Origin of the sequence: Pseudomonas sp. MD330_10, assembly GCF_042610415.1 — a bacterium.
GTDB lineage: Bacteria > Pseudomonadota > Gammaproteobacteria > Pseudomonadales > Pseudomonadaceae > Aquipseudomonas > Aquipseudomonas rhodesiae.
Map to the genome: position 1 here is coordinate 223,309 of NZ_JBHGZU010000002.1, position 114,308 is coordinate 337,616.

Sequence of the window (114,308 nt, forward strand, 5' to 3'; positions counted from 1 at the left end):
ACGTTGAGCAGCTACGCAATGCCTTGCACAGCGCCGTGCAACGGCAAGGGCCAACGTTGATTGAAATCGGTCAGGGGCTGTGGATGAAGGCGATATGAGCCGAGGGGGCAAGCAAAGGACCACGCCCATTAACCCCAGCGCAATTTTTCAATAGCCTTTGCGACTTTCTCATTTGCTCCGCCGGCATCCGCCATGGCCTGATCTGCGCTTGTTCACTCAAGGCTTGCCCATGGAAAACGTTCACGCAAAACCCACTACCGCCGTCTGGCTGATGCTTAGTGTTGTGCTGGTCGCCCTTAACCTGCGCCCTTCGATGGCGGCGGTCGGGCCGTTGTTGTCGTCGATTCGCGGCGATGTGCCATTGAGTTTCAGCAGCGCGGCGTTGTTGACCATGCTGCCGGTGATGGCCATGGGGCTGGCGATGTTTTTCGGCATGGGCCTGGCCAAGCGGGTGGGTGAGCACCGCAGCATCGTGTTGTCCCTGGGGGTGATCGGCGTAGCGACGTTGTCGCGGTTGTGGCTGGACTCGGCGCTGGAGCTGATCGTCAGCGCCATCGCCGCCGGGGTGGGGATTGCGCTGATCCAGGCGGTGATGCCGGCGCTGATCAAGACCCGCTTCAACCAGAACGTCTCGCTGTTCATGGGGCTGTACGTCACGGCGATCATGGGCGGCGCTGCGCTGGCCGCTTCATTCGCGCCGTTCGTGCAGGTGCAGACCGGCAGTTGGCGCATCGGCCTGGCCATCTGGGCGATGCTTGCCGTGTTGGCGCTGGTGTTCTGGTACGCCCAGCGCTCGACGCTGCCGCCAGTGCCCCAGGCCGGTTCCGACACGCAGGAACGCTTTTTCGGCAACGCACGCGCCTGGTTGCTGGCGATCTTTTTCGGCCTCGGAACCGCGTCCTACACCTGTGTACTCGCCTGGCTGGCGCCGTACTACGTGGAACAAGGCTGGAGCGAACAGAACGCCGGCCTGGTGCTGGGCTTTCTCACGGCAATGGAAGTGGTGTCGGGGCTGATCACGCCGGCCATTGCCAACCGTCGCCAGGATAAACGCAGCGTGGTGGCGACGTTGCTGGTGCTGATCATCCTCGGTTTCTGCGGCCTGATTCTGGCACCGCAACACGTGAGCCTGCTGTGGCCATGCCTGCTCGGCCTGGGCATCGGCGGGTTGTTCCCGATGAGCCTGATCCTGTCCCTCGATCACCTGGACAACCCGCGCCGCGCCGGCGGCCTCACCGCCTTTGTGCAGGGCATCGGCTACCTGATCGCCGGTGTGTCGCCGCTAATCGCCGGGATGATTCGCGACCGATTGGGCAGCTTCGAATGGGCTTGGTGGGCACTGACCGGAGTGATCGTGGTGATGCTGCTGATGGTCACGCGCTTCGACCCGAAGCATTACGCGCGCCATTTCCGCTGAGGTCGTATTGCCAACAGTTTATGTCCCACCACAAACATAGAAACACCCTACAGAGCTTTCTATTGGTACGACCGTTCCGTTAATCTTTTGCGCTGTCTTGTACTGAATTCGGTACATGGGATTTACGGACGAAACCGATGTTAAACAGTAACTTGCTCAGAAAACTCGATATGCAGGACTTGATGGTGTTTATCGCCGTCTATGACCAGAGCAGCGTTACCGAGGTGTCAGAAACGCTGTTTGTCAGCCAGTCCACGGTGAGCTACAGCCTCAAGAAACTGCGCACCAGTTTCGAGGACGAGCTGTTTATCAACACCCGTGCGGGCATGCGGCCGACGTACAAGGCCACCACCATGTACGAGCATGTGCAGAAGATCCTCGAAAGCATCAACCTGTGCCACGCCGGTGGCCAGGCTTTCGACCCCAAGCAGCAGGCGGTGACCTTCAATGTGTGCGCCCCGGAATACTTCGAACAGCTGATCCTGCCGCGCCTGCTCAAGCAATTCGATCGCGCCGACCTGCCGGTGATCGTTAATGTGCGCAAGCTGGAGACCGATATCCCCGCCGACGACCTGCGCGAAGGCCGCTTGGACCTGGTGATCTGTTTCGGCCCGCATTTCCACCGCGCCCATAAAGACTTCAAGACCCAAATGCTGCTGGAGGATGACCTGGTCTGTGTGTTCGACAAACGCGCCGCGCCACGGGAACCGGCGTTCAGCCTGCAATCCTTCGTCGAACGCCGCCATGTTTTTCCGACACCCTGGACATCCGACACCAACATGATCGACGGCTGGCTCGGGCGCCAGGCGCACAAACGCCAGGTGGTGGCGCGGGCCAACAGCTACAGCGCGGCCTTGAAGATGATCAGCGGCACCGACTACGTCGTCACCCTGCCCCGCCGCGTGCAAAAACTGCTGGCACCGGCCACCACCTTCGGCCACTGCGAAGCCCCCAACGGCTTGCCGGGGTTCACTTTGGATATGCAGTGGCATGAAAGCAGCGGGCAAGACCGCGCCAACGCCTGGTTCCGGGAACAACTGGTGAAGGTCTGCGCCGAGCAAGGCTTGCTCTGACGCCCGCGTACCTTAGGGGCAGTGATCAGCCGATGGCGACTTTGCTGTAGGACTCGCGATCCATATCGACCAACTGCACGCTGAGTTGTACCTGCATATCCGCTGGCCACTCGCCCACGTCCTGCAAGGCCGCCAACAGGCTCTCCGACAACTGCTTTTTAACCTGAGGCGAGCGCCCGCTGAGCAAGGACAGTTTCACCGCGATAAAAGCCCGCGGGCTCAGCGAGGTGCCGACCTGGAAACTCTCGACCTTCAACGCACGGCTTTTGATATCGAACTCGGAACCGAACTGCCCGGACGCCATCAGCACGTTATTGAGCCGCAACAGGGTTTTCTCGACGGCCAGGTCGGTGAGGTTCGCGGTGTATTCCAGGTGCAGGTGCGGCATTGATCGCTCCGAGTTATTTGTAGGAAGACGCGTAGATATAACACGGATAAAACCATCAGGCTGGGTTCACCGGCCCGCGATCCCCCATAAACGCTTCCAATCGCGAACGCACCCAACGCTCGGCCGGGTCGGTGTCCACATGGCTGAGCCAGACCATCGACAGATCCAAGGTCGGCGTTTCGAACGGGAATGGCTCGCAGAACAGATTGCCTGATACGGCCATGGCCTCGGCGGCGTAGTCCGGCAGGCTGGCGATCAAGTCAGTGCCGGCCAGCAGCGCTGGCAAGGCGCTGTACTGGGGCACCGACAACACCACCTGTCGCTTGCGGCCGATTTCCGCCAGCCACTCATCGGCGAACCCCGACACGTTGGCGGTGTGGGACACCAGCACATGAGGCCGTGCGCAATATTCATCGAGGGTCAGCGGCGTGTCCGAGGCATCGGCGCGCAACAGGCGCGGACGGATATGACGCAACAATTTGCGCTTGGCATTGGCCGGCAGGCCGCGGGTCTGGGTGATGCCGACGGTAATGTCGCCGGATGCCAACAGATCGGGAATGCGCCAGTAGTCGACATGCTGCACCACAAACACCACCTTCGGCGCTTCCTGGCGCAAGGCGCGCAGCAGCGGCGGCAACAGGCCGAATTCCACATCGTCGGACAGGCCGATGCGAAACGTCATGGTGCTGATGGACGGGTCGAAATCGTGGGTCAGGCTCAAGGCCGACGACAATGAATCCAGGGCCGGTGACAGGTGCTGAATGATTTCCTCGGCCCGCGCAGTTGGCTCCATGCGATGGCCAACGCGAATAAACAACGGGTCGTTAAACAGCGTACGCAAACGGTTGAGCGCCGAACTGATGGTGGGTTGGCCCAGAAACAGCTTCTCCGCCACGCGCGTGACGTTGCGCTCAAGCATCAGTGCTTCGAAAACCACCATCAGATTGATGTCGGCCTTGCGTAATTCATTGCGATTCATCGCGCCTGCCCTTTGCCCTAGACGAGCCGCAGTGTAGAAAGCGCCGCGGCGGGCGTCTATGCGCATTGCCGCCAAACACACCGGCAGGTCGGTACCCGCCGGTGCTGGTCAGGCCGGGTCATCAGGGTTTGAGCGGTATTTCCTGATCTCGCTCGGACAGCTCCGTGCCATCGTCGGGATGTTTCCAGGTCTGCGGTTTTTCCTCCTCGTGGCGCTGCCGGGGCTGCTCCTGCTCCGGTTCATCGTGGTGCTTCGGTTCATTGCCCATTGTCACCTCCCCTCCCAAGAATTGGACACAGCTACAAGCATAGAACAGGACAAAGGGTTTGGCCGCCTTCTTGATTGATAGCTATGACGCATCAATAAATCCAAAATTTTCACTTATCATTTCTAAATGTGTCAGCCACTATCCCAAGTCTTAAGCGAAACAAGCACTTTAAAAAGAACGCTGGAGACACAACACCATGACTAGCTCAACCCGGCCTGACTCTGCCCGCTCCAAAGTGGGCGCGGTATTGCGCGTTACTTCGGGTAACTTCCTCGAACAGTTCGACTTCTTTCTGTTCGGCTTCTATGCCACTTACATTGCCGCCGCGTTCTTCCCCGCCGCTAATGAGTTTGCGTCATTAATGATGACCTTCGCCGTGTTCGGCGCAGGCTTCCTGATGCGGCCTCTGGGTGCAATCGTTTTGGGTGCCTATATCGATGACGTGGGTCGCCGCAAAGGCCTGATCGTGACGCTATCGATCATGGCCAGCGGTACGCTGTTGATCGTGCTGGTGCCGGGCTATCACAGCATTGGCCTGTGGGCGCCGCTGCTGGTGCTGCTCGGTCGCCTGCTGCAAGGCTTCTCGGCCGGCGCGGAACTGGGCGGTGTGTCGGTGTACCTGGCCGAGATGGCCACGCCGGGCCGCAAAGGTTTCTATACCAGCTGGCAATCGGGCAGCCAGCAGATCTCCATCGTGGTCGCCGCCGCGCTGGGTTATGGCTTGAACGTGTGGATGGAACCGTCGGTGGTGGCCGACTGGGGCTGGCGCATTCCGTTTGCGGTGGGTTGCGTCATCATCCCGTTTATCTTTGTACTGCGTCGCAACTTGCAGGAAACCGAAGAATTCGCCAACCGCAAGCATCGACCGACCATGCGCGAAGTGCTGGCAACCCTGGTAAAGAACTGGACCGTAGTCATCGGCGGCATGCTGATGGTGGCCATGACCACCACTGCGTTCTATCTGATCACCGTGTACGCACCGACCTTCGGCAAGACCGTGCTGCAACTGAGCACTTCCGATGCACTGCTGGTGACCTTGCTGGTGGCCATTTCCAACTTCGTCTGGCTGCCCATCGGCGGCACTCTCAGTGACCGTTTCGGTCGTAAACCGGTGCTGATCGCCATGACTGCGCTGACCGTGCTCACGGCCTATCCGGCGTTGTCCTACGTGGTCAACGCGCCGAGCTTTGCGCATATGCTGGAAACCCTGCTGTGGTTCTCCTTCCTGTACGGCATGTACAACGGCGCCATGATCCCGGCGCTGACCGAAATCATGCCGGTGGAAGTGCGCGTGGCGGGTTTCTCTCTGGCCTACAGCCTGGCGACCGCGATCTTCGGCGGCTTCACCCCGGCGATTTCCACCTGGTTTATTCACATCACCGAAGACAAAGCCTCGCCGGCCTATTGGATGATGTTCGCCGCGCTGTGTGCACTGTGCTCGACCCTGGCGCTGTACCGCCGCGCCAACGCCCGTGGTCAAGTGATGCAGGGGGCCGTGTGATGAAATCAATGTTCAAAACCCTGACCGCCCTCGCCCTCGGCGCCCTGGCACTGACGGCCCAGGCCGAACAGCTCAAGGTGATGACGTCCGGCGGCTTCACCGCAGCTTATAAAGTGCTGAGCCCGCAATATGCCCAGCGTAGCGGCGACACCCTCGACACTATTCTCGGCCCATCCATGGGCAAGGCGCCGGAAGCGATTCCCAACCGCCTGGCCCGCGGCGAGCATGCCGACGTGGTGATCATGGTCGGCTATGCCCTGGATGAGTTGATCAAGCAAGGTAAGGTGGACCCCGCCTCACGGGTAGAACTGGCCGACTCGCGCATTGGCCTGGTGGTCAAGCGAGGGCAGCCAAAACCGGCGATCGGCACCGACGCCGAGCTAAAGGCTGTGCTCAGCAACGCCAAGTCCGTGGCGTATTCCGACAGTGCCAGCGGCGTGTATGTGGAAAAAGAGTTGTTCAAGAAACTCGGTATGCCGGCCAAGGGCACCATGATCGAACGCCTGCCGGTGGCCGAGCAGGTAGCCAAGGGTGATTACGCTGTGGGCTTGCAGCAGGTGGCGGAACTGTTGCCGGTACCGGGCGTGACCTTTGTGGGCAAGATCCCTGAAGACGTGCAATCGGTGACGCGCTTCGCCGCGGGCATTCCGGTGAACGCCGAACACCCTAAGCAGGCCAAGGCGCTGCTGCAGTTCCTTGCCTCTCCCGAGGTGCAACCGGCGGTGCGGGCCACCGGCCTGGACTCAGTGTCACACTGACCGAAACGGCATCTCGCGCACCAAGCGCTCCAACTCCAGCGCCGCTGGCGGCAAAGTCCGCCCGCGGCGCTTGATCAAGCCCACATTGCGCATCACCTGCGGCTCCACCAGCGGCACGCTCACCAGAATCGGGTGCTCGCACGCTGGCATCGCAATCGACGGCACCATCGCCACCCCCAGCCCCGCTTCTACCAGCCCGATCATGGTGGTCACGTGGTGGGTCTCGCAAATACTCAGCTTCTTAACGCGCACGCCACGCAAGGCCTGGTCGAGCAGAAAACGATTGCCCGAGGTCTTGTCCACGCTGATGTAGTCGTGCTCATAGGCTTCGGCCCACGTCACGCTGGCGCGTCCGGCCAGCGGATGGTCACGCCGGCACGCCAACACGTAGCGCTCTTGCAACAACAGTTCGAACTCCACCTCATCGGCCAGGCTGCCGCTGAAACTCACGCCGAAATCCGCCTCGCCGCTTTCCACCGCACTGCACACCTCGCCGGCACTGGCGTCGAGTACCCGCAGACGAATCTTCGGGTAGAGCTTGTGGAATTCGGAGATCACATGAGGCATGAAGTAATACGCAGTGGAAGGCACGCAGGCGATGGTGACGTTGCCCATGCGCGTCGATGCCACGTTGCTGATGCCCATCAGGGCGAGGTCCAGGTCGTCGAGCATGCGTTCGACCTGCGGGAGAAAAGCGCGTCCCACCATGGTCAGACTGACGCGCCGGGTAGTGCGCTCGAACAGCTTCACGTCCAGCGCCGATTCGAGCTTTTCGATGCGGCGGCTCAAGGCCGGTTGCGAGATGCGGATCGCCTCGGCAGCGCCGCGGAAACTGCCTTTGTCCACCACGGCACGAAAGGCCTGAAGGTCATTGAGATCGAAATTGATAATCACGGGAAACACTGGCCGACTAGGGGGGGCGATCTATAGTACCCGAGGGCCATGAACGTGGCGCGACGCACTTTGTAGACATCCCCCGGAATAATTAGCGTAAACCGTTTCAAACCACACATTTTGGTATAGATTGCGCGCAGCATATAACAGGCATCCAGGAGCTTTCCCATGGCGACACTTCACGCGACTACCGTTCAGGCGCTGCAAAGCAACAAACTCAGCTTGTTGACCACATGGATCGAAAGCCTCGAAGCTTCGGGTGCCACCCGCAACGTCAAGGAAGCCGACCTGAAACAACAGGCCAACGACTTCCTGAACACACTGATTGCAGCCCTGGAACAAGGCGGTTCGCAGAACGTTAACCAGGAGAACTGGGCCGAAACCCGCGTACTCCTGGAAAAGCTGTCCCACAGCCGCGCACTGGTCGGCCAGGACTCGCAACAAACCGCCAGTTTCATCTTCGCCCTCAAAGGCCCGCTCTTCGCCCTGCTGCAACGCGAATATGCCGAGCAGCCAGCGCAACTGGCCGAACAGCTATGGGAAATCTCCGAGCTGCTGGATGCCTTGGGCATGCACACCATCCGTACCTTCCAGAAGTCCCGCGAGCTGGTGATCAAACGCCAGCAGGAAGAACTGCTGGAACTGTCCACGCCGGTGGTCAAGTTGTGGGACGGCGTGCTGGCCCTGCCGATGATCGGCACCCTGGATTCCCAGCGCACCCAGGTGGTGATGGAATCGCTGCTGCAACGCATCGTCGACACCGGCGCGGAAATTGCGATCATCGACATCACCGGCGTGCCAACCGTCGATACCCTGGTGGCCCAGCACCTGCTCAAGACCGTGACCGCCATTCGCCTGATGGGCGCCGATTGCATCATCAGCGGCGTGCGCCCGCAGATCGCCCAGACCATCGTTCACCTGGGCCTTGACCTGCAAGGCGTAGTCACCAAGGCCAATCTCGCCGACGCCCTGGCCCTGTCCCTCAAGCGTCTGGGCGTGACCGTGACCAAGGCCGTCTGACCATGGAACGCATCCCGATTTTGCAGATGGGCGAGTTTCTGCTCGTGACCATCCAGGTGGATATGCACGACCAGCTCGCGTTGACGCTGCAGGACGACCTGTCCGAACGCATCAACCGCACCTCGGCGCGTGGGGTATTGATCGATATCTCGGCGCTGGACATGGTCGACTCCTTTATCGGCCGCATGATCGGCACCATCTCCGGGCTCTCGCGGATCATGGATGCACAGACCGTGCTGGTGGGTATGCAGCCGGCAGTGGCCATTACCCTGGTGGAGCTGGGCATGACCTTGCCTGGAGTCGCCACCGCACTCAATGTCGAACGCGGCATGAAGCTGTTGCGCGAGCGGGTAGAAAACTCATGACCCTGGCCAGCAATGGCACTCATCCCGTGCTGATCGAACAGGACGTTGTGCTGGCTCGACAACTGGTCCGCAAACTGGCCCAGGATTGCGGCATGCGCCTGATCGACCTGACCAAATTGGTCACGGCCGTCAGTGAGCTGGCGCGTAACACGGTGGTCTACGGCGGCGGCGGGTATATGGATTGGGAAATAGTCGAGAAAGACCTGCGCTCCGGCGTTCGTCTGACGTTTCGCGACGAAGGCCCAGGCATTCCCGATATCAAACTGGCGATGACCGACGGCTGGACCTCCGGCGGCGGGCTCGGCCTGGGGCTGACCGGCGCCAAGCGCCTGGTGGACGAATTCGAACTGGATACCGCACCCGGCCAGGGCACCCGCGTGACGATCACTCGATGGTCCTGAATATTCCCAGCGCCCTCACGCAGGTGTTGTTGATCGAGGATGTGAGCCAGATTGGTCACGCCCGACGTACCGCACAGAAACTCGCCGAACACTTGGGCTTCGACGAAACCGACGCCGGTCGCGTGGCCCTGGTGGCCACCGAACTGAGCAGCAATATCCTCAAGCATGCCGCCCACGGCCAATTGCACCTGCGCGCCACCGGCAACGGCGGTGTGGAGATGATCGCCGTGGATCGCGGCCAGGGCTTTGACCTGGACAGCTGCCTGGTGGACGGGTTTTCCACCGGCGGCACCCAGGGCATCGGCATGGGCGCCATTTCACGGGTGGCCCAAGTGTTCGATGTGTACGCCGACCCACGCGGTACGGCGATGCTCGCGCGCCTGTATCCGAGAGCCTCAACGGCCAAGGACATACGTTACGGGGTCAGCCAACACTCCCTGCATGACGACCCGGCCTGCGGCGATGCCTGGCACCTGGCAATCGAACCCGGCCGCTTCAGTGTGATGGTGGCCGATGGGCTGGGCCATGGCAGCGAAGCCGAACGCGCCGCGCGGGACGGCGAACAGGTGTTCGCACGGGGCGCCTTTGACGAAGCGACGCTGCTGATGGCAGATATGCACGCCGGCATGAGCGGTACCCGTGGCGGTGCCGTGGCCGTGGCGCAATACAACGCGGCGACCGGCAGCCTGCGCTTTACCGGCGTGGGCAATATCGGCGCCAGCCTGATCGGCCCTGGCAAGTCCCGCGGTCTGGCGTCTCATCCAGGCATCGTCGGCGTGCAGTTTCGCAAGGCGCAGCCATTCGACTACGCTGAGGTCAGCGGCCAGCTGCTGATCTTGTTCAGCGACGGCCTGCAGTCACGCTGGAACCTGGCCGACTACCCCGGGCTGACGCACCGCCACCCGGCTTTGATCGCCGCCATCCTGCACCGTGACTTCTGTCGCGGCCGGGATGACGTCACCGTTTTCGTGATTGCCCTGGAGGCCATCGATGGCTGATACCACTGCCTCGCTCGCCGCAGAAGTCCAGCGCTTGCGTCAAGAGGCCGATGCGCTGCGCGCCGAATTGGACGAGACCAACCAAGGCGTGCTGGCGCTGTATGCCGAGCTGGATACCCAAGCCGATCAACTGCGCCAGGCCTCGGACCTCAAGAGCCGCTTCCTGTCGTATATGAGCCACGAGTTCCGTACTCCATTGGGCTCGATCCTGAGTATCACCAGCCTGCTGGACGATGAACTCGACGGCCCACTCAGCCCCGAGCAACACACCCAGGTGGGCTTTATCCGCAGCTCGGCGCGAGAACTGCGCGAGATGGTCGACGATCTGCTGGACCTGGCCAAGATCGAGGCCGGGCGCATCAGCATCTCCCCGGCCTGGTTCGATATGTTCGACCTGTTCTCGGCCCTGCGCGGCATGTTCCGACCGATTGTGGATGCGTCGTCGGTGGACCTGATCTTCGAAGAGCCCGCCGGCCTGCCCAAGCTTTATACCGATGACAAAAAGCTCGCGCAGATCCTGCGCAACTTTATCTCCAACGCGCTGAAGTTCACGCTGCAGGGCGAGGTGCGGGTGTCGGCGCGCATGGAGAACGAGCGGGAGATCCGCTTCGCGGTGCAGGACACCGGCCTTGGCATCCCCATCGAACTGCACAGCAACCTGTTCGAGGATTTCTCGCAGATCGACTCGCCGCTGCAAAAGCGCCTGCGGGGCACCGGGCTGGGGCTGTCGCTGTGCAAGCGCTTCGCCGAGTTGCTGGGCGGCCGGGTTGGGGTAGAAAGCACGCCCGGCGTGGGTTCGTTGTTCTTTGTGGTCATTCCCCTTTCCATCGCCAACGAGACCGTCGATGAAACGTGACATCCAACTGCTGATCGTCGACGACAACGCCGCCACGCGTTACGCCCTGCGCCGGCGCCTGGAGAACCATCACTACCAAGTGCTGGAGGCCGGCACCGGTCAGGACGGCCTGGACCTGATCGCCAGCCGCACCATCGATGCGCTGATCCTGGACGTCAACCTGCCGGACATGAGCGGCTTCGACATCGTGCGCGGCCTGCGCGCTGACCCCGCCACCGCGTTGCTGCCGGTGGTGCATGTGTCGGCGGCTTCGATCGAGACCGGCGATATCATCACCGGCCTGGACGCCGGCGCCGACGCATACCTGATCCACCCGGTGGACCCTGAAGTACTGCTGGCCACCCTGCGCACCTTGTTGCGGGTCCGCGACACCGAGTACGCCTTGCGCGAGAGCGAGGCACGCTTTCGTGAGATTTTCTTCAACATCAGTGCGCCTATCGCAGTGATGGACGCGCAGCTCAAAGTCCACGAGTGCAACCACGCCTTCGCTCAACTGATTCACGACAACCTCAACCCAGACGCTCTGCTGGAATGCTTCGCCGCAGATCAATTGGCCGTGATCCAGGAGCTGTGCCTGCGCCTGGCCGCTGGTGAACGCTGGAAAGGCACCTTGCTGATGAAGGTCGACGACCAGTTGCGCGAGACCGAGTGGCAGATTTCACCCTACCGCCGCGCCGGCCTGAGCCTGGTGTTTGTTGAAGACGTGACCGAGCATCGCCATCGCGAGCGGCATCAACAGGCCGAATTGGCCAACGCTGCGAGCCAACTGGCGCGCACCGAAGCCCAATTGCTGCAGGCGCAGAAGATGGATGCGTTGGGCAAGCTCACTGGCGGTATCGCCCACGACTTCAACAACCTGCTGACCGGCATCATCACCAGCCTGGAACTGATCAAAAAACGCATCCAGAGCCAGCGCACCGAAAAAGTACTGGGCTATGCCGACGCCGCGCTGAACTCCGCCCTGAGCGCCGCCGGCCTGACCAACCGCCTGCTCGCATTCGCGCGCCAGCAGCCTCTGGATACGCGCCCTACCGATATCAACGCGCATATCCGTTCCCTGGAAGAGTTGCTGATGCGCACCATCGGCGAGCACATCGCGCTGAATCTGGAGCTGACCAACAACCCGGCTGTGGCGATGGTGGACCCGATCCAACTGGAAAGCGCTGTGCTCAACCTGGTGATCAACGCCCGGGATGCCCTGCCACAAGGCGGGATCATCTGGGTCACCACCTACCCGGCGTATTCCACCGGTAACCCCAAGCTGGAAAACGGCCCGTACATTGCCCTGTCGGTACGCGACAACGGTGTGGGCATCGAACCCAGCGTCATCGACAAGGTGTTCGACCCGTTCTTCACCACCAAACCGGTGGGCCAAGGCACCGGCCTGGGCCTGTCGACTATCTACGGGTTCGCGCGCCAGTCCGGCGGCGACGCACAGATCCGCAGCGTGACCCGCCAGGGCACCGAAGTGACCATCATGCTGCCCGCTGCCGACGGTCCTGCGGCCCAGGCCATCAAGGTAGAAGCATTGCCAGGCATGGGTCACGGCGAACATATCCTAGTGGTCGAAGACATGCCGTCTGTGCGCGGTTTCGTGGCCGAAGTCCTGATGGATGCGGGCTACCGCTGCAGCCTGGCAGCGGACGGCGACGAGGCCATTGTCATGCTGCGGGCCGATCCAACAATCAACCTGCTGCTTACCGATTTCGGTCTGCCCTACATGACCGGTCGCGAGCTGGCGGACCACGCACGGGGCATGCGCGAGGAGCTACCGATCCTATTTATGACCGGTTACGCCGAAAACGCGGCAAACCGACAGGATTTTCTCGGCGAACGCATGGACCTGATCACCAAGCCATTTCATATCGATCAATTGCTGGAAAAAATCCGCCAGGGGCTAGAACCGTCCAAACCTGGGTCCTCAACCTGATTTTTCAGACAATAACTGCGTAGTCTGGCGTATTTCCAAGGGTGGCGAACCTGTCAAGAATGACAGTACCGCCGGTCTTGTGGCGCGTTGACGCCCAGACTCATCGGAACTTTGATTATGGATACCGTCGTCAGGTCGACTCGACTGACGGTAGACACCAAGGCTTCGAGGATATGAGCAATGAGCGACAGACAACACGGCACTGTGAAGTGGTTCAACGAAACCAAGGGCTTCGGCTTTATTAGCCCCGAGAGTGGGCCTGACCTGTTCGTGCATTTCAGAGCGATTATGGGCACCGGCTTCAAAACGCTGACCGAAGGGCAAAAGGTCACTTTCGAGGCTGTGCAGGGACAGAAAGGCATGCAGGCGGACAAAGTCCAAGTCGAAAAATAACCCCCACACGCTTACCGGCCACAACCGGCCACGTATTGCACTGAAAAAGGAGAACGGCCATGCCCATTGAAACTCCACAGACTGCAATTCCCACCAGCAACGAGACGATACCCTACGGCGAGCAAGAGGTTTTCTTCAGCTATAACGGTGAGCCGGTACTGCGTCCTGGGCAAGTCGTGACCTACGAACGGGTCAGAGGTCCGGGCGGTGAGTGGCAGGCGATCAATATCGAGATCGTGAAGGACGTCACCGTGAACTAGCGCAAAAACGCCCCACGAACCAGCGGGTCACTTCATCGTCGCCACTGACCTGCACGGTCTGGGTCAGATCGCCCCGAGCGACGCTTGCACGGCGCGCATCGACTGGCCCAGCGGACCGAACATACTGCGCGTCAACAACCTGGCCAGCACCACCGTGCTCAAACCGGTCAGAAGCACAACCCCGAACACCCTGTTGCGCGAGCGGCTGTATTGAGCCTCGGCCGCGTGGCCTTGCATTCTTGCTCTATGATGCACAGGTACAAAATTCCAGGGGGAGGCTGATGTGATGACTGCTGGTTTTAACCCGTTAGTGCATATCGATTGGAAAACCCCCGGCGGCGAATGGCTGTCACTGCTGCCACCTGTCTACCCCCACATCAGCGTGTTTTCCGGCGCGGCCTTCGAAACGCTGCTGGATGAACTCTGCAATGAAATGCCCGAGGTGTGCTTCGAAGCGCTGGCCACTGCACTGGCGCGCGAAGGCTTCGACCTGTGGAACCTCGACGCGGGGGGCGACGATTACCGCCCGGTGATTGTCCCCGCCAATCAGCGCGAACGGTTTACCCAACATTGGTGCGGACAGAAGACAGCCCTGCATTTCAAGCCGACACTCATCCAAGCGCAAACACCGCCCGCAGCCAAGCCCAAACGCAGCAAGCTCCAGTGGCTGCAGGACGTACATGAATACCCAGGCCCGACGTATGTGCACGAAGGCAACTATCGCAACGGCTGGGCCGCGATCACTGAGCAGGAGGACGATAGCTGGTTATGCTTCCTGATCGATTACAACGCCTGGCCGCCTACCGAGCAGGACATGCTCGAACTCCGCAAAGACGGCGTGGACGGCGCCGATCTGCAACTGATCGAGGCCAACGTTCAACGCAGCCTGTGGAAACGTCAGGTAACGCGCGGCGCGTACCGTTCGGATGATCGCTATCAGTACGAGATCCGCAAGGGCAACAGCGTTGAGGTTTTCGGCCCCGTCGAGACGCAATGGCCGGCGTTTGAAGATCCCTGCGTGGTGGTCGAGGATCAAGTCTTCGAGCGTCAACGCCTCTACGAACCCGAGGCATTGACGCGGATCTGGCGCATCACCGCGCAGACCAGCGAGATCATTTTCGAACACCCCGATGAACTGACCCTCCTGCCCATCGGCCCCAACCGTTTGCTGTTTATGCAGCACAACGGCCCGTGCTGCTGGATTTGGAGTCAATACCTTGCACAACCGGTCACCATTGCCGCCAAACCGATGCCGGCTGAAGCCTATCAACTGCGCGCAGCCACCGCTTACCTGGGAGGCGATGAGGTGCTGTTATTCAGCGAAGGCGCGCGCCCCAACCCCGAACACCCCGGCTACCAGGAAAGCGTGCTGCTAGCATGGCGCTTTAACTTCGTCACCGGCACCAGCACCCAGGCGGTACTGGACGGCTTCGGCAGCGAAGTGCGCCAGGACACGCGCCTGCTGGTCACTCAGCCCAAGCAAGTCATCACCCTGCGCACCTTTCACGGCCGGTTGGACGTTGCCCGTGGCCACGGTGATTGGTGGGTCTGGAGTTATCACACGCAAACCTTCGGCACCCACACCTTGGCGTGGTTGTGGAACCAGTGCAGCAGCGATGTATTGAAACTGTCCTCCAAGGACATCCCGCGGGTTAAACCGCAGATTCGTTACGTGGCGGCGCAGGATAGGTATTTGGCGTTCGAAACGGAATATGTCGCGCGGCTGCCGCAGTTTGCGCAAATGGCGCAGGCTTTGGGGAGTGAGGGGCTAGTGTTTAAGTGAAGGACGCTGGTGCTCGCACTGGACACGACCCACCTCTAAAATGAAGCCATCGGAAACGCAAAAGCCCCTGAAAGGATCAAACCTTTCAGGGGCTTTTGGTTATTCAATAATGGCGGAGAGATAGGGATTCGAACCCTAGGTACCGGTGAAGGTACAACGGATTTCGAATCCGTCCCATTCGGCCACTCTGGCATCTCTCCAACGGCGCGCATCATAACAGCCTGTTTCATGGAAGCAAAGCTCTTACGAGATTTTTTTCCGTGCTATCAGATGCTTGCGTCGATTACAGCGGTACGCCAAGACGGTTGGCGACTTCTTCGTAGGCTTCGATCACGTCACCGAGGCCCTGGCGGAAGCGGTCTTTGTCCATCTTCTTCTTAGTGGCCTTGTCCCACAGGCGGCAGCCGTCCGGGCTGAATTCGTCGCCCAGGACGATGGAACCGTCGTGGAACACACCGAATTCCAGTTTGAAGTCCACCAGCAGCAGGCCAGCGTCGTCGAACAGCTTGCTCAGCACGTCGTTGACCTTGAGGGACAACTCCTTCATGCGCGCCAGTTGCTCAGCAGTGCCCCAACCGAAGGCCACGACGTGGGATTCGTTGATGAAGGGATCGCCTTTGGCATCGTCCTTCAGGAACAACTCGAAGGTGTACGGATTGAGCTTCATGCCCTCTTCCACACCCAGGCGCTTGACCAGGCTGCCGGCGGCGTAGTTACGCACCACGCACTCGACCGGGATCATGTCCAGTTTCTTGACCAAACACTCGTTATCGCTCAGCAGCTTGTCGAACTGGGTCGGAATACCGGCCGCTTCGAGCTTCTGCATGATGAAGGCGTTGAACTTGTTGTTCACCATGCCCTTGCGATCGAGCTGTTCGATGCGCTTGCCGTCGAACGCCGAGGTGTCGTTGCGAAACAGCAGGATCAGGCGGTTGGCGTCGTCGGTCTTGTACACCGACTTGGCTTTGCCGCGGTAGAGTTCTTCACGTTTTTCCATGATGGGCTCCGCTTTGAGTGAGGTGGGCTAGGCGATATGTCGCCAGTCGAGCCCTGAATCTTGATCGGCCAGTTGCAGCCAGTCCGGGTCGCACCCAAGGGTGTCGACAAAACATTGCCGGGCAAGCATCGGCAGGTTGTTCTTGCTGCTCAAGTGGGCCAGGACCAGGTGTTGCAGGTCTTGCCAGCCCAACTCATACACCAGGTACGCCGCCTGGTGGTTGTTCAAATGCCCCAGTTCGCCGCCCACCCGCTGCTTGAGAAAGTAGGGGTAGTGACCACGAGCCAGCAGGTCACGGCAGTGGTTGGACTCGATCATCAAGGCATCGAGATTACGGTAACCGTCAAGCACCTTGGCGCAGTAAGAACCCAGGTCGGTGAGCACACCGAAACGTCGCTCGCCATCACTGAATACATACTGCGTGGGTTCCTGAGCGTCATGCGCTACGGCGACCACATCAATGCTCAAGGCACCGATCCGAAAGGTCTCGCCACCGGCCAGGAAACCCGCAGGCTCAATGGGTTTGCGCATCCCGCGCAAGGTACCGCGACTCAGATACACCGGAAGATTGTAGCGCCGAGACAGCAAACCCACGCCATGCACATGGTCGGCATGTTCGTGGGTCACCAGAATCGCGCTTAACTGCGCAGGGTGAACCCCCAGGCGCAGCAGGCGGCGCTCGGTTTCTCTTAACGAGAAACCACAATCAACCAGCACATAGGTGTCGTCATGGGCGACGAGCGTGCCGTTCCCTTGGCTACCGCTGCCGAGAACGGCAAAACGCATCGGATCAGCCCAGGTTGTCCTGAATCACACCCAACACTTTGCGCGCTGTTTCAGCCGGCGCTACGGTGTTGATGTTCTTCTCGACCGTGACTTGAACGGCGTCGCCAACCTTGCTCAAACGCACCTGATAACGCTCGGCGCGGGTCTCGACTTCTTCCTTGGTCGGCTTGCTGCCGAACAGTTTGCCGAAGAAACCCGGCTCGTCGTCTTTACGCTCGGCTTTCTCGGCCACGTTGATGTAGTAAAGACCCAGGCTGCGGTTGATGTCTTCCACACGCCATGGACCTTGCTCCAATGCACGACCTACGCTGGCCCAGGCACGATCCAGGTCTTCACCCAGGTTCAGCACCACGTTACCGCTGCCGTCCTCGGTGAGGCTGACACGGCTCGGGGTGTCGTAATCTCGTGCAGCGAGCAGGGAAACCGAACCGCCCTTCTCGGAAATACGGCTCATGCTGGCCAGCATTTCATCGACCAATGCCGAGTCGACGCCGGTGTTGACCGAGCGGTTGGTGAAGTCGACGTTGGCTGTGCTGCCGGCAGGACGCTCGGCGCTCACCACATAGACTTCACTGGTATTGCGCTGCACGCCTGGCTCAATGCGCACACGGACGCGCGTTTCGCTGCCGGAGGCAACACCGCCGGCCTGCAGGCGCTTGGCCATACTGGCGGACAACTCGCTGCCCTGCTGCCAGGCAGTGGTGAATTCACCGGTCTGCGGACGCTGTTCGTCAATGCGGAAACCATTGTCCTGGAAGAACTGCACCGCCACCGGCCAGACTTCGGCAGGTGGGCGCTGCGCCACGATCCAACGCGAGTCGCCGCTTTTTTGCAGGCTGTAGTCGCTGGCATCAGCCACGGCCGCGATCGGCTGTGGACGTGGCACCACGTACTCGCCTTTGGTGGTGTCATCGGCAACGTTGCGTGGAATCGGCAACAACGGGTCAAGGCGCTTAGCGACATTGACGTCCGGCGGCAATTGCATCGGTTTGGTTGCTTGGGCTTCCAGGTAATCGCTGCCGCGGTCACGGAAGTAGCCTTCCGGGCCCCAGATCCAACCGCAGCCACTGGTGCTGGAGATAATCAAGGCAAGTGCGGAAAGTCCGGCCAATCGCTTCATGCGTAGTGCTTCCTCAATTAAACCAGGACGCCGGACTGGCGCAGGGCCTGTCGCAGCGGTTCGTGACAGGCTTCGCTGAGGCGGGTGAGCGGCAGACGGATACCGTCCGGCATCATGCCCATCTCGTACAGAGCCCATTTCACGGGAATAGGGTTGGATTCGATAAACAGTTCTTTGTTGAGCGGCATCAGCTTCTGGTGGATTGCTCGGGCTTTGTCGGCATCGCCGGCGAGTGCGGCGGCGCACATGTCGCTCATGGCGCGAGGGGCCACGTTGGCGGTCACAGAGATATTGCCTTTGCCACCCAGCAGGATCAGCTCGACAGCGGTGGCGTCGTCACCGGAATACAGCAGGAAGTCACTGCTCACGCCGGCCAGGATGTCCTTGGCGCGCTGCAGGTCACCAGTGGCTTCCTTGATGCCGATGATGTTCGGCACGGTGGACAGGCGGATCACGGTCTCGGCCTTCATGTCGCAGGCGGTACGGCCCGGCACGTTATAGAGGATCTGCGGAATGTCGACGGCTTCGGCAATGGTGCGGAAGTGCTGGTAAAGGCCTTCCTGGGTTGGTTTGTTGTAGTACGGGGTCACCAGCAAGCAGGCATCGGCACCGGCTTTCTTGGCGTTTTTGGTCAGTTCGATCGCCTCACGCGTCGAATTCGCACCCGTACCGGCGATGACCGCGATACGACCGGCAACGCGCTTGACCACGAACTCGATGACCTGGATGTGTTCTTCCACATCGAGCGTGGCCGATTCACCCGTGGTGCCGACCGCAACGATCGCGTTGGTGCCTTCTTGCAGGTGGAAGTCCACCAGTTTGCCCAGGCTGTCCCAGTCGAGATGACCTTGTGCATCCATGGGTGTGACCAGTGCCACCATACTGCCCGCAATCATGCAACCGCTCCTGCCGGAAAAAGAGAGCCGTAATGGTACTGGCGCCAAGATGCTTGCACAAGCGAAGTACCGCGTGAGGATGCGTTCTGACGCAACTAAACATCGATCAACGCCATCATCGGGCCAGAGCACGGTTTGACGAGCAGTGAAAACCGCTGAACGACGCAATGAAAACGCCACCTCCTAGCCCTTGGCGACGCTTTTCGCTACCCTTGATCCTTTGATCGATACGGCCATCTCGGTATCGACCGCTCATCGCTTTAGGAAGGCTGCATGTCCACCCCCACAGTTCGCGAACAATTCCTTGTTATCAGTGCCCTCGGCGCCAACCCCATGGAGCTGACCAACGTCCTGTGCCGCGCCAGCCATGAAAACCGCTGCGCCGTCGTAACCTCTCGGCTGACTCGCCATGGCGAGTGCAGCGCCCTGGTGCTGCAGATCTCCGGGAGCTGGGACGCCCTGGCGCGCCTTGAGACCGGTCTGCCGGGCCTGGCCAAGAAGCATGATTTCACCGTTAATGTGGTACGCAGTGCCGCTCTGGAGAATCGCCCACAGGCCCTGCCATACGTTGCCTACGTCAGTTCGGCCTACCGCTCGGACATCGTCAATGAGCTGTGCCAGTTCTTCATCGACCATAACGTCGAGCTGGAAAACCTGACGTGCGACACCTACCAGGCGCCCCAGACCGGCGGCACCATGCTCAATGCCACCTTTACCGTCACTTTGCCGGCCGGAGTGCAGATCAGCTGGCTGCGCGATCAGTTCCTGGATTTCGCCGATGCGTTGAACCTCGACGCCCTGATCGAACCGTGGCGCCCACAGAACCCAATGTAAGGAAGTACCCATGGCGGTAGTCATCGACCAACCCGTAGCCGACTTCGAAGCCCAGGCCACCAGTGGCCAGACCTTCAGCTTGGCCGCCCTCAAGGGCAAGCAAGTGGTGATCTACTTCTATCCGAAGGACAGCACACCAGGCTGCACCACCGAGGGCCAGGGTTTTCGTGACCAGCACGCGGCGTTCCAGGCAGCCAATACGGAAGTATTCGGTGTGTCGCGCGACAGCGTGAAGTCCCACGAGAACTTCAAGGCCAAGCAGCAGTTCCCCTTTGAGCTGATCAGCGACAAAGATGAGGCAGTCTGCCAGCTGTTTGATGTGATCAAGCTGAAAAAGCTGTATGGCAAGGAATACCTGGGTGTGGATCGCAGCACCTTCCTGATCGACAAAGATGGCGTGCTGCGCCAGGAATGGCGGGGCGTCAAAGTGCCAGGCCATGTAGATGCCGTCCTGTCCGCCGCCCAAGCCTTGAACAAGGCCTGAACAAACGCTGCGGGGCGGGCTTGCTCGCCCCTACAACAGCGGCGCCACCACCGGTTCCTGTCGCGGCCAGGCATCCAGCACGGCCTTGAACAGCGTGGCCAGGGGTATCGCAAAGAACACTCCCCAGAACCCCCACAACCCACCAAACAACAGCACCGCGCAGATAATCGCCACCGGGTGAAGGTTGACCGCTTCGGAAAACAGCAGCGGCACCAGTACGTTGCCGTCCAGGGTCTGGATGATCCCGTACACCGCCATCAGGTAGATGAATTGATCACTCCAGCCCCACTGGAACAGTGCGATCAATGTCACCGGCACAGTCACCACCACCGCGCCCACATACGGCACCACCACCGACACGCCGACCAGCAATGCCAGCAACGCGGCATAGTTGAGGTCCAAAGCGATGAAGGCGATATAGGTCACCCCGCCACAAATGAAGATCTCGATCACCTTGCCACGGATGTAATTGGCGATCTGTCGGTTCATTTCCTGCGCCACACGGGTAATCAACGCCCGCTCCCGCGGCAGATAGCCACGCACCCAACGACCGATCATTACGCGATCCTTGAGAAAGAAAAACACCAGGATCGGCACCAGTACCAGGTAGATCATGATGTTGACCAGCAACGGCAGACTGGACAGGGAGAACGTCAACGCCCATTGCCCGAATTTCCCAATTTCACCGCGCGCCACTTCGATGGCTTGCAGCACCTGCTCGTCCGATACCAGATGGGGATAACGCTCCGGCAACAGGAGCAACAGCGATTGCCACTTGGCGAGCATCCCCGGTAATTCGTTGAACAGCGTGATCAGCTGATGCCAGAGCAATGGCAACACCACCACGATAAACACCACCAGCAGGCCCATGAACAACGCGAACACCAACCCAACCGCTACCCCGCCGGGTACGCGCAGGCGCTCCAACGTCGTCACCAATCCCTGCATCAGATACGCCAACACCATGCCCGCTAGCACCGGGGCCAGCATGCCACCCAAGGTCAATACCGCCGTAAAGGCGAGGAACAACAAGACCGCCAGCACCACCGCTTCTTCATCGGAGAAGTAGCGCTGAATCCAGTCACGTAACACTTTGAACATCAATCAACCTCGGGCTGTGGGAACAAACGGTTCAGGCCTTGCGCAACCAGTAACGGTACACACCGGCAGCGTCTTCTTCGTGCAACAGGGTGTGCCCGGCCAGTTTGGCAAATGTGCGGAAATCGCGCTGGGAGCCTGCATCGGTGGCAATCACTTTGAGTACCGCACCGCTAGCTAATCGATTGAGCTCCAACTTGGCCTTGAGCAAGGGCAACGGGCAATTGAGCCCGCTCGCATCGAGTTCAGCATCAAAGGCGACGGTGTCGGTCATGGGTTTACTCCGGGTCAAGCGTTCGGGGTGCTTAGAATATCTGGTCCGAAGCTCAGTGTCCGGCTACAGTAAGCTCTTTGTCGAAAGGCCCTGTGCATGAATTTTTTGCGCCCTACCCTGCTGACGCTGGCTTGCCTGCTGGCCTCCCCAGGCTTCGCCGATGACCTGCCGTCGCTGGGCGACGCCAGTTCTGCCATTGTCTCGCCGCAGCAGGAGTACCAACTGGGCCGCGCTTGGCTGGCGTACTTGCGGGGCCAGGTGTCGCAACTCAACGACCCGCAACTCAAGGATTATGTCGAGACCAGCGTTTACAAACTGGTGGAGACCAGCCAGGTCAACGACCGACGTCTGGAGTTCATCCTGATCAACAGCCCACAACTGAACGCATTTGCCGCACCAGGCGGAATTGTCGGGGTCAACGGTGGACTGTTCCTCAATGCCCAGACCGAAGGGGAATACGCCTCGGTGTTAGCCCACGAATTGGCTCACTTGTCCCAGCGCCACTTCGCACGAGGCGTTGAAGCCCAACAGCGCATGCAAGTGCCGATGATGGCTGCGCTGCTGGGTGGCATCATTGCGGCGGCAGCGGGCGCAGGCGATGCTGGCATTGCCGCGATTGCCGGCACCCAGGCCGCCGCGATCCAGGAGCAGCGCCGTTTCTCCCGGCAAAACGAACAAGAGGCGGACCGCATCGGCATCGTCAACCTCGAAAAAGCTGGTTACGACCCGCGCTCCATGCCGACCATGTTCGAGCGTTTGATGCGCCAGTACCGCTTCGATGCCAAACCGCCGGAATTCCTGCTGACCCACCCTGTGACAGAGTCTCGGATCGCCGACACCCGTAACCGGGCCGAACAGGCTAAGCCAGGCGGCAAGGAAGACAGCCTGCGCTACCAATTGATACGTGCGCGAGTGCAATTGAGATACGAAGACACCCCTGGCCTCGCCGCCAAACGCTTCCAAGCGCAACTCGACGAAAACCCGAAAAACGACGTGGCGCGCTACGGCCTGGCCATCGCCCAGATCAAAGGCACGCAACTCAAGGAAGCCCGGGAGAACCTGGCGCCGCTGCTGGCCAAGGCGCCCAACGACATCACCTACAATCTGGCGCAGATCGAACTGGACATCATCAACAACCGCCTGCCCGACGCCCAGCAACGCACCGACAGGATGTTGACCCAGTACCCCAGCAACTACCCGTTGAATCAGGTTCGGGTTGACCTGCTGCTCAAGCAGAATCGCACCGCCGATGCGGAAAAGGCGCTGGATGGGCTGCTCAAATCGCGCCCGGATGATCCAGATGTGTGGTATCAGGTCGCCGAAACACGTGGCTTGTCCGGCAACATCATCGGCCTGCACCAGGCCCGTGCCGAATACTTTGCGCTGGTGGGCGACTTCCAGCAGGCCATCCAGCAACTGGACTTTGCCAAGCGAAGGGCCGGAAACAACTTTCCACTGTCATCACGTATCGATGCACGCCAGCGTGAGTTGATCGAGCAGGAACGCTTGGTCAAAGGCATGATGAGCTAAACCATCCCCCACAAAAAAGCCCCGCCTTCGTCAAACGAACGCGGGGCTTTTTATTGAGCTGGCAGGTTACTCGGCCAGTTTAAAGGTGATGAAACTGGCGCGGCCCTGGCGCAGTACGCGCATCGACACCGAACGATTCTTCGGCAATGCTTTGGCGATATCAGTGAATTGCTTGGTGCTGTCGATCGCCTGATTGTTCAGGTGAGTGATCACATCGCCCGGCTGCAGGCCGATCAACGCAGCAGGTCCATCCTGCACTTCTTTAATTACTACACCGCTCTTGAGGTCGAAGGCTTTTTTCTGCTCGTCCGTCAGTTCGGCTACGGCAATCCCCAGACGGTTGCTGCTGCGCTCGGCGCCTGGCTTGGTGTTGCCCAGGGCATCGAGGGTGGCGCCTTCTTCAGGAATCGCACCGACAGTTAGCTCAACGTTCTGGCGCTTGCCGCCACGAATCACTTCCAACTTGGCTTTGCTGCCGGCCTTGAGTGCGCCCACCAAATGGGGCAGATCGGCGGACATTACGATTGGCTGGCCATTCATGCTCAGGATCACGTCACCCACTTGCAGGCCACCCTTGGCCGCCGGGCCATCATCCTGAATCTGTGCGACCAGCGCGCCCGCCGGCTTGTCGAGGCCGAAGGATTCAGCCAAATCCTTGTTCACTTCTTGGATAACTACGCCCAACCAACCACGACTGACCTTGCCGCCGCTTTTCAACTGGTTGGAAACGTCCATGGCCACGTCGATCGGGATAGCGAACGATACGCCCATGAATCCACCGGACCGGGTATAGATCTGCGAGTTGATACCCACCACTTCGCCGGCCAGGTTGAACAGCGGACCGCCGGAGTTGCCCGGGTTGATCGGCACGTCGGTTTGGATGAACGGCACGTAGTTTTCATTTGGCAGGCTACGACCGATGGCGCTAACGATGCCTTGGGTGACCGTGTGGTCAAAGCCAAACGGCGAGCCAATGGCGACTACCCACTGACCGGCCTTCAGATCCTGGGATTTGCCCAGCTTCAGCACAGGCAGGTCCTTGCCGTCGATTTTCAGCAATGCCACATCGGAGCGTGGATCGGTGCCAACCAGTTTGGCCTTGAGCTCACTGCGATCAGCCAAGCGTACGAGAATTTCATCTGCATCGGCAATGACATGGTTATTGGTGAGAATGTAGCCATCCGGCGAAATGATGAAGCCCGAACCCAGAGACTGCGCTTCACGCTGACCACCACCGCCCCCCCGGGGGGCGCGCGGTTGTGGCATCCCACGCTCGAAGAACTCGCGCAACATCGGCGGCAGGCCTTCAAGATCCGGCATCTGCTGGTTCGACACTTTGCGATCTGGCAGCTTCTGCGTGGTACTGATGTTCACCACGGCAGGCGAGGCTTGCTCAACCAGTTGGGTGAAGTCAGGCAACTCAGCCGCTTGCGCGGTCACAGCCTGACCCAGCACCAACACCGTGGCGACTATGGATAGGTAGGATTTCAAACGTGGTATCGACATACAGCTCCCGTTACAACGAGCAAGGTTGAGCGATAGGGTTCAAGAAACGCCGGAAACTGCGTCCGCCGTTTTTGTTCCGCGAACAAAACAAGGCCAGAGCCGACAAACTCTGACCTATAAAAAAGATGGAAGATTTTTGCAAGTGAAAATCCTGATCCAGACATTTCATGCTCTCGGCAGCCAAGCGTGCATGGTTGTAAATTGAAAGATCAGGATGAACATAGAATTAACAACTCACGGCAAAGGCTTAGCGGCTGCCTTTTTTTCACCGCGCACCGACAGCGCAATACGCTCGGCGGTACCGATAGGGATTTCTCCAACAACCGTCACCATCATTTCACCGTCAACCGTATTCAAGCGACGGGAAACCGCGACAGTGGGTCCTAGCTGAGTACGGTTTTCCGTGACACCGCCATCACTGATGGGCTCTAGAAACACCGAAAATCTTGCCAGACCATCTTCATACATCAAACTGTCGATGGTGTTTTTGGTGTGGGCATCCTCGCGCGCGCTGGAATTCGTTAACTGAAACCCCGGCGGTAACCATTCCAAGTGCCACGCATCGGTTGGTGCTATCTCTAACTCGTCGCTGTTTACCGCTGCGACCGGCGTGCAATCCTTGCTCGGTTGCAAGTTACGATCTTCAGGCGAAATCGCCGTATTCAAGCGGGTGAACTGAAAGCGCTCCAATAACTGACCTTGGTCGTTGAGCAACAAGGACTTGAGCGGTAGGGCGGTTTCACGATCCAGATGCAGTTCAAATCCATAACGGTATTGGTCACGAGGAGTGATAGACACAATCACAGCATTTCGGCCAGCAACACGGGATTTCCCTATCACCGCCAGATCATAGAATTGATTGAGTTTCTGCGGATCGAGCACACGGGAAGAGGCGTCTCGAGAATTGCCAAGCCCGGCGACTAACGCGCCGCTTACGCATTGTGTGCGGCCGTCCACTCTCACAACTTCCTGAGCAGAGCCATCAAGCTGCAAAAGCCGCTCATGGACTTGCCCATTCTGGACACGGTGCCAGATGTCATGGGTGGAAAAGCTGCCGTTACGTTCGTAGACGAACGTACCTTCGAAACTTTGCTGTTGCTCTGCGCGCCCAAGTCGACTCAGCCAGTCTTGGGCTTCATCGGCATGGGCGGGAAGTACAAACCAACCACTGAGCAAAAGCGTAAGGAGCGGTATGGCACGCATAGAGCTCCTTAGCGGTTCAACGATTTTCCAGACTAGCGGCGCGAGCGTATGGCAGAGCGCTTTCAGTGCCTTTCAGGGCAGATTCCTGTGCATGTTGACGCAGGTATCCTGGGAGACGCTGATCCTGCCAACCGGATTGCCCCTGCAATACACCGTTGGCCATAGGGCCGGTGGCGTCGGAGCTTTCCTTATAGCCTGCGAGCACTGCCGGACCTTTGACTTGCGGGCCAGCCATGACCGGTTGCTGAGTCTGCTGGGCCAATTCGGCACCGGCAATTTCGTCCTGATTGTAAAGACGAACACCCGCCAACACGGCGACAGTCACCGAGGCAGCAACTGCAAGGCGACCCAGGCTACGCCATGGACCACGGGCAGCTTTTGCCGGAACGGCTTCATCAGCCAACGCGGCAGAAACGGCCGCAGCAATATCCAGACGAGGGATTAGAAGATCCTTGTGCATCACCGCCCGAGCGACTTGGTAACGAGACCAGGTATCACGGGTTTCGGCGTCATCGAATGCGTTGAGCACTCGACGAAGTTCCAGTTCATCCGCTTCGTTATCCATCACTGCGGACAGCGATTCCTGCAGGGCATCACGACTCATGGCGGTTCCTCTCTTGGCTGTCGCCGCTGTCTTTAGTTTTCCTGCAACAACGGTTGCAAGGCTTTGTCGATGGCTTCCCGGGCCCGGAAAATCCGTGACCTTACAGTCCCCACCGGACATTGCATGACGCTCGCAATGTCTTCATAACTCAGACCATCGAATTCACGTAAAGTTAACGCCGTACGCAAATCTTCTGGCAATTGCTGAATTGTGCGATGAACGGTTCCTTCGATCTCGTCGCGCAGCAATGCACGCTCCGGCGACTCGAGATCTTTGAGGCCGTGATCACCATCGTAAAATTCTGCATCTTCTGAACTAACATCACTATCTGGTGGGCGGCGTCCGCGAGACACCAGATAGTTCTTCGCCGTGTTGATGGCGATGCGATACAGCCACGTATAAAACGCACTGTCACCGCGAAAATTACCGAGTGCACGGTACGCCTTGATAAAGGCTTCCTGTGCAACGTCCTGCGCTTCGTGGGTGTCGTGCACAAATCGCACGATCAACCCGAGAATTTTGTGCTGGTATTTCAGCACTAGCAGATCAAATGCGCGCTTGTCGCCGCGTTGTACGCGCTCGACCAGCTGCTGATCCTCTTCCTGGGTTAGCATGAACACTCCTCGTTGTACTTGAAGGAGGCTTGCATAACTAAACGATCAGGCTTGCAAACATAGACTCGGACTTTTCGCAAAAGTTCTCCCCCTCCAAGCAAGTTTCCGGCATGCACTGATTTGGCACACACGAAAAACGCAGCGCGGGCAACGCCGGCTGCGCGAATAATCTTGTCGTCGGTTTCCTGACGCGTCCAATGCTCCCGACGGGCCAATAAACTCAACGTTTTCCCAGCTTTCGGGCAACCTGCTATTGAGTCGGGGCTTATGCAAAAAGTTCCCAATTCAATAACCGACGGATTATACCCAAGCCGCGCACCGTAATCTCACATTGCCACGAATGCCTGGCTATTGTGCCGCTCCCCCCCTCTATATACTAGTGGGCCGTGTGACCCTTTGATTCGCCGATCCAGGCGTCCCGTCAGCGCCACTAGCCCTTGGATCGCTTTTTGCGGAATCCTTCAAATGAGCCAACAGTTTCAACACGATGTTCTGGTGATTGGCAGCGGCGCAGCCGGATTAAGTCTTGCCCTGACCCTCCCCAGCCACCTGCGCATCGCCGTACTGAGCAAGGGCGACCTGGCCAATGGCTCGACATTCTGGGCTCAAGGCGGTGTTGCCGCCGTGCTGGATGACACCGATACGGTGCAGTCCCATGTCGAAGACACCCTCAACGCCGGTGGCGGGCTGTGTAATGAAGAAGCGGTGCGTTTCACCGTTGAGCACAGCCGCGAAGCGATCCAATGGCTGATCGATCAAGGCGTACCCTTCACCCGTGACGAACACGCCAGCGCCGACGACGGCGGTTTCGAGTTCCATCTGACCCGTGAAGGCGGCCACAGCCATCGCCGCATCATCCATGCCGCCGATGCCACCGGCGCGGCTATTTTCAGAACATTGCTGGATCAGGCCCGTCAACGCCCCAACATTGAACTGCTGGAGCAACGCGTCGCCGTCGATCTGATCACCGAAAAGCGCCTGGGCCTGGAAGGCGAGCGCTGCCTCGGCGCCTACGTTCTAAACCGCAGCAGCGGCGAGGTCGATACCTACGGCGCGCGCTTCACCATTCTTGCGTCGGGCGGCGCGGCAAAGGTCTATCTCTATACCAGCAATCCTGACGGTGCCTGCGGCGACGGCATCGCCATGGCCTGGCGCTCGGGGTGCCGAGTGGCCAACCTGGAGTTCAATCAGTTCCACCCCACCTGCCTGTATCACCCGCAGGCCAAGAGCTTCCTGATCACCGAAGCGCTGCGCGGCGAAGGCGCGCACTTGAAACTGCCGAACGGCGAACGCTTCATGCAACGCTTCGACCCCCGCGCCGAACTGGCCCCGCGCGATATCGTCGCCCGCGCCATCGACCATGAAATGAAGCGCCTGGGCATCGACTGCGTCTACTTGGACATCAGCCATCAACCCGAGGCATTCATCAAGACGCACTTCCCCACCGTCTACGAGCGCTGCCTAGCCTTCAATATCGATATCACCAAAGGCCCGATCCCCGTCGTACCGGCCGCGCACTACACCTGCGGCGGCGTGATGGTTGACCAGCATGGCCGCACCGATGTGCCCGGCCTTTATGCCATTGGTGAAACCAGCTTCACCGGCCTGCATGGTGCCAATCGCATGGCTAGCAACTCGCTGCTTGAGTGCTTCGTGTATGCCCGCTCAGCGGCGATGGATATCCTTGAGCAACTGCCGCGAATTCCGGTGCCGGCCGCCCTGCCCCGCTGGGACGCCAGCCAAGTCACCGACTCGGACGAGGACGTGATCATCGCCCACAACTGGGATGAGCTGCGGCGCTTCATGTGGGACTACGTGGGCATCGTGCGCACCAACAAGCGCCTGCAACGGGCACAACATCGGGTGCGGTTGCTACTGGATGAAATCGACGAGTTCTACAGCAACTATAAAGTCAGCCGTGACCTGATCGAGCTGCGCAACTTGGCTCAGGTGGCCGAGCTGATGATCCGCTCGGCCATGGAACGCAAGGAAAGCCGAGGCCTGCATTACACCCTCGACTACCCGCAGATGCTCCCCGAAGCCCGCGACACTATCCTGGTGCCAGCCACCTACGCCGGCTGAACTTCAAGCGTACCCGCAGGCGCCGGTGTGTATCCGCCGCCTGCGCGTCCTTGGGCACACAGATCGAACGCGCCCACCACTGCCCCTTGACCCGATATCGCAGCACCACGATCAGGGGCAACGCCAAGCTATCCGGGAGCAACTGCACGGCGTGCCAGCCACGCTGCTCACTGAATAATTGCCAGCCGTCTTCATCGCGTCGCAGGCCTCGAATCGACGAACGGTGTGACAACAGAATGTGTCGCGGCAACACCCAGGCGGCATGCCCCAGACACAGCACTATCGCCAGAGTTGAGAAAGCGAGATCAATCAATGCCAACGCACCCAACGCGAACAGTTGGGCGAAAAGATACGCCACCAGCAGCCGCCGTGACGGCTGCCAACGGCATTCGAAGCGATTACTTAGGCTGGACACGGTCCAGAATCATCCGAACCATACGCTGCAGTTCCGGATCATCCGACTCGGCGCGCTCCATGAACCAGCCGAACATATCCTGGTCTTCGCACTCCAGCAGACGCACATACACCTTGCGGTCCACTTCATTAAGGGTGGAATAAACCTCTTTGACGAAAGGCACCAGCAATACATCCAGCTCAAGCATGCCGCGACGGCTGTGCCAGTAGAGGCGATTGAGTTCTACATCTTCGACCATGGAGCGCTCCTCAAATAGAGCGCAAGTATACAGGCCCGACAGCAGTGGAACAGTCGGCTTTGGTCGCCCCTACGGAAACTATCCATTTGCCGGGCGCCCCTCTATGATGCACCCATGACTTTTTGACCTGCGATGAACCATGGCTGATTCTGCTTTCTTCTGCCCCCTGATCCACGAAGGTGTCCTCGCCGTCCGCGGCGCCGATGCTGCTAAATTCCTGCAAGGCCAATTGACCTGCAACCTCAATTACCTGAGTGATACCCAGGCCAGCCTGGGCGCGCGCTGCACTCAAAAAGGGCGCATGCAGTCGAGCTTTCGCATCTTGTTGCAAGGTGACGGCGTGTTGCTGGCCATGGCCAGCGAGCTACTGGAGCCGCAACTGGCCGACCTGAAAAAATACGCGGTGTTCTCCAAGTCCAAGCTGACCGACGAAAGTGCCGCCTGGTCCCGTTTCGGTCTGGTGAATGCGGATTCGGCCCTGGCCAACCTCGGGCTTGAGCTGCCGGCCGAGACCGATAGCGTAGCCCGCAACGAGCACTTGATCGCGATTCGGGTCTCACCCGACCGCAGCGAACTCTGGGTACCCTCGGATCGAGCCGACGCCGTCAAAGCCCAATTGAGTGAAACCCTTGATCAAGCTGATTTGAATGAATGGCTGCTGGGCCAGATTCGCGCCGGTATCGGCCAAGTCATGCCGCAAACTCGTGAACTGTTCATCCCGCAAATGCTCAACCTGCAAGCCGTGGGCGGTGTGAGTTTCAAAAAAGGCTGCTACACCGGCCAGGAAATCGTCGCGCGTATGCAATACCTGGGCAAACTCAAGCGCCGCTTGTACCGCTTAAGCCTTGATTCGGCGCAAATGCCCGAGCCAGGCACTCCTCTGTTTTCGCCGAGCCACAGCAGCTCGATCGGTGAAGTGGTGATCGCAGCAAAAGCTGACCAGGTCATTGAACTTCTGGCCGTATTGCAAGCCGAAGCTGCCGATAGTGGCGATGTGCATTTAGGCACGCTTGAAGGCCCAGGTCTGCGACTGCTTGACTTGCCTTATACCCTCGACCGTGATCGAGAGATCCAACGCTAGTCGTCATACTTTTTTGCAACACCCTAGAGATCATGAATGAACAAGCTGGCGGAAAAAGTCCAACAGGCTTTGGTCAAGGCTATCGATAACGATGACCTGGTTCTGCCGACATTACCGGAAGTGGCCCTTAAGATTCGTCAGGCTGCCGAAGACCCGGAAATCAGCATCAGCCATTTGAGCAAAGTGATCGGTCGCGATACCGCCCTGTCCGCACGCCTGATCAAAGTGGTGAACAGCCCGCTGCTGCGCGCCACTCAGGAAGTCACCGACCTGCACACCGCCATCACGCGGCTGGGCACCAATTACAGCAGCAACCTGGCGATTGGCCTGGTGATGGAGCAGATCTTTCACGCCCGCTCCGAAGTCGTCGAACAGAAAATGCGCGATGTCTGGCGCCGCAGCCTGGAAGTGGCGGGCGTGAGCTATGCCTTGTGCCGCAGCCACAGCCAACTCAAGCCGGATCAGGCGGCACTCGGTGGCCTGGTGCACCAGATCGGCGTACTGCCGATCCTCACCTACGCCGAAGACCACTACGAGCTGCTGGCAGACCCGGTTAGCCTCAATCATGTGATCGACAGCATCCATCCTAAGCTGGGCGATAAGTTGCTCAGTGGCTGGGACTTTCCCGAAATGCTGGCAAAACTGCCGGGGCAGTACCTGAACTTCGAGCGTGACTCCGACCGCCTCGACTACATTGATCTCGTGCAAGTCGCCGTGTTGTACTGCCACCGCGGCACCAGTCACCCCCTGGCAAACGTGGTGGTTTCCGAGATCCCTGCCATGAAAAAGCTGCGCGTCGACCCCTACAGCGACAGCCTGCGTGCGGAACTGGATGAAGCGCGGTCGATGTTCTACTGATTCACCCGGCGATAAAACTTACCCGCACTTTCAAACCTGCCCGCTTGCCATCATGCAGACTGATCTGCGCCAGATGCGCCCGGCAGATTTCCCCGACAATCGCCAAGCCCAGGCCCGAGCCCATACCCTGCTGGCTACGCCGATAGAACCGTTCGAACACCCGATCCCGTTCATCCAGCGGGATGCCCGGGCCATCGTCTTCCACCTCCAGCACCGCCGGCGCCATCACCCGTAGGATCACGTTGCCACCAGGCGGCGTGTGCGCCAGGGCATTGTCCACCAGGTTACTCAGCAGTTCGTTCAACAGTGTCGGTTCGCCGCGCAGCCACACCGGCTCGTCGGCTTCCAGCGCCAGGGCCACGCCGCGCGCGTGGGCCAGAGGCGCCATAGCCATGCCCAGTTCGCGGGCCAACTGACTCAGATCCAACAACTGCGCGCCGCCTTCGGCAATCGCCCGGGCGCCGTTCTCGATGCGCGCCAGGGACAGCAACTGATTAGCCAGATGGGTCAGGCGATCAGTGCCTTGAGCCGCGGTTTCCAAGGTGCTGCGCCAGGTCGCCGGGTCTTCGGCGCGCAACCCCAACTCCAGGCGGGCCTTGAGTGCGGCCAGCGGAGTGCGCAGTTCGTGGGACGCATCGGCGATAAACTGCGCCTGGCGCTGGAATTGCCCGCGCAGGCGCTCGGTGAAGTGGTTGAGTGAACTGACCAACGGGCCAAACTCATGCTGCACCTCCACCAATGGCAACGGCCGCAGATCGTCGGGCTGACGCTCCTCCACGGCTTTACGCAAACGGTCCAGCGGGCGGAGCGCGGCGCTCACGGCAAACCACACCAGCAGCAACGCACCGACCGCGAGCATGCCCAGGCGCAGCAGGGTATCGGCCATCAGGCTACGGGCCATGCTGACCCTTGCTTCGTCGGTCTCGGCCACGCGGATTTCCGCCATACCGTTCATGTTCGGCTCGGAAACCGCTTTAAGCAGGCTGACTACGCGCACTTCCTGGCCCTGGTACTTGGCGTTGTAGAAACGCGCCAGGGCCGGGTAATCATCGGTACGCGGTGTGCCGGGAGGTGGACCGGGCAGGTTCTCATAGCCGGAGATCAGCTTCTGATCGATGTCGTTGACCTGGTAGTAAATGCGCCCGGCGCTGTCGTAGGCGAAGGTGTCCAGGGCCACATAGGGCACATTGGCGCTGAGAGTGCCGTCCACCTGGGTCAGGCCGGCCGCGATGGTTCGTGCCGACGCCAGCAGCGTACGGTCGTAGGCGGTATCGGCAGCTTCGCGACCGTTCCAGTAGGCACTCATGCCGCTGGCCAACATCAACAGCACCAGCAACAGCGCCAGGTTCCACAGCAGGCGCCAGCGCAGGCTGCTGGGCTTATGCATCGCGGGCTTCCAGCAGGTAGCCAAGGCCGCGGAACGTCACGATGGCGATCGGTTGCCCATCGAGTTTTTTGCGCAGGCGATGCACGTAGATTTCGATCGCATCGGGGCTGGCCTCCTCGTCCAGGCCAAACACATGGGAGGCCAGTTGCTCTTTGCTCATCACCCGGCCCGGACGCGCGATCAGCGCTTCGAGCACCGCCTGTTCACGGGAGGTCAATGTCAGCAGTTCGCCGCCCAACGTGAAGCGCCGGGTGTCCAAGTCGTACACCAGCACGCCGCAGGTTTGCTGGCGCTCGCCGCCCAGCACGCTGCGACGCAACAGGGCCTTGACCCGTGCTTCCAGTTCCGTCAGTTCAAAAGGCTTGGCCAGGTAATCGTCGGCGCCCAGGTTCAGGCCATGCACACGGTCTTTGACGTCACTTCGCGCGGTCAGCATCAGCACCGGCAGATTTTTCCCCCGGGCTCGCAAACGTGCGAGCACCTCGAAACCATCCATGCGCGGCAGCCCCACATCGAGGATGGCCACTGCGTAGTCCTCGCTGCTCAAGGCCAGGTCGGCGGCGACGCCGTCGTGCAGCACGTCGACGGTCAAACCCGTGCTCTTGAGCGCCTGGGCCACACTGTCGGCGAGTTGCAAATGGTCTTCAACCAGAAGGACACGCATGGTTTTCTGCCTCATTCAGGAGTGGTCGATGCCACGCTTTGGCGGGGAGTTTACAGGCGCCCGGTGCCCTGTGAAGCCCGAAAACATTGAAAGGTGGCTGAAAGGTTAGTGAAAGCTTCGCCCTTTAGCATCCAGCTCACGGTGAGTCTTGCCCACCCAGTTGCCTAATCCGCAGCGCCCGAAAAGCGCCTCGATGCGTTTTCGTAAAAATAAGAACAATACCGGAGTGCACCACGATGCTGTCGACACAGCCCCAGACTTGCCCGCCTGTTCGTATTTCCCGCCCGACCCAGACCGCCCTTGCCGGTTTTATTTCGTCGCTCAGCCAAACCGCCCTTTTCGAAGACTGCGGATCGGATGAAACGCGCCTGCTCGTCAGCTACAGCGTCGCGCTCTGGTAAGTAGTGCCTGGCAGTAGAACCTCATAACAAAAACGACGGAGACACCCATGACCCTTTCATTGCGTAAATTGGCCCTCACCGCCGGCTGCATGTTGTTCGCCGGCCAACTGCTGGCCGCTGACGAGCCCAAGCGCCCGGAATGCATCGCCCCGGCCTCCCCCGGCGGCGGTTTCGACCTGACCTGCAAACTGGCGCAAAGCGCACTGGTCAACGAGAAACTGCTGAGCAAACCGATGCGCGTGACCTACATGCCCGGCGGCGTCGGCGCGGTGGCCTACAACGCCGTGGTCGCACAGCGTCCAGCGGATGCCGGTACGCTGGTGGCCTGGTCCAGCGGTTCGCTGCTGAACCTGGCGCAAGGCAAGTTCGGGCGTTTCGATGAAAGCGCCGTACGTTGGCTGGCCGCGGTCGGCACCAGTTACGGCGCCATCGCGGTAAAAAGCGATTCGCCCTACAAGACCCTCGATGATTTGGTCAAAGCCCTGAAGAAAGATCCGGGCAGCGTGGTGATCGGTTCCGGCGGCACCGTCGGTAGCCAGGACTGGATGCAAACCGCCCTGATCGCCAAAGCCGCCGGGATCAACCCGCGCGAGCTGCGCTATGTGGCCCTCGAAGGCGGCGGTGAAATCGCCACGGCCCTGCTTGGTGGTCATATTCAAGTGGGCAGTACCGACATCTCCGACTCCATGCCGCACATCCTCAGCGGCGACATGCGTCTGCTGGCGGTGTTCTCCGAGCAGCGCCTGAACGAGCCGGAAATGAAGGATATCCCGACCGCCAAAGAGCAAGGCTACGACATCGTGTGGCCAGTGGTGCGCGGCTTCTACCTCGGGCCAAAAGTCAGCGATGCCGAGTACGCCTGGTGGAAAGACGCGTTCGACAAACTGCTGGCCTCCGAAGAGTTCGCCAAGCTGCGTGACCAGCGCGAGCTGTTCCCGTTCGCCATGACCGGCCCGGAGCTGGACACCTATGTGAAGAAACAGGTGGCTGACTACAAAGTGCTGGCCAAAGAGTTCGGCCTGATCCAGTAATCGCCCCCTCTGTCGCGCGGCCATGCCTGGTAAACCCCAGGCATGGCCCAGGAGTTCAACATGCTCTTACAACGCATATTCGCGGCCGCGCTGCTGCTGGCCTGTGCCGGTCTGGCGCTGATGGCCTGGCCCTATCAGGCGTCGTTTTCCTACGAGCCGGTAGGGCCCCGCGCCTACCCGCTGCTGATCCTCGGGCTGATGAGCCTGGCGCTGATCTACATGCTGATTCGCCCGCAGGCCACCAAGCACACCGAAGAAGAACCGGCGCTGGATCGCGAAACCCTGATCAAGATCAGCCTCTGCGTGGTGCTGCTGATTGTGTTCGCCGCCACCTTCGAACCGCTGGGCTTCATCCTCAGCAGCATGCTGATCGGCATCCCGATGGCGCGCCTGTACGGCGGCCGCTGGATGCCCAGCGTGGTGATCGTCTCCCTGATGGCCATCGGTTTGTACCTGCTGTTCGATAAGGTCATGGATGTGCCGTTGCCCCTTGGCCTGCTCGACGTTCTGGAGAACTGATATGGATACTTTTGGCTACTTGGGCCAGGGCTTCGGCGTGGCGCTGTCCCCTTACAACCTGGTGACCGCGCTGTGCGGCACGTTGATCGGCACCGTGGTCGGCCTGCTGCCGGGCCTGGGCCCGATCAACGGCGTGGCGCTGTTGATCCCCATCGCGTTCGCCCTGGGCCTGCCGCCGGAATCGGCGCTGATCCTGCTGGCGGCGGTGTACCTGGGCTGCGAATACGGCGGCCGGATCAGTTCGATCCTGCTTAACATCCCGGGCGAAGCTTCCACCGTAATGACCACCCTCGACGGCTACCCGATGGCCCGCAAAGGCCTGGCCGGTGTGGCGCTGTCTTTGTCGGCGTGGAGTTCGTTCATCGGTGCGTTCATCGCCACCTGCGGCATGGTGCTGTTTGCGCCGCTGCTGGCCAAATGGGCGATTGCCTTCGGCCCGGCGGAATATTTCGTACTGATGGTGTTCGCGATTGTCTGCCTGGGCGGCATGGCCGGTGACAAGCCGTTGAAGACCTTCGTCGCGGCGTTGATCGGCCTGTTCCTGTCGGCAGTCGGCATCGATGCCAACAGCGGCGTTTACCGTTTTACCGGCGACAATATCCACCTCACCGACGGCATCCAATTCGTTGTTCTGGTGCTAGGCCTGTTCTCCATCAGCGAGATCCTGTTGCTGCTGGAAAAAACCCACCGTGGCCAGGAAGCGGTCAAGGCCACCGGGCGCATGATGTTCAACGTCAAGGAAGCGGCGTCGGTATTCGTGGTGAATATCCGTTGCGGCCTGCTGGGCTTCATCATGGGTGTGTTGCCGGGCGCCGGTGCAACGCTGGCCTCGGCCGTGGCCTACATGACCGAGAAACGCATGGCTGGTGCCAGCGGCAAGTTCGGCCAGGGCGACATGCGCGGCCTCGCCGCCCCGGAAACCGCGATCGGCGCATCCGCCTGCGGCGCTCTGGTGCCGATGCTGACCCTGGGCGTACCTGGCTCGGGCACCACCGCAGTGATGATCGGCGCCCTGTCGCTGTACAACATCACCCCCGGCCCGCTGCTGTTCCAACAGCAACCGGACATTGTCTGGGGCCTGATCGCTTCGTTGTTTATCGCCAACATCATGCTGGTGATCCTCAACATCCCGATGATCCGGATCTTCACGCGCATCCTCGCGGTGCCGAACTGGGCGCTGGTGCCGGTGATCGCCATCATCACCGCGATCGGTGTGTACGCGGTGCATGCCACCACTTTCGACCTGTTCCTGATGGTCGGGATCGGCATCTTCGGTTACATCCTGCGCAAGCTGGACTTCCCGCTGTCGCCGGTGCTGTTGGGCTTTATCCTCGGCGGCCTGATGGAGCAGAACCTGCGCCGTGCGCTATCGATCTCCAACGGTGCGCTGGAGATTCTGTGGTCGAGCCCGATCACCTTTGGCGTCTGGGTACTGACCGCGATCATGCTGTTCGTGCCGCTGCTGCGGATCTGGCGCAAACGCGCCCAACAGCGCCGCGCTGTGGCCAATGTCTGAGGTCACCCTTAAACATTGGTGGGGAACACCGCTGGTCGGCCTGGCCGGCGGTTACCTGGCCAGCCTGATCGGCTGGCCATTGCCGTACATGGTCGGCTCGTTGCTGGCGATCATTCTGGTGCGTTGCCTCACGCCCTGGCAGTTGGCGGAGATTCCCGGCGGACGTAAATGCGGCCAATGGGTGGTGGGGATCGGCATCGGCCTGCACTTCACCCCAGTGGTGATTGAGCAGGTGATGAGCCACTTCGGCCTGATCTTCTTCGGCGCGCTGGTCACCAGCCTGTCGAGCGTGGTGGGCGTGTGGCTGATGCGCCGTAGCGGTGAAGACCGCGCCACCGCGTTTTTCTCCAGCATGCCGGGCGGGTCCGGTGAGATGGTCAACCTCGGCGCACGCAACGGCGCGGTGCTCAGCCGTGTCGCGGCGGGGCAGAGCCTGCGCGTGCTGGCGGTGGTGCTGTGCGTACCGGCGATCTTCAAGTATGTGCTGGGGGGCGGCGCGCCGCAGTTTCATCCGGCACCGGTGAGTTGGGCGTGGCTGGCGTTGCTGTTTCCGCTGGGGGCTCTGGTGGCCTGGGGTTGGCAGCGCCTGCGTCAGCCAAACCCATGGTTGTTCGGCCCGTTATTGGTCAGTGCGACCGCCAGCGTTGTCTGGGATTTGCATATCGGCCTGCCCGACGGCGGCAGCCAAATCGGCCAATGGCTGATCGGCAGTGGACTGGGTTGCCATTTCAACCGCCAGTTCTTCCGCCGCGCGCCGTCGTTCATGGCTCGTACTTTAGTCGGCACCGCTCTGACCATGGCGCTGGCGACCTTGGCCGCCGTGGGCCTGAGCGCCCTCACCCACTTGGACCTGCGCTCGCTGACCCTGGGCATGATGCCGGGTGGCATTGCCGAGATGAGTCTTACGGCCGAAACCCTGCAACTGTCAGTGCCGCTGGTGACGGCGATGCAGGTGATGCGTTTATTGTTTGTGCTGTTTTTGGCGGAACCCTTGTTCCGACGATGGAATCGCCAGCCGTAGCGGGCTTCCCACGCAGGACCGTACCGTCTGTCGCAACTGTCATTTCTCACAGTTAGCCTAGCTGCCTCGTTCGGCGTTCAATCCGCATGTGATTCGAGCATCCGCACGAGGTGTCAAGCATGACTCCGGTTCCGACCGCGCGCCCTAGCGTTGGGCAACTAGCCCCCAACATTCCTGGCCTGACGACGCCAGTCGCGGGCTTCTCCGGTGGCGTGTACAAACTGTTGCTGGAGAACCATGGCAGCCCCGGCCTGATTTGCATCTTGCGCACCTACGCCGGTCAGGTAGAAGGCGATCTTATCCAACTGTTCTGCGGCGACTTGCTGGTACCGATCGATCACCATAACGTCAGCAAGGAGGAGGCGCGCGATGGGAAGTCGATCAGCCTGCACATATCCATGGCGCGACTGGATGAGGGCGCGGTAGGACCTGTGTTTTTTCGGGTGACGCACCCTGATCAGCGTGCAGAAGAAACCCAGCGCCTGACTCTCAAGATCGACACCGTAGCGCCAACCGGCAACGACCTTATTCAACAGCCGCCGTGGGTAAATGAACAACTGCCACGCCCTCAACCTGCACATTTTTTGATTGATTCAGCCGCAGCCCAACGCGGGGTCGCGGTGAGAATTCCCTTTTATCCCTCCGACCTCACCCGCCTTTCCACTACTCACCGAGCGGTTCGTGATCGCATTCGCCTGATTATCGGTGGGCAAATCATTGAGCATTCCGTGACCGAGAACGAAGCCAGCGGCACACTGCCGATTTCAATCATGGTTTATTACGGCACATGGCTGCAGATCGGCAGCGGCTACCAGACCTGCGCCTACGATGTCATCGATGAAGTAGGCAACCACGCGCCGGGCCGCTCGCCGACGCAACTGATTGAAGTGCGGCTTAATCCCAACGAACGCCTGCTGGACCCTGCCCACGTTGTCGAGGCACCTACAGGAACGCTGGATGCGGACGCCTTGCTAGGCAAAGACGCAACCCTCAGGTTCGCTGTTGCTGGCAAAGGCTGGGCATTGGGCGACGAAGCTCGACTGACCCTTCGAGGGCGCGCGCTGGACGGCGGCGACGTTGATAAAACCTACACCGTCAGTATCACGTCGACGACACCCACCTTCACCGACGTCCCGTGGCCCAATGCCGATGTACGCGCGCTTATCGGCGCCATGATCGAACTCAGTTATGAACGGGTTCGCGCAGGTCAGGCCAACGTGCCCTCTGAAAACGCCTTCGTCCGAGTCACGGGAACCCCCGAGCAAACCGCTCTTGCGGCGCCGCAAGTGCCGGCCGCCAGCGGCGGCGTCCTGCCCCCCTTGACCGACCCGGTAATCGTCACGATCACGAGCTACACAGGGCAAAAGCCGTTTGATTGCGTCACGTTGGTATTAGAGGGCACTAACGTCTACGGCCACCGATTCTATCGGGAGTATGTCGCAGTGGCGGGCGAGGACAGCATCGTATTCGAACTGCCCAACAGCGCTGACGGCGACATCCGCCAACTGGATGGCGGCGAACTGATGCTCTACTACTTCATCAACCATATCGGCCAACGGCCCCCCTCTGACATTTTGTCATTGCGCATTGGCGACCCCTTGGACGCACTGGCCCAGCCTGAAGTACTGCAAGCGCCTGCCCCCGGTTTCACCTTCGACCCCGACGTATCCCTGGGCAATGCCGATGTGAGAGTCCCGGCTAACGCTGCTTTCGTTGTAGACGCCACGGTAACTCTGTATTGCGAAGGCAGTGCAGTCGGCGGCAGCGCCCCACCCGATGCATTTCTCATCACCCCACCATGGGTCGGGCAGGAGTTGGCGTTTGTGATCCAACGACAGTTCATTCTCGCCAACCTCAACGGTTCGGCTCGCATTTATTATCGGGTAGAAAAACCGGGCCAGCGCACCCGCTACTCCAAGGCACTGGTGATCACCGTCGGCAGTCGCCTGCAATTGCCGGTGCCACTGGTGCTGGAGAGCACAGTCACGGGATTGAACAGCGCCAGGCTCAACCCGCAACACGTTCTGAACCCGCCGATATGCACACTGCGAGTAAGCTACACACCGATGCTGGCCAGTGACGATATTCAACCGAGTTTCGTTGGCACTCACGGGCAAGGAACGCCCACCATTGCTGCGCGACCAGGCGACCCCGCGAAGGGCTATGTGGATTTCATCCTGAGCAACAAAGTGATCTCCGCCAATCTGGGCCGAAAAGCTGTGTTGTCCTACATCGTCACCCGCGCCGGTGCCGACACCGCCTCCCAGCTTTTAACCTTGACCATCGACCCTTTCCAGGAGCAGATGCTGGATCTGGTCACCGTGCCTCAGGCATCGAACGGCATAGTAAGAGCCAACATGCTTAATAGCGTGCTGATGCTTGCATGGCCGTTCATAAGCGTCGGGCAGGCGATATGGGTCGATCTCAAGGGCGCAGCCAATCTTGCCCTGCTTGATGGCGTACCACTGACCGCCGCGCAATTCAGCGCCGGGCGCGTGGAGGTCACGATACCCGCCGATTACCTGCGTTCGTTGCCTACTCAAAGCACCTTGACGATTGAAGTACGGGTATCGCTCAACGGCAGTGCCAACAAGACCTCGGCCATCCGCTTGCGTACCGCTCACTACAGGATCACCAATACCGTCGGCGTTTTTGCAACTATTACGGTGGGTCGTGCGCCGAACGCCATGGTGCTGAGCCCGAACGGAGAATTGCTGTATGTCGCCTGCGCGTTTGGCGACACGTCTATCTGGATAATCGACACACTGCGCAACCGTGTCATTCACCACTTCGCAGTGCCAGGGACGCCCTTGCACATCGCGATCAATCCAACCGCTCCAAGATTGTACGTGACGGACAACAGCGTGGCGGTCAACACGCCTATTCGCATTTACAACACACAGGATTACACGCTGATCGATACCATCACCGGGTTTACAACGGTCGCAGGTATCACTCTTAACGCCAACGGTTCCCGCTTGTATGTGGCGGATACAGGCGCATCAGAACTGGTGGTGATCAACACCACCAACCATCAACGCCTGTCCTCGATTCCAGTGCGCGAGCCGATTGACGTGGTCATCAGCCCCGATAACAACCGCGCACATGTGGCAACATTTTTTGACTGGTCGATTCTCAATCTGCACACCAACACCCTGATCGATAGCGTCGACACCCCTTCGGCGCCCAGTGCAATTGCCCACAATCCCAGGGGGGCGGAGGTCTACATCGTCAGCCGGACAGGCGGCAGCGTCACGATCGGCAATACCGTGAATCACGGCATCCCCCAGCGACTGACAGGGTTATCTGGGCCCTTGCATATCGCCTTTGAACGCGGTCGCGACCGTGCCTACGTGTCGCAGACCGACGGCGACCTACTGGGCATTATCGACACGCGCTCGCGGCAGTTGATCGGCACATACGCCGGCTTCAACAAGCCACGCGCAGTGGTGGTGGCTCCAGACGGCTCCCATGGCTATGTGGCAAATATCGGCGGCGATTCTGTGTCCTTGGTGGTGTTATAGCGGACGAATGACCGTTGGTCGTGACTGTCATTTCTCACAGCTAGGCAGCTCGTTGTGCTCGGCGCTCAATGATTCTCGACGCGCCCTGCCTTGAGGGTGGGGTGTCCGCACCGACCAACCCCAAGAGGCTGACGATCATGACCTTGGATCAGAATGCTGAGACCCGCTCAGACGGTACTAACCTACCTGCAATCATCTCCCATTGCGTCCCCAAGCCACCTAGCGGGCTTTTACCCCGTAGATTGTTTCCCGGCGAACTCAAACCGTTCAGCGACTTGGTGATTATCTTTCCCACTGAAACAAAACCCGTTGCCGGTCACGATGCCGCGCTCAACAAAGCGGCGTTGGTGCTCCACACGAAGGGGGTTATCTGTCTGCTTCCGGGGTACCTGGAAAGGGAGGCGGATGACTTTATCTGGCTGGAGATCAATGGCGTACGGGGACCTATTCACACCGTTAGCCAAGAAGAAATAGATAACGACCAGATCACTGTCCTGTTCATGGACAGCGGTCGTTTTATCGACCAAGCGAACAACACCGTGCAAGCCTTTGTTAAGCGCACGGGCGGCGCTGTCGAAAGCAGCAAAGTGTTCAATTTTCTCGCAGACCGTGAGCCCCCTGTGGGCAGGGACCCGATCCCCAGTACGCCTTACAACGACAACATGAGCCCTGTCACGTTTGAGGATCCCCAAATCGAAAACTTTGGGTTCGTTACCGATGAGCAGATAGGCCTCGGCGTGTCGATGCTGATCGCCAATTACCCTTTGAATACCAACGAATCTCCCGTCCATAGCCGTAAAGAGAACGATGTCATTCACGTCAGTATCGGCGGCGTAATTATCAAGCACACCGTCACATCTTTCGAGGCTTCCGGCAATGAGCCAATACGGATCGTGGCTTACCATGGGACCTGGAGCCAACTGCCCAATGGCGTGCATCTGGTCCAGTGGTACGTCGTCGATAAGGCAGGCAATCACTCCCCCGGCTTCTCACCGTCCAGATTGATCGAACTTCGGGCCGGGAACGGTGTGGAACCGCTGCTGCCAATGGTGCATGTCCTTGAATCGCACTACGACCCGGAAATCGATAAGGACGTCATCAATGTGCCGGATCTCATAGGTGACGCGACCATCGAAGTGCCGATACGCTTCAACGGCTACAACATCAACGATGTGGTCGTCCTGACCGTCTATGGGCTTGTTCATGCCATATCCAGCTCAATCGTGCTGCGCTATACGGTAACGAATACCAACCTGATCAGGGCATATATCCCCCTGCCCCTTTCTTTCCTCTTACCCCTGGTCGATGGTCTGATTCTGATCACCTACAAACGGATTCGCCCAGGCACACCCGACCGTAACTCCTCAGCCGCGCTTTACTACATTTTCGGCAACCCCACCGGTACACAGTTGCCGCCTCCAGAGGTGCAGGGTCTGATCAACGGAGTGTTGCCCGAAAATACCGACCCGGTGCATATCGTAGTCCCGCACTACATGGGGCAAAACTCGCAAGATAGGGTTGAGCTGGTGGTGGTGGGGTTTCCAGCCAGTGGTGCCCCTACTTATGCGACCTACACGGACGTCGCCGGCACGGGCGATATTGATTTCATCTTGGATGGCGCGTTCTTCTTCGCCCTCTACGGAGGCTATTTCAAGGCTCATTACATCATTAACGGCGGTATTCCAAGGCCACCGTCAGACGTAGCGATCATCTACGTTGGCAAGACTCAAAATAAACTGCCGGCGCCTACGACACTGCAGGCAGTACCACCCGACTTTAGATTCAACCCTTTGATCCACAAAGGTAATTTGAACGTCAGGGTACAACCGCATCCGTCTATCGTCGCGGGCACGGAGATCAGAGTCATATTCATCGGTTCGAAACCGGGTGGTAGTTACACGAGCCCATGGTTCCGAATAGACGAAAACTGGGAGGATGCCGAAATCCCCTTCACCATTGGTCGCACCGTTGTACTGAACAACGAGGGCGGCACGGCGCATTTGTATTACGAACTCAAACCAGTAATGCCAGGGCCCACTCAGTTTTCCCTGGAACTGATCATTGCGATTGGCGGACCGCGTATCTTACCGTTACCCAGTGTGGTGCAAGCCACGTACATCTCGGAAACCCGGGTTGAACTCAACCCTGTGCATGTGATTGCACCCAACCCACCTTCCTTGGAAGTCCGCGTGACGTCGAACACCTTTCCGAACGACGCAGACATTAAAATCATTATCACCGGTAAACCGGGGGTCGGTACTCCAGACATCCCCGCACGGCCCTCCATACCCGAACCGGGTGAAACCTACACGCGCTTCAACTTATCGAGCGACTTTGTCGCGGCTTACTTGGGTGGTGAGTTCAACGTGTCGTACCAACTGATGGAAGCCTCTGGGACGACTAGTTCGCCGAATCTTACCGTGGAGGTTTTAGCGCTACCGGACTCGTTACTTGATTTGGTCACTATTCCCGAAACAGTAGGCGGGGCAATCAACCCCAGTGTTGCCAACCATGTGCGAATTAACCGGTGGCCGTTTTTCCGGGCCTCGCAATTGCTGTGGATTGATATATTGAGTTCCACCGACCTTGCGCTTCGCGTTTCAATGCCCGTCACATCCGCTGAATTCACGGCCGGACGTACCCTCGATCTGATCCCTGCCAGCTACCTCAGGTCACTGCCCGATAACAGCACAGTGACGATTCAGGCGCGGGTATCGCTCGATGGCAGCGGGAACGAATCGACGGCTCAGCACTTTAGCCGGTCACCGGTGTACAGGATCAAAAAAGCATCGGGGGTCGTGGAAGGCGAGATTCAAGTAGGGCATACCCCTAGTCACCTTGCTCTGTCCAAGGACGACTCGAGACTCTATGTGACCAATGTGGGTGACAGAACGATTTCAGTGATCGACACCGACAAGGGGGAAGTGATTCGTACGCTCCAAGTGACTGGAACGGGGGCGCTTTCGGGTATAGCGGTTAGCCCGAATGGCCGGAATCTGTACGTCAGCTTACTGAGTACCTCGACGCTGGTTATTGAAACCACGCATTTTCAGACAATAGCGACGATCTCGTCTGCTGGTTTCCCATACAACTCAGCTCTACGCTTAAACCCAACAGGATCCCGCCTTTACAGTGGAAACGAATATTATGGAGGTCTCCAAGAAATAGACACTTCGACTAACAAGTATGTGAGATGGCTTAATGGCGGCAGTTACTATACACAAGCAATTGCCTTCAATCATTCAGGCACTCGAATTTATACAAATGGCTATCATATAAGAACATTCGATCAGGCTTCAGGCACCATAATAGGCTCATTTACTGTTCCTCGTGGCTCAGGAAGAAACTTTGGATTAGCCTATAGCCCCACTGCCGACGTTATTTACGCAACCAACGCCGGTTCGTATGCGACGGATGGGTATTTGATGATGTTGTCCGCTGCGACCGTCCCCGTGACACTTATCAAGAGAATTGACAACCTCGGCTATCCTTGGGGCATTGCATTTGCGCCAGACGGCACAAAAGCCTACATGTGTTTACATGGAGAAAACTCGATAAAAATCATCGATACGTCCACCCAATCCATCACTGGAGAAATCAATACCAGTAGCTACCCACTGGACCGACCTAAAGAGATTGTTATTACCTCTGATGGCAGCCGTGCTTATGTGGCCAACTCTGGAAATGCCAATATCATCGTGGTCAGCCTGTAAGTGTTATATCCCACGCTGTTAACTTAATTGTTAAAAAAAACCCGCCTCTTTCGAGGCGGGTTTTTTATTGTGCCGGCAAACTGCATGACATCCGGCGTTGGTTTTACCTGCTCAGAAATCGTAACGCAGGCCCACATTCACACCATAAGGCTGCTTGATGTTCTTGCCGGTGCTGTGCTCCAGATCCGCATGCAACTTCAGGTTCTGCGACACGGACATCGCGACACCCGCACCTACCTTGAAACGCGAACCCGACAGGTCATTGTTGAACGCGTTATTGTTAACGGACACCTGGTTGCTCTGATCGAACTCATGGGCTATCGCCGCCTTCAGGTACGGCTGCAACACGCTGCCGCTTTCCAGTTGGATCGTCCGTCCGACGGTGGTGCCCAGCTCACCGATCACTGTGCTCGACCGGTCACCCTTGGCATCCAGGCCGTTGTCCAGCGTATAACTCTGGGCCTGGGTAATCACCGCATCCAGCTTGCCGTAAGGCTCGACGAAGTAATCGTCAGCCAGCTTGATGTGCCGACCCACTTCCGCCGAAGCGCCCACTGCGTTCTGCGTGTAGTTGCCCTTGGCTTTCTTGCCGTCGCTCATGGCCACGTTCGACTCGTTGTGCAAGCGGTTGAACTTGAGCACACCGTCGAAGTAGAAACCACTTTCGGCATCCAGCCAGGTGGCGTAACCGCCCACGTAGTAGCTGTTAATCGTGGCGCTGCTGCCACGGTTCAGATCCAGGTTCGAGTTACTGTGACCGACCATCCCACCGATAATCCACTGGCCGTCGCCCGCTTCGACAGGCGCGTCTACACCGATGGAGAAACCGCGTTGCGACTGGTTGTACCCCAGGCCAGTCTTGTCGTTGGACACCTCATACCGATTGCCATAAGCGCGCGTCCACAGCCCCGCAGATTGGCCTTGGCTGAAACGCAACTCACCCATACGGGTACGCAGCGTAGTCGTCTCACCCAACAGCACGCTCGGTGCAGCGTTGAACAACGCCAATACGGAGTTGGTGCTTGGGCTGATCACTTTGCTCTCCGGGTCGAGCAGCCAATCCTTGCCTTCGTTTTCGTTGATCAGGCTGTAGGAATAAGTACCGACATCCACACGATCACCGAGCAAACTGAACTGGGCACCGCCGTCCGCCGTGTGAACCACGTGCAGACGATCAGCGCTAAGCGGGTCGGCACCGCTGCTGGCGATCAGCAGTTTGTGCTCACCCGAGGAAGTGCCCGTAACGTTGAGGAAATCGCCAGTCAACGTGGAGAAATCCGCGGTCATATGGAACGTGCCGTTGCCCGACAGGTTAGCGACGTCCAATTGGTAGAACGTGCCGGACTCACCGAACTTGACGTTGCCGCCGCTCATGGAGAGGTCGCCTACCTGCTGGTGATCGACCATCACCCAGGTGGCATCGCTGTTGATTGCCAGCTTATCGACGTTCTCCAGGCGGCCGGTCAGGATCGAGCCGTTGTTGAGACCGACGCTGGCGGTGCCGCCGCTGTTGATCACATCGCCGTGCATGGTGGCGCTGTCCAGGTTCAGGTCCAGTGCGCTGCCGGTGCCGACTTGAACGTTGCCGGCCAGGGCGCTGCTGTTGACGCGCATGTTGGCCGAACCGCCATTCGTCAATTCCAGCATGTTGCCATTCCCACCCTGCAGGGTGGAGCCGTTATTGACATCGATCTCGACCACGCCAGGAGACTTCACCACAATAGCCGCGCCGCTCTCGCCAACCACAGCCGTCTGGTTGAACGTAAAGGACGCCGGGTTCGGTGCAGTCGGGTGCCGATAGACTTCAATACCATTGGTGGCGCCAGTGATGCGGCTCTGATTCGCGTTCAAGTTCCCATCAACGGCCAACAGGCCTTGCTCGCCGCCTATGACCTCACTGTTATTCAAAGTCAGTACGCTGGCGCCATTCAAGATAACGCCTTGGGTGGCGCCCTCGATCAGGGTATTGAAAACATCGGCCGTCGACCCCTGGGCACCTTGGCTCCCCACGATCAATCCGATAGAACGGTCACTGGAAATATGCGCATCACGGATGCTCGCATAACTGTCATAAAGTGAAACGCCCACTTCATTGCCGGCCTGTACCCGACCGCCATTCATTTCGAAGGTCGATTCGTTGGCAAGGACACTGACGATCGTGGCGCCATTGGAAATAAGTTTTGCATCACCGCTCAACTTATAGCGGTCTAACGGAGAACTGGCATCAATGGTCAGTTCATGGCCTGGAAAGACTTCCAGAGCAAGCGCTTTTGTGGCGGCGAGCGACAATGGCATCAATGCCAAAAACTTGATAGCAGTAGCGAGTCGAGTTGGAGTAAAAAATTTAATATGAGTCACGGAGAATTAACCTCTAGTCGGGTGACTGAACAAGCCAAGCGATTAAAGGCTTATCGCCCTGGGCTTTCAGTGGGGGCCTAGAGTACGGAGCCGAAGAGGAACTTCATGTAAGGCAAGTCTAAGGTCGCGTAGGATTATTCTTAATCTCGCTCTAGCTAAGCGCGCGCGATCAATACTTCAATTTCATCTCACGAAACCACGCTATCAGCCGCGTCCACACAAATGGGCAATTTCGTGCGTGGATCACACGCGAAGAACCGCTACCTAAAGGCTTTCGCCGCCAGGTAGCGGACAAGGCTCCTCAACGCGTTACATCAGTTACCACAGATGGTATTACCTGTCTGACGCCGAGTCATCAGCACAAAGGTGACGGGTGAATCGCCTTCAGTTACGCCATCCGCTTTTAGTACGTGATAGTAAGCTTCAATACGCCCGCTCACGACAGGCTGGATATAGACCGGGAACGGTACCGTAAAACGCTCACCAGGATGGCCCGGATCAGTGTGGTCGTGGCTAACCGTCACGGGAGGGAAAGGCAGATCCACCGTTTTTTCGGCGGAGTAGAAATCATCCGGACCATAAACAACCCAATGAAGCGTTATCTGATCGCCCGCCTGCAAGTTCGCAGGGTCTCTGATTACGGTTTTGATCCCACCAACAATGTCCTGGTCGCAGGTAAGCGCAAACAAATCGTCGAAGGCCAGCGCGTCCGGGTACTCGATGCCATTCAGGTTATCTACGGCGAACGCGCGGACATGCACAAGGGTTTCCACTGAATCGACGAAGTTATCGTTCACCCCGTTATTGAGTGTGTACCAAGTGGGAATGTCTCCGTTGCCTGCCTGCTTGATCACCTCCGCAGGCACCGTAAGCATGAACTCGGGATTAGTCTCATCTGCCACAGTGACTAGGTAAGGCGGGTCGAAACAAGGGATGCCTTTCCACCACAGCTGAATAAGGTGCCCCGCCGTAGCCCCTGTATAGCGCGCAAACCGGGCGGTAGCGTCGCCGAAGTCGCCAGGGCCGATTTCATTGGTCAGGCCCCCGGATGAAGTCACTGTCACTGGACCCAGCTCTGGATTAACAGGGCCCGGGTCTTCAGGCCGCCCGCCCGCCGAGGTCAAGTCCACATCCACCGTGATGGTGCCCGAAGGGCCGGCAATTAATTCGCCACTATGAACGTTGTAGAACACGTCTGCCACGTAGGGTGCGGTGAGACCTCCATCCCTAAGGTCCTCCCAAGGAATTTTTACCTTAAGCGGCCAGCTCAGATCTACAGTACCCACGATCAAAAAACTGTTGAATTCGATAAAAACCTGGTCTCCAGCCTGCGCATTGTCGTATTTGCGGATCCAGATCTCAGCACGATTCAATTGAGCGTCGGTCAGGTCGAGCGGTGCTGCAGGGCACTCTGGGTCTCGCAGGTTAGCGGGGAGGGCGCGCGTCACCAATGTGAACTCTCGCATAGCGCTCGGGTAGCTGGTTTGGTTACCGGCACGATCGGTGTAAACAAAGTTGATCTGTTTTAGCCCCCCCCCATCCGCAGCAAGCTGAGCGGTGGTCAGACTGACCTGTATCGGCGCAGTGGTACGCGGTAGATTTTCCAAAGTCAGTATGGGCGTATCACTGGGAAACTTTGTGAAGATCTCCAGTTTGTCGCCAACTTGTGGGTCCAAGCGACGCGGTACCTGGAAAGTCAGGCTACCGCCGTTATCGTCCACATCCTGTAACGTCACATAGTGGCCCACCCAACCCGGTAACGTCACCGCGCCTGGCCTAAGACCGGCATTAGCGTCTCGGCGGTCAATGGTCACTGAGGTAGGAAGAGCAGGGCCATCCGTCGTACCGCTGGAGGTAAATACTTCATAGCGTAGGCTTTTCAGCCCGTGTTCGCCGATCTTGTCTTCCGGTATCGAGAAGCGGTAGGGCCAGGTGTGCGCAGACAACGGCTTACTGAAAGGAATTCGAGAGCCATAAAGGACATTATTAATACGAATTTCCAATTCGTCGTCGCCAACAGGCAGGATTTCGTTCCACCTTGCGATTTCACATATAACGCCTTCAGCGTACAACTCCGCGATGTCCATTAGATTCGTTTGCCCGTCCGCCACGTCGGGCAATGCATTCACCACATGTAGCGCATCCAGCACCCGCGGTCCGCGAGGGGTTCGAGCCCATGGCGGCCGCACCAACAACGGAGAGTTCGGTGCTATCGTCAGTTTTTTTTTGCTCGTGGAGGTTGATCCAAGCGCTCGGGAGTTATTGGGTTTTGTCATGGCTGCTTACTCTCACATGGAATAGAGAATGGCTCGCTTCCAGACATCTAACTGGACCGAGTGACGAGTCTATTTAACCCCCCCTGTGCCAGGCGCGCACCTGTCAACCTTGACAGGTAAAGATGCGGAAACTGGGGGTATTCCTATAGGACTCACACGCTGGAAACGTGGCTTATTAGGCCCATGACAGGCGTTGGGCCGGCAGCACATTGTCAGCGGTAAACGCCGCTTGCGCGGTGCCACCATGCCGGCCAGTTCAAGCTGCTGCTCCCCCGAAGAGTGATCGAGCAAGGTATCCAACGCATAGAGTAAATCGGGTGCAAGCAATGTCGTGGGTCAGTTCCAGTGCTCGCGCAAGACGCAAAAAATCCGATGCCAGTACAGGCATCGGATTTCGATTTCTTGCGCCCAGGGTCAAGCGAGAGGGTTTGATTGATCGGCATCAGGCGTGAGCGCTTTTTTCGGTTTTCACTCACTCTGAGTAGGCCCGAGGCAAGTGCCACCACCTGGCCTTTTCAGATCAATGTAAATGAGCTTCTTGTCCGACAGCCCCGTTGGCCCAGACGCTTTGAATAACCGATATAAGACAACACCCGAACCCCAGCCAGCGACCAGCCCAGGAAGGGTAAACAGCGGATTGAAGGGTTGTATCTGTACCTCAACCTGCTGAAGATCTCTGTGAGCATCAGACAACTCAACATGGAACGTAACACTCGTATATTGGAAAGGATCTCCGCTACCATCTTTTGTGCGGTGGCTACTCCAATACACTTCAAGCCGGTCACCGACCTCAAAGTGGGTAGCATTCCACGGTATACCTATGAACACGCCTGTCCAGGGTTCCGGATGGGTATCACAAGCAACGAAATTGCGGTCGCTGTCATTCAGCAATACAGGCCTCACCAGGCCCTTGAGTGTATCAAGCTCCACTCGCACCAATTTGTCAGGACTGCGCTGGCGATTGACAGCGTTATCCGTCCAGTAATACACCGGTACTTGTCCTGACGCTGCTCGCATGATCAAAAGCCAAGGCACCCAAAAAACCACGGTTTGACCGGGAAGGTCACCGGGCTGAATCTCATATTCGTCCGCCAGCGCAGCCTCTCCGCCCCAGAACAGTTCCAACTTTTGCCCAGGTATTACGTCACCGTTCCATAGTCTCACCTCGACGCGAACAGGACCCGGGGCGTCCGCCTGGGTGACAACATCATCCCCTGTAACTCCCTTTACGACGACCAAAGGCAATTGGGTATTGATCGGATCAGGTCCTTGCGGGTCTGGTCCGGCCACACTGAAGTCCAGAATGTAAAAGCTATCAGGCGATGGCTTCGACGCGCTGCCGCGTTGAAACAGATAACGCACCCGCACGGGAATCGCCTGCTCAAACCCCTCGGCTGAAAGGATCTCCCACTTCACAGGGACACGGATGGGCCACGCGTGGGCCACCCCAATTGTCACGACGGCAAGCGTATGGGTATTCCACCAAATGACGAGTGTGTCGTTCGGCTGCGCCCCGAAAATCTGTTCGATTTCGACAATAACGCCTGTACGAGCATCGTCCAGGTTTATAAGGCCGTCGTCTTCACCCAGGGGCACTTCAGCACGGGGAAGATCCGGCAACATTATGGTGCTGACTTCAATTTCGGTGGGCGCGGAGAACGGGCCGATATTACCTGCACGGTCGATCAGCCGATAAGAGGCGGACCTGAGGCCTGGCCCACTCTTACGAATAAAGTCTTCAGGGAAATGGATCAGAATCGGCGCACCCGCCACATGATTTGGCCCGATGATCAGCTTACCCACAAAATTGACGTTGGCTACCGCTCCCCAAAAGAACTCGACCTCATCTTCAAGGCGAATATCCGTCCAACGCTCGACTTCTGCCCCTATACCGTTGTTTGCCACCAGTTCATCGTCGGTGACAATGCCATCTGCCACTTCAGGGCCAAAAATCAACTCCGGACCTGGATTATTATTATTGGGTTCAGTCTTGTCGACGTTGATCATTGTGATAAACGAGGAAGTCGTCGTTAGCAACGGCGCACTCACCTGATATCTGAGCTGGCGTATACCGCCAGTACTTAACACGCTTGCCGGCAAGTACTCAAGCAAAGGAAACACAGCATTGGGATCGTAAGGCCCCACGATTTCACGGCGATGAACTTCAAGGTTCTGCCAAAAATATACAACCGTTGTAGTCATGGCGACGTGAGAATAGTGGACTGGCCATACGTCTTCGATCGTCACCGCCAACGGTTGATTCTGGAGGTCCGAGTGAATCGTCCAAGCCGCCTCGTCCGGCAGTAATGGCAACGCTTCAGGCACTGTTGGCATCTGGAGGGTCTTGGCGGAACCCGAGCGCTTGCGCCCGGACACGTCGACATTTTTTGAGCCCATCGCCTCCGCATTTGAAGAAACTTTAGAATTAGACATTTCTACTCTCCTCAAGCATTGAACCAATGATTGACCACTGACAAGCGTGCTGGCATGTACCAGACCGACGAGGCCAGGGAGATTATTTAATGCTGATACAAGAAGGTCGGATACTGTCAGGAATAACAGGTACCCCTTGATGCATACACATCAAGAGGCCGCAGGTCATCACGCAAGCATCGAGTTACGTGAGGCGCATGGTTAATGAAATGGCATGCCGGGCGGCGTACTCAGACAGGCGGCAACCGCCACTCAATTGGGGTTTCGCCGTTCTGCTCAAGGAACTTGTTAGCGCGACTGAAATGCCCACAACCGATAAACCCGCGATACGCCGACAGCGGCGACGGATGCACCGATGTCAGCACCAGATGCTTGGTGGCATCGATCAGCTTCTGCTTGCTCTGGGCGTGGGCGCCCCACAGCAGAAACACCAAGTGCGGCTGATGCTCGCTGACCACTTCGATAATCCGGTCGGTAAAGAACTGCCAACCCTTGCCGGCATGGGCGTTGGCGTTGGCGCGCTCCACTGTCATGGTGGTATTGAGCATCAGCACGCCCTGCTCGGCCCAGCTCTGTAGGTAGCCGTGGTTGGGAATGTCGATGTTCAGGTCGCGCTTGAGTTCTTTATAGATATTGACCAGCGACGGCGGCGCCGGCACCCCCGGCTGCACCGAGAAGCACAGACCGTGGGCCTGGCCGGGGCCGTGGTAAGGGTCTTGGCCAAGAATTACCACTTTTACTTTGTCCAGCGGCGTGGAGTTGAGGGCGTTGAAAATCAGCGGGCCAGGCGGGTAGATCTGTTTACCGGCGGCATGCTCCTGGCGCAGGAATTCGCGCAGCTGGGCCATGTAGGGCTTGTCGAACTCATCGCGTAGGGCATGTTTCCAACTGGGTTCGAGTTTGATGCGGTCGCCGTCGGTCATCGTTGAAGTGTCTTGTAAAAAAAGAATGAGGCGAACCCTAGGAAAGCCGCCTCCGCTTGTCAATTGATCTGACACACCACCGGCACTTTCCCACCAAAGGATCATACTGATTTTTCACTTTCTCGATTGAGGTCACGATGAATCTGCACTTCGAAGAACTCACCGGCAGCGGCGGTGCCCGTATCGGCATCGCCAGCCTGGACGCTGAAAAGTCGCTCAACGCCCTCTCCCTGCCGATGATCCTGGCCCTCGGCGACCGCCTGGAGGCCTGGGCCAAAGACCCGCAAATCGTCTGCGTGTTGCTGCGCGGCAATGGCGCCAAGGCGTTCTGTGCCGGTGGCGAGGTACGCAGCCTGGCCCAGGCGTGCCTTGAGCACCCGGGCGAAGTACCCGCCCTGGGCGCGCAGTTTTTTGCCGCCGAATATCGACTCGATTACCGTTTGCACACCTACCCCAAACCGCTGATCTGCTGGGGTCACGGTTATGTGCTGGGCGGCGGCATGGGCCTGCTGCAAAGCGCGGCGGTGCGCATCGTCACGCCCAGCAGCCGGCTGGCCATGCCGGAAATCAGCATCGGCCTGTACCCGGACGTGGGGGCCAGTTGGTTCCTGTCGCGCCTGCCGGGCAAACTCGGTTTGTTTCTGGGCCTGACCGGAGCGCATATCAATGGGCGTGACGCACTGGACCTGGGGCTGGCCGACCGTTTCCTACGGGACGACCAGCAAGACCAGCTGCTCCAGGGCCTATTGCAATTGAATTGGCAGGAACAGACCGCGATGCAGCTCAACAGCCTGCTCAAGGCCCTGGCCCAGGAGGCGCACGACCAGCAACCCGACGCGCAATGGCTGCCGCGGCGCGCGCAGATCGACGCTTGGCTGGACGTGGGCGATGTGCGCTGTGCGTGGCGGGCCTTGAGTGCTTTGCGCGAGCATGCCGACCCGCTGTTCAACCGCGCGGGCAAAACATTGAGTGAAGGTTGCCCGCTGACGGCGCACTTGGTGTGGGAGCAGATCCAGCGCGCGCGGCATTTGTCCCTGGCCCAGGTGTTCCAAATGGAATACACCCTCAGCCTCAATTGCTGCCGTCACCCGGAATTCGCCGAAGGCGTGCGTGCGCGGTTGATCGACAAGGATCAGACGCCTCATTGGCACTGGCCGGACATCAATACGATCCCGGACGCCGTGGTGCAGGCGCACTTCAACAAAGCGTGGGAGGGTAGGCACCCTCTGGCAGACCTTTCCGACTTTTGACAGCTCAGTGCTTGGAGCGGTCAATGGTGAAAGAGCAATTATCGGGCTGGCTGTCATCGCAGATATAGATGTCCTGGCCGAAGGGATCCTTGGCCAGGCGCCAATGCAGGCCGCTGGTCAGCGACACGCTGTCGACCTCCTCCGAGCCGCCATAGCGCAGTGCAATTACTTGATCGCCGTTGGTTCGGTAGATGCACTTCTCAACGTAGCCGTTTTCCCGGGCCTGCCCCTGGGTAGGAATGAACAATGCGCCCACGAACCCGCTGACGAAATCCAGTTGGGTAACCTTAGGCCCCTGCCACAAAAGCTGCCCATCGCGCGCCTGGAAACGCCCCTCTTTTAATTGAACGGAGGACGCGTACGGACACCCCTGCTTCGCGCTGGCGTGCATAACGCCGCAGATCATCACCACAAGCAGGCAGATTGATCGCTTAACCACTGGACGCTCCATGCCTGACCGGCACTCTGATCCCTGTGAGTGAAATACATCTGGAGCGCGAAGGATACCTGTCAAATATGACAGTTCCGACAAACGGCAGACGAAAAAAAGCGGCGCTAGATGCGCCGCTCGATAGTCGGAAACTTACCAATGACCGCCGCGTCCGCCACCACGGTCGCCACGGTCGCCTCGACGGTCATGCCCACCGCGATCCCCCCAGCCCTGATTGGGATAAGGCCGGTAGCCGGCGCGCGGCCCGGACGGGTAGTAACGCGGCGCCGAGTAATAGCGCGGGGCCGGCTGGTAGTAGCGCGGCGCAGAGTAATAACGCGGTGCCGGTGCGTAGTAACGGGGCGCAGGGTAGTAATCACGCCGGTATTGATACACCGAGCCACCCCCGTAGTAGTACGTCGGCGCGGGTGAGGTATAGACCTCGGAACGGTAGTAGCTCTGGCCTCCCTCGTAATAGGGCACGCAAGCGGAAAGGGTCAGACCGAGTAAAGCGCTGAGCAGCATTCGTCGATACATGGCGGCCTCCTGGACCGCGAAAGAGCACCTTCAGCGACGCTGAAGGGCGGCATTCAGCTTTCACTGAATGACGAAATATCTGACATCAAAAACGGAATCTGGTGCGTTCCTGTAACAACTTGATACACCTAGGCCGCCTCTGATAAATGCCTATGGACGCTGCCCTTCCGCAGCTCGAATCCAATCTTGAGCTTTAACGTTTCAGTTAATTTTTGGATGTTGAAACTCTTCGCTTTACCATGATGTCACTATGATGTCGCGTGCAGCCAGGGAGGCTCTAGCGTGCATCCTTCGCTAACGTCCCCGGATTCGAACCATGAAAATTTCAACCAAGCTGCTGCTTTCGTTTTTACTGTGTGCGCTGGTCACCCTCGGGGTTGGCTTGCTGGGTATCAAGGGCGTGGTCAGGCTGTCCACGGCATTGGAACTCACGTTTTCCAACAACCTTGTATCAGTGAGCACCACGGCCGCCACCCTCAATGGGATCGTCGCGCACAATCGAGGCTTGTACCGCCTGATGGACGCCAGCCAAGGCGATGTGTCCCAGCAAGACCGCGACCGCGTACGCCAAGACATCGCCAACGAACTCAAGCGCAGCCAGGATGCCTACGCCACCTACCGCGCAACGCCACTGGCAGATGACGAACGGGCAGCGGGTGACAAACTGGATAACGTGCTACCGAGCTATATCAGCAGTGCCGAACGCATTACAGCGATGCTCGACAGCGGCAAGATCGATCAGGCTCGGGCTGAACTCAACACCACCAACAACGAACTGTTCCGCCAGGCCCGCGAGTTGATCCGCGTGATCATCGAGTCCAACAACCGCCAGATCAAAGAAGGCGCCATCGCCGCCGACGAGCTGCGCAACAGCGCCTTGACGTGGATGATCAGTGGCATCGTACTGGCGTTCATCATCGCCATCACCGTGGGCGTGCTGATCACCCGTCTGATCACCCGCCCCATTGCCCAAGCGGTGCAGAGCGCCCAACGCATTGCCAGCGGTGACCTGACCCACGCCATCCTCACCGAACGTACCGACGAAGCCGGGCAACTGTTGATGGCACTGTCGGACATGCAGGGCGGCCTGAAAAGCACCCTGATGGAAATCGCCAATGCTTCGGATCAACTGGCCTCGGCCGCCGAAGAACTGAGTGCGGTCACCGATGAAAGCACCCGTGGCCTGACCCGTCAGAATGACGAAATCCAACAGGCCGCCACTGCCGTCAACCAGATGACCGCCGCGGTGGACGAAGTGGCCGGCAATGCCGTGTCCACCTCCGAAGCCTCGCGCCAGGCCACCGCCGAAGCCGAAGACGGCCGCCAGCAGGTGGAGCAGGCGGTATCCGGCATGTCGTCGATGGTGGTGGAGATCAACGACTCGACGCAATCGGTCGTCGACCTGGCCAACCAGGTACGCGAGATCGGCAAGGTGATCGACGTGATCCGTAGCATCGCCGACCAGACCAACCTGCTGGCACTCAATGCTGCCATCGAGGCGGCGCGGGCCGGTGAGCAGGGTCGCGGCTTTGCGGTGGTTGCCGATGAGGTGCGGGCATTGGCCCATCGCACCCAGACCTCCACGGTCGACATCGAAAAAATGATCGGCGAAGTGCAGGTGGGCGCCGACGGCGCGGTGGCGGCAATGAACAAGAGCCTGACCTGGGCCAACAATACCCAGACCCTGGCGCAAAGTGCCGGTCAAGCGCTGCAACGCATTACCGCCAGCGTGGCCAAGATCAACGAACGCAACCTGGTCATCGCGTCCGCATCGGAAGAACAGGCCCAGGTGGCCCGTGAAGTGGATCGCAACCTGCTTAACATTCAGGACCTGTCCACTCAGACAGCCGCCGGTGCGCACCAGACCAACGCCTCCAGCCAGGACCTGTCGCGCTTGGCTACCTCGTTCAATGTGCTGGTCAGCAAGTTCCAGCTATGAGTAGCCGAGGCAAGGTCGGCCCTGTATCGTGCAAGGCACGCCGGAATGGACCGGCTCCTTGCCCGATACCGCCCGAACCGACCGATGACCACGCCCACCCTCTGCCCCGCCTGCGGCGCTCGCAACGACTGCGCCCTGGCCGACCCTCGCCGCGTCGACCAAGCCTGCTGGTGCTACAGCGTCACCATCGATCCGGCGGTGCTGCAAGCCCTGCCGGACGCCCTGCGTAACCAAGCCTGCCTGTGCCCGCGCTGTGCCCAGGTCGACCAACAGTTACGCGACGCCGAGCGATCCTGATGCGTGTCGATCGTTTCCTCAGCAACCTGCCGCGCTTCAATCGAAAACAAGTACGCCTGTTATTGGTGGAGCGGCGGATCCGGGTCGATGGCGTTGCCGTCAGCGATCCTCACCATGAAGTGCGCGAATTCAGCCGGGTATGCCTGGACGATGAGGTGCTGCAGGCGGGCAAGCCGGCGCGTTATTTCATGCTCCACAAACCCAGGGGCTGTGTGAGCGCGACGTTGGATCCTGAACACCCGACCGTACTCGATTGGCTCGATGAGCCGGATAAGGGCGAGCTGCATATTGCCGGGCGGCTGGACTTCAACACCACGGGCTTGCTGGTGATCACCAATGACGGCCAATGGTCGCGCCGGCTGACTCAACCGCAGACCAAGTTGCCCAAGGTGTACCGGGTCGAGACGCAACAGGACATCGGCCCCGAGTACGCGCCTACGTTCGCCGCAGGCTTGTACTTTGCCTTCGAAGACCTCACCACCCAACCCGCCGAACTGACGCTGCTGGGGCCGAGGACCGCGCGGTTGAGCATCGTCGAGGGCCGCTACCACCAGGTCAAACGCATGTTCGGACATTTCGACAATAAAGTGATCGACCTGCATCGTGAGCGCATGGGCCCGCTGGTGCTGGACGCGACCCTTGCGCCGGGCGAGTACCGGGCATTGACCGACGCAGAAATCAGACAGGTCTGACGACCATTCAGCCGGCGACTGCAAAAACCTATTTGAGCGCCTTGCGGCATCCCGGGTCTGCTGCTTGAATCAAACCGTCAGCCGCAATATGACTGACGAGTCGCCTATAAACTCCAAGACCCACCTTGCCCTGCCCGCGCTTGATCCACGGGCCCTCCAGGCAAACCGCCCGCCATAACAACACCCGCCGGCCAGCCGTAATCGGACCGACATGGGCCTTCCTTTTCCAGGCGTATGCCTACCTGTCACAAAGCTCGTGCAGAGTGTTCTGCGCGCCCTACCCGCTTGCCAGGAGTCTTACGACATGAGGCCAGAAATCGCTGTGTTGGATATAAAGGGTCAGTATCGGGTTTACACGGAGTTCTATCGCGCGGATGCCGCTGCAAAGACCATCATTCTGGTCAACGGCTCGATGGCCACCACGGCATCCTTCGCCCAAACCGTGAAGAGCCTGCACCCGCAATTCAATGTGGTGTTGTACGACCAGCCCTACGCCGGCCGTTCCAAACTCCATAACCGCCACGAGCATATGCTCACAAAGGACGTCGAAGGCCATATCCTGCTGGAGCTGATCGAGCACTTCGCCGCCGAACATGTGTTGTCGTTTTCCTGGGGCGGCGCCGCCACCCTGGTCGCCCTCTCCCAGCGCCCGCGCCGGGTGGAAAAAGCCGTGATCAGCTCATTCTCACCGGTGATCAATGCGCCCATGCGCGACTACCTGGAACGCGGCGTCGATTACCTGAGCAACCTCGACCGCGACCGTGTCGGCCACTTGGTCAACAGCACCATCGGCAAGCATCTGCCCTCGCTGTTCAAACGGTTCAACCACAAGCATGTTAGCAGCCTGGCCGAGCATGAATACGGGCAGATGCATTTCCACATCAGCCAAGTGCTCGACAGCGACCGGTTGTGCTACCTCAAGGCGGCCAAGCAGATCGACATTCCGGTGCTGTTCGTCAACGGCGAATGGGACGAATACACCAGCGCCGACGATGCCAGGCTATTCGGTCAATATGTGAAGAACAGCAGCTTCAGTAGCATCCAGGCCACCGGTCACTTTCTGGACATGGAACACAAAGCCGCGTGTCGGGACAGCCGTGACGCCGTGGTGGGTTTCTTGAAACCGGAGCAGCGCATCAACCGGCCGCGTTACGACCGCGGCCAAACGCAACATGCGTTCGCACTCTGAACCGCAGAAGCCTTGCCGGCTCACCATGGCGAACACGTGCGGTCGCCATGGTGAGCCGGCAAGAAGCCGTTCGTCACCTCGGCAGATGCACGCAACCTGCACATTTTCCAAAGAAAAACTTCAAATCCCAGCGCGCATCTGGTACAAAGTCAGCCGCTCTGAGCGGGTGTCGTATAATGGCATTACTCCAGCTTCCCAAGCTGATAACGAGGGTTCGATTCCCTTCACCCGCTCCACTCAGATTCGCTCCCCGTCACGCCGTTGCTGACGGGGATGCATAAGAAAACCGGCCCTTGGTGGCCGGTTTTTTTATGGGCGAAATTCAGTGATACCACCCGATCTTGCGACCTTTGCGCATCACGACGCAGCGTAAACCTGTACAAATCAATTATTTTGTACAAGTATCAATGGCGATAGGGGCACTTCGCCTCGCACGATCACGGAGCCCCGCCATGGTGCGTCTACTGGTTTCTCTATTGCTGGTCGCAAGTCTGTGCAGTTGCACGGGCGTGGGGGTGGATCACTATGCCGATCAGCAACCCAAGCTGGATCTGGAGCGTTTTTTCAGCAAGCCGGTCAAGGCCTGGGGCATTTTCGAGAAGCGTTCCGGCGAGGTAGCCAAGCGCTTTGAAGTGCAGATCGAGAGCCGGCGCGAGGGCAACCAGCTGATTCTCGACGAGCGTTTCGTGTACAGCGATGGCACTCGCCAACGTCGCGTATGGACGCTCACCCCGGACGGCCCCGGGCGCTGGCGTGGGCGCGCCGGCGATGTGGTCGGCGAGGCGATCGGTGAGGTGGCGGGCAACGCGTTGCGCTGGCGCTATCGGCTCAACTTGCCGGTGGACGGTTCGGTGTACGAAGTCAGCTTCGACGACTGGATGTATCTGATGGACGAAGACACCCTGATCAACCGCTCCAGCATGTCCAAGTTCGGCGTGGAATGGGGGCAGGTCACGCTGTTTTTCCGTCGCCAATAAACGGGTTTTTCAGCCTGCCTGACAGGCGTGGGGATGAATGATGAATATGCAAATGCTGTCGGATGTGGCTGCAAAAGGCGAAGTCCGCGAACTGGAATTGCTGTCGCTGGAGGGCGGTTTCTATGTGGCACGCATCAGGCTGGTTCACGGCGAGATGACGTTGTTGGGCGAGGACGGCCAGCCTTTGCGTATCCGCTCCACCACACACTTGCGCGACCTGCTGCAAGGCGTGGCACCCTTCCCCTGCGTGCTGGTGCAACAGTGCGCCCATGACGAAATGTGCGGGGTACGCGATGGGCCCATCGAAGCGTTGCGCGTGCCGTTTTCCCTGGAGGCGACCTTTTAGCAGCGGTAAATCACGTTCGGAAAAATCTGGATGCGCTGAAAGATTCCGGTAAGGATGATGCGACCCCTGCCCCCGGAAGCAAGATGACCGCCATGCCTGAATACCCACAAACCACGCCCAAGCCCATCCTGCATCAGGTGGTGGGCTGGGTGGTGGTGCTGCCCCTGCTGGTTTCGTTCCTGAGGTTGCCGGTGCCGTTTGGGTTGCTACTGGTGTTGGCCTCCCTTGCTGGGTCGGTGTACGGCGTACGATTTGCCAAGCGCCACGCCAGCCGGCGCGTCAGCCTGTTTGCGCTGGTCGTCACTGTGCTTAATACCCTCTCACTGTTTGCCGTAGGGCAACCGACGATAGTGAAGGTGCCGTTTCTGATCGCCTGGTGGTACGTAGCCCCCAATTACTCCAGCTGGGTGTATTGGAATTTCTAGAGGGGCGCAAAATTCGAGCGCAAGAAACGTAGTGCCCACTTAGTCTGTTGGCGCTAGTGTTGGGATGCGCCGTTAAACTGTCGCCCTCCCAGGAGTTCGCCTATGTCCTACGACTACATGCTCATGCCCTCCCCCGTCGGCCAGCTCACCCTGGTGGCCCGCCACGACAAGCTCAGTGCCATTTTGTGGGAAACCGAACGCGCCAATCGGGTTCGACTCGGCGAGTTACGCGCTGCTGACGACAACCCGGTGCTGTTGGAAACCGAGCGTCAGTTGATGGAGTACTTCGCGGGCCGGCGCGATAGGTTCGAGCTGGAACTGGAGTTCACCGGCACCGACTTCCAGAAGCAGGTGTGGCGAGCGCTGTTGACCATCCCTTTCGGCGAAACCCGCAGCTACAGCCAGATCGCGCAGCAAATCGGCAACCCAAGCGCGGTACGCGCCGTGGGCGCGGCCAATGGTCGGAACCCCATTTCGATCATCGCCCCCTGCCATCGCGTCATCGGTGCGTCAGGCAGTTTGACCGGGTTTGCCGGTGGGCTGGAGGCCAAGCAGTATCTGTTGGCCCTTGAGGATCGCGGCCAGACAACAATGGGCTTCTGATCAAGCAGGCAAGATGGGCCCGCGGACAAAAGCCTTGCAGTTGTATAACGGTTCGAACCCCAACTTTCGATACACCGAGCTGCCACTCGCTGTAGCCTCCAGAAAGAACGTTAAACGGGCTTGATTTTTGCGCGGTGAAATAGGCGCAGGTATCGGCACTGAAGCGCCGATGCAGCAGGCATAACAGCGCAAAAAAATAATCTTCGGTGCGGCGATAGAGAGTGTGCAGGTCACAAGAGGCATTGAGGCGCATGGGGCATGTCCGGTGGAAAAGCCCAGTCTTGAGTGCCTGGCAGCAGGGGACCGTAGGCCCACTCCGAAAACGTGTCGGACAAGCATTCCGCTGCATTCAATCGCAAAATTGTAAAAATAAATTTTAGAGCGCGGCTGCGGTCAGAATTTCATCACCTGTATTTTTTAAGGAACCCGGTCATGAAATTCTCTGCAGTCTCCCAATCTCTGTCTCGCTGGGCGGGCAGCGCGCGCACGTTCTACGCGGCAGTCGCGTTGATCGGCCTATGGAGCCTGAGCGGGCCGTATTTTCATTACAACGACACCTGGCAACTGATCATCAACACATCGACCACCATCATCACGTTCCTGATGGTGTTCCTGATTCAGAACACGCAAAACCGCGATAACGACATCCTGCATATCAAGATCGACGAACTGCTGCGGGTGACCAAGGACGCGCAGAATGCCGTACTGAGCCTGGATGGCCTTGACCGCAAGGAACTGGAAAGACTGCGCCAGGAATACCGCAGCATCGGCAAAACGGCCTCGATGAATCTCAACAGCAGCTGCGGGCACGCCGCCGACGATGCGGCGCCGAGTAAAACCGATCTGAATCAGGCATAAAAAAACGGCGGCTGGATGTGATCCAGCCGCCGTTTTTTGGTTCAGGCGTAAGGTTCAACCATCGCCTTGATGACCTTTGCCATAGGTCGAGGCCAGCGCGCGGGCCTTTTGCAGACGCTCTTCCAAGCGTGGCAACGTTTCATCCACCAGCGCTTTTATTTCCGGTACATCCGAGGCGGCACCTTCTTGCTTGAACAGCGCGATGGCCTCTTCGTTCTCCTTGACCTGCTGGGCCGTGTAGGCGGCATCGAAAGAGTCGCCGTCCTTGAGTTCGGGCATCAAGGTCTCGGCTTTATCCACGATCTGTTCGCGCGGGGCCACAGGCAGATCGAGCTTCTTGGCAATCGCCGCCAGATGCTGATTGGCCAGGGTGCGCTCGTTGATGACTTCGATGGTGTAGTCCTTGATTTCCTGGGACGAGGTTTTCGCGTGGGCCATGCGACTGGTTTCGATATCGGCCATGCCCTTGGCCGACGCCTTCTCGATGAATTCGGCAGGCGACTGGGCGAAAGCACTGCTGGCGCCGAGGCCCAGCAGCATCGCGAAACTGGCGGTGCGTAACCGGATAGCCATGCGGCTCATGATGGGTTCCTCCAGAGCAAAAATTAGGGCGGGACACAGGCCCTGCCCTGAATTCGAATTTTCACAGGAGTAAAGGTTTAGAAAAAACTTACCAGTGCGACGAACGGTCATCGGCTCGTCAGGCCGCTTTGCTGCCAAACAAGCCGGGCAAAGCATGGGCCAGGGCGTTAATGGCGAAGCCGATAAACATCACGCCACAGAGACGGGTGATAAGGATTTCATGGCGCTGGTACAGGGTGCGCACCCGCTGAGCGCCGACCACGCCGACCAGAATCCCATAAGCCAGCAACCCGCCGATAAAACTCAACACGATCAACCACGGCAGCATCGACCAGGTCAGCAGCTCGGCACGGCTGGACAACAACGCAGTAAAGGTGGCCACCGCCACCGGGTAGGCCTTGGGGTTGGTCAAGCCGAACAGAATGCCGTGCCAGAACGGATGCCGCGCCGCGCCCTCGGGAGCATCGCTGCTGCGACGCTGGGTGCGTATCGCGCGCCAGCCCAGCCAGAACAAATACGCACCGCTGAGCACGCCCAGCACATCGAACGCGCTGCTGCCCACCTCCCGCGCACCGACGATGGCAATCAACGCAGTGCTGCACCACACCACGTCCCCCAGCAAATGCCCGCACAAAAACCCCGCCCCGGCCCGCCGTCCACGGGCGGCACCGATGCCGAACACGGCCAGTACACCGGGGCCAGGGGTAATCCCGTAGATAAAACCCGAAGCAAGCACAGCGAGCAGCAAGGAAGGGGTCATGGCGCGACTCTGATCAGTGAAGGGTGCAAGGATTTTGCACGTTCCGGCCTTACGGGTAAAACGTCATGCCGGTATAAGGCCGCGTGCGACAGGCTCGCAGGCGCGACGCCAGATCGCCGACGTGGACTTCGAGCTTATGGCCGTCCGGGTCGAGAAAAGAACGAGGCGCCCTCGCTGCGGTTATCGCGCCATTCCTGCACACCGGCGGTACGCAGACGCTCGACCAGCGCGGTGAACCCCTGAGGCTCAGCCGAGAACGCGTAATGCGTGTAGTCCGCAGCCGGCTCCGACCCGCATGAGCTGTCGAGGGACAGGCACAACCACAACCCCGGCAATGATAAATACGCGCCATTATCCCACGTGGCGTCAAGCTGAAGCCCCAGCACATCATGGTAGAAATTGACGCTGCGCGGCACGTCGGTGACGGCCAGAGTCAGGTGGTTGAAGCCAGAAAGCATGATATTTCCTCGGCGCAATAGCTTGAGCAAGATCCAACAGTGCGAGCGCAGATTATGAAACGAGCGGATCTCGACCCACCACCGCTTGTATACGCCCAATCAGCCATTGCAGCCCCGTATCCCCACCCCGCCGCGCATGCCAGGCCAGTTCGAAGGCAAACGATGGAATAGCGAACGGCGGTGGCAGAGTGAGCAATTGCCGATGATCAACGTTCTGCACGCCACGGGCGGACACCGTCAGGATCAGGTCCGTGCCCAGGATCAACTGTGGCGCCACGCCCCAGTGCGGCAGGCTGATCGCCACGTGTCGGCGCTGGCGGATCGCCCTCAGCGCCCGCTCGATTTCCGGGGTGCCGCTGCCGCGCATTTCCAGCAGCACGTGGGGGCGTGCCAGGTAAGTGGGCAGGTCGAGCGTGGCGTTGTCCGGTAGGCTGTCGCGATCGATCAGGCAGGTGTAGTGCTCATCGAACAGCGCCGTGGTGCGCAGTTCCCTAGGGATATCGGGGAACACACCGGCGGCCAGGTCGAGGTCGCCGTTGAGTATGCCGTCGACCATGCCTTCGCGGCTGGTTTGCACGATTTGCAGGTCGATACCGGGCGCTTCGCGGCGCAAAGTGCGCACCAGGCTCGGTAGGAAAATCGCCGCGCTGTAGTCCGACATCGCCACACGAAACCGGCGCTTGGCCGATGCCGGGTCAAATTGATTCGGTGCCAGCAGCGCCTGCACCTGTGCCAAGGCTTCGGCCAGCGGCGTAGCCAGCTCAAGGGCCCGGGCCGTGGGCACCAGTGTGCCGCCTTGGCGCACCAGCAACGGGTCATCCAGTACATCGCGCAAACGCGCCAGCGCATGGCTGACCGCCGGCTGGCTCAGGTGCAGGCGCTCGGCGGCGCGGGTGACGTGCTGCTCAGTGAGCAACGCGTCGAGGATCACCAGCAGATTGAGGTCGATGCGACGCAGATCATTCATCAGCTGCATGCTTATCATAAGAACTTGGAATTTAAATTTGCTTGACGAATACCCTAGAGTCCAGCGAAACCATTCAGGAGATTCGAGATGACCCCTTTGCATTGGCTTGGGCTGATAGTGCTGGCCGTGATCGCCGGCGCGGTGGTGCCATTTCAGAGCGCGATCAACGCCAACCTCGGGCGCGGCCTCGGCCACCCGCTGTGGGCCACGCTGGCCTCGCTGCTGGTGAGCATTGTGGTGCTGCTGCCGGTGATGTTGGCGCTGCGCCTGCCGTTGCCGAGCCTGGCCTTTATCACCCAGGCGCCCCTGTGGATGTGGGCCGGTGGTGCCTTTGGTGTGTGTTTTATTTCCCTGGCGCTGATGCTGCTGCCCAAATTGGGCGCGTCGGGGTTTGTCGCGCTGGCGTTGGCCGGGCAGATGCTGGCCTCGCTGATGCTCGACCACTTCGGCCTGTTCGGTCTGGCAGAGCGTCAACTGACAACGCCCCGGGTGGTCGGGGCGTTGTTGCTGATGGGGGGCGTGGCGTTGATTCAGTTCGGCGGCGCGCCAGCCAAAGCGCTGGCATCCGCGTGAACCCGCGTCAGCGCTTGTCGGACGTGCGCATTTTCTGCGGCAGGCCCCACATCAGCAACGCAGCGGCGATCAACGCACACACGCCGATCACATACAGCGCCGGCGTGGTGGTGCCGGTGATGTCCTTGATGCGACCCACCATCACCGGGCTGACGATCCCACCCAGTTGCCCCAGCGTGTTGATCAGCGCAATCCCGCCCGCCGCGCCCGCCCCGGCACCGGCCAGCAGTTTGGGCGGTAAGGTCCAGAACGTCGGGATCGAGGCAATGATGCCGGCGCCCAAAAGGCCCAACGCAATAATTAGAAACACCTGCTGATCATCGAAGATGCCCGCGCAGAAAAACCCGACCGCGCCCATGACCACCAAGCCGCTAACGAACTTGCGCCGCTCGCCGGTGGCATCCGACCAACGCCCCACCACCACCATGGTGATAGCCCCGCAGATATACGGAATGGCGGTCAGCAGACCGATCACCACCGCGCTTTCGATACCCGCGCTGCGGATCAATTGCGGCGCCCAGAAGTTGAGGCCGTAGGACGCCACCTGGATCAGGAAGTAGATCAGTGCCAACATCAGGAATCCGGGAATCCGCAAGGCTTGCAGCAGCGAGCCTTTCTTGTGCACTTCGTGCACCGCGATGCGGCTGGCCAGCAGGGTTTTCTCTTCGGCGCTGAGCCAGGGCGCGTCCTCGATGCGGTCCTTGAATTGGGTGAGTACCATCCAGGCCAGCCCCACGCACGGCAGACCGCCGAGCAGGAACAGCCAGTGCCAGCCGCGCATTTGCAGCACGCCGTCCATATGCTCCAGCACCAGGCCGGAGAACGGCGCGCCTACCAGCCCGGAAAAGGCCGAGGCGAGAAACAGCATCGAGGTGATGCGCCCACGGAAGTCCTGGGGAAACCACAAGGTCAGGTAATACAGCACGCCAGGGGCAAACCCGGCCTCCATGGCCCCGATCAGAAAGCGCAGGGCGTAGAACTGCCACTCGGCCGTGACGAACACCATGGCCGCCGTGGCCAGGCCCCAGGACACCATGATCCGCGCGATCCAGCGGCGCGCGCCGACCCGGTACAGCATCATGTTGCTCGGCACCTCGAAGATCACGTAGCCGATCACGAACAGCCCCGCGCCCAGACCGTAGGCGGTGTTACTCAGGCCCAGGTCGGCCTGCAGCTGGAACTTGGCGAAGCTGATATTGATGCGATCGAAAAAGGCGAACAGATAGCACACCATGATCAGCGGCATCAGGCGCCACGCAACCTTGTGAACCACCGCTTTGACCGGATCGACATCACCGACCGGGCGCGCGCCGGTCTCTACTGTATTGGTGCTCATTGTTTTCTCCCAGCGGATCGCTCTACGGCGTCCGATTGTTTTTGTTGTCTGGTGTAGCGTCACAACGCGGCGGTGTACGCCGGTGGTGGATGCAGGTCGCAATTACGCCCAGCCTTGACCACCTGGCCGGGCAATTCGTGACCCAGCAGCGCCGGCAAGCGCCGGGACAACTGCAACAGGTGCGGCAGGTCGATACCGGTGTGAATGCCCACTTCATCACACAGGTTGACCAAATCTTCAGTGCAGATATTGCCCGACGCCCCCGGCGCAAACGGGCAGCCGCCCAGGCCGCCGAGCGCCGCATCGAAGCGGCGCGCGCCGGCGTCATAAGCCGCCAGCACATTGCACAGGCCCAGGCCGCGGGTGTTATGAAAATGCAGGGTCAGATCCCGCGCAGAAACCCGCTGCAACACGCGTTTGACCAGGCGCGTCACCTGACGCGGGTTGGCCATGCCGGTGGTGTCGGCCAGGCTGATGCCCTGGATACCCAGCGCCTGGTATGCCTCGACAATCTGCAGCACCCGGTCTTCGTCGATCTTGCCTTCGAACGGGCATCCAAAGGTGGTGGCGATGCTGCCGTTGAGACGTACCGGATGCTCGGCGGCGAACCGCGCGACATCGGCGAACGCCGCCAAGGACGCTTCGCAGCGCATGCGCATATTGGCCAGGTTGTGGGTTTGGCTGGCGGACATCACCAGGTTCAATTCGTCGGCGCGGGATTCGATAGCACGCTGAGCCCCCTTGAGGTTGGGGATCAGCGCCACGTAGATCACCCCCGGCCGACGTTCGATGCCCTGGAACACCTGCTCGCCGTCGCGCAGCGCCGGGATGGCCTTGGGCGACACGAACGAGCCGGCTTCGATGCGGGAAAAACCGGCGAGGGACAACTGATCGATCAAGGCAATCTTATCGGCGGTCTTGACCCAGGTCGGCTCGATCTGCAGGCCATCGCGCGGCGACACTTCCTGCACGATCAACGGGTCGTCATAACGCTGGATCATTGCACCACCCCCGAAGCTCTCAAGCGTTGGATATCAGGACCACCCAAGCCCAGGTTGCCGAGGATTTCGTCGGTGTGCTGACCCAGCGCGGGCCCCTGCCAATTCACGCCGCCGGGGGTTTGCGAGAGCTTGGGCACGATGCCTGGCATCTTCACCGACACACCGCCGGGCAACTGGACATCGAGCAGCATGTCGCGGGCCTGGTAGTGCGGATCACTGACGATATCCGCCACTGAATAAATGCGACCGGCCGGCACTTCGGCAGCCTCCAGGGCGCTGAGCACGCGGTCGATGGGCTGGCTGCTGGTCCAGTGGGTGATGGCCGCGTCCAGCACGGCGCTTTGGGCGGCACGGCCGTCGTTGTGGGCAAGTTCGGGCGCGTCGGCCAGGTCGGAGCGGCCGATGGCGTGCATCAGACGCCTGTAGATCGGGTCGCTGTTGCCGGCGATCACCACGTAGGCACCGTCGGCGGTCGGGTAGGTATTGGATGGCGCGATGCCGGGCAACGCACCGCCGCTGCGCTCGCGCACATGGCCGAGCATGTCGTATTCCGGCACCAGGCTTTCCATCACGTTGAACACGCTTTCAGCCAGGGACACATCGACGATCTGCCCCTCGCCCTGGCCGGTCTTGACCCGCAGCAACGACATCAACGCGCCGATCACTCCATGCAACGAGGCCAGGGAGTCGCCGAGGCTTACCCCGACCCGCGCCGGAGGCGATTCCGGGTTGCCGGTGGTGTAGCGAATGCCGCCCATGGCCTCGCCGATGGCACCAAAGCCCGGACGATCACGGTACGGCCCGGTCTGGCCGTAGCCGGAGATGCGCACCAGGGTCAGCTTAGGGTTCAGCGCGTGCAGCACCTCCCAGCCCAGGCCGAGTTTTTCCAGGCCGCCGGGGCGCAGGTTTTCGATCAGGACGTCGGCATCGCCGAGCAGTTGCTTGATCAGGTCCAGGCCTTCACTGGACTTGAGGTCCAGGGCCAGGGATTTCTTGTTGCGCGATTGCAGGTACCACCACAGCGAAGTGCCCTCGTGCAGCTTTCGCCATTTGCGAAGCGGATCGCCCTGCCCCATGGATTCGATCTTGATCACATCGGCGCCAAATTCTGCCATCAGCCGTGCGGCAAACGGCGCTGCGATCAGCGTGCCGATCTCGATCACCTTGATTCCGCTTAGTGGAGCCGTCATCGGGAGTCCCTCTTATTCTTGGAATAGTGACCAAGGCTAGAGGACCGCCGCGGGAGAAATCCAACCGTCAGTTGGCAAGGAGCGTTCGTTAAACGCGAACGCTCAGGGATTTTTCCGTAGGACCAGGCTGTCAGGCCGCTCCAGGGAAGGCACTGAGAGACTCAGGTAGTCGAACAGTAAACGGCTGACGGGCGACAACTGTGTTTCATCACGTACGACCAGGATCAGACTGCGGTCCGACCAGGCGTCTGTCAGCGCCACGGCGTGCAGGCCCAGCGGGCGGCCGAACAGCTCATAGGCTTTGCGCGGCAGGATGCCGATGCCCATCTTGGCCTGGACCATGCGACACATCGCATCGAACCCCGGCACATGAATGCGCAGGCGCAGCATCTGGCCAGCCTCGCGCGCGGCGGCATGGGTGCGCATGTTGATCGAGCTGGCGGCGTGCAGGCCGATGTGATCGCTGCCCAGGGTGTCGGCGAACGCCAGGGCCGGCCGGGCCGCGAGCGGATGATCGGCCGGCATCAGCACCACCAGTTTGTCGTGGCGATAGGTCACGCTGGGCAGGCCCTTGGTGTCGGTGTCGCAGGAGCAGATCCCCAGGTCCGCCACCCCGTCCAGTACACCCTGCACTACGCCGTTGCTGGGGCGCTCTTCCAGATCGGTTTTGACTTCGGGATGCAGCTCGGAAAAATCCCGCAGGTCTTCGGGCAGGAACTGAATGATCGCGGACAGATTGGCCAGCATCCGCACATAACCGCGCACACCATGGCTGTGTTCGCCCAGCTCCAGGCCCATTTTTTCGACGTTGAACAGCATCCTGCGTGCATGGTGTAGCAGGGTCTCGCCGGCTGCCGTCAGCTCCATGCCTTTGGCCCGGCGCACAAACAGACTGACTCCGAGCACCTGCTCCAATTCCATCAAGCGTTTGCTGGCGGCGGACACTGCGATGGCTTCACGGGTGGCGGCACGGGTCAGCGTGCCCTCTTCGAACACCGCGACGAATAGTTGCAGGGTGATCAGGTCCAGGCGCCGCACCAGGCTCTTGTGCAACATCACACACGCTCGCTGGCCAGACGCTGGATCTGGGCCTGTTCCACCACTGCCTGCGGCGCGCCATGGCGTACCGCCGCCAGCATCCCACGCCCCACCGACTCGGTGCTCACTACCCATTCGGGTTTTATCCGACGCACCAGCGAAAGCAACGGCCCGAACAGCCTATAGAACGCCTGATACAGCGGCGTCTTGGAACGCACGCCATGCATCGGCTGAATGACCCCGGGGCGGAACAGGTAGACCGCCTTGAACGGCAAGCGCAGCAAAGCATTCTCGGTCTTGCCCTTGACCCGCGCCCACATCGACTTGCCCTTCTCGGTACTGTCGGTGCCGGCGCCGGACACGTAGATAAACGTCATCTGCGGATTGAGCCGCGCCAGGGTACTGGCGGCGACGAGGGTCAGGTCGTAAGTCAGATGGGTGTAGCGCGCTTCACTCATGCCCGCCGAAGAAACACCCAGGCAGAAGAAACACGCATCGAAGCCCTGCAACAGATTTTCCAACGGCTGGAAATCCAGCATATCGGCGTGCAACACCTGATGCAGCTTGCCATGCACCTGAGGCAGCGGCGTACGGCCAACCGCGACGACCTCCTGCACATCCGCCGCCAGCAGGCACTCGCGCAACACGCCCTGGCCGACCATGCCAGTGGCGCCAAATAACAGAACTCTCATAAGGTTTACCTTCAAAGGCCCGCCATGAACGGCATCCTGAAGACAAATACACTACCAGCTTGTGGCGTCCCCGCTGTAGCTCCACGGCCAAACAACAATAAGGAAGCTTGCCATTGAAAAGCACCACCACCCTTGCGCTCGCCTGCAGTGCCGCTTTCCTCGCCCAAGTTGGCATCAGCAGCTACTTGCCGGCGGTTCCGGCCATCGCCCTTGCTCTGCCCGCCGCCGAGGATCGAGTGGCCCTGGCGCTGGCGGTGTATTTGGTGGGCATGGCACTGCCGATGTTGCTGTGGGGCAGCCTGGGTGAGCGGTTTGGCCGTAAGCCGGTGCTGCTGGCGGCGCTCGCGCTGTATGGGTTGGCCAGCGCGACCATTCCATCAGCGTTCAACGTTGAAGTGTTTTTGACCTTGCGTCTGATTCAGGGCTTTGGCGCGGGCGGTGTATCGGTGATGGCGAGGGTTCTGGTACGGGACAGTTTCAGCGGCGCGCTTCTGGCCAAGGGGTTGTCGTGGCTGGGGATGACGTTTGTCATCGCACTGGGCATCGGCCAGTTTGCGGGATCTAGGGTGCAACTGGCGTTTGGCTGGGAGGCAATTTTCTATGGCCTAGCCATCGGCTCAGCCCTCTTGATGATGGTCTTGCAACGTGTGACGTTTCCTAAATTATTGAAAGCCGATTCCTCGCTCCCCCCATGGCGCATTTACGCCACGATTGCGCGGCACCCACCCTTCTTGCATGCCGCGCTGCTCGGCGGTTTGGGTTACGGGGTGATCATCGCGTTCAATACTTGCGCTCCGCTAATCCTGCAGGGGCATTTTCAGTGGAGCGCGGCGCAATACGGTTGGCTGGGTTGGCCGATCAGCGGGGCGTATCTGGCAGGCGCCTTGATGGTCAATCGCTTCGTGGCACGCACGGGGCGATTGACCATGATGAGTTGGGGGGTTGCGCTGGTGCTATTGGGTAGCGCCGTGATGTTGCTGGGCAGTGTGTTTGCGAGTGGGCTTGCCGTGCTGCTGTGGCTGCCGTATTGCGTGGCCGTTCTGGGCCAGTCAATGAGCTACCCCATCAGCCTGTCACTGGCCAACGATGGGGCGCCCATTAGCGGCTCGTACGCCATGGCCTTGAGTGGTTTTACCCATCAGTTGATGGCGGCCATGATCGGTGGCGTGGCGAGCCTGCTGGTCACTCAGCAGGCATCGCCTCTGGCGCTTCTGTGCGTGGCATTAGCGGGCGGCGCGTGGATCTGCGTCGCCCGTTGCAAGGCAGATCAAAACGCGCTGCGAAAGATCTCCTCAATCTGACGCTGATCGGCCCGGCGTGGGTTGGTCAGCCCGCAGGCGTCCTTAAGTGCGTTGGTGGCCAGCAGGGGAATGTCCTGCAACTTGGCGCCCAGTTCGCGCAGGCCGGCGGGGATTTCCACGTCGTGGGCCAGGCTGCGGATGGCGGCGATGGCGATTTGGGCGCCCTCTTCATCGCTGACGCCTTGGGTATCGGCGCCCAGGGCGCGGCCGACGTCGCTCAGGCGTTTGGCGCTGACGCTGGCGTTGAAGCTTTGTACGTGAGGCAGCAATACCGCGTTGCACACGCCGTGGGGCAGATCGTAGAAACCGCCCAACTGGTGCGCCATGGCGTGCACGAAGCCCAGGGACGCGTTGTTGAAGGCCATGCCGGCGAGGAACTGCGCGTAGGCCATGTTCTCCCGCGCAACTTTGTCGCTGCCGTCACGTACGGCCAGGCGCAGGTTGGCGCTGATCAGTTCAATGGCCTTGATCGCGCAAGCGTCGGTGATCGGCGTGGCGGCGGTGGACACGTAGGCTTCGATGGCGTGGGTCAGGGCGTCCATGCCGGTGGCGGCAGTGAGGCCCTTGGGCATGCCGACCATCAGCGACGGGTCATTGACCGACAGCAGCGGAGTAACGTTACGGTCGACAATGGCCATTTTCACGTGGCGGGTTTCGTCGGTGATGATGCAGAACCGGGTCATTTCGCTGGCGGTGCCGGCGGTGGTGTTGATGGCCACCAGCGGCAGTTGCGGTTTGCTGGATCGGTCGACACCTTCGTAGTCGCCGATATGCCCACCGTTGGTGGCGCACAGTGCAATGCCCTTGGCGCAGTCATGGGGCGAGCCGCCGCCCAGGGACACCACAAAGTCGCAAGCGCTACGCTGCAACAGTGCCAGGCCTTTCTCGACGTTTTCCACATTGGGGTTGGGTTTGGCGCCGTCGTAGATCACCGAGTCGATGTCCTGCATCGCCAGTTTCTCGGCGATCATCGCGGCCACGCCGGCCTTGGCAAGCCCGGCGTCGGTGACGATCAGGGCCTTGCGAAAACCATAGTTGCGAATGGCATTCATGGCTTCGTCGAGGCAATCGGTGCCCATGATGTTGACGGCGGGAATAAAGAAAGTGCTGCTCATGGCGAATCCTCGGATGACGTTATAGGTACAGCATCAACCTCAGCCGCCTGGCGCACCTTGATCAAGATCAACGCCGGCTCGTGATAAAGTCACCGCCCAGCCGATTTCGAGTAGACCCGCCGCAATGAAGGATTTCCAGGATATTGACGCCCACCTTGAAGACTGGAGCGCGCTGCGTAGCACCCACGACTTCAGCGCGATACTGATCGGCAACGGCGCCAGCCGGGCGATCTGGGAAGACTTTGCCTACGACTCACTGTTCGAAAACGCCCGCACCGTCGAAGAAAAACCCTTGAGCGCCTCCGAACTCAGTGTGTTCGATGCGTTACAGACCCGCAGCTTCGAGCAAGCCCTGGGCGCGTTAAAAACCACCAGCCGGGTCAACAAAGCGCTGGCAGTCAGCTCAGCCGCGCCACGCAATCGCTATTACGCGATCAAGGAAGCGCTGATCAATACCATCCACGCCGTGCATATCCCATGGCGCCTGGTGCAGCCCTCGACCCTGGCGGCGATCAATGGCGAGCTGGCCCGCTACACCACGGTGTTCACCAGCAATTACGACTTGCTCAACTATTGGGCCATCCTGCACGCCCCGGGCATCGATGACCTGTTTCGCGGCACCGAAGCTTGCTTCGACCTGGGCAATACCCGCACCGACGCCACGCGTATCCTCTACCTGCACGGCGGTCTGCACCTGGTGCGCAACCTCGACGGCACCGCGCGCAAACTGCCGAGTACCGACAGCACCCTGCTCAGCAGTTTCGCGATCAACAACACCCTCAAGACCCTGGACGATGTGCCGCTGTTCGTCAGCGAAGGCAGCGTTCAGGAGAAGCTCAAGACCATCCGCAGTTCGGATTACCTGTCGTACTGTTACGCGCAACTGCTCAACCATCAGGGTGCGTTGTGCGTCTTCGGCCACGAGCTGGGCACGCAGGACAGCCACCTGGTGGACGCGATTCGCCACGCTCGCCCCAGCACATTGGCGATCTCGGTGTCGGGGCGCAGTGAGGGGTTCATTCGTCAGCAGAAGCGCCGGTATTCGCAGTTGTTCGACGGCACTGGAGTCGCGCTGAAGTTCTTTGCGGCGCGCACCCATGCATTGGGTAACTCGGCGTTGTCGGTCCCCGTGGAGACATAGATATCCTAAAGCGGCTCTATAGCGCTGTGGTGAACGGGCTTGCCTCGCGCAGGGCAAGCCTGCTCACCACTAAAACCGCATTTTTCAGGTGATGTTTTCACCGAAGAGATGTAGATACCCATGCCTCCGATAGCGGCGTATCAGTTACCAATGAGCTGGCTGAAACAGGTCTCTACACTCATCTCAAAGGCTGATGCGTAACGCTGTGGTGAGCAGGCTTGCCCTGCGCTGGGCTGTGGAGCAGCCCCACTCCAGACAACGTGGTTACCTGGCAGGCGCTTGGCTTGGGAGCCATTTCGCGGTCCAGCGCGGGACAAACCTGCTTACTGCAAGAACCTCACTCATCAGTACTGTGAACCACCACCAACAGCTGCGCCTGCACCGGCCCCACCGAGCGGATGCGGTGCGGCTTCTGCGCGTTGAAGTGCAGCGCATCGCCGCGCTCAAGGGTCACGCGTTCGGTCATGAAATCCACTTCCACCTGGCCTTCGTGCACGAACAGAAACTCTTCCCCCACGTGTTCCTTGAAGGTCTTGTCGGAGAACTCCGCGGGCGGGTAGATGATAAAGGGCAACAGGCTGCGTTCGCTGACCTGGTGGGCAAGCACGGCATAGCCCGGTGACGTGTCGGGGCGCTCATGGCTGCGCACCAGGCTGTAGCTGTCGAGACTTGCGCGTTCCTCGCTGAACAACTCCTCGACGTTCACGTTGAGGGCCTTGGCCAATTTCAGCGCGGCGGCGATGGACGGCGTGTTGAGCCCGCGTTCCACCTTGGACAGGTAACTTTTGGTCATCCCGGACTTTTCCGCCAGGGTCTCCAACGTAACGCCAAGTTTTTTTCTCAATAATTTCAAACGGATAGACATGCGCTGCGATTAATCCATGCAGGAAACGATGAGCCGTGCTTGCCAATGACACTTTGTGTCATATAGCATCGTTAGTGTCATTTGCGTTCACCCAACGACCTTGCGAGCAGCGGGAGACCAGCAAATCCGACGTCCATTGCAACCCTCAAAGGACACCGATATGGCCAAGACATTAGCGCTCCCCAAAGACCAACTGGTCAAGCATGCACTGACCCAGATGCAAAACACCCTGGCGGATAATACGTGGACCGACCGGCAAAAGCTGGCGCTCACTTGTCGCATCCTGTTCGACCATGGCCACGACTCCGGCCTGGCCGGGCAGATCACCGCACGCGGGCCAATGCCAGGCACCTATTACACCCAGCCGTTAGGCCTGGGGTTTGACGAAATCACCGCCAGCAACCTACTGCTGGTCAACGAAGACCTGGAAGTACTGGAAGGCCACGGCATTCCCAACCCGGCCAACCGCTTTCACACCTGGGTATACCGTGGCCGCCCGGATGTGAATTGCATCATCCACACCCACCCTACCCATGTCGCCGCGCTGTCGATGCTAGAAGTGCCGTTGCAGGTCTCGCACATGGACCTCTGCCCGCTGTACGACGACTGCGCATTCCTGCAAACCTGGCCGGGTGTGCCGGTGGGCAATGAGGAAGGGGCAATCATCACCACGGCCCTGGGGGACAAACGCGCGATTCTGCTCTCGCACCACGGCCAGTTATCGACCGGGGCAGCCATCGAGGAGGCCTGCGTGATCGCGCAGTTGATCGAACGCGCGGCCAGGTTGCAGTTGCTGGCAATGGCGGCCGGGACGATCCAACCGATCTTGCCGGAACTGGGGCGCGAGGCCCATGACTGGATCTCCAAACCCAAGCGCCACGGCGCCGCGTTCAACTACTACGCACGGCAGACCCTGCGCCAGCACGTCGATTGCCTGAACTGAAGCCCCCCCTTTTTGACCGGAGAATTCCCATGTCCAGCCTCAACATTCACGGCATCATCGGCTACACCATCACCCCGTTCAGTGCCGATGGGCAACGCATCGACTTCGACGCGCTCGGCCGCTCCATCGACCGCTTGATCGCCGGCGGTGTGCATGCCATCGCGCCCTTGGGCAGCACCGGAGAAGGCGCATATCTGAGCGACACCGAGTGGGACGAAGTCAGCGCCTACAGCCTGGAAAAAGTCGGCAAACGCGTGCCGACCATCGTCAGCGTGTCCGACCTGACCACCGCCAAAGCCGTGCGCCGCGCGCGCTACGCCGAAGCTCATGGCGCCGACGTCGTGATGGTGCTGCCTGCCTCCTACTGGAAACTCAGCGAAGCCGAAATCCTCGCCCACTACGCCGCGATCGGCGCCAGCATCGGCGTGCCCATCATGCTCTACAACAACCCGGCCACTAGCGGTACGGACATGTCGGTGGACTTGATCCTGCGTATCGTGGAACAGGTCGACAACGTGACCATGGTCAAGGAGAGCACCGGCGATATCCAGCGCATGCACCAGTTGCGTCGTCGCAGCGATGTGCCGTTCTACAACGGCTGTAACCCACTGGCGCTGGAAGCCTTCGTGGCCGGCGCCAAGGGCTGGTGCACGGCGGCGCCGAACCTGATCCCAGCGCTGAACCTGGCGTTGTATGACGCGGTGCTGGCCAATGACCTGAGCCAGGCGCAGGCCCTGTTCTATCAACAGTTGCCGCTGCTGGACTTCATCCTCAAGGGCGGGCTGCCGGCGACGATCAAGGCGGGCTTGGGCTTGACCGGTTTGGAGGTGGGAGACCCGCGGTTACCGGTGTTCCCGCTGGGCGATACCGCACGCAATCAACTCAAGGGCTTGCTGGAAGCCCTTTGAATGAAAACGCCCCGGTTCCTGCGAGCCGGGGCGTTGGCTTTACCTCTGCAAACGTCAGGTCTTGTCCTTGATCGTGGTGCTTGGGCCATTGCTCTTGACGCTGGCAATACCCTGGTCCCGCGCTGCTTCTGAAGAGTACTGCTCACTGGTGCCAATCACTTGGTGATTGGCCGCCTTAAGGTTGAAGTACGGCTTACCGTTCTGGGCCAGTTTTCGCTCATAGCGCTCGTCATGCGGGCTGTTGGTCTGCACGGAAGCGATGCCGTTTTCTGCAGCGCTGCGGGTGGCGTAAAGCTCGCTGGTCAAAATGGTTTCTGCGTTCGCCGCCTTCAGCACAAAACGAAACTGCCCGTTGCTGCTTTTACTCAACTCATACCATCCAGCCATGATTGTGTTCCTTCGAAGTGGGATTTCGTTTACCAGCTCGTAGGATTAAAGGCTAAGCACCCCGTATTGCCAGCCTGAACAGGCGTCCGGTATTTACCTGGAGACAAATGACAATAGTTCTCGATATCATTCGCGACGTTTTCCACAGCCTACGTCGTCAAGAAGGATATCCATGTCTCGTCCCAAGCCCGACCCGCTGTCGGCCGATGCCTTTCGCGGGTTTTATGCAGACATTCTGCATTTCCTGCGCAAGCGCACCGACAACGTCAGCGACGCGGCGGACATGACTCAGGACGTGTTCACCCAATGGCTGGATTACCGCGACCGAGCCAAGGTCGAGCAGCCTCGGGCGTTTCTGTTCCAGATGGCGCGCAACCTGCTGCGTGACCACTGGCGCAAACAAAAGGTGCGCCAGAGCGTGCATGGCGAACAAGCCGACAAGCCCTGCGAGCCACTCACCGACGAGCAAAACGAACCCATGGCCGCCGCCCTGCGCCTGCAACGCCTGGAACAGTTGAAAGAAGTCCTCGCCGAACTCTCGCCCCGCCGACGAGAAGCCCTTATGCTGCACCGCTTCGAAGGCCTGAGCCAGGCGCAGATCGCTGAGCGCATGGGCATTTCGACCAGCATGGTGGAAAAGCACATTGCCTTTGCCCTGCTGCATTGCAAGCGACGCCTTCAACACGACCCCGGCACGGAGCAGCCAGAATGAACCGCCTGAGCGACACCGACAGCCTGGATATCGAAGCCAGCGATTCCATCGATGCCCAAGCCGCCAGTTGGTTTGCACGCAACCGTGAGGACACCGGCCGTGCCGACCGCAAGGCCTTCGCGGCCTGGTACGCGGTGCCGGCCCACGCCCGTGCTTATGCCGAGTTCGAACAATTGTGGGCCGACCTGGCCCAATTGCAGCAACTGAACAAACCCGTGGCGCTGGCGCCCCGTAAGTCGTCCCCGTGGCGTCCGGCGCTGGCGGTGGCCGCCGCCGTGTTGTGCGCGGTGATGGCGACGCACCTCGGCGCGCCCCGCGAGCTGTATCACACCCAGGTGGCGGCCCAAGCCAAAGGCACGCGCACCCTGAACCTGCCGGATGGCAGCACGCTGTACGTGAACGCTAACACCCGCCTGCGCGTGGACTTCAGCGCCCACCAGCGCATCGTGCACTTGGATCAGGGCCAGCTGTATATCGAAGTGGCCGCCGACAAGGAACGGCCATTGTTCGTGCAGGCGGGGGAAGCCCGCGTGCGGGTGGTCGGCACCGGTTTCGATGTGCGCCGCAGCCCGCAACAACTGGTGGTCAGCGTTGCCCACGGTCAGGTCGCGTTCGAACCCACGGCCAGAAGCCCGGTCGCCATGCTCGGGGCGCAGCAACGCGCCGGTTACAACTACGCCAAAAGCACGCTGGTGCAATCCTCCCTCACCGACGAAACGGTGGCGGATTGGCGCAGCGGGCACCTGGCGTTTCGCAATCGCGAGCTGGCCAGCCTGATCGACGAAGTGAGCCTGTACCGCCCTCAGGCACCGTTGCAGGTCAGTCAGGCTGTGGCGCAGTTGAAGGTATCGGGCAACCTGGATGTGAATGACCCCGATGCGCTGCTCAACGCCCTGCCCGCGCTGCTGCCGGTGAAAACCGTGGTGCTGGCCGACGGCGCGATCAGGATCGAACCGAATCGTTAATCCGCAGAGCGCCACACTTGAGAATATTTTGCATTCGCATGTGTGGATTTTTTCCGCAGCCCCGTCTTCCTCCCGTCTGCGTTTGATACGCACGCCTTTCTGGCCATTTAGCCACCCTGGGGGATTTCATGTTTCGCGCGCCTTGCCTTGCTCTGCCGTTGTTTCGACCGACCCTTGCCGTCACCTGCCTGGCATTCAGCCTCGGCGCCCAGGCCGAATCGTTCACCCTGCATCTGCCCGCCCAGCCATTGGCCGCGTCCCTGAGCCAAGTGGCGCAGCAGACCAAAATCCAGTTGCTGTTCGACGAGACCCAGCTCAAGAACGTACAGGCGCCGGCACTCAACGGTGACTACAGCGCAGAGACGGCAATCCGCAACTTGCTGTCCAATGGCGAGTTCATCCTGATCAAAGTCGGCAGCACTTACGTGGTCAAACCCGAAGAGGCCAGGACCACCACCAGCGGCGCGATCCAGCTGGAAGCCCTGAGCGTGATCGGCACCGGCAATGAAGTCGACTCCAGCACCGTCGGCCGCTCCACCTTGAGCCAGGCCGATATCGAGCGCTACCAAGCCAATAACATTCCCAGCCTGCTGCAGACCCTGCCCGGGGTCAGCCAGGGTGGCTCGCTCAAACCCGGTGGCCAGACCATCAACATTCGCGGTTTCGGCGATGCCGAAGACGTGCCGCTCACCGTCGACGGCGCCACCAAGAGCGGCTTCGAACGCTACCAACAGGGCACGGTGTTTATCGAGCCCGAGCTGATCAAGAGCATCGAAGTAGAGAAAGGCCCCAACTCGCCCTTCACCGGCAACGGCGGCTTTGGCGGCACGGTCAACATGACCACCAAGGACGCCCCGGACTTGCTGCAAGACGGCCGCAACAGCGGCGCGATGCTCAAGTACGGTTACTCCAGTAACGACCACGAGCAGGTCTACAGCAGTGCCGTGTTCGGTCGCACCGACGACGGTCGTTTCGACGCCCTGGCCTACCTGACCAAGCGCGATGGCGACGACATGAAGGTTGCCGGTAAGTTGCCCAACGAAAATAACCAGTACCCGATCAACCCCCAGCGCCTGCCCAACTCTGCCCAGAACGTCGATGGGCAGTTGTTCAAGGTCAATGCGCACTTCACCGATGAACACAGCATGGGCCTGTCCTACTCGCGTTCCCACAGCGATCGCTGGACGCCATTTTCCGCCGCCAGCTACCCCACGCCACCGACGCAGGCCAATATCGACCGCTACGGCTATGAAGGCGCGTTGAAGCGGTTCCTGGCCAACCGCGATACGGTCGACACCACTTGGTCCGGCAAGTACGAATACCAGCCCCTGGATAACCCGCTGGTGGATCTGACCGTTAAATATTCGCAGTCCGACACCGAGCAAACCGACGAGCGCACCGCCACGGCGTTTTTCCAACTGGCCAGCGGCGGGCGCCGGATGGACACCGCCTACACCGACAAAAACCTCGACATCCGCAACGTCAGCCTGTTCGACACCGGGCCGCTGCAGCACGCGGTCACCGTCGGCACGCAGATCCGCAAACACACGCGGGAAACCGAGATGTGGATGCCTGGCACCACCTACAACACGCCGCGCTACAACTACGGGCATTTCCAGCCGGGCTTCATGCCCCACGGCAAGGTCGATACCAACAGTTTCTTCATTCAGGATGCGGTAACCCTTGGCGACGTGACGGTCACTCCGTCCTTGCGCTACGACCATGTGCGCAACCGTGGCGAGGCCAACGATGCGCCGTACTACAGCAACCCCAACCCGGCAGTCGGCCATGACTACAGCGACCGCACCTACACCGGCTGGTCGCCCCGTCTGGCGCTGTTCTGGACCGTCACCCCGCAGGTCGGGCTGTTCGCCAACTGGAGTCAGACCTGGCGCGCCCCGGTGATCGACGAACAATATGAAGTGCAGGGCGTGGGCAGTCGCACCGCCACCAGCGTCGATCTGGACCCGGAACGCATCACGTCGATCACCGTGGGCAACATCACCAGTTTCGATAACCTGATCGCCCAGGACGACAGCCTGCAAGTGCGTACCACGCTGTTCCACAACAAAGTCGAAGACGAAATCTTCAAGGCCACCGGCGTCGGCTGCCAGAACCAGGCAATCAATGGCGGCACGATTTCCACGGCCTGCCCGCCGGGGCCGATGTCCAACTACCGCAATATCGGCGGCGTGACCATCAAGGGTTTCGAGGTGGAATCGTTCTATAACTCCACGTACCTGTTCGGTTCGGTGTCCTACGCCTACACCACCGGCCAGCATGAAGGCGCCTACACCAACCCTTGGGGGCCGAACGTATCGGCGCGGGACATCCCGCCGACCAAATGGGTACTGGTGCTCGGCACCCATATTCCGGCGTGGGATGCCCAAGTGGGATGGATGGGCCAGTTCATCGGCGCCACCGACCGCCTGCCCAGCGACAAATACTCCGGCGGCCCCGGCAGCAGCGTCGGCGATACCTTTTACGACCAATACAACAACAAGCGCTACAACACCCAGGGCCTGTTCGCCAAATGGAAACCGCAGCAGGCTTACCTCAAGGGCACCGAAGTCAACTTCACCCTCGACAATATGTTCAACAATAACTACCGCCCGGCCCTGAGCGGCGATCGGGCCTACACCAAGGGCCGCGATGCGAAGATCAGCGTCACGCGTTTTTTCTGAACAACTGTACGGATAAATCCGCACGCAGCTGTAGGCCCGTGATCGGCGGGGGTTGTGGCTAGATGGGCATTCCATGAAGCCCTCTGAATTCCGGCCCCCCTTATGAGTTCGCGCGAAAACACCGGCATGGCCCTCGGCCTGCTGGGCGTCATCATCTTCAGCCTGACCCTGCCCTTCACCCGCATCGTGGTGCAGGACATCCACCCGTTGCTCAACGGCCTGGGTCGCGCGTTATTCGCTGCGGTGCCGGCGGCAGCGCTGTTGCTGTGGCGCCGCGAGCGTTGGCCCACTTGGCGTCAAGTGCGCGGCCTTTGCCTGGTGATCGCCGGGGTGATCCTGGGTTTTCCGGTGTTGTCGGCCTGGGCCATGCAAACCTTACCGGCGTCCCACGGTGCACTGGTCAACGGTTTGCAACCCTTGTGCGTGGCGCTGTATGCGGCGTGGCTGTCCCATGAACGACCGTCCAAAGCCTTCTGGGCCTGCGCGGCGCTGGGCAGTGGGCTGGTGCTCAGCTATGCGCTGATTACCGGCGCCGGCAGTATTCAAGCCGGCGACCTGCTGATGCTCGGCGCCATTGCCGTGGGCGGCTTGGGATATGCCGAAGGCGGCCGATTGGCCAAGGAGATGGGCGGCTGGCAGGTGATCTGCTGGGCATTGGTGCTGTCGACACCGTTGCTGATCGGCCCGGTGTGGTACCTGGCGGCGCAGCATCAGGGCGCGATCTCGGCGCGCACCTGGTGGGCGTTCGGCTATGTGTCGCTGTTCTCGCAGTTCCTCGGTTTCTTCGCCTGGTACGCCGGGCTGGCCATGGGCGGCATCGCACGGGTCAGCCAGATTCAACTGCTGCAGATCTTCTTCACCATTGCGTTCTCGGCGCTGTTCTTCGGCGAACAGATCGAGCCGATTACGTGGGTGTTCGCCTGCGGGGTGATCGTGACGGTGATGCTGGGGCGCAAGACAGCGGTGCAGCCTGCGCCAGTGCCCAAGCCCAGCGCAGTTTAACGGCGGGTGCCCAGGTAACCATCCGCGCGCAGCAGGGTTTCCAGGCAGTGTTCGGTGATGTGGTAGTACGCCTTGAGGGCCTGGATTTTCTCCAGTAACGAGGCGTTATCCACCGGCTCGGCGCGTTTGACCGCCAGGATCATCTTGTTCTTGTTGGTGTGTTCCAACGAGATGAACTCGAACACTTTGGTCTCGTAACCACAGGCTTCGAGGAACAGCGCACGCAGGCTGTCGGTAACCATTTCCGCCTGCTGGCCCAGGTGCAGACCGTATTGCAGCATCGGCTTGAGCAGCGCCGGGCTCTGGATCTGCAGGCGGATCTGCTTATGGCAGCACGGCGAGCACATGATGATCGATGCGCCGGAACGGATGCCGGTGTGGATCGCATAGTCAGTGGCGATGTCGCAGGCGTGCAGCGCGATCATCACGTCCAGCTCGCTGGGCGCCACGCTGCGCACATCGCCGCATTTGAACACCAGCCCGGGATGTTCCAGGCGTGCAGCCGCGCTGTTGCACAGGGTCACCATATCTTCGCGCAGTTCGACGCCGGTGACCTGGGCTTCAGCGTTGAGGGTATTGCGCAGGTAATCGTGGATGGCAAACGTCAGGTAGCCCTTGCCCGAACCGAAATCGGCGACCCGCACCGGCTGATCGAGTTTCAGCGGCGACGAGGTCAGCGCATGGCTGAACACCTCGATGAATTTGTTGATCTGTTTCCACTTGCGCGACATCGATGGGATCAGCGCCTGCTTGGCATCGGTCACGCCCAGGTCGGCCAGAAACGGCCGGCTCAGGTCGAGAAAGCGATTTTTTTCGCGGTTATGCTCGGCCGACGGCGCCTCACGCAGTTGCTGCGGCTTGCTCTTGAACAGCGAACTTTTGTTCTTCTTGCTGTACTCCAGCTGGGCTTCGTCGGTCAGCGCCAGCAAGTGCGCGTTCTTGAACGACGTCGGCAACAGTGCGGCAATTGCCGCGACGCCTTCGGCTACGGGCAGGTTCTTGGTGATGTCGCGGGTTTTGTAGCGGTACACAAAGGACAGGCACGCCTGCTCCTTGACAGTCACCGGTTTGATAATCAGCCGTTGCAGCTCGGCTTCGTCACCGACGTACTTGGCCAGCACCAGCTTGATAAAGGCATTGTGCGCGAGGCTTTCGCCGAGCAGTTCGATGAACTGGGCGTGATGATCCGGCGCAGGGCGGGCGGGTTGAGCGGTGACGGACATGAACAAAAACGCCTCGGGCTGGGAATGCCGGGCATTTTAGGGGGGATGGAGGCTCAGGGCACGGAGTTATTTGATCAACGGTACTGCACTTGAACACTGCTGGGGCTAAATGTGGGAGGGGACAATCCCCCTCCCACACTTTTTGATCGCGGTGTTTGGGCTACTCAAGTACCACCAGGCGATTGGGCAGTTCATTGCGCGCCTGGGTCACCGGCACATGCACCTTGAGCAACTCGCCACAGGCTTCGATGCAGGTAATGAACCCGGCCAGGGTCTGGCCTTGTTTGACCTGCTGGGTGAAGGCTTGGACGATGGCGTCCCAACGGCTGTCGTCCAGGCGCTTGGAAATGCCTTCATCCACCAGGATTTCCACGTAGCGCTCAGCCTCGCTGACAAAAATCAGCACCCCGGTACTGCCCACTGTGTGGTGCAGGTTCTGCTCCAGAAACTGCCGACGCGCCAGATTGGACGCGCGCCAATGCCGCACCGAGCGTGGGATCAGGCGCGTGGTGACTTTGGGCAAGCGAAACACCAGACACAGCACAATGAACGTCGCCCACTGCGCCAACAGCAAGGTGTACATGGTCAGGTAGCCGGACAGGTAATGCACCACGCCCGGCACCACCAGGGCGATCAGGCTGGCCCACAACAACGGGATGTACGCGTAGTCATCGGCACGGGCGGCCAGCACCGTCACCAGCTCGGCGTCGGTCTGCTGCTCGACCCGGGCGATCGCTTCGGCGACCTGGCGTTGTTCGTGTTCACTCAGTAGTGCCATGGTTGTAGATGCTCTTTTCTCGTTATTGTCATTACCATCCGCCCGAGGCCCCGCCGCCGCCGAAGCCACCGCCGCCGCCCCGGAAACCACCGCCCCCTCCGCCGCCGCCACCGCCGCCACGTCCGCTGCTGCTGAGGATCGCCAACAGGATCGCACCCACCGGCAGGCCCAAGCGATTGCACAGCCACAACACGCCGATCAGCAACACGAACAGGCCAATGGAGAGCCGCGGATTATCCTTGGCAAAGTTGCCATCCGCCACATGGGCCGGCACCGCCAGCGGTTCACCGCCGACCACTTGGATCATCGCAGCCACACCGTCGCTGATGCCCTGGCTGTACTGGCCGGCCTTGAACTTGGGCGCGATCACTTGGTTGATGATCACCCAGGACTGCGCATCGGTCAGTACACCTTCCAGGCCGTAACCGACTTCGATGCGCAACTTGCGCTCATCGCGGGCGACGATCAACAGCGCGCCGTTGTCCTTTCCCTTCTGGCCGATGCCCCACTGGCGCCCCAATTGATAACCGAAGTCCTCGATCGGCACGCCTTGCAGGTCAGGTACGGTGACCACCACGATCTGATCGCCGCTCTTCTGCTCCAGCGCCTGCAACTGCTGGGTCAACTGCGCGCGCACCGCCGGGTCGATCATTTGGGCGTTATCCACCACCCGCCCGGTCAGCGCCGGGAAGGTCAACGCCGCCTGGGCCACGCCCACGCAGGCCAACAGCCACAGCGCCAGGCCTATCCTTAATAAACGCATCGACACCTCAGTGCAGCCTTATTTGAACTTCACTTGCGGCGCTTTATCGGCATCGGCACTGGTGGCTTCGAACGTGGCGCGGATCGGCAAATCGCTGTACATCACGCTGTGCCACAGGCGGCCCGGGAAGGTGCGGATCTCAGTGTTGTACGCCTGCACGGCCTGGATAAAGTCGCGGCGCGCCACGGCGATGCGGTTTTCGGTGCCTTCCAGTTGAGATTGCAGGGCCAGGAAGTTCTGGTTGGCTTTCAGATCCGGGTAGCGTTCGGAGACCACCATCAAGCGATTGAGGGCGCCGCTCAAACCGTCCTGGGCCTGCTGGAACTGCTTGAGTTTTTCCGGGTTGTCCAGGGTGCTGGCATCGACCTGGATCGACGTGGCCTTGGCCCGCGCTTCGATCACGGCGGTCAGGGTGTCCTGCTCATGGGCGGCATAGCCCTTGACCACTTCCACCAGGTTGGGGATCAGGTCGGCACGACGTTGGTACTGGTTCTGCACTTGGCCCCAGGCTGCTTTGGCCTGCTCGTCCAGGGTGGGAATGTTGTTGATGCCGCAACCGCTCAGCACCGTGCTGATCAATAGCAGAGCCGCGGCCTTGAGGCCCCAGCGGTTAACCTGTGCTGCTTGCATGGTGTATCTCCTGCCCAAACTGGATGGAATTGGATGACCTGCCCTATAAACCGCGCGCTTGGGGCATAATCCGCCACCACTGGTACGCATCGAGCCAATCAGCTACAAAGATGCCCAGCGCGAATAAGAGTTCAGAGTGTGCTGCATTTATCTGAACAACGCCCGAACAACAATAGACGCTCCCCACATTTTGGCCGATCAGCGCAAGCGCTGTGCAGTGAGCCGAAAAAGGATATTCATGAAAAAGCTGTGTTTGCTCGGCCTTGTTGCCACTCTGGCCAGTCACCCCGTATGGGCAGAAACAAAGCCTGCTGCGCTTAAGGACAAGGACGCTTTCGTCAGCGACCTGCTCAAGCAGATGACCCTGGATGAGAAGATCGGCCAATTGCGCCTGATCAGCATCGGTCCCGAAATGCCCCGCGAGCTGATCCGCAAGGAAATCGCCGCCGGCCGCATCGGCGGCACGTTCAACTCCATCACCCGCCCGGAAAACCGTCCGATGCAGGACGCGGCCATGCGCAGCCGCCTGAAGATCCCGATGTTCTTCGCCTACGACGTGATCCACGGCCACCGCACCATTTTCCCAATCAGCCTGGCCCTGGCCTCCAGCTGGGACATGGATGCCATCGGCCGCTCCGGGCGCATCGCCGCCCAGGAAGCCGCGGCCGACAGCCTCGACATCACCTTCGCGCCGATGGTCGACATCTCCCGCGACCCGCGCTGGGGCCGCACCTCCGAAGGCTTCGGCGAAGACACTTACCTGGTCTCGCGCATCGCCGAAGTGATGGTCAAGGCGTTCCAGGGCACCAGCCCGGCCAATGCCGACAGCCTTATGGCCAGCGTCAAGCACTTCGCCCTGTACGGCGCGGTGGAAGGCGGTCGCGACTACAACGTGGTCGACATGAGCCCGGTCAAGATGTACCAGGATTACCTGCCGCCCTACCACGCCGCGATCAAGGCCGGTTCCGGCGGTGTGATGGTGGCGCTCAACTCGATCAACGGCGTGCCCGCCACCGCCAACACCTGGCTGATGAACGACCTGCTGCGCAAGGACTGGGGCTTCAAGGGCCTGACCGTCAGCGACCATGGCGCGATCTTCGAACTGATCAAACACGGCGTAGCCAAGGACGGGCGTGAAGCCGCGAAGCTGGCGATCAAGGCCGGCATCGACATGAGCATGAACGACTCGCTGTACGGCAAGGAACTGCCGGGGCTGCTCAAGTCCGGCGAGATCGAACAGAGCGACATCGACAACGCCGTGCGCGAAGTGCTCGGCGCCAAGTACGACATGGGCCTGTTCAAGGACCCGTACCTGCGCATCGGCAAGGCCGAGGACGACCCGGTCGACACCTATGCCGACAGCCGCCTGCACCGCGCCGAAGCGCGCGACATCGCCCGGCGCAGCCTGGTGCTGTTGAAGAACCACAACGACGCCCTGCCCCTGAAGAAATCCGCCACCATCGCCCTGGTCGGCCCACTGGCCAAGGCGCCTATCGACATGATGGGCAGTTGGGCCGCCGCCGGCCGCCCGGCGCAATCGGTGACTCTGCAGGACGGCCTCAACGCCGTGATCGGTGAAAAAGGCAAAGTGATCTACGCCCGCGGCGCCAACATCACCAACGACAAAGCCGTAGTCGATTACCTCAATTTCCTTAACTTCGATGCGCCGGAAGTGGTGGATGACAAGCGCTCGCCCCAGGCCATGATCGACGAGGCGGTCCAAGCGGCCAAGCAGGCCGACGTGATCGTCGCCGCAGTGGGCGAGTCCCGTGGCATGTCCCACGAGTCGTCGAGCCGCACCGACCTGAACATCCCGCAAAGCCAGCGCGATCTGATCAAGGCGCTCAAGGCCACCGGCAAACCGCTGGTCCTGGTGCTGATGAACGGCCGCCCGCTGTCGATCCTGGAAGAGAACCAACAGGCCGATGCGATTCTGGAAACCTGGTTCGCCGGCACCGAAGGCGGTAATGCAATTGCGGATGTGCTGTTCGGCGACTACAACCCGTCGGGCAAACTGCCGATCACTTTCCCACGTTCGGTGGGGCAGATTCCGACCTACTACAACCACCTGACCATCGGCCGCCCCTTCACACCGGGCAAACCGGGCAACTACACCTCGCAGTACTTCGATGACACCACCGGGCCGCTGTTTCCGTTTGGTTATGGCCTGAGCTACACCACGTTCAGCCTGTCGGACATGGCCCTGTCGTCCACCACCCTGAACAAGACCGGCAAGCTCGACGCCAGCGTCACCGTGAAAAACACCGGCAAGGTCGACGGCGAAACCGTGGTGCAGCTGTATATCCAGGACGTGGCCGGCTCGATGATCCGCCCGATCAAGGAGTTGAAGAACTTCCAGAAAGTCATGCTCAAGGCCGGTGAAGAGCGCACGCTGCACTTCACCATCACCGAAGACGACTTGAAGTTCTACAACACACAGCTCAAGTACGCCGCTGAACCGGGCGAGTTCAATGTGCAGATCGGCCTGGACTCTCAGGATGTACAGCAACAGAGCTTCGAACTGCTCTAAGCCTGACCCGGTCAAAAAATGTGGGAGGAGCTTGCCCCCTCCCACATTTGATCTCAGTGTTCTTGCTAGCCTCGCCGGTCCAGCAAGTTCACCACCAACCGATCTATCCACCCCCAGACACGCTGCTTGACCCGCCGCCACAATGGCCGTGCCTTCCACGCCTCCAGGCTCACCGCCTGGCTCTGGGCAAAGTCCCGCTCAAAACTCGCCACCACCGCCTGGGTCAGCTCGGGGTCCAGTGCTTCCAGATTGGCTTCCAAGTTGAAGCGCAGGTTCCAGTGGTCGAAGTTGCACGAGCCGATGCTTACCCAGTCGTCCACCAGCACCATCTTCAGGTGCAGGAAGCACGGCTGGTATTCAAAGATCTGTACGCCTGAACGCAGCAAACGCGGGTAATACCGGTGCCCGGCGTAGCGCACGGACGGGTGATCGGTGCGCGGCCCGGTGAGCAGCAAACGCACGTCCACGCCGCGCCCCGCCGCTCGGCGCAAGGCACGCCGCACGCCCCAGGTCGGCAGGAAATAGGGAGTGGCCAGCCAGATGCGCTGGTGGCTGTTGTTCAGCGCGCGGATCAACGATTGCAGAATATCGCGGTGCTGGCGGGCGTCGGCGTACGCGACGCGGCCAAGCCCCGGCCCGCTGGCGGGCACTTTGGGCAGACGCGGCAAGCCAAAATGGGTCGCCGGTTTCCACGCGCGGCGCGCCGCGTTGGCGTGCCATTGGCGGTCGAACAATGCCTGCCAATCCAATACCAGCGGGCCGCTGATCTGCACCATCACTTCATGCCACTCGGCCGTGTCGTGGCCCGGTGTCCAGAACTCGTCCGTCACGCCCGTGCCACCCACCACCGCCACATGCTGGTCGATCAGCAACAGCTTGCGGTGGTCGCGGTACAGGTTGCGCATCCAGCGACGCCAGCTCAGGCGATTGTAAAAACGCAGCTCCACGCCCGCGTCGGTCAAGCGCTTGCGCAGCGACAGGGTAAACGCCAGGCTGCCGTAGTCATCGAACAGGCACCGCACGCGCACACCGCGCTCGGCGGCGAGCACCAACGCTTGCACCATTGCCTCGGCGCACGCGCCGGCCTCTACCAGGTACAACTCCAGATCCACTTGCCGTTCGGCGCGGGCAATGCCCACCAGCATCTGCGGAAAAAACTGCGGGCCGTCGATCAACAACTCGAAACGGTTGGCGCTGCGCCACGGGAACACCGCGCCGCCCATGTCAGCGCGCCGTGAAGATCAGCACCGCACCCACCGGCACCGACAAACTGATGGACTTGAGCCCGGCCGCCTTGCGCAGCGCGGCCACCCCGGGCGCCAGGTCGAAATCCTCGGCGTGCAGCACCACCGGTTCCAGGGTCACCACCTGGAAGCGTCGGTCATCCAGGCGCGTAGCCAGCAGTTCGGCGCTGTAGGTCTGGGTCTTGCCATGCAAGGTCACACTCAGGGGCAGGCGCAACTCCAGTTGCGCGCCCGGGGCCAGATCATTGATGGGTTGCAGGTTGATCTGTGCGCTGATCAGCGCTTCGGGGAAGGTCTTGATCTCGAACAACTGATTGCGCATGCGTTCATCGCGCAGCGGAATGCCACTGTTGACCGACTCCAGCTCCACCTGCACCTGCGCCGCGCCCTTGTCGTCGACCTTGCCGTGCAAGACCAGGAAGCGCTGGACCTCGGCAATCTCGGTGTTTTTGGTGGTGACGAAAGACAGGCGCGAGGACTCGTTGTCCAGGTACCAGTCGGCGTGGGCGGGCACGGCGACAGCGGCCAGCAGGACAAAAGCCAGGGGTTTGATAAACGAAACGTCGAACATTAAGGACTCGCGGGGCGAAAAACCTGCACGAACCTTAAGCGCAATGTCACGAACGGCGCAAATCCAAATGTGGGAGTGGGCTTGCTCGCGAAAATGCGGTGAGCCTGTTGGCACATCTTTACTGACAGACAGCTTTGGCGGGCAAGCCCGCTCCCAAAGGGGATCTTGTGTCAGGGGTTCAGGCGACAGCCTTGGCGCTCCCCCAACCAACGCGCCGTATGGGTGCGCCCCAAGCCACTGGCCGTTACTTCGCTACGCAGCGGGTTATCGGTGAACGCGCTGGTCGGCACGTACTGTTTTACGTACCCCAGGCAATACGCCGCCGGGTTATTCGCGACATAGCGGCAGGAGCAATATTCCTTGGCGGTGTACGCCGCGATGATATCGGGGAAGGCTTGCAGGTTGACGCGCTCGTGCCAAACCCACCCCAACAGCGCGAGCAACAGCAGCAGAAACAGGCTGGTGAACGGACGACGACGGATCATGGTTGCACCGCCGCAAGTACGCGTTTGAGCAGTTCGTTGTGGCGGTAGCTGCCGTCGCGGTCGTCGCCGTAGCGCACGATCACCAGGCGCTGCTCGGGCATCACATACAGCGCCTGGCCCCAGTGGCCGAGGGCGGCGAAGGTGTCGGCGGGGGCATCGGGCCAGGGCCTTGGCGTGCCTTGATTAAGCCACCAATGGCCGCCGGGCGTGGCTTCGTCCTGGCCGGCTTTGTAGTTATCGAACGCCTGGCGATTGAAGGCCACCCAGTCCCTGGGCAGCAGTTGCTGGTCCTTCCAACGCCCATCCCGCGCCATCAGTAGGCCGACCCGCGCAAGATCGCGAGCGGTGAGGTAGGCATAGGAGGAGGCAACAAAGGTTTCGTCGGCGTCGGTTTCCCAGGTGGCATTGCGAATACCCAGCGGTGTGAACAGCGCATCCCACGGGTAGCTCATGTACGCCTTGTGGCCAAGCATGCCTTTAAGAGCAGCGGATAAAAGATTGCTGTCGCCACTGGAATACCGAAACGCCCGCCCCGGTGCGCTGAAGGTGTCGCTGTTCGCGGCGAACTCGGCCATATCCGCGCGCCCGCGGGTGTAGAGCATCGCCACGACGGAGGATTTTAGCGGGGCGAATTCGTAGTCTTCCTGCCAGTCCAGGCCCGAGGCCCAGTGCAGCAGGTCGGCCATGGTCACCGTCGGGTGCTGCTTCATCGGCGGGTAGAAACGCGCCACCGGGTCGCTCAATTTGAAGCGATTGTCGCCATAAGCCACGCCCAGCACGCAGGCCATCAGGCTCTTGCTCACCGACCAAGTCAGGTGCGGCGTGCTGGCGCTGGTGGGCGCGGCGTAGCGTTCGTAAATAACTTTACCGTCGCGGATCACCAGTAAGGCATCGGTGCGAATGCCTTGGCGGGTGGCGTCGTCGCGCGGTGCAAAGGCATAGGCGTCCAGGGCTTCGAGCGCGGGGCCGGTGAGCGGCGTGCCCTTGGCCCATTCTTGGTCAGGCCAGGTCTCAGCATGGCCGTTAATAGTGATTAACAGCAGCACGGCGCACAACAGACCTTTGACCATAGACACGGACTCAACGGGGCATTCAAACCCGCGAGCCTAGCCCCGCTGGATGACAGATTGACGACACAGTGCCTGTCATCCAAGCGTCACCATAACTTCATGGAGATGACACCGGGCCTCCATAGCCTGAGTTTGGACAACAAAGTCGACCGGCCGAAACGTGGCCGGCACTCGGAGACTCGCCATGACTCAGATCGCCCGCATCAGCGACACCGGCAATGAACGCCGTCTGCAAGCCGAACGCCTGATCGGCGCCCAGGCTTTGCAGGAAGCCCAGGCCCTGCGGTTCAACGTATTCAGCGGCGAGTTCAATGCCAAGCTGAAAGGCGCGGAACATGGCCTGGACATGGATGATTATGATGTGCACTGCAGCCATATCGGCGTGCGGGACTTGAACACCGGTCGTCTGGTAGCCACCACACGCTTGCTCGACCACCAGGCCGCCAGCACGCTGGGGCGGTTCTACAGTGAAGAAGAATTCAGCCTGCATGGCTTGCTCCATCTCAAAGGCCCGATCCTGGAGATTGGCCGCACCTGCGTCGACCCGGCCTATCGCAACGGCGGCACCATCGCCGTGTTGTGGGGTGAGTTGGCCGAAGTGCTCAACCAGGGCGGCTACAGCTATTTGATGGGTTGCGCGAGCATTCCCATGCACGACGGCGGCATCCAGGCCCACGCGATCATGCAGCGTCTGCGCGAACGCTATCTGTGCAACGAGCACCTGCGCGCCGAGCCGAAAAAACCGCTGCCGGCCCTGGATCTGCCGTCCAACGTGATCGCCGAAATGCCGCCGCTGCTCAAGGCCTATATGCGCCTGGGGGCGAAGATCTGCGGCGAGCCGTGCTGGGATGAGGATTTCCAAGTGGCCGACGTATTTATCCTGCTCAAGCGCGACGAGTTGTGCCCACGCTATGCGCGCCATTTCAAGGCGGCCATGTGATGAGCCGCCTGCGCGTGTACGGGCGCATCGCCCGGGTGTTGCTGGTGGTGGCGCTGGGCTTGAGCATGGCCAGCGTGTTCGGTGTGTTCGAGCGGCTGGGCATCGCCAACTCGATGGTGCGGCGCCAACGCTGGTCGCGGTTTTTCATGGCGCGGCTGACCAACGCCCTACCCTTTCGCGTGACGGTACACGGTGAGTTGCCGACGCAGCCGATGCTGTGGGTGAGCAACCACGTGTCCTGGACCGACATTCCGCTGTTGGGCGCCGTGGCGCCGATGTCGTTCCTGTCCAAGGCCGAAGTGCGCACCTGGCCGGTGGCCGGCTGGCTGGCGGCCAAGGCCGGTAGCCTATTTATCCGCCGGGGTTCGGGCGACAACCAACTGATCCGCAAACAAATGACCCGCCACCTGGAACAACAGCACCCGCTGCTGATGTTCCCCGAAGGCACCACCACCGACGGTCGCAGCCTGCGCACCTTCCACGGGCGCCTGCTGGCCAGCGCCATCGATGCGGATGTGTCGCTGCAACCGGTGGCGATCCGTTACCTGCGTGACGGACAGGTCGATCCCCTGGCGCCGTTTATCGGCGATGACGACTTGCTCTCGCACCTGATGCGGTTGTTCGCCAATGACCAGGGCGATGTGGAAATTCATGTGCTCACACCGATTGCGTGCGCCGGGCAGGAACGCGCGGCGCTGGCTTACCAGGCGCAGCAGGCGGTGCAGAAGGTGTTGTTTGGGCCGGTGCCGGAGGTAGAACAAGTAGCGGCGCGACCAGCGTTCGCAGCTTGAGACAAATGTGGGAGGGGGCAAGCCCCCTTCACATTTAGTTTGATGTTGTCAGTTGAGACTGTGCGAACACCTGCAATTCAGGGTAGAAGCGCCGGAAGTCTTCACTCAACGGTTCATATAAAAGTCGCAACTCCTGCATCGCCTGCCCCAACTCCTCAGGCTGCGTCAGCCGCCGCGAAATCCCACGCAACACCTGCTCCATCACCGCAAAGTCGCGGTACGAGCCCAACCAATCATCGGCCGCCATAAACGGCGCAATCTGCGCCAACCGCCCGGGCAACTGCGGTTCGGCAGCCAATACGCGGTATACCTGCGAGGTGAAGTGCTCCAGCGGCTGGTCGGCATACAAGGTCCAATCCCGCGCCAGGCAGTGATCGAAGAACACGTCCAAAACAATCCCCGCATAGCGCCGACGGGTCAGGCTGAAGCGCGACAACGCCTGCCCCACCAACGGATGGCTGTCGGTGAAACGGTCGATCGAGCGATGCACCTGGATCGCCGCTTCGATGGATGGGCTGAACTGGCCCTGCAGACGGCCTTTGACGAAGTCGCCATACAGGCTGCCCAGCAGTTGTGCAGGAAGTTGGCCGCCCAGGTGCAGATGTGCGAGATAATTCATGGCGCGCAGTTTAGCACTGCCGCCAACGTATCGTTATAACCCGATATACCGATTTGAGATGATCTCAGAGCTAAATCGTATTGGTATATCGGGATATACCGATTTAAAGTTCGCCTCATCGCGATATAACGCTTTACGACACCGAGCACACTGCCATGTCCATCGACCTCGACGAAATAATAAAAGCCCTGGCGCACCCAGTACGGCGAGACATCCTCAACTGGCTCAAAGACCCAAAAGTGCAATTCCCCGAGCAATTGCACAACCACGAATACGGCATCTGTGCCGGGCAGATCGACCAGCGCTGCGGCTTGTCCCAGTCGACCGTGTCGGCGCACCTGGCCACCTTGCAACGGGCGGGTCTGATCAGCAGCCAGAAGGCCGGGCAGTGGCACTTTTTCAAACGCAATGAGGAAGCGATCCAAGCCTTCCTCACGGCGCTTATCACTGAACTCAGCGCTGAACCGCTGTAAAAAGGATCCGCAAATGCCCCTCTCGCTCCTCATCCTGGCCTTGAGCGCCTTCGCCATCGGCACCACCGAGTTCGTCATCATGGGTTTGCTGCCCGATGTGGCGGCGGACCTCGGTGTATCGATCCCTGGCGCCGGTTGGCTGGTCACCGGTTACGCCCTGGGCGTGGCCATTGGCGCGCCATTTATGGCACTGGCCACGGCCAAACTGCCACGCAAGGCAGCTCTGGTCGCGTTGATGGGGATCTTCATTATCGGCAACCTGCTCTGCGCACTGGCCAGCGACTACAACGTGCTGATGTTTGCCCGCGTGGTCACCGCGCTATGCCACGGCGCGTTCTTCGGCATTGGTTCGGTGGTGGCGGCCAACCTGGTGCCGGCCAACAAGCGGGCCTCGGCCGTAGCCCTGATGTTCACCGGTTTGACCCTGGCCAATGTCCTCGGCGTGCCCCTGGGCACCGCACTGGGCCAGCAAGCCGGCTGGCGCTCGACCTTCTGGGCCGTGACGGTGATCGGTGTGGTGGCGCTGATCGGGCTGATCCGCTTCTTGCCGGCCAAGCGCGATGAAGAAAAGCTCGACATGCGCGCCGAACTGGCCGCCCTCAAGGGTGCTGGTATCTGGCTGTCGCTGAGCATGACGGCGCTGTTCGCTGCGTCCATGTTCACCCTCTTCACCTATGTGGCGCCGCTGTTGGGCGATGTCACCGGAGTGTCGCCCAAAGGCGTGACCTGGACCCTGCTGCTGATCGGCCTGGGCCTGACCGTGGGCAACATCATCGGCGGCAAACTGGCGGATAAACGTCTGGCGGCCACGCTGATTGGCGTATTTATCAGCATGGCGGTGGTGTCCACCGCGCTGAGCTGGACCAGCGTCGCCGTGATCCCCACCGAAATCACCCTGTTCCTGTGGGCAACCGCCGCGTTCGCCGCCGTGCCGGCGCTGCAGATCAACGTGGTGACCTTCGGCAAGGCCGCTCCGAACCTGGTGTCCACCTTGAACATCGGCGCGTTCAACATCGGCAACGCCCTCGGTGCCTGGGTCGGTGGCAGCGTGATCGCTCATGGTTTCGGCCTGACCAGTGTGCCGCTGGCGGCCGCTGCCCTGGCGATCCTTGCCCTGTTGGTGACCTTGATAACGTTCCGTCAGAGCGGCGATGCCGACCTGGCCCCTGCGACCAACTGATCCAAGTAACTAGAGAAGGTATTGTGCGATGACGACTATTTTCGATCCGATCAAACTGGGTGACGTGGAGCTGTCGAACCGCATCATCATGGCCCCGCTGACCCGCTGCCGCGCCGACGCCGGTCGCGTACCCAACGCGCTGATGGCCGAGTACTACGTGCAGCGAGCGTCTGCCGGGCTGATCCTCAGCGAAGCCACTTCCGTCACACCGATGGGCGTGGGCTATCCGGACACCCCCGGTATCTGGTCCAACGACCAGGTGCGTGGCTGGGCCAACGTGACCAAGGCCGTGCACGGCGCCGGCGGCAAGATTTTCCTGCAACTGTGGCATGTGGGGCGCATTTCCCACCCGTCGTACCTGAACGGCGAAACCCCAGTGGCCCCGAGTGCGATCCAACCCAAGGGCCACGTCAGCCTGGTGCGTCCGCTGGCCGACTACCCGACTCCGCGCGCCCTGGAAACCGCTGAAATCGCCGACATCGTCGACGCCTACCGTACCGGCGCCGAGAACGCCAAGGCCGCCGGTTTCGACGGTGTGGAAATCCACGGCGCCAACGGCTACCTGCTCGACCAATTCCTGCAGAGCAGCACCAACCAGCGCACCGACCAGTACGGCGGCTCCCTGGAAAACCGTGCACGCCTGCTGCTGGAAGTGACCGACGCGGCCATTGAAGTCTGGGGCGCCGGCCGCGTGGGCGTACACCTGGCACCCCGCGCCGACGCGCACGACATGGGCGATGCCAATCTGGCGGAAACCTTTACCTACGTGGCCACTGAGCTGGGCAAGCGCGGCATCGCGTTTATCTGCTCCCGTGAAAAAGAAGGCGCCGACAGCCTTGGCCCGCAACTGAAAAAAGCCTTCGGCGGCGCTTACATCGCCAATGAACGCTTCACCAAGGACAGCGCCAATGCGTGGCTGGCCGAGGGTAAAGCGGATGCGGTGGCGTTCGGCGTGCCTTTCATTGCCAACCCGGATCTTCCGGCTCGCCTGGAGGCCGATGCGCCGCTGAACGAAGCCCATCCGGAAACCTTCTATGGCAAAGGCCCGGTCGGTTACATCGACTATCCGACCCTGCCGCTGTAATCGCCTAAAACACAAACCAAATGTGGGAGGGGGCTTGTCCCCGATAGCGGTGGGTCGGCTATAAGCTGCCCATCACTCGCTATCGGGGGCACGCCCCCTCTCACTTTGCCTAGGTAACATTCCTTCACAGCATTGCAACAAAATCCCTACAAAATACTTAGGCGGCTACCTATCAAGCGCCGGCCAGCCCGTATATAAAGTCACCCCACGAATAAGTCAGAAGGACGATTGACCGTCCTTAGGCTTTACTGTTGACACAACTGGACGCAATTACGCATTTTGTCTCAATTGCGCAGGCTGGGGCTCAAGCGCAGCATGTCCAGCCCGGCCTCTACCCAGCGTTCGGCTTCCTGCTGCAATTGAAAGCTGTCGGGTACCAGCAACCATTGGCCGATCAGCCCGTTGATGTACGCATGGAGGCACACGGCTCCCCGCGTGGTGTCGAGGTTTTCCGGTAGCTGCCCGCGATGGACCGCGTTACGCAGCGTCAGGCCGATACGCAGGTTGCATTCCAGGCTGTGGGTTTGACGCTGACGACGCATGTGGCACATTTCGTCGGTGAATTCGCACTTATGAAACAAGATCTCATTGATGCGTCGGGTTTTCGGATCCAGGGCCACTTGATGGAACAAACGAATCAGCAGTTTGCGCATGCAGCCCAGCGGGTCGAGTTCATCCTCGCTTTCACTGGCCCGCGCCAACTCGTCCAGTGGCTCGTGCAGCGTATCGAGCAGGGCCTGGAGCAAGTCGGACTTATTGCTGAAATGCCAATAGATAGCGCCGCGCGTCACGCCGGCCAACGCGGCGATGTCTGCCAGCGTGGTGCGCGCAACGCCGCGCTCGTAAAAGGCTTGCTCGGCGGCATCGAGAATCTGGCTGCGCGTTTCCTGAGCTTCCTCTTTGGTGCGACGAACCATGGCAGTAAAACCTCAATCAGAACACGTGGGACTATCGTTAACGCAGTGTTAATAGATGTTAACGATCATCTGAATAATTGTGGGACGACGCCGTCATGGGCACCGAACGTACTAAAATCGAGGCTTTGGACATTGCTTTGTCAACAATCCGCAAAGCCTGTCAAGAGTTTACAAACAACCATGAACGTAAGTATATTGCGTAGCAAGCTACTTATCTACTCGCGGCTTGTTTTTTACCCTTCCACACTTCTTGTGCGCACCCTGCGCGCCTGACCCGAGGATCTTCATGCAACTTAAGCCAGCTGTTACCGCTCTGGTCACTGCCGTCGCCCTGGCATCGCTGCTCAGCGGATGTAAAAAGGAAGAAGCGGCTCCGCCCGCTCAAACCCCTCTGGTCGGCGTCGTCACCCTGCAACCGCAAGCCTTTACCTTGACGTCCGAACTGCCAGGCCGCACCACGGCCTTCCGTATCGCGGAAGTTCGCCCGCAGGTCAACGGCATTATTCTCAAGCGCCTGTTCAAGGAAGGCGCGGACGTGAAGGAAGGCCAGCAGCTTTATCAGATCGACCCGTCGGTCTATGAAGCCACCCTGAAAAGCGCCCAGGCCAGCCTGAGCCAGACCAAATCCATCAGCGACCGCTACAAGCAGTTGGTGGATGAGCAGGCCGTGAGCCGTCAGGAATACGACACTGCCGTCGCCAATCGCATGACCGCCGAAGCAAACGTTCAAACCGCCCAGATCAACGTGCGCTACACCAAAGTGTTCGCGCCGATCTCCGGGCGTATCGGCCGTTCTTCGGTGACCGAAGGCGCACTGGTCAGCAATGGCCAGGCCGATGCCATGGCCGTGATCCAACAACTGGACCCGATCTACGTCGACGTGACTCAGTCTTCAGCCGAAATGCTGAAACTGCGCCGCGACCTGGAAAGCGGCCAACTGGAGAAAGCCGGGGCCAATGCCGCCAAGGTCAAGCTGACCCTGGAAGACGGTAGCGACTATAAGCACGACGGCAAACTGGAATTTTCCGAAGTGTCGGTCGATCAAACCACCGGTTCCGTGACCCTGCGCGCCGTGTTCCCCAACCCCGATCACACCCTGTTGCCGGGCATGTTCGTGCACGCCCAACTGCAAGCCGGTGTGAACAGCAAGGCGATCCTGGCCCCGCAGCAAGGCGTGACTCGCGATCTCAAAGGCACTCCTACGGCGTTGATCGTCAACGCGGACAACAAGGTCGAGCAACGCGAGCTGGTGGCCAACCGTACCGCCGGCGCCTACTGGCTGGTGGAAAAAGGCTTGAACGCCGGTGACCGTGTGATCACCGAAGGCTTGCAGTACGTCAAGCCGGGCGCCGAGGTCAAGGTCAAGGACGCGGACAACGCCAAGCCCGCCGGTACCGCTGCTCCTGCTGCCGCTGCTGGCAAAGGGGAGTAACCCATGTCGAAATTTTTTATCGACCGTCCCATTTTCGCCTGGGTGATTGCCCTGGTGATCATGCTGGTCGGGGCACTCTCGATCCTGAAGTTGCCCATCAACCAATACCCGGCCATCGCGCCGACCGCCATCGATATCCAGGTGACCTACCCAGGCGCGTCCGCACAAACCGTGCAGGACACCGTGGTGCAGGTGATCGAGCAACAGCTCAACGGTATCGACAACCTGCGGTATGTGTCCTCGGACAGTAACTCCGACGGCAGCATGACCATCACCGTAACGTTCAACCAGGGTACGAACCCCGACATCGCCCAGGTGCAGGTGCAGAACAAGCTGAACCTGGCCACCCCGCTGCTGCCGCAAGAAGTGCAGCAACAGGGTATCCGCGTGACCAAGTCGGTGAAGAACTTCCTGATGGTGATCGGTCTGGTGTCCGAAGACGGCAGCATGACCAAGGACGACCTGTCCAACTACATCGTGTCCAACATCCAGGACCCGATCTCGCGGACAGCCGGCGTGGGTGACTTCCAGGTGTTCGGTTCCCAGTACGCCATGCGTATCTGGCTCGACCCGGCCAAGCTGAACAACTACCAGTTGACCCCGGTCGACGTCAGCACCGCCATCGCCGCACAGAACGTACAGGTGGCCACCGGCCAATTGGGCGGCTTGCCTGCCCTGCCCGGCACCCAGCTGAACGCCACCATCATCGGTAAGACACGCCTGCAAACCGCCGAGCAGTTCGGCAACATCCTGATGAAGGTCAACACCGACGGCTCCCAGGTTCGCCTCAAGGACGTCGCGCGCATCGAGCTGGGTGGCCAGACCTACAGCATCAGCGCGCAGTTCAACGGCAAGCCGGCCTCCGGTATGGCGATCAAACTGGCATCCGGCGCCAACGCCCTGGATACCGCCAAGGCTATCCGCGCCACCGTGGCGTCCCTGGAACCGTTCTTCCCGCCTGGCATGAAAGCGGTGGTGCCGTATGACACCACCCCAGTAGTGACCGAATCGATCTCCGGTGTAGTGCACACCCTGGTCGAAGCGATCGTGCTGGTGTTCCTGGTGATGTTCCTGTTCCTGCAAAACTTCCGCGCCACCATCATCACCACCATGACCGTACCGGTGGTATTGCTGGGTACGTTCGGCATCCTGGCGGCGTTCGGTTTCACCATCAACACCCTGACCATGTTCGGCATGATCCTGGCCATCGGCCTGCTGGTGGACGACGCCATCGTGGTGGTAGAAAACGTCGAGCGGGTGATGGCCGAGGAACACCTGTCGCCTAAAGAAGCGACGGTCAAATCCATGACCCAGATCCAGGGCGCCCTGGTAGGTATTGCCCTGGTACTGTCGGCGGTACTGTTGCCGATGGCGTTCTTCGGTGGTTCCACCGGGGTGATCTACAAACAGTTCTCCATCACCATCGTTTCGGCCATGGCGCTGTCGGTACTGGTTGCCCTGATCTTCACCCCGGCGCTGTGCGCCACCATGCTCAAGCCGATCGATCCCGAGAAGCACGGCCAACCCAAGCGTGGTTTCTTCGGCTGGTTCAACCGCACCTTCGACCGTAGCGTAGTGAGCTACGAGCGCGGCGTGGGCAACATGATCAAGCACAAGATCCCTGCGTTCCTGGTGTACCTGCTGATCTTCGCCGGCATGATCTGGCTGTTCATGCGCATCCCGGCGGCGTTCCTGCCAGACGAAGACCAGGGCGTGATCTTTGCCCAGGTGCAGACACCGGTCGGTTCCACCGCTGAACGTACGCAGAAAGTCATCGACGACATGCGGATCTTCCTGCTCAACGATAAAGAAGGTGAGCCGGGCGAAGGCAAAGGCGTTAAATCGGTGTTTACCGTGAACGGCTTCAACTTCGCCGGTCGCGGCCAAAGCTCCGGCCTGGCGTTCGTGATGCTCAAGCCGTGGGACGAGCGTGATGCGTCCACCTCGGTGTTCGAGATCGCCAAGCGCGCCCAGGGTTACTTCATGCAGACGTTCCAGGACGCCATGGTGTTCGCCATTGTGCCGCCGTCGGTACTGGAATTGGGTAACGCCACCGGTTTCGACGTGTTCCTGCAAGACCAGGGCGGTGTCGGTCATGACAAGTTGATGGCCGCGCGCAACCAGTTCCTGGGTATGGCGGCACAGAGCAAAATCCTGGCCGGTGTGCGCCCCAACGGCGTGAACGATGAGCCGCAATACGAACTCACCGTTGACGACGAGAAGGCCAGCGCCCAGGGCATCTCCCTGTCCAGCATCAACCAGACCCTGGCGATTGCCCTGGGTGGCAGCTACGTCAACGACTTCATCGACCGTGGTCGCGTGAAGAAAGTGTACGTGCAAGGTGAAGCCGCCAGCCGCATGTCTCCAGAAGACCTGAACAAGTGGTACGTACGCAGCGACTCCGGGAAGATGGTGCCGTTGTCGGCCATCGCCACCGGCAAGTGGATCTACGGTTCGCCGAAGCTCTCGCGTTACAACGGCGTGGCCGCGATGGAAATCCTCGGCACTCCGGCACCGGGTTACAGCACCGGTGAAGCGATGGCCGAAGTGGAACGCATCGCCAAGCAACTGCCGGCGGGCGTGGGCTATGCCTGGACGGGTCTGTCGTATGAAGAGCGCTTGTCCGGGTCCCAGGCTCCGGCGTTGTATGCGCTGTCGCTGCTGGTGGTGTTCCTGTGCCTTGCGGCACTGTACGAGAGCTGGTCGATCCCGATTGCGGTGGTGTTGGTAGTGCCCCTGGGCGTGGTGGGTGCGTTGATCGCCACCAGCATGCGCGGGCTGTCCAACGACGTGTTCTTCCAGGTGGGCCTGTTGGTCACGGTGGGTCTGGCGGCGAAAAACGCCATCCTTATCGTGGAGTTCGCCAAAGAACTTCACGAACAGGGTAAAGGCATCGTCGAGTCGGCTATCGAAGCGTCTCGCATGCGTCTGCGGCCGATCATCATGACCTCCATGGCGTTCATCCTCGGCGTACTGCCCCTGGCGATCTCCTCGGGCGCCGGTTCAGGCAGCCAGCACGCCATCGGTACCGGCGTCATTGGCGGCATGATCACCGCCACTGTCCTGGCGATCTTCTGGGTGCCGCTGTTCTTCGCTACCGTGTCGGCCATCGGCAACCGCAAAGAACCCGAAACCAAGCAAACTTCTAACGAGGCTGGCCAATGAGCAAGTCGCTACTTTCCCTAGCCGTCACAGCCTTCGTGCTCAGTGGCTGCTCGCTGATCCCTGACTACCAGCGCCCCGACGCGCCGGTAGCAGCGCAGTACCCGCAGGGGCCGGCGTATTCGTCGGCCCAGGCGCCGGGTCAGGCTGCTGCCGAGCAAGGCTGGAAGCAGTTTTTCCATGACCCTGCCCTGCAACAGCTGATCCAGACCGCATTGGTGAACAACCGCGACCTGCGTGTCGCGGCCTTGAACATCGATGCCTACGCCGCGCAATACAACATCCAGCGCGCCGACCTGTTCCCGGCCGTTTCGGCCACGGGCAGCGGTGAGCGCTCGCGCACCCCGGCTCGCCTGTCGCAGACCGGCGAATCGAGGATCGCCAGCCAGTACTCGGTCGGTCTTGGGATCAGCTCCTACGAGCTGGACCTGTTCGGTCGCGTGCGCAGCCTGAGTGAAGAAGCCTTGCAAAAGTACTTCGCCACCGAAGAGGCGCGGCGCAGCACTCAGATCAGTCTGGTGGCCAGTGTGGCCAACGCCTACCTGACCTGGCAGGCCGACAAGGAACTGCTCAAGCTGACCCAGGACACCCTCGCCGCGTTCGAGCAGAGCTACAAGCTGACTTCGCGTAGCAACGAAGTCGGCGTGGCCTCGGCCCTCGACCTCAGCCAGGCGCGCACCTCCGTGGAAAACGCCCGTGTGTCCCTGGCCCGCTACACCCGCCAGGTGGCCCAGGACGAAAACAACCTGACCCTGCTGCTGGGCACCGGCCTGCCGGCCAATCTGGCCAGCCAGCCGCTGTCGGATGACCTGCTCAGCGAAGTACCGGCCGGCTTGCCGTCGGACCTGCTGCAACGTCGCCCCGACATTGTGCAGGCCGAGTACAACCTCAAGGCCGCCAACGCCAATATCGGCGCAGCCCGTGCGGCGTTCTTCCCAAGCATCAGCCTGACCGCCAGCGCCGGCACCGCCAGCCCGAACCTGGGCGGCTTGTTCAAAGGCGGCTCGGGCACCTGGTCGTTCGCGCCGCAGATCAACATCCCGATCTTCAACGCCGGCAGCCTGCGCGCCAGCCTGGACTACTCGAAGATCCAGAAAGAGATCAACGTGGCGAACTACGAGAAGGCGATTCAGACCGGCTTCCAGGAAGTCTCCGACGGCCTTGCCGCGCGGGCGACCTACAAGCAGCAATTGGAAGCCCAACGCGGTTTCGTTGAGGCCAACCAGGATTACTACCGCCTGGCTGAGCGTCGCTACCGCATCGGTGTGGACAGCAACCTGACGTTCCTCGATGCACAGCGCCAACTGTTCAGCGCGCAACAATCGCTGATCACCGACCGCCTCGCGCAGTTGACCAGCGAGGTCAACCTGTACAAGGCCCTCGGCGGTGGCTGGAACGAGCAGACTGCAAAGAATGAACCGCTGAAAGAAGAAGCGCCGGCGTTCAAGGCGTTCTGATAACGCCGTCGTCAAGAAAAACGCCTCCCTGACAGGAGGCGTTTTTTTATGCGCGTTTATCTCTGTATCTGCCCGGACGTTAAGATCTCTCCTATATCTTTTCCGAAGCTCATGAGTTTTCCTCCCTCGCGTGCTTCAACATCTACTGTGACCACCCCCAACTACGCCCTGAAAAGTCCGTGTTCGACTGTCAACCCTGACAGTAGACACCCCAGTGGTGAAACGTAAGGTTGAAAGGTTGAGCATCCCGTTCGCGACGACAAACACCGCCAGCCCGCTCGGGTCAGCGGCCACCGTCTTGCTTTGCGTTCAGCCTTTCGGGAAAATTGGTTACAGATTCTTACAGACCACAGAGGGAGCTTGTCGTAATGATCGTAGGAATCGACCTGGGGACGACCAACAGTCTCGCAGCGGTCTGGCGCGGTGATGCCGCCGAATTGGTGAGCAATGCCCTTGGCCAATTGCTCACCCCGAGCGTAGTCGGGCTGGATGATCAGGGGCGCGTGCTGGTCGGTCAGGCCGCCAAGGAGCGCCTGCACACTCACCCGCACCTGACTACGTCGCTGTTCAAGCGCTACATGGGCAGCGCCACCGAAGTGCGCCTGGGCGACCGTTCGTTCCGCCCGGAAGAACTCTCGGCACTGGTGCTCAAAAGCCTGAAAGAAGACATCGAGCGCACCTACGGCCTCACCGTCACCGAAGCCGTGATCAGCGTGCCCGCGTACTTCAGTGACGGCCAACGCAAAGCCACGCGCATTGCCGGTGAGCTGGCCGGGCTCAACGTTGAAAAGCTGATCAACGAACCCACCGCCGCCGCCCTCGCCTACGGCCTGCATCAACGCGACAAAGAAACCTCGTTCCTGGTGTTCGATCTCGGTGGCGGCACGTTTGACGTGTCGATCATCGAGCTGTTCGAGGGGGTCATGGAAGTGCGCGCCAGCGCCGGCGACAATTTCTTGGGCGGCGAAGATTTCGACACGCTGCTGCTGGAGCATTTCGTCGACAGCCAGCGCAACGCCCAAGGCTTTCCGCCCACCAGCAGCGTGCTGCACACCCTGCGCCGCGAGGCCGAGCGCGTACGCAAGGCATTGGGCCAAGATGACAGCGCCGATTTCACCCTGCGCGTCGATGGCCAGCAGTGGGTCAAAACCATCACTCAAGCGGAGCTGGCCAAGCTCTACACGCCGCTGTTGGAGCGCCTGCGCGCGCCAATCGAGCGGGCCCTGCGCGATGCGCGCATTCGTGTCAGTGACCTGGATGAAATTCTGCTGGTGGGCGGCACCACGCGCATGCCGCTGGTGCGCAAACTCGCCGCCGGGTTGTTCGGGCGTTTTCCCTCCATCAGCCTCGACCCCGACCAAGTGGTGGCCCACGGCGCCGCAATCCAGGCCGCCCTCAAAGCGCGTTCCGCCGCGCTGGAAGAAGTGGTGCTGACCGACGTGTGCCCCTACACCCTGGGCATCGAAACCTCGAACCAATACGGCGGCCATATCGAAAGCGGCCACTACCTGCCCCTGATCGAACGCAACAGCAGCGTGCCGGTGAGCCGGGTCAAAAGTGTGGTCACCCTGCACGATGACCAGAGCCGCGTGCTGCTGAAGATCTATCAAGGCGAAAGCCGCTTGGTGAAAGACAACATCGAACTGGGCCAACTGGAAATCGCCGTGCCCAAGCGCAAGGCCGGTGAGGTCTCCCTGGACGTACGCTTTACCTACGACAATAACGGCTTGCTGGAAGCCCAGGTAAATATCCCGCTCACCGGCGAGCAACATTCCCTGGTGATCGAAAACAACCCAGGTGTGCTCAGCCCGCAGGAAATCCAGCAACGCCTGCAAGCCCTGGCGCTACTGAAGATTCATCCGCGTGACCAGCAGGTCAACACCGTTCTGACCGCGCGCCTTGAACGGCTCTATCAGGAAAGCCTGGGTGAGCTGCGCGAACAACTCGGGCATTGGGCCGCTCAGTTCCAGCAGGTGCTCGACACCCAGGACGAACGCCGCATCCGCGAAGCCCGCAGCGAACTGACCCGGCAACTGGAGCAGCTCGATAACGGCTTTTGGCGCTGAGGAAAGATCACATGGATTGTTGGACCGTACTGCAGCTGCCGGAAGATGCCGACGAGCGCACCATCAAACGCAGCTATGCGCGGCTGCTCAAAAGCTGCCGCCCGGATGAAGACGCCGCCGGCTTCCAGCGCCTGCGCGAGGCCTATGAAGAAGCGCTGAGCGAAGCGCGCTGGCGCATGGACAACGCCGAGACAGTGGCAGTCGAGACACCGCTGGCCGAGGCGGCTCCCGACAACCTCCGCGATCTGGCCGAACTGATGGACGTGCGCCCCCTCAGCCCGGCGCCGTTCGACGCCCCCGCGCCAGACCCTGCCGAGGCGCTGATCTGCGGCCTCAATGCCCATAACCTCGATGAACGCTGGGCGCAGGCTCGGCAACAGGGTTGCGCCGACGCGTTCCAGGCCGGCCTGTTGCGCCATTGTTTCAATGCCCCCGGCGAACGCAGCGCCATCGCCCAATGGGCCGCGCAGCACCTGGAATGGCTGACGCCGTGGCAGCAGGTAGCGATGACCCCTTGGCAATACGAGGCGCTGACCGGCGAACTGCTGCAGGACTATCGCCGCACCTTGCAAGAACTGCTGGAGCAACAGGCCGAGCGCGAGTTCATCAGCCAATTGACCCAGTACAACAGCCAAGCCTGGTTACAGGTATTCGACTTGCAGCAACAGTGGCAACGCATCGTTCTGCAATTGCTGCATGACACCCAATGGAGCGTGCCGCTGTTCGAACGGGTGTGCCAGACATTTGGTTGGGACGATCAGAAAGGGGTGTACCCGGAACCGGCGTGGATGTGGCGCCAGTTGGTGTCGCGTTGTGAGCAGGAGAGTTTCTTCACTCATCTGCAAGAAAAAGCCCAGGACACCCGACGCAACTCCGCCGACGCTCTGGCCGCGCGCTTATTGCTGACGCCGATGTCCACCACTCAACAAAAACGCATCATCGACACCTTCGGCGAAAACGAATGGAACGCCTGCCAGCACCTGGCCGAGACCCTGACCTGGCGTTATCCGCAACTGATCGAGCGGCTGCCTCAGCCTGACCTATTCTTCTGGCGCAAATTCGTGCCACGGCCGATCTACACCCAAGTGTTTATCCGGTTGTGGGCCGTGTTCGCCCTGGGTATCGGCCTGAGCATCGCCCACTCCAGGCCCGACAAGCTGGACTTGATGTCGGTGTCGATCTTTATGTTCATGGCACTGGTGCCGGCCGGTATCGGTTTTCGCGTTACGCAGTTTTGGGCCGGGATGAGTTCGACCTACAGAGTGCTGGACTTGTGGCTGAGCCAGCGCTTGATCCCCAAGCGACTCAACCCCAACGACTATTGGCTGGTGATCCGCCACGGCGTGCCGCAAGCGATCATGCTGGTGGCCTGCGCCTTGATGCTCGGCATCCTCGGAGCGTTCACCTATGCCGGCATGGTGCTGATCAACCTGCTGCACAAAAAACGCATCGGTCATATGAGCCAACGCTTCAGCGAAGGCTACCCGTGGCTCAACGGCCTGCATTGGGCGTTCTGGAGCCCATGGCAAGCGGTGTTCCTGGTGGCGATGGTGGCCGTGATCGTCGCGGCCCAGCATTACCTGCCGGCGTTCCCCTGGACCCACATCGATCTGCCCAAACGCTGAGCCTGCCGGGCCTGCGCGCCCGGCAAGTTGCGTTCGATCATCGCCCACAACCCGCCCTCCCCCGATTGAACCGCCCCCGCACCGCCGCGCACCATGGCCGCCACCTGCATAACCCCAATAACAACAGGTCCGATACCATGAGCACTTTCCACCCGCGCCGGCTGTTGCTGGCCACCGCTGTCGCCAGTCTTGCCTTGCCTGCCGTCGCCGAAGACCACGGTTTTTTCGAAGACGCCAGCGCCAACCTCAACCTGCGTAATTTTTTCTTCAACCGTAACTTCACCAACCCGAGCAAAACCCAGGGCGGCGCCCAGGAATGGACGCAGAGTTTTATCCTCGACGCCAAATCCGGTTTCACTCAGGGCACGGTGGGGTTCGGCGTGGACGTGCTGGGGCTGTATTCGCTCAAACTCGACGGCGGACGCGGCACCGGCGGCACGCAGCTGTTGCCGTTGGATCACGACGGTCGCCCGGCCGATGACTTCGGGCGTTTGGGCGTGGCGTTCAAGGCACGGCTGTCCAAGACCGAGCTGAAGGTGGGCGAGTGGATGCCGGTGCTGCCGATCCTGCGCGCCGACGATGGCCGCTCCCTACCGCAAACCTTGCGCGGCGGGCAGATCACGTCGAAGGAAATCGACGGCCTGACCCTCTATGGCGGCCAGTTCCGCGCCAACAGCCCGCGCGACGACAGCAGTCTGTCGGACATGTCGATGGTGGGCAAAACGGCCTTCACCTCGGACCGCTTCAACTTCCAAGGCGCCGAATACGCATTCAACGACAAGCGCACCCAGATCGGCCTGTGGAACGCCCAGCTCAAGGACATTTACCGCCAACAGTTCGTCAACCTGATCCACAGCCAGCCTGTGGGCGACTGGACCTTGGGCGCCAACCTCGGGTTCTTCTATGGCAAAGAAGACGGCAGCGCCCGCGCCGGCGAGTTGGACAATAAAACCTGGTCCGGCCTGCTCTCGGCCAAATACGGCGGCAACACGTTCTATGTGGGCCTGCAAAAGCTCAGCGGCGACAGTGCATGGATGCGCGTCAACGGCACCAGCGGCGGCACCCTGGCCAACGACAGCTACAACTCAAGCTACGACAACGCCCGGGAGAAATCCTGGCAAGTGCGCCACGACTACAACTTCGCCGCCCTCGGCGTGCCGGGCCTGACCCTGATGAACCGCTATATCAGCGGCAGCAATGTGCACAGCGGCACCGTCACCGATGGCAAGGAATGGGGTCGCGAAAGCGAAGTGGGTTACACGGTGCAAAGCGGCGCGGCGAAAAACCTGACGGTTCGCTGGCGCAATTCCAGCATGCGTCGCGACTACAGCAACAACGAGTTCGATGAAAACCGGTTGATCGTCAGTTACCCGATCAGCCTGCTGTAAACCGGCGCGGCACTTGCTGTATGGTGCGCGCCTGCCGCTGCTGATTCGCCCAGCAGCGGCCTCTTTGCCGAGCCCGTGCCCACCATGAAACTCTATGCTTTCGCCGCTGCCGTGCTGGCCCTGGCCCTGAGCCTCGGCGGCTGCATCAGCGCGCCAATCGCCTTGACGCCCCAGACCGAGCAACGCCTGCAAGCCCAGGCGCCAATCCGCTTTCTGTTGACCTTCGATGACGGTCCCAGTGCTTCGGGCTATAACAACCCGACCCGCTCGGTGATCGCCGACCTGGCACACAACCCGGTGCTGCCGGGCATCAAGGCCGTGTTCTTTTTACAGACCGAATCCGCGCGCTCAGGCGGCAGTTCACGGGGTCGCAAGACCATGGAACGCGAGTACGCCGGCGGGCATGTGCTGGCGTTTCACACCGCCACCACCTTCCACACCAATCACCGCTGGCTCAACGATGCCGAACTGGAGCGCACTCTCACCCAGGGTGCGGCCGATATTGCCGCCATCACCGGCGCACCGCCGCGCCTGGTGCGCCCACCGTTCTGGAACTACGACCGCCGCACTTTTGCTGCCTATCAGCGCCACGGTATGCAGGTACTGCTCACGGACCTGAGCGCCAATGACGGCAAGATCTGGGGTTTCAATGCCAGCCCACGCCGCCGCGCCAATCTGTATCGGCAACTGTCGGTGGTGCGCGAGCGCATCGCCCTCGGCGAATTGCCCACGGTGGACGGCGTGATCCCGGTGGTGGTGACCTTCCACGACATCAACCGCTACACCGCGCGGCACCTGCAGGAGTACTTGCAGATCCTGTTGGACAGCGCCCGCATCAACGGCATGAAAACCGCCGCAGAGCCTTTCTACACCGACCACCCAGCACTGGAACGCGCCGCCCTGGCCCGTACGGTCAAGGACGTGAATGACACCGTACACCTGCCGGGCGTGTGGAATTGGGTGTGGGATGCGGACTCCCACTGACCCCGTGTGGCGAGCGAACTTCAACCTTGGCGGGATTCAACGCCCAGCTCATCCCACACCGACTCGGCCAGGTGAAAGGTGGCATTCGCCGCCGGAATCCCGCAGTAGATAGCGCTCTGCATCAGCACCTCCTTGATCTCGGCGCGAGTCACGCCGTTGCTGGCGGCGGCGCGCAGGTGCAGCTTGAGTTCTTCGCTGCGGTTCATGCCGATCAGCATGGCGATGGTGATCAGGCTGCGGGTGTGCCTGGGCAAGCCCGGTCGGGTCCAGATATCGCCCCAGGCATGACGGGTAATCATCTCCTGGAACTCGCTGTTGAATTCGGTCAACGCGTTGAGGCTGCGGTCGACATGGGCATCGCCCAGCACTTCCCGACGCACTTGCAGGCCGTCGGCGTAACGTTGTTTCTCGTCCACGAAAAGCTCCTTAGCGGCACAACAGGAATTTAATCACCCGGTCACTGAAAGCAGCACCGGCCTGCACATTGGACAGGTGCGCGGCGTAGAACTCGGCGTACTCGGCAGCCTTGACCTGTTGCTGGATAAAGTGCCCACCCGCTGGCGGCGTGACGGCATCTTCACTGCCGGCGATGACCAGGGTCGGCACCTGGATCGACCCTAGGTTTGCGCGCAAATCCGCATCCCGTACCGCCGCGCAGTTGGCCGCGTAGCCCTGGGGCGAGGTGGCGGCGAGCATGTCGGTGATCAGTTTGGCCTGGTGTGGGTTGGCAGCGGCGAAGTCGGGGGTGAACCAGCGCGCAATCGACGCATCGCGCAAGGCCACCATCGCGTCCGCGCCATCGCGCAGCACCGTCTCGATGCGTGGGTTCCACACCTCGGGCGTGCCGATTTTGGCGGCGGTGTTGCACACCACCAGACGCTGCAAGCGCTCACCGGCGTTAATGCCCAGCCATTGGCCGATCAGGCCGCCCATGGACAACCCGCAAAAATGCGCGCGGCGAATCTGCAACGCATCCAGCAGCGCGAGCACATCGCGCCCCAATTGCTCGATGCTGTACGGCCCCTCGGTCACCAGCGACTTGCCATGCCCACGGGTGTCATAGCGCAACACGCGAAAATGCTCGGTGAACGCCGGGATCTGGGTATCCCACATACGTAGGTTGGTGCCCAACGAATTGGACAGCACCAACACCGGCGCATCCACCGGGCCTTCCAGTTGGTAGTGCAGGTCGCCCTCGGCGAGTTGTACAAAAGCCACAGCAGTCTCCTCAGGCAGTCAATGCAAAATGATCGGTCACGGCGCGGCTGACCCAAGTGTGCGCCTGCCCCAGGTAATGGGCCGGGTCGAGCAGGCGATCCAGCTCCGTGGCGGACAGTTCGGCGGTGATCTGTGGTTCGTCCGCCAATACCGCGCGCAGATGGCGCCCCTCAGCGACCGCCCGCTGACAGCATTGCTCCAGCAGATGGTGCGCGGTTTCGCGGCCCAGGCGCTGGGCGAGCACAATGCTCACCGCTTCGGCCAGCACCAGGCCCTGGGTCAATTCGAGGTTGCGTGCCATGCGCGCCGGGTCGACCTCCAAGCCCTGGCTCAGCAATACCGCCTGCTGCAAGGCACCGGAAACCAACCGGCAAATCTGCGGCAAGGTTTCCCACTCGGCATGCCACAGGCCCAGGCTGCGCTCGTGTTCCTGGGGCATGGCGCTGAGCATCGTGGCCACCAGCCCCGGTGCACGAGTGGCGGCGCTGATCAGGACGGCGGCGCCCACCGGGTTGCGTTTGTGCGGCATGGTGGAAGAACCGCCCTTGCCCGGCGCGGCAGGTTCGAACACTTCCGCCGCTTCGGTCTGCATCAGCAGGCTGATGTCCCGCCCCAGCTTGCCGAGGCTGCCGGCGATCAGGCCCAGCACACTGGCGAACTCCACCAGGCGATCACGCTGGGTGTGCCAGGGTTGATCGGGCAGGCTCAGATGCAGTTCGGCGGCCAAGGCTTCGCCCACCGGCATGGCCTGTTCGCCCAACGCCGCCAACGTGCCGGAGGCGCCGCCGAATTGCAGCACCAGCAAACGCGGTTTGAGTTCGGCCAGACGTTGCCGGCTGCGCGTCACCGCGCCCAGCCATCCGGTGATTTTCATGCCCAGGGTCACGGGTGTCGCATGTTGCAACCAGGTGCGCCCGGCCAATGGCACCGTGGCATAGCGCTGGGCTTGCGCGGCCAGCACATCCCCCAATTGCGCCAGGTCGCTTTCGATCAACACCAAGGCACGCCGCAGTTGCAGGACCAGACCGGTGTCCATCACGTCCTGGCTGGTGGCGCCCAGGTGCACATAGCGCTCGGCGTCAGCGTCCTCGCTGGCAATCAATTTGCCCAAGGCTTTCACCAATGGGATCGCCGAGTTGCCCGCCGAGGCAATCGCCATGCCGAGGGCATCCACGTCGTACAGCGATGCCAGGCACGCCTGGGCAATCGGTGCCACGGCCGCTGGCGGAATCAACCCAACGCGCGCCTGCGCCCGGGCCAGAGCGGCTTCGAAATCCAGCATGCCCTGCAAGCGCCCCTGGTCGCAGAACACCTCGGCCATGCTGTCGGCGGTGAAATAGGCGTCGAACAGTTGGTTGCTCGTGCGCAACGTCATAACTCAGTCCTTACAGATCGTGATGCAGGTATTCCGCCTGTTTCGGCAGACGCAAGCTGAACAGGAACGCCACCGCCATCATGCCAGTCACGTACCAGTAGAAAGTGTTTTCCATGCCCATGGACTTCAAGCCCAACGCCACATATTCCGCCGAGCCGCCGAACAGCGCATTGGCCACGGCGTAAGCCAGCCCGACGCCGAGGGCGCGAACATGGGGCGGGAACATTTCGGCTTTCACCAGGCCGCTGATGGAGGTGTAGAAACTCACAATCGCCAGCGCCAGAGAAATCAACACAAATGCCAGAAACGGACTGGTCACGGTTTTCAACGTCAACAGGATCGGCACCGTGCACAGCGTGCCGAGTGCGCCGAACCAAAGCATCGAGTTACGTCGGCCGATCTTGTCCGAGAGCATGCCGAACAACGGCTGCATGCACATGTACAAGAACAGCGCGCCGGTCATGATGAAG

General features: G+C 60.3%; 107 protein-coding genes, 2 tRNA genes and 1 pseudogene (2 of these 110 only partly in view). 59 read left to right on the forward strand and 51 right to left on the reverse strand.

Annotated features, from left to right (window positions below):
• The 3 genes from ACFZPT_RS04110 to ACFZPT_RS04120 all read left to right on the forward strand — a co-directional run.
• A protein-coding gene (locus tag ACFZPT_RS04110; RefSeq protein WP_099312593.1) for a 5-guanidino-2-oxopentanoate decarboxylase crosses the window boundary here: on the forward strand, positions 1–98 show its 3' end. 1,522 nt of this gene lie to the left of the window's left edge; only the last 98 of its 1,620 coding nucleotides appear in the window; the start codon falls outside the window, past its left edge; its stop codon occupies positions 96–98.
• Positions 99–229: 131 nt separating this feature from the next.
• Positions 230–1,417 carry a cyanate transporter gene (locus ACFZPT_RS04115; protein ID WP_034137371.1) on the forward strand — a complete coding sequence of 396 codons (1,188 nt, stop codon included), beginning with the start codon at positions 230–232 and terminating at the stop codon, positions 1,415–1,417.
• Positions 1,418–1,554: 137 nt separating this feature from the next.
• Positions 1,555–2,490, forward strand: a complete 936-nt coding sequence (locus tag ACFZPT_RS04120) for a LysR family transcriptional regulator (RefSeq protein ID WP_034096424.1) — start codon at positions 1,555–1,557, stop codon at positions 2,488–2,490.
• A 25-nt stretch (positions 2,491–2,515) separates the two neighbouring features.
• Here ACFZPT_RS04120 and ACFZPT_RS04125 read toward each other — a convergent pair whose 3' ends face one another.
• The 3 genes from ACFZPT_RS04125 to ACFZPT_RS04135 form a co-directional block, all read right to left on the reverse strand.
• Complete coding sequence (locus ACFZPT_RS04125; RefSeq protein ID WP_034112408.1) at positions 2,516–2,878, reverse strand: 5-carboxymethyl-2-hydroxymuconate Delta-isomerase; 363 nt, start codon at positions 2,876–2,878, stop codon at positions 2,516–2,518.
• A 55-nt stretch (positions 2,879–2,933) separates the two neighbouring features.
• Complete coding sequence (locus ACFZPT_RS04130; protein WP_034096422.1) at positions 2,934–3,857, reverse strand: LysR substrate-binding domain-containing protein; 924 nt, start codon at positions 3,855–3,857, stop codon at positions 2,934–2,936.
• A gap of 121 nt (positions 3,858–3,978) precedes the next feature.
• Positions 3,979–4,125, reverse strand: coding sequence for a hypothetical protein (locus ACFZPT_RS04135; protein ID WP_169867479.1), 147 nt, complete (start codon positions 4,123–4,125; stop codon positions 3,979–3,981).
• A 196-nt stretch (positions 4,126–4,321) separates the two neighbouring features.
• Between ACFZPT_RS04135 and ACFZPT_RS04140 the strand changes: the two genes are divergently transcribed.
• Both ACFZPT_RS04140 and ACFZPT_RS04145 read left to right on the forward strand, forming a co-directional pair.
• Positions 4,322–5,626: an MFS transporter gene (locus ACFZPT_RS04140; RefSeq protein ID WP_034096420.1), complete on the forward strand. Its 1,305-nt coding sequence runs from the start codon at positions 4,322–4,324 to the stop codon at positions 5,624–5,626.
• A complete protein-coding gene (locus ACFZPT_RS04145; RefSeq protein ID WP_099312595.1) occupies positions 5,626–6,384 on the forward strand; it encodes a substrate-binding domain-containing protein in 759 nt (252 codons plus the stop codon). The genes ACFZPT_RS04140 and ACFZPT_RS04145 overlap by 1 nt, the downstream gene beginning before the upstream one ends.
• On the opposite strand, the gene ACFZPT_RS04150 is transcribed toward ACFZPT_RS04145, so the two are convergent.
• On the reverse strand, positions 6,376–7,278 hold the full coding sequence (locus ACFZPT_RS04150; RefSeq protein ID WP_034096418.1) for a LysR family transcriptional regulator: 903 nt from the start codon (positions 7,276–7,278) through the stop codon (positions 6,376–6,378). The genes ACFZPT_RS04145 and ACFZPT_RS04150 overlap by 9 nt on opposite strands.
• A 168-nt stretch (positions 7,279–7,446) precedes the next feature.
• Here ACFZPT_RS04150 and ACFZPT_RS04155 point away from each other — a divergent pair, with 168 nt between their 5' ends.
• From ACFZPT_RS04155 to ACFZPT_RS04195, 9 genes are all read left to right on the forward strand, one after another.
• Positions 7,447–8,298: an STAS domain-containing protein gene (locus tag ACFZPT_RS04155; RefSeq protein WP_034096417.1), complete on the forward strand. Its 852-nt coding sequence runs from the start codon at positions 7,447–7,449 to the stop codon at positions 8,296–8,298.
• A gap of 2 nt (positions 8,299–8,300) precedes the next feature.
• Positions 8,301–8,663 carry an STAS domain-containing protein gene (locus ACFZPT_RS04160; RefSeq protein WP_034096416.1) on the forward strand — a complete coding sequence of 121 codons (363 nt, stop codon included), beginning with the start codon at positions 8,301–8,303 and terminating at the stop codon, positions 8,661–8,663.
• A complete protein-coding gene (locus ACFZPT_RS04165; RefSeq protein ID WP_034096415.1) occupies positions 8,660–9,064 on the forward strand; it encodes an anti-sigma regulatory factor in 405 nt (134 codons plus the stop codon). The genes ACFZPT_RS04160 and ACFZPT_RS04165 overlap by 4 nt, the downstream gene beginning before the upstream one ends.
• On the forward strand, positions 9,055–10,062 hold the full coding sequence (locus ACFZPT_RS04170) for an ATP-binding protein (RefSeq protein ID WP_082136187.1): 1,008 nt from the start codon (positions 9,055–9,057) through the stop codon (positions 10,060–10,062). The genes ACFZPT_RS04165 and ACFZPT_RS04170 overlap by 10 nt, the downstream gene beginning before the upstream one ends.
• Positions 10,055–10,918 carry a sensor histidine kinase KdpD gene (locus ACFZPT_RS04175; RefSeq protein WP_034096414.1) on the forward strand — a complete coding sequence of 288 codons (864 nt, stop codon included), beginning with the start codon at positions 10,055–10,057 and terminating at the stop codon, positions 10,916–10,918. The genes ACFZPT_RS04170 and ACFZPT_RS04175 overlap by 8 nt, the downstream gene beginning before the upstream one ends.
• Positions 10,908–12,848, forward strand: a complete 1,941-nt coding sequence (locus tag ACFZPT_RS04180) for a response regulator (RefSeq protein ID WP_040267596.1) — start codon at positions 10,908–10,910, stop codon at positions 12,846–12,848. The genes ACFZPT_RS04175 and ACFZPT_RS04180 overlap by 11 nt, the downstream gene beginning before the upstream one ends.
• A gap of 180 nt (positions 12,849–13,028) precedes the next feature.
• Complete coding sequence (locus ACFZPT_RS04185) at positions 13,029–13,241, forward strand: cold-shock protein (RefSeq protein WP_034096412.1); 213 nt, start codon at positions 13,029–13,031, stop codon at positions 13,239–13,241.
• A gap of 59 nt (positions 13,242–13,300) precedes the next feature.
• Positions 13,301–13,501, forward strand: coding sequence for a cold-shock protein (locus tag ACFZPT_RS04190; protein ID WP_034096411.1), 201 nt, complete (start codon positions 13,301–13,303; stop codon positions 13,499–13,501).
• Positions 13,502–13,787: 286 nt separating this feature from the next.
• On the forward strand, positions 13,788–15,284 hold the full coding sequence (locus tag ACFZPT_RS04195) for a hypothetical protein (protein WP_034096410.1): 1,497 nt from the start codon (positions 13,788–13,790) through the stop codon (positions 15,282–15,284).
• 110 nt (positions 15,285–15,394) lie between these two features.
• Here ACFZPT_RS04195 and ACFZPT_RS04200 read toward each other — a convergent pair.
• From ACFZPT_RS04200 to dapA, 5 genes are all read right to left on the reverse strand, one after another.
• A tRNA-Ser gene (locus ACFZPT_RS04200) sits at positions 15,395–15,484 on the reverse strand.
• An 83-nt stretch (positions 15,485–15,567) separates the two neighbouring features.
• Positions 15,568–16,281, reverse strand: coding sequence for a phosphoribosylaminoimidazolesuccinocarboxamide synthase (gene purC / locus ACFZPT_RS04205; protein WP_034096403.1), 714 nt, complete (start codon positions 16,279–16,281; stop codon positions 15,568–15,570).
• 27 nt (positions 16,282–16,308) lie between these two features.
• Positions 16,309–17,067, reverse strand: a complete 759-nt coding sequence (locus tag ACFZPT_RS04210) for an MBL fold metallo-hydrolase (protein ID WP_034096402.1) — start codon at positions 17,065–17,067, stop codon at positions 16,309–16,311.
• Positions 17,068–17,071: 4 nt separating this feature from the next.
• On the reverse strand, positions 17,072–18,187 hold the full coding sequence (gene bamC, locus ACFZPT_RS04215; protein ID WP_034096401.1) for an outer membrane protein assembly factor BamC: 1,116 nt from the start codon (positions 18,185–18,187) through the stop codon (positions 17,072–17,074).
• Positions 18,188–18,204: 17 nt separating this feature from the next.
• Complete coding sequence (dapA, locus tag ACFZPT_RS04220) at positions 18,205–19,083, reverse strand: 4-hydroxy-tetrahydrodipicolinate synthase (RefSeq protein WP_034096400.1); 879 nt, start codon at positions 19,081–19,083, stop codon at positions 18,205–18,207.
• A gap of 273 nt (positions 19,084–19,356) precedes the next feature.
• Between dapA and ACFZPT_RS04225 the strand changes: the two genes are divergently transcribed.
• Positions 19,357–19,917, forward strand: coding sequence for a glycine cleavage system protein R (locus ACFZPT_RS04225; RefSeq protein ID WP_003189463.1), 561 nt, complete (start codon positions 19,357–19,359; stop codon positions 19,915–19,917).
• Positions 19,918–19,927: 10 nt separating this feature from the next.
• Positions 19,928–20,401 carry a peroxiredoxin gene (locus tag ACFZPT_RS04230; RefSeq protein ID WP_099312599.1) on the forward strand — a complete coding sequence of 158 codons (474 nt, stop codon included), beginning with the start codon at positions 19,928–19,930 and terminating at the stop codon, positions 20,399–20,401.
• Positions 20,402–20,431: 30 nt separating this feature from the next.
• Here ACFZPT_RS04230 and ACFZPT_RS04235 read toward each other — a convergent pair whose 3' ends face one another.
• Positions 20,432–21,502 (reverse strand): AI-2E family transporter, encoded by a 1,071-nt coding sequence (locus tag ACFZPT_RS04235; protein ID WP_034112398.1) that lies wholly within the window; start codon positions 21,500–21,502, stop codon positions 20,432–20,434.
• Positions 21,503–21,533: 31 nt separating this feature from the next.
• Complete coding sequence (locus ACFZPT_RS04240) at positions 21,534–21,773, reverse strand: sulfurtransferase TusA family protein (RefSeq protein WP_034096397.1); 240 nt, start codon at positions 21,771–21,773, stop codon at positions 21,534–21,536.
• Positions 21,774–21,869: 96 nt separating this feature from the next.
• Here ACFZPT_RS04240 and ACFZPT_RS04245 point away from each other — a divergent pair, with 96 nt between their 5' ends.
• On the forward strand, positions 21,870–23,303 hold the full coding sequence (locus tag ACFZPT_RS04245; protein ID WP_034096396.1) for a M48 family metalloprotease: 1,434 nt from the start codon (positions 21,870–21,872) through the stop codon (positions 23,301–23,303).
• Between the two features lie 66 nt (positions 23,304–23,369).
• Here ACFZPT_RS04245 and ACFZPT_RS04250 read toward each other — a convergent pair whose 3' ends face one another.
• The 4 genes from ACFZPT_RS04250 to rpoE form a co-directional block, all read right to left on the reverse strand.
• Positions 23,370–24,809 (reverse strand): DegQ family serine endoprotease, encoded by a 1,440-nt coding sequence (locus ACFZPT_RS04250; protein WP_034096395.1) that lies wholly within the window; start codon positions 24,807–24,809, stop codon positions 23,370–23,372.
• A 234-nt stretch (positions 24,810–25,043) separates the two neighbouring features.
• Entirely contained in the window at positions 25,044–26,012 is a 969-nt protein-coding gene (locus ACFZPT_RS04255) for a MucB/RseB C-terminal domain-containing protein (protein WP_099312616.1), read from the reverse strand.
• A gap of 16 nt (positions 26,013–26,028) precedes the next feature.
• A complete protein-coding gene (locus tag ACFZPT_RS04260) occupies positions 26,029–26,616 on the reverse strand; it encodes a sigma-E factor negative regulatory protein (protein ID WP_034096393.1) in 588 nt (195 codons plus the stop codon).
• A gap of 32 nt (positions 26,617–26,648) precedes the next feature.
• The gene (rpoE, locus tag ACFZPT_RS04265; protein ID WP_003172477.1) at positions 26,649–27,230 is read right to left on the reverse strand and encodes an RNA polymerase sigma factor RpoE; all 582 of its coding nucleotides are present in this window, start codon (positions 27,228–27,230) and stop codon (positions 26,649–26,651) included.
• A 465-nt stretch (positions 27,231–27,695) separates the two neighbouring features.
• On the opposite strand from rpoE, the gene nadB reads away from it, so the two are divergent.
• The gene (gene nadB, locus ACFZPT_RS04270) at positions 27,696–29,312 is read left to right on the forward strand and encodes an L-aspartate oxidase (protein ID WP_099312618.1); all 1,617 of its coding nucleotides are present in this window, start codon (positions 27,696–27,698) and stop codon (positions 29,310–29,312) included.
• Here nadB and ACFZPT_RS04275 read toward each other — a convergent pair.
• Both ACFZPT_RS04275 and ACFZPT_RS04280 read right to left on the reverse strand, forming a co-directional pair.
• The gene (locus ACFZPT_RS04275; protein ID WP_082036797.1) at positions 29,281–29,727 is read right to left on the reverse strand and encodes a protein YgfX; all 447 of its coding nucleotides are present in this window, start codon (positions 29,725–29,727) and stop codon (positions 29,281–29,283) included. The two genes, nadB and ACFZPT_RS04275, sit on opposite strands and share 32 nt — an antisense overlap.
• On the reverse strand, positions 29,711–29,965 hold the full coding sequence (locus ACFZPT_RS04280) for a succinate dehydrogenase assembly factor 2 (RefSeq protein WP_034096390.1): 255 nt from the start codon (positions 29,963–29,965) through the stop codon (positions 29,711–29,713). The genes ACFZPT_RS04275 and ACFZPT_RS04280 overlap by 17 nt, the downstream gene beginning before the upstream one ends.
• Before the next feature lie 139 nt (positions 29,966–30,104).
• Between ACFZPT_RS04280 and ACFZPT_RS04285 the strand changes: the two genes are divergently transcribed.
• A complete protein-coding gene (locus tag ACFZPT_RS04285) occupies positions 30,105–31,046 on the forward strand; it encodes a folate-binding protein YgfZ (protein ID WP_040267582.1) in 942 nt (313 codons plus the stop codon).
• A 36-nt stretch (positions 31,047–31,082) separates the two neighbouring features.
• Complete coding sequence (locus tag ACFZPT_RS04290) at positions 31,083–31,904, forward strand: HDOD domain-containing protein (RefSeq protein ID WP_034096388.1); 822 nt, start codon at positions 31,083–31,085, stop codon at positions 31,902–31,904.
• Between the two features lies 1 nt (position 31,905).
• On the opposite strand, the gene ACFZPT_RS04295 is transcribed toward ACFZPT_RS04290, so the two are convergent.
• Entirely contained in the window at positions 31,906–33,291 is a 1,386-nt protein-coding gene (locus ACFZPT_RS04295) for a sensor histidine kinase (RefSeq protein ID WP_034096387.1), read from the reverse strand.
• Positions 33,284–33,955, reverse strand: a complete 672-nt coding sequence (locus ACFZPT_RS04300; RefSeq protein ID WP_034096386.1) for a response regulator — start codon at positions 33,953–33,955, stop codon at positions 33,284–33,286. Before ACFZPT_RS04300 ends, ACFZPT_RS04295 begins: the two co-directional genes overlap by 8 nt.
• A gap of 448 nt (positions 33,956–34,403) precedes the next feature.
• Between ACFZPT_RS04300 and ACFZPT_RS04305 the strand changes: the two genes are divergently transcribed.
• The 6 genes from ACFZPT_RS04305 to ACFZPT_RS04330 all read left to right on the forward strand — a co-directional run bounded on the left by ACFZPT_RS04305 (position 34,404) and on the right by ACFZPT_RS04330 (position 45,680).
• Positions 34,404–35,387: a tripartite tricarboxylate transporter substrate binding protein gene (locus tag ACFZPT_RS04305; RefSeq protein ID WP_034096385.1), complete on the forward strand. Its 984-nt coding sequence runs from the start codon at positions 34,404–34,406 to the stop codon at positions 35,385–35,387.
• Between the two features lie 60 nt (positions 35,388–35,447).
• Positions 35,448–35,906, forward strand: coding sequence for a tripartite tricarboxylate transporter TctB family protein (locus ACFZPT_RS04310; protein WP_034096384.1), 459 nt, complete (start codon positions 35,448–35,450; stop codon positions 35,904–35,906).
• 1 nt (position 35,907) lies between these two features.
• A complete protein-coding gene (locus ACFZPT_RS04315; protein WP_034096383.1) occupies positions 35,908–37,422 on the forward strand; it encodes a tripartite tricarboxylate transporter permease in 1,515 nt (504 codons plus the stop codon).
• Positions 37,415–38,443 carry an AbrB family transcriptional regulator gene (locus tag ACFZPT_RS04320; RefSeq protein ID WP_034096382.1) on the forward strand — a complete coding sequence of 343 codons (1,029 nt, stop codon included), beginning with the start codon at positions 37,415–37,417 and terminating at the stop codon, positions 38,441–38,443. Before ACFZPT_RS04315 ends, ACFZPT_RS04320 begins: the two co-directional genes overlap by 8 nt.
• Before the next feature lie 212 nt (positions 38,444–38,655).
• Entirely contained in the window at positions 38,656–41,967 is a 3,312-nt protein-coding gene (locus ACFZPT_RS04325; RefSeq protein WP_379558966.1) for a hypothetical protein, read from the forward strand.
• A gap of 137 nt (positions 41,968–42,104) precedes the next feature.
• The gene (locus tag ACFZPT_RS04330; protein WP_158231138.1) at positions 42,105–45,680 is read left to right on the forward strand and encodes a YncE family protein; all 3,576 of its coding nucleotides are present in this window, start codon (positions 42,105–42,107) and stop codon (positions 45,678–45,680) included.
• 111 nt (positions 45,681–45,791) lie between these two features.
• Here ACFZPT_RS04330 and ACFZPT_RS04335 read toward each other — a convergent pair whose 3' ends face one another.
• The 4 genes from ACFZPT_RS04335 to ung form a co-directional block, all read right to left on the reverse strand.
• Positions 45,792–47,975 carry an autotransporter outer membrane beta-barrel domain-containing protein gene (locus tag ACFZPT_RS04335; RefSeq protein WP_080758691.1) on the reverse strand — a complete coding sequence of 728 codons (2,184 nt, stop codon included), beginning with the start codon at positions 47,973–47,975 and terminating at the stop codon, positions 45,792–45,794.
• Positions 47,976–48,352: 377 nt separating this feature from the next.
• On the reverse strand, positions 48,353–50,188 hold the full coding sequence (locus ACFZPT_RS04340) for a hypothetical protein (protein ID WP_143506463.1): 1,836 nt from the start codon (positions 50,186–50,188) through the stop codon (positions 48,353–48,355).
• A 594-nt stretch (positions 50,189–50,782) separates the two neighbouring features.
• Positions 50,783–52,747 carry a hypothetical protein gene (locus ACFZPT_RS04345; protein WP_099312624.1) on the reverse strand — a complete coding sequence of 655 codons (1,965 nt, stop codon included), beginning with the start codon at positions 52,745–52,747 and terminating at the stop codon, positions 50,783–50,785.
• A gap of 230 nt (positions 52,748–52,977) precedes the next feature.
• On the reverse strand, positions 52,978–53,670 hold the full coding sequence (ung, locus tag ACFZPT_RS04350; RefSeq protein WP_034096376.1) for a uracil-DNA glycosylase: 693 nt from the start codon (positions 53,668–53,670) through the stop codon (positions 52,978–52,980).
• A 137-nt stretch (positions 53,671–53,807) separates the two neighbouring features.
• On the opposite strand from ung, the gene ACFZPT_RS04355 reads away from it, so the two are divergent.
• A complete protein-coding gene (locus ACFZPT_RS04355) occupies positions 53,808–54,920 on the forward strand; it encodes an enoyl-CoA hydratase/isomerase family protein (protein WP_034096375.1) in 1,113 nt (370 codons plus the stop codon).
• A 4-nt stretch (positions 54,921–54,924) separates the two neighbouring features.
• On the opposite strand, the gene ACFZPT_RS04360 is transcribed toward ACFZPT_RS04355, so the two are convergent.
• Together ACFZPT_RS04360 and ACFZPT_RS04365 are read right to left on the reverse strand one after the other, a co-directional pair.
• On the reverse strand, positions 54,925–55,359 hold the full coding sequence (locus tag ACFZPT_RS04360; protein ID WP_379554974.1) for a DUF3757 domain-containing protein: 435 nt from the start codon (positions 55,357–55,359) through the stop codon (positions 54,925–54,927).
• Between the two features lie 144 nt (positions 55,360–55,503).
• Positions 55,504–55,887: a hypothetical protein gene (locus ACFZPT_RS04365; protein WP_034137340.1), complete on the reverse strand. Its 384-nt coding sequence runs from the start codon at positions 55,885–55,887 to the stop codon at positions 55,504–55,506.
• 316 nt (positions 55,888–56,203) lie between these two features.
• Here ACFZPT_RS04365 and ACFZPT_RS04370 point away from each other — a divergent pair, with 316 nt between their 5' ends.
• From ACFZPT_RS04370 to ACFZPT_RS04415, 10 genes are all read left to right on the forward strand, one after another.
• Positions 56,204–57,826 (forward strand): methyl-accepting chemotaxis protein, encoded by a 1,623-nt coding sequence (locus ACFZPT_RS04370; RefSeq protein ID WP_099312626.1) that lies wholly within the window; start codon positions 56,204–56,206, stop codon positions 57,824–57,826.
• 84 nt (positions 57,827–57,910) lie between these two features.
• Positions 57,911–58,123, forward strand: a complete 213-nt coding sequence (locus tag ACFZPT_RS04375) for a cysteine-rich CWC family protein (RefSeq protein WP_034096371.1) — start codon at positions 57,911–57,913, stop codon at positions 58,121–58,123.
• Positions 58,123–58,815, forward strand: coding sequence for a pseudouridine synthase (locus tag ACFZPT_RS04380; protein ID WP_034096370.1), 693 nt, complete (start codon positions 58,123–58,125; stop codon positions 58,813–58,815). Before ACFZPT_RS04375 ends, ACFZPT_RS04380 begins: the two co-directional genes overlap by 1 nt.
• Before the next feature lie 304 nt (positions 58,816–59,119).
• The gene (locus ACFZPT_RS04385; RefSeq protein ID WP_099312628.1) at positions 59,120–60,004 is read left to right on the forward strand and encodes an alpha/beta fold hydrolase; all 885 of its coding nucleotides are present in this window, start codon (positions 59,120–59,122) and stop codon (positions 60,002–60,004) included.
• Between the two features lie 162 nt (positions 60,005–60,166).
• Positions 60,167–60,240: transfer RNA gene (locus tag ACFZPT_RS04390), tRNA-Gly, on the forward strand.
• 216 nt (positions 60,241–60,456) lie between these two features.
• Positions 60,457–60,981: a DUF3833 domain-containing protein gene (locus tag ACFZPT_RS04395; protein WP_034096368.1), complete on the forward strand. Its 525-nt coding sequence runs from the start codon at positions 60,457–60,459 to the stop codon at positions 60,979–60,981.
• Between the two features lie 40 nt (positions 60,982–61,021).
• Entirely contained in the window at positions 61,022–61,327 is a 306-nt protein-coding gene (locus ACFZPT_RS04400) for a DUF6482 family protein (protein WP_034096782.1), read from the forward strand.
• An 83-nt stretch (positions 61,328–61,410) separates the two neighbouring features.
• A complete protein-coding gene (locus tag ACFZPT_RS04405) occupies positions 61,411–61,752 on the forward strand; it encodes a hypothetical protein (RefSeq protein WP_309475191.1) in 342 nt (113 codons plus the stop codon).
• Between the two features lie 102 nt (positions 61,753–61,854).
• Positions 61,855–62,355, forward strand: coding sequence for a methylated-DNA--[protein]-cysteine S-methyltransferase (locus tag ACFZPT_RS04410; protein WP_034096367.1), 501 nt, complete (start codon positions 61,855–61,857; stop codon positions 62,353–62,355).
• 432 nt (positions 62,356–62,787) lie between these two features.
• Positions 62,788–63,213 (forward strand): low affinity iron permease family protein, encoded by a 426-nt coding sequence (locus ACFZPT_RS04415; protein WP_099312630.1) that lies wholly within the window; start codon positions 62,788–62,790, stop codon positions 63,211–63,213.
• A 54-nt stretch (positions 63,214–63,267) separates the two neighbouring features.
• On the opposite strand, the gene ACFZPT_RS04420 is transcribed toward ACFZPT_RS04415, so the two are convergent.
• The 4 genes and pseudogenes from ACFZPT_RS04420 to ACFZPT_RS04435 form a co-directional block, all read right to left on the reverse strand.
• Positions 63,268–63,795, reverse strand: a complete 528-nt coding sequence (locus tag ACFZPT_RS04420) for a DUF4142 domain-containing protein (protein ID WP_034137333.1) — start codon at positions 63,793–63,795, stop codon at positions 63,268–63,270.
• 118 nt (positions 63,796–63,913) lie between these two features.
• On the reverse strand, positions 63,914–64,555 hold the full coding sequence (locus tag ACFZPT_RS04425) for a LysE family translocator (protein ID WP_040267566.1): 642 nt from the start codon (positions 64,553–64,555) through the stop codon (positions 63,914–63,916).
• A gap of 49 nt (positions 64,556–64,604) precedes the next feature.
• Positions 64,605–65,013 (reverse strand): annotated as a pseudogene (gene fos / locus ACFZPT_RS04430) (fosfomycin resistance glutathione transferase).
• Between the two features lie 52 nt (positions 65,014–65,065).
• Positions 65,066–65,989 carry a LysR substrate-binding domain-containing protein gene (locus ACFZPT_RS04435; RefSeq protein WP_376753341.1) on the reverse strand — a complete coding sequence of 308 codons (924 nt, stop codon included), beginning with the start codon at positions 65,987–65,989 and terminating at the stop codon, positions 65,066–65,068.
• Positions 65,990–66,067: 78 nt separating this feature from the next.
• On the opposite strand from ACFZPT_RS04435, the gene ACFZPT_RS04440 reads away from it, so the two are divergent.
• Positions 66,068–66,553: a DMT family transporter gene (locus ACFZPT_RS04440; RefSeq protein ID WP_040267561.1), complete on the forward strand. Its 486-nt coding sequence runs from the start codon at positions 66,068–66,070 to the stop codon at positions 66,551–66,553.
• 7 nt (positions 66,554–66,560) lie between these two features.
• On the opposite strand, the gene ACFZPT_RS04445 is transcribed toward ACFZPT_RS04440, so the two are convergent.
• The 5 genes from ACFZPT_RS04445 to ACFZPT_RS04465 all read right to left on the reverse strand — a co-directional run bounded on the left by ACFZPT_RS04445 (position 66,561) and on the right by ACFZPT_RS04465 (position 71,810).
• Positions 66,561–67,889: an MFS transporter gene (locus ACFZPT_RS04445; protein ID WP_099312647.1), complete on the reverse strand. Its 1,329-nt coding sequence runs from the start codon at positions 67,887–67,889 to the stop codon at positions 66,561–66,563.
• A gap of 59 nt (positions 67,890–67,948) precedes the next feature.
• Complete coding sequence (locus ACFZPT_RS04450; protein WP_034096359.1) at positions 67,949–68,890, reverse strand: hydroxymethylglutaryl-CoA lyase; 942 nt, start codon at positions 68,888–68,890, stop codon at positions 67,949–67,951.
• Positions 68,887–70,080: a CaiB/BaiF CoA-transferase family protein gene (locus ACFZPT_RS04455; RefSeq protein ID WP_099312649.1), complete on the reverse strand. Its 1,194-nt coding sequence runs from the start codon at positions 70,078–70,080 to the stop codon at positions 68,887–68,889. The genes ACFZPT_RS04450 and ACFZPT_RS04455 overlap by 4 nt, the downstream gene beginning before the upstream one ends.
• A 102-nt stretch (positions 70,081–70,182) precedes the next feature.
• Positions 70,183–71,136: a LysR family transcriptional regulator gene (locus tag ACFZPT_RS04460; protein ID WP_034096357.1), complete on the reverse strand. Its 954-nt coding sequence runs from the start codon at positions 71,134–71,136 to the stop codon at positions 70,183–70,185.
• Complete coding sequence (locus tag ACFZPT_RS04465; RefSeq protein WP_040267559.1) at positions 71,136–71,810, reverse strand: NAD(P)H-binding protein; 675 nt, start codon at positions 71,808–71,810, stop codon at positions 71,136–71,138. Before ACFZPT_RS04465 ends, ACFZPT_RS04460 begins: the two co-directional genes overlap by 1 nt.
• Positions 71,811–71,923: 113 nt before the next feature.
• Between ACFZPT_RS04465 and ACFZPT_RS04470 the strand changes: the two genes are divergently transcribed.
• A complete protein-coding gene (locus ACFZPT_RS04470) occupies positions 71,924–73,111 on the forward strand; it encodes an MFS transporter (protein WP_034096355.1) in 1,188 nt (395 codons plus the stop codon).
• Here ACFZPT_RS04470 and yiaY read toward each other — a convergent pair.
• Positions 73,078–74,226: an L-threonine dehydrogenase gene (yiaY, locus tag ACFZPT_RS04475; RefSeq protein WP_099312651.1), complete on the reverse strand. Its 1,149-nt coding sequence runs from the start codon at positions 74,224–74,226 to the stop codon at positions 73,078–73,080. The genes ACFZPT_RS04470 and yiaY overlap by 34 nt on opposite strands.
• Before the next feature lie 124 nt (positions 74,227–74,350).
• Here yiaY and ACFZPT_RS04480 point away from each other — a divergent pair, with 124 nt between their 5' ends.
• A complete protein-coding gene (locus tag ACFZPT_RS04480) occupies positions 74,351–75,367 on the forward strand; it encodes a DUF4917 family protein (protein WP_099312653.1) in 1,017 nt (338 codons plus the stop codon).
• Positions 75,368–75,704: 337 nt separating this feature from the next.
• Here ACFZPT_RS04480 and ACFZPT_RS04485 read toward each other — a convergent pair whose 3' ends face one another.
• On the reverse strand, positions 75,705–76,232 hold the full coding sequence (locus ACFZPT_RS04485; protein WP_034112362.1) for a helix-turn-helix domain-containing protein: 528 nt from the start codon (positions 76,230–76,232) through the stop codon (positions 75,705–75,707).
• A 160-nt stretch (positions 76,233–76,392) separates the two neighbouring features.
• Between ACFZPT_RS04485 and ACFZPT_RS04490 the strand changes: the two genes are divergently transcribed.
• Complete coding sequence (locus tag ACFZPT_RS04490; RefSeq protein ID WP_034096351.1) at positions 76,393–77,175, forward strand: aldolase; 783 nt, start codon at positions 76,393–76,395, stop codon at positions 77,173–77,175.
• Between the two features lie 29 nt (positions 77,176–77,204).
• Positions 77,205–78,083, forward strand: a complete 879-nt coding sequence (locus ACFZPT_RS04495; protein ID WP_034096350.1) for a dihydrodipicolinate synthase family protein — start codon at positions 77,205–77,207, stop codon at positions 78,081–78,083.
• A gap of 54 nt (positions 78,084–78,137) precedes the next feature.
• Here the strand turns inward: ACFZPT_RS04495 and ACFZPT_RS04500 are convergent, their stop codons facing one another.
• The gene (locus ACFZPT_RS04500; RefSeq protein WP_034096349.1) at positions 78,138–78,470 is read right to left on the reverse strand and encodes a YegP family protein; all 333 of its coding nucleotides are present in this window, start codon (positions 78,468–78,470) and stop codon (positions 78,138–78,140) included.
• Between the two features lie 172 nt (positions 78,471–78,642).
• On the opposite strand from ACFZPT_RS04500, the gene ACFZPT_RS04505 reads away from it, so the two are divergent.
• From ACFZPT_RS04505 to ACFZPT_RS04520, 4 genes are all read left to right on the forward strand, one after another.
• Complete coding sequence (locus ACFZPT_RS04505) at positions 78,643–79,182, forward strand: RNA polymerase sigma factor (RefSeq protein WP_094064690.1); 540 nt, start codon at positions 78,643–78,645, stop codon at positions 79,180–79,182.
• Positions 79,179–80,147, forward strand: coding sequence for a FecR domain-containing protein (locus ACFZPT_RS04510; RefSeq protein ID WP_099312655.1), 969 nt, complete (start codon positions 79,179–79,181; stop codon positions 80,145–80,147). Before ACFZPT_RS04505 ends, ACFZPT_RS04510 begins: the two co-directional genes overlap by 4 nt.
• 128 nt (positions 80,148–80,275) lie before the next feature.
• The gene (locus ACFZPT_RS04515; RefSeq protein WP_099312657.1) at positions 80,276–82,831 is read left to right on the forward strand and encodes a TonB-dependent receptor; all 2,556 of its coding nucleotides are present in this window, start codon (positions 80,276–80,278) and stop codon (positions 82,829–82,831) included.
• 102 nt (positions 82,832–82,933) lie between these two features.
• The gene (locus tag ACFZPT_RS04520) at positions 82,934–83,833 is read left to right on the forward strand and encodes a DMT family transporter (protein WP_034096345.1); all 900 of its coding nucleotides are present in this window, start codon (positions 82,934–82,936) and stop codon (positions 83,831–83,833) included.
• Here the strand turns inward: ACFZPT_RS04520 and ACFZPT_RS04525 are convergent.
• The 4 genes from ACFZPT_RS04525 to ACFZPT_RS04540 form a co-directional block, all read right to left on the reverse strand.
• The gene (locus ACFZPT_RS04525) at positions 83,830–85,056 is read right to left on the reverse strand and encodes an SAM-dependent methyltransferase (protein WP_034096344.1); all 1,227 of its coding nucleotides are present in this window, start codon (positions 85,054–85,056) and stop codon (positions 83,830–83,832) included. The genes ACFZPT_RS04520 and ACFZPT_RS04525 overlap by 4 nt on opposite strands.
• Positions 85,057–85,216: 160 nt before the next feature.
• Positions 85,217–85,834 (reverse strand): TPM domain-containing protein, encoded by a 618-nt coding sequence (locus ACFZPT_RS04530; RefSeq protein WP_034112348.1) that lies wholly within the window; start codon positions 85,832–85,834, stop codon positions 85,217–85,219.
• 31 nt (positions 85,835–85,865) lie between these two features.
• Positions 85,866–86,597 (reverse strand): YgcG family protein, encoded by a 732-nt coding sequence (locus ACFZPT_RS04535; RefSeq protein WP_099312659.1) that lies wholly within the window; start codon positions 86,595–86,597, stop codon positions 85,866–85,868.
• Between the two features lie 18 nt (positions 86,598–86,615).
• Entirely contained in the window at positions 86,616–87,227 is a 612-nt protein-coding gene (locus tag ACFZPT_RS04540) for a LemA family protein (protein ID WP_034096341.1), read from the reverse strand.
• Between the two features lie 238 nt (positions 87,228–87,465).
• Here ACFZPT_RS04540 and bglX point away from each other — a divergent pair, with 238 nt between their 5' ends.
• Entirely contained in the window at positions 87,466–89,757 is a 2,292-nt protein-coding gene (bglX, locus tag ACFZPT_RS04545; protein ID WP_099312661.1) for a beta-glucosidase BglX, read from the forward strand.
• Positions 89,758–89,822: 65 nt separating this feature from the next.
• Here the strand turns inward: bglX and ACFZPT_RS04550 are convergent, their stop codons facing one another.
• From ACFZPT_RS04550 to ACFZPT_RS04565, 4 genes are all read right to left on the reverse strand, one after another.
• On the reverse strand, positions 89,823–90,980 hold the full coding sequence (locus ACFZPT_RS04550; RefSeq protein WP_034112344.1) for a phosphatidylserine/phosphatidylglycerophosphate/cardiolipin synthase family protein: 1,158 nt from the start codon (positions 90,978–90,980) through the stop codon (positions 89,823–89,825).
• 1 nt (position 90,981) lies between these two features.
• Entirely contained in the window at positions 90,982–91,572 is a 591-nt protein-coding gene (locus tag ACFZPT_RS04555) for a YceI family protein (protein ID WP_034096338.1), read from the reverse strand.
• A gap of 170 nt (positions 91,573–91,742) precedes the next feature.
• Positions 91,743–92,057, reverse strand: coding sequence for a hypothetical protein (locus tag ACFZPT_RS04560; RefSeq protein ID WP_034096337.1), 315 nt, complete (start codon positions 92,055–92,057; stop codon positions 91,743–91,745).
• On the reverse strand, positions 92,054–93,127 hold the full coding sequence (locus ACFZPT_RS04565) for a serine hydrolase (protein ID WP_047883027.1): 1,074 nt from the start codon (positions 93,125–93,127) through the stop codon (positions 92,054–92,056). The genes ACFZPT_RS04560 and ACFZPT_RS04565 overlap by 4 nt, the downstream gene beginning before the upstream one ends.
• Positions 93,128–93,311: 184 nt before the next feature.
• On the opposite strand from ACFZPT_RS04565, the gene olsB reads away from it, so the two are divergent.
• Together olsB and ACFZPT_RS04575 are read left to right on the forward strand one after the other, a co-directional pair.
• A complete protein-coding gene (gene olsB / locus ACFZPT_RS04570) occupies positions 93,312–94,067 on the forward strand; it encodes an L-ornithine N(alpha)-acyltransferase (RefSeq protein WP_034096335.1) in 756 nt (251 codons plus the stop codon).
• Positions 94,067–94,858: a 1-acyl-sn-glycerol-3-phosphate acyltransferase gene (locus tag ACFZPT_RS04575; RefSeq protein ID WP_099312663.1), complete on the forward strand. Its 792-nt coding sequence runs from the start codon at positions 94,067–94,069 to the stop codon at positions 94,856–94,858. The genes olsB and ACFZPT_RS04575 overlap by 1 nt, the downstream gene beginning before the upstream one ends.
• A gap of 34 nt (positions 94,859–94,892) precedes the next feature.
• Here the strand turns inward: ACFZPT_RS04575 and ACFZPT_RS04580 are convergent, their stop codons facing one another.
• Positions 94,893–95,477 (reverse strand): ACP phosphodiesterase, encoded by a 585-nt coding sequence (locus ACFZPT_RS04580; protein WP_099312665.1) that lies wholly within the window; start codon positions 95,475–95,477, stop codon positions 94,893–94,895.
• A 155-nt stretch (positions 95,478–95,632) separates the two neighbouring features.
• Between ACFZPT_RS04580 and ACFZPT_RS04585 the strand changes: the two genes are divergently transcribed.
• The 3 genes from ACFZPT_RS04585 to ACFZPT_RS04595 are packed head-to-tail and all read left to right on the forward strand — an operon-like array spanning position 95,633 to position 98,214.
• On the forward strand, positions 95,633–95,950 hold the full coding sequence (locus ACFZPT_RS04585) for a helix-turn-helix transcriptional regulator (RefSeq protein WP_034096332.1): 318 nt from the start codon (positions 95,633–95,635) through the stop codon (positions 95,948–95,950).
• Between the two features lie 13 nt (positions 95,951–95,963).
• Positions 95,964–97,130, forward strand: coding sequence for an MFS transporter (locus tag ACFZPT_RS04590; protein ID WP_034096331.1), 1,167 nt, complete (start codon positions 95,964–95,966; stop codon positions 97,128–97,130).
• Positions 97,131–97,158: 28 nt separating this feature from the next.
• Positions 97,159–98,214: an alkene reductase gene (locus ACFZPT_RS04595; RefSeq protein ID WP_034096330.1), complete on the forward strand. Its 1,056-nt coding sequence runs from the start codon at positions 97,159–97,161 to the stop codon at positions 98,212–98,214.
• A 284-nt stretch (positions 98,215–98,498) separates the two neighbouring features.
• Here the strand turns inward: ACFZPT_RS04595 and ACFZPT_RS04600 are convergent, their stop codons facing one another.
• On the reverse strand, positions 98,499–99,131 hold the full coding sequence (locus ACFZPT_RS04600; RefSeq protein WP_379554975.1) for a TetR family transcriptional regulator: 633 nt from the start codon (positions 99,129–99,131) through the stop codon (positions 98,499–98,501).
• A 286-nt stretch (positions 99,132–99,417) separates the two neighbouring features.
• Between ACFZPT_RS04600 and ACFZPT_RS04605 the strand changes: the two genes are divergently transcribed.
• The 7 genes from ACFZPT_RS04605 (at position 99,418) to ACFZPT_RS04635 (ending at position 111,245) form a co-directional block, all read left to right on the forward strand.
• Positions 99,418–100,563, forward strand: a complete 1,146-nt coding sequence (locus tag ACFZPT_RS04605; protein WP_034096328.1) for an efflux RND transporter periplasmic adaptor subunit — start codon at positions 99,418–99,420, stop codon at positions 100,561–100,563.
• A 3-nt stretch (positions 100,564–100,566) separates the two neighbouring features.
• Positions 100,567–103,728: an efflux RND transporter permease subunit gene (locus ACFZPT_RS04610; protein WP_099312667.1), complete on the forward strand. Its 3,162-nt coding sequence runs from the start codon at positions 100,567–100,569 to the stop codon at positions 103,726–103,728.
• Positions 103,725–105,182, forward strand: a complete 1,458-nt coding sequence (gene adeC / locus ACFZPT_RS04615) for an AdeC/AdeK/OprM family multidrug efflux complex outer membrane factor (RefSeq protein WP_034112333.1) — start codon at positions 103,725–103,727, stop codon at positions 105,180–105,182. The genes ACFZPT_RS04610 and adeC overlap by 4 nt, the downstream gene beginning before the upstream one ends.
• Before the next feature lie 368 nt (positions 105,183–105,550).
• Positions 105,551–107,248, forward strand: a complete 1,698-nt coding sequence (locus tag ACFZPT_RS04620) for a molecular chaperone HscC (RefSeq protein ID WP_047883030.1) — start codon at positions 105,551–105,553, stop codon at positions 107,246–107,248.
• Between the two features lie 11 nt (positions 107,249–107,259).
• A complete protein-coding gene (locus ACFZPT_RS04625; RefSeq protein ID WP_099312669.1) occupies positions 107,260–108,873 on the forward strand; it encodes a J domain-containing protein in 1,614 nt (537 codons plus the stop codon).
• 137 nt (positions 108,874–109,010) lie between these two features.
• Positions 109,011–110,261 (forward strand): OprD family porin, encoded by a 1,251-nt coding sequence (locus tag ACFZPT_RS04630; RefSeq protein ID WP_099312671.1) that lies wholly within the window; start codon positions 109,011–109,013, stop codon positions 110,259–110,261.
• An 84-nt stretch (positions 110,262–110,345) separates the two neighbouring features.
• The gene (locus tag ACFZPT_RS04635) at positions 110,346–111,245 is read left to right on the forward strand and encodes a polysaccharide deacetylase family protein (protein ID WP_047881517.1); all 900 of its coding nucleotides are present in this window, start codon (positions 110,346–110,348) and stop codon (positions 111,243–111,245) included.
• Between the two features lie 20 nt (positions 111,246–111,265).
• On the opposite strand, the gene pcaC is transcribed toward ACFZPT_RS04635, so the two are convergent.
• The 4 genes in view from pcaC to ACFZPT_RS04655 are tightly spaced (at most 10 nt apart) and all read right to left on the reverse strand, a layout consistent with a single transcriptional unit that may run on beyond the window.
• Positions 111,266–111,661: a 4-carboxymuconolactone decarboxylase gene (pcaC, locus tag ACFZPT_RS04640; protein WP_034096321.1), complete on the reverse strand. Its 396-nt coding sequence runs from the start codon at positions 111,659–111,661 to the stop codon at positions 111,266–111,268.
• 10 nt (positions 111,662–111,671) lie between these two features.
• Positions 111,672–112,463, reverse strand: a complete 792-nt coding sequence (gene pcaD / locus ACFZPT_RS04645) for a 3-oxoadipate enol-lactonase (protein ID WP_034096320.1) — start codon at positions 112,461–112,463, stop codon at positions 111,672–111,674.
• 10 nt (positions 112,464–112,473) lie between these two features.
• Positions 112,474–113,838 (reverse strand): 3-carboxy-cis,cis-muconate cycloisomerase, encoded by a 1,365-nt coding sequence (locus tag ACFZPT_RS04650; protein ID WP_099312673.1) that lies wholly within the window; start codon positions 113,836–113,838, stop codon positions 112,474–112,476.
• 10 nt (positions 113,839–113,848) lie between these two features.
• Positions 113,849–114,308, reverse strand: the 3' end of a protein-coding gene (locus ACFZPT_RS04655; RefSeq protein WP_034096318.1) for an MFS family transporter. The gene runs 836 nt beyond the window's last position; the window shows 460 of its 1,296 coding nt (coding positions 837–1,296); its start codon lies off the right edge, out of view — the gene reads right to left on this strand; its stop codon occupies positions 113,849–113,851.

Coding starts and splice junctions, on each gene's coding strand:
- ACFZPT_RS04115 (WP_034137371.1), top strand. CDS start 230: ATGGAAAACGTTCACGCAAAACCCACTACCGCCGTCTGGCTGATGCTT.
- ACFZPT_RS04120 (WP_034096424.1), top strand. CDS start 1,555: ATGTTAAACAGTAACTTGCTCAGAAAACTCGATATGCAGGACTTGATG.
- ACFZPT_RS04125 (WP_034112408.1), bottom strand. CDS start 2,878: ATGCCGCACCTGCACCTGGAATACACCGCGAACCTCACCGACCTGGCC.
- ACFZPT_RS04130 (WP_034096422.1), bottom strand. CDS start 3,857: ATGAATCGCAATGAATTACGCAAGGCCGACATCAATCTGATGGTGGTT.
- ACFZPT_RS04135 (WP_169867479.1), bottom strand. CDS start 4,125: ATGGGCAATGAACCGAAGCACCACGATGAACCGGAGCAGGAGCAGCCC.
- ACFZPT_RS04140 (WP_034096420.1), top strand. CDS start 4,322: ATGACTAGCTCAACCCGGCCTGACTCTGCCCGCTCCAAAGTGGGCGCG.
- ACFZPT_RS04145 (WP_099312595.1), top strand. CDS start 5,626: ATGAAATCAATGTTCAAAACCCTGACCGCCCTCGCCCTCGGCGCCCTG.
- ACFZPT_RS04155 (WP_034096417.1), top strand. CDS start 7,447: ATGGCGACACTTCACGCGACTACCGTTCAGGCGCTGCAAAGCAACAAA.
- ACFZPT_RS04160 (WP_034096416.1), top strand. CDS start 8,301: ATGGAACGCATCCCGATTTTGCAGATGGGCGAGTTTCTGCTCGTGACC.
- ACFZPT_RS04165 (WP_034096415.1), top strand. CDS start 8,660: ATGACCCTGGCCAGCAATGGCACTCATCCCGTGCTGATCGAACAGGAC.
- ACFZPT_RS04170 (WP_082136187.1), top strand. CDS start 9,055: ATGGTCCTGAATATTCCCAGCGCCCTCACGCAGGTGTTGTTGATCGAG.
- ACFZPT_RS04175 (WP_034096414.1), top strand. CDS start 10,055: ATGGCTGATACCACTGCCTCGCTCGCCGCAGAAGTCCAGCGCTTGCGT.
- ACFZPT_RS04180 (WP_040267596.1), top strand. CDS start 10,908: ATGAAACGTGACATCCAACTGCTGATCGTCGACGACAACGCCGCCACG.
- ACFZPT_RS04185 (WP_034096412.1), top strand. CDS start 13,029: ATGAGCGACAGACAACACGGCACTGTGAAGTGGTTCAACGAAACCAAG.
- ACFZPT_RS04190 (WP_034096411.1), top strand. CDS start 13,301: ATGCCCATTGAAACTCCACAGACTGCAATTCCCACCAGCAACGAGACG.
- ACFZPT_RS04195 (WP_034096410.1), top strand. CDS start 13,788: ATGACTGCTGGTTTTAACCCGTTAGTGCATATCGATTGGAAAACCCCC.
- purC (WP_034096403.1), bottom strand. CDS start 16,281: ATGGAAAAACGTGAAGAACTCTACCGCGGCAAAGCCAAGTCGGTGTAC.
- ACFZPT_RS04210 (WP_034096402.1), bottom strand. CDS start 17,067: ATGCGTTTTGCCGTTCTCGGCAGCGGTAGCCAAGGGAACGGCACGCTC.
- bamC (WP_034096401.1), bottom strand. CDS start 18,187: ATGAAGCGATTGGCCGGACTTTCCGCACTTGCCTTGATTATCTCCAGC.
- dapA (WP_034096400.1), bottom strand. CDS start 19,083: ATGATTGCGGGCAGTATGGTGGCACTGGTCACACCCATGGATGCACAA.
- ACFZPT_RS04225 (WP_003189463.1), top strand. CDS start 19,357: ATGTCCACCCCCACAGTTCGCGAACAATTCCTTGTTATCAGTGCCCTC.
- ACFZPT_RS04230 (WP_099312599.1), top strand. CDS start 19,928: ATGGCGGTAGTCATCGACCAACCCGTAGCCGACTTCGAAGCCCAGGCC.
- ACFZPT_RS04235 (WP_034112398.1), bottom strand. CDS start 21,502: ATGTTCAAAGTGTTACGTGACTGGATTCAGCGCTACTTCTCCGATGAA.
- ACFZPT_RS04240 (WP_034096397.1), bottom strand. CDS start 21,773: ATGACCGACACCGTCGCCTTTGATGCTGAACTCGATGCGAGCGGGCTC.
- ACFZPT_RS04245 (WP_034096396.1), top strand. CDS start 21,870: ATGAATTTTTTGCGCCCTACCCTGCTGACGCTGGCTTGCCTGCTGGCC.
- ACFZPT_RS04250 (WP_034096395.1), bottom strand. CDS start 24,809: ATGTCGATACCACGTTTGAAATCCTACCTATCCATAGTCGCCACGGTG.
- ACFZPT_RS04255 (WP_099312616.1), bottom strand. CDS start 26,012: ATGCGTGCCATACCGCTCCTTACGCTTTTGCTCAGTGGTTGGTTTGTA.
- ACFZPT_RS04260 (WP_034096393.1), bottom strand. CDS start 26,616: ATGAGTCGTGATGCCCTGCAGGAATCGCTGTCCGCAGTGATGGATAAC.
- rpoE (WP_003172477.1), bottom strand. CDS start 27,230: ATGCTAACCCAGGAAGAGGATCAGCAGCTGGTCGAGCGCGTACAACGC.
- nadB (WP_099312618.1), top strand. CDS start 27,696: ATGAGCCAACAGTTTCAACACGATGTTCTGGTGATTGGCAGCGGCGCA.
- ACFZPT_RS04280 (WP_034096390.1), bottom strand. CDS start 29,965: ATGGTCGAAGATGTAGAACTCAATCGCCTCTACTGGCACAGCCGTCGC.
- ACFZPT_RS04285 (WP_040267582.1), top strand. CDS start 30,105: ATGGCTGATTCTGCTTTCTTCTGCCCCCTGATCCACGAAGGTGTCCTC.
- ACFZPT_RS04290 (WP_034096388.1), top strand. CDS start 31,083: ATGAACAAGCTGGCGGAAAAAGTCCAACAGGCTTTGGTCAAGGCTATC.
- ACFZPT_RS04295 (WP_034096387.1), bottom strand. CDS start 33,291: ATGCATAAGCCCAGCAGCCTGCGCTGGCGCCTGCTGTGGAACCTGGCG.
- ACFZPT_RS04300 (WP_034096386.1), bottom strand. CDS start 33,955: ATGCGTGTCCTTCTGGTTGAAGACCATTTGCAACTCGCCGACAGTGTG.
- ACFZPT_RS04305 (WP_034096385.1), top strand. CDS start 34,404: ATGACCCTTTCATTGCGTAAATTGGCCCTCACCGCCGGCTGCATGTTG.
- ACFZPT_RS04310 (WP_034096384.1), top strand. CDS start 35,448: ATGCTCTTACAACGCATATTCGCGGCCGCGCTGCTGCTGGCCTGTGCC.
- ACFZPT_RS04315 (WP_034096383.1), top strand. CDS start 35,908: ATGGATACTTTTGGCTACTTGGGCCAGGGCTTCGGCGTGGCGCTGTCC.
- ACFZPT_RS04320 (WP_034096382.1), top strand. CDS start 37,415: ATGTCTGAGGTCACCCTTAAACATTGGTGGGGAACACCGCTGGTCGGC.
- ACFZPT_RS04330 (WP_158231138.1), top strand. CDS start 42,105: ATGACCTTGGATCAGAATGCTGAGACCCGCTCAGACGGTACTAACCTA.
- ACFZPT_RS04335 (WP_080758691.1), bottom strand. CDS start 47,975: ATGCCATTGTCGCTCGCCGCCACAAAAGCGCTTGCTCTGGAAGTCTTT.
- ACFZPT_RS04345 (WP_099312624.1), bottom strand. CDS start 52,747: ATGTCTAATTCTAAAGTTTCTTCAAATGCGGAGGCGATGGGCTCAAAA.
- ung (WP_034096376.1), bottom strand. CDS start 53,670: ATGACCGACGGCGACCGCATCAAACTCGAACCCAGTTGGAAACATGCC.
- ACFZPT_RS04355 (WP_034096375.1), top strand. CDS start 53,808: ATGAATCTGCACTTCGAAGAACTCACCGGCAGCGGCGGTGCCCGTATC.
- ACFZPT_RS04365 (WP_034137340.1), bottom strand. CDS start 55,887: ATGTATCGACGAATGCTGCTCAGCGCTTTACTCGGTCTGACCCTTTCC.
- ACFZPT_RS04370 (WP_099312626.1), top strand. CDS start 56,204: ATGAAAATTTCAACCAAGCTGCTGCTTTCGTTTTTACTGTGTGCGCTG.
- ACFZPT_RS04375 (WP_034096371.1), top strand. CDS start 57,911: ATGACCACGCCCACCCTCTGCCCCGCCTGCGGCGCTCGCAACGACTGC.
- ACFZPT_RS04380 (WP_034096370.1), top strand. CDS start 58,123: ATGCGTGTCGATCGTTTCCTCAGCAACCTGCCGCGCTTCAATCGAAAA.
- ACFZPT_RS04385 (WP_099312628.1), top strand. CDS start 59,120: ATGAGGCCAGAAATCGCTGTGTTGGATATAAAGGGTCAGTATCGGGTT.
- ACFZPT_RS04395 (WP_034096368.1), top strand. CDS start 60,457: ATGGTGCGTCTACTGGTTTCTCTATTGCTGGTCGCAAGTCTGTGCAGT.
- ACFZPT_RS04400 (WP_034096782.1), top strand. CDS start 61,022: ATGAATATGCAAATGCTGTCGGATGTGGCTGCAAAAGGCGAAGTCCGC.
- ACFZPT_RS04405 (WP_309475191.1), top strand. CDS start 61,411: ATGACCGCCATGCCTGAATACCCACAAACCACGCCCAAGCCCATCCTG.
- ACFZPT_RS04410 (WP_034096367.1), top strand. CDS start 61,855: ATGTCCTACGACTACATGCTCATGCCCTCCCCCGTCGGCCAGCTCACC.
- ACFZPT_RS04415 (WP_099312630.1), top strand. CDS start 62,788: ATGAAATTCTCTGCAGTCTCCCAATCTCTGTCTCGCTGGGCGGGCAGC.
- ACFZPT_RS04420 (WP_034137333.1), bottom strand. CDS start 63,795: ATGAGCCGCATGGCTATCCGGTTACGCACCGCCAGTTTCGCGATGCTG.
- ACFZPT_RS04425 (WP_040267566.1), bottom strand. CDS start 64,555: ATGACCCCTTCCTTGCTGCTCGCTGTGCTTGCTTCGGGTTTTATCTAC.
- ACFZPT_RS04435 (WP_376753341.1), bottom strand. CDS start 65,989: ATGCAGCTGATGAATGATCTGCGTCGCATCGACCTCAATCTGCTGGTG.
- ACFZPT_RS04440 (WP_040267561.1), top strand. CDS start 66,068: ATGACCCCTTTGCATTGGCTTGGGCTGATAGTGCTGGCCGTGATCGCC.
- ACFZPT_RS04445 (WP_099312647.1), bottom strand. CDS start 67,889: ATGAGCACCAATACAGTAGAGACCGGCGCGCGCCCGGTCGGTGATGTC.
- ACFZPT_RS04450 (WP_034096359.1), bottom strand. CDS start 68,890: ATGATCCAGCGTTATGACGACCCGTTGATCGTGCAGGAAGTGTCGCCG.
- ACFZPT_RS04455 (WP_099312649.1), bottom strand. CDS start 70,080: ATGACGGCTCCACTAAGCGGAATCAAGGTGATCGAGATCGGCACGCTG.
- ACFZPT_RS04460 (WP_034096357.1), bottom strand. CDS start 71,136: ATGTTGCACAAGAGCCTGGTGCGGCGCCTGGACCTGATCACCCTGCAA.
- ACFZPT_RS04465 (WP_040267559.1), bottom strand. CDS start 71,810: ATGAGAGTTCTGTTATTTGGCGCCACTGGCATGGTCGGCCAGGGCGTG.
- yiaY (WP_099312651.1), bottom strand. CDS start 74,226: ATGAGCAGCACTTTCTTTATTCCCGCCGTCAACATCATGGGCACCGAT.
- ACFZPT_RS04480 (WP_099312653.1), top strand. CDS start 74,351: ATGAAGGATTTCCAGGATATTGACGCCCACCTTGAAGACTGGAGCGCG.
- ACFZPT_RS04485 (WP_034112362.1), bottom strand. CDS start 76,232: ATGTCTATCCGTTTGAAATTATTGAGAAAAAAACTTGGCGTTACGTTG.
- ACFZPT_RS04490 (WP_034096351.1), top strand. CDS start 76,393: ATGGCCAAGACATTAGCGCTCCCCAAAGACCAACTGGTCAAGCATGCA.
- ACFZPT_RS04495 (WP_034096350.1), top strand. CDS start 77,205: ATGTCCAGCCTCAACATTCACGGCATCATCGGCTACACCATCACCCCG.
- ACFZPT_RS04500 (WP_034096349.1), bottom strand. CDS start 78,470: ATGGCTGGATGGTATGAGTTGAGTAAAAGCAGCAACGGGCAGTTTCGT.
- ACFZPT_RS04505 (WP_094064690.1), top strand. CDS start 78,643: ATGTCTCGTCCCAAGCCCGACCCGCTGTCGGCCGATGCCTTTCGCGGG.
- ACFZPT_RS04510 (WP_099312655.1), top strand. CDS start 79,179: ATGAACCGCCTGAGCGACACCGACAGCCTGGATATCGAAGCCAGCGAT.
- ACFZPT_RS04515 (WP_099312657.1), top strand. CDS start 80,276: ATGTTTCGCGCGCCTTGCCTTGCTCTGCCGTTGTTTCGACCGACCCTT.
- ACFZPT_RS04520 (WP_034096345.1), top strand. CDS start 82,934: ATGAGTTCGCGCGAAAACACCGGCATGGCCCTCGGCCTGCTGGGCGTC.
- ACFZPT_RS04525 (WP_034096344.1), bottom strand. CDS start 85,056: ATGTCCGTCACCGCTCAACCCGCCCGCCCTGCGCCGGATCATCACGCC.
- ACFZPT_RS04530 (WP_034112348.1), bottom strand. CDS start 85,834: ATGGCACTACTGAGTGAACACGAACAACGCCAGGTCGCCGAAGCGATC.
- ACFZPT_RS04535 (WP_099312659.1), bottom strand. CDS start 86,597: ATGCGTTTATTAAGGATAGGCCTGGCGCTGTGGCTGTTGGCCTGCGTG.
- ACFZPT_RS04540 (WP_034096341.1), bottom strand. CDS start 87,227: ATGCAAGCAGCACAGGTTAACCGCTGGGGCCTCAAGGCCGCGGCTCTG.
- bglX (WP_099312661.1), top strand. CDS start 87,466: ATGAAAAAGCTGTGTTTGCTCGGCCTTGTTGCCACTCTGGCCAGTCAC.
- ACFZPT_RS04550 (WP_034112344.1), bottom strand. CDS start 90,980: ATGGGCGGCGCGGTGTTCCCGTGGCGCAGCGCCAACCGTTTCGAGTTG.
- ACFZPT_RS04555 (WP_034096338.1), bottom strand. CDS start 91,572: ATGTTCGACGTTTCGTTTATCAAACCCCTGGCTTTTGTCCTGCTGGCC.
- ACFZPT_RS04560 (WP_034096337.1), bottom strand. CDS start 92,057: ATGATCCGTCGTCGTCCGTTCACCAGCCTGTTTCTGCTGCTGTTGCTC.
- ACFZPT_RS04565 (WP_047883027.1), bottom strand. CDS start 93,127: ATGGTCAAAGGTCTGTTGTGCGCCGTGCTGCTGTTAATCACTATTAAC.
- olsB (WP_034096335.1), top strand. CDS start 93,312: ATGACTCAGATCGCCCGCATCAGCGACACCGGCAATGAACGCCGTCTG.
- ACFZPT_RS04575 (WP_099312663.1), top strand. CDS start 94,067: ATGAGCCGCCTGCGCGTGTACGGGCGCATCGCCCGGGTGTTGCTGGTG.
- ACFZPT_RS04580 (WP_099312665.1), bottom strand. CDS start 95,477: ATGAATTATCTCGCACATCTGCACCTGGGCGGCCAACTTCCTGCACAA.
- ACFZPT_RS04585 (WP_034096332.1), top strand. CDS start 95,633: ATGTCCATCGACCTCGACGAAATAATAAAAGCCCTGGCGCACCCAGTA.
- ACFZPT_RS04590 (WP_034096331.1), top strand. CDS start 95,964: ATGCCCCTCTCGCTCCTCATCCTGGCCTTGAGCGCCTTCGCCATCGGC.
- ACFZPT_RS04595 (WP_034096330.1), top strand. CDS start 97,159: ATGACGACTATTTTCGATCCGATCAAACTGGGTGACGTGGAGCTGTCG.
- ACFZPT_RS04600 (WP_379554975.1), bottom strand. CDS start 99,131: ATGGTTCGTCGCACCAAAGAGGAAGCTCAGGAAACGCGCAGCCAGATT.
- ACFZPT_RS04605 (WP_034096328.1), top strand. CDS start 99,418: ATGCAACTTAAGCCAGCTGTTACCGCTCTGGTCACTGCCGTCGCCCTG.
- ACFZPT_RS04610 (WP_099312667.1), top strand. CDS start 100,567: ATGTCGAAATTTTTTATCGACCGTCCCATTTTCGCCTGGGTGATTGCC.
- adeC (WP_034112333.1), top strand. CDS start 103,725: ATGAGCAAGTCGCTACTTTCCCTAGCCGTCACAGCCTTCGTGCTCAGT.
- ACFZPT_RS04620 (WP_047883030.1), top strand. CDS start 105,551: ATGATCGTAGGAATCGACCTGGGGACGACCAACAGTCTCGCAGCGGTC.
- ACFZPT_RS04625 (WP_099312669.1), top strand. CDS start 107,260: ATGGATTGTTGGACCGTACTGCAGCTGCCGGAAGATGCCGACGAGCGC.
- ACFZPT_RS04630 (WP_099312671.1), top strand. CDS start 109,011: ATGAGCACTTTCCACCCGCGCCGGCTGTTGCTGGCCACCGCTGTCGCC.
- ACFZPT_RS04635 (WP_047881517.1), top strand. CDS start 110,346: ATGAAACTCTATGCTTTCGCCGCTGCCGTGCTGGCCCTGGCCCTGAGC.
- ACFZPT_RS04650 (WP_099312673.1), bottom strand. CDS start 113,838: ATGACGTTGCGCACGAGCAACCAACTGTTCGACGCCTATTTCACCGCC.